Annotated in this window: 130 protein-coding genes and 1 pseudogene (2 of these 131 running past the window's edge); 72 read left to right on the top strand and 59 right to left on the bottom strand. The window is 45.0% G+C overall.

What is annotated here, in order from left to right; all coding sequences use genetic code 11:
• The 3 genes from KNQ06_RS08015 to KNQ06_RS08005 all read left to right on the top strand — a co-directional run.
• Positions 1-964, top strand: the 3' portion of a protein-coding gene (locus KNQ06_RS08015; RefSeq protein WP_149427187.1) for a glycosyltransferase. 533 nt of this gene lie to the left of the window's left edge; 964 of the gene's 1,497 nt are visible here — the last part of the coding sequence; its start codon lies off the left edge, out of view; its stop codon occupies positions 962-964.
• 34 nt (positions 965-998) lie between these two features.
• Entirely contained in the window at positions 999-1,865 is an 867-nt protein-coding gene (galU, locus tag KNQ06_RS08010; protein ID WP_215147876.1) for a UTP--glucose-1-phosphate uridylyltransferase GalU, read from the top strand.
• Positions 1,866-1,958: 93 nt separating this feature from the next.
• Positions 1,959-2,234 (top strand): hypothetical protein, encoded by a 276-nt coding sequence (locus tag KNQ06_RS08005; protein ID WP_214804710.1) that lies wholly within the window; start codon positions 1,959-1,961, stop codon positions 2,232-2,234.
• 78 nt (positions 2,235-2,312) lie between these two features.
• Here KNQ06_RS08005 and KNQ06_RS08000 read toward each other — a convergent pair whose 3' ends face one another.
• Positions 2,313-3,305 carry a hypothetical protein gene (locus tag KNQ06_RS08000; RefSeq protein WP_215147874.1) on the bottom strand — a complete coding sequence of 331 codons (993 nt, stop codon included), beginning with the start codon at positions 3,303-3,305 and terminating at the stop codon, positions 2,313-2,315.
• A gap of 201 nt (positions 3,306-3,506) precedes the next feature.
• On the opposite strand from KNQ06_RS08000, the gene KNQ06_RS07995 reads away from it, so the two are divergent.
• From KNQ06_RS07995 to KNQ06_RS07985, 3 genes are all read left to right on the top strand, one after another.
• Positions 3,507-4,319, top strand: coding sequence for an ankyrin repeat domain-containing protein (locus tag KNQ06_RS07995; protein ID WP_149427188.1), 813 nt, complete (start codon positions 3,507-3,509; stop codon positions 4,317-4,319).
• 128 nt (positions 4,320-4,447) lie between these two features.
• A complete protein-coding gene (locus KNQ06_RS07990; RefSeq protein WP_215147872.1) occupies positions 4,448-4,918 on the top strand; it encodes a DinB family protein in 471 nt (156 codons plus the stop codon).
• Between the two features lie 71 nt (positions 4,919-4,989).
• Positions 4,990-5,520, top strand: a complete 531-nt coding sequence (locus KNQ06_RS07985; protein ID WP_149427189.1) for a GNAT family N-acetyltransferase — start codon at positions 4,990-4,992, stop codon at positions 5,518-5,520.
• Positions 5,521-5,566: 46 nt separating this feature from the next.
• Here the strand turns inward: KNQ06_RS07985 and KNQ06_RS07980 are convergent, their stop codons facing one another.
• Entirely contained in the window at positions 5,567-6,550 is a 984-nt protein-coding gene (locus KNQ06_RS07980) for a ketoacyl-ACP synthase III (RefSeq protein WP_082874196.1), read from the bottom strand.
• Positions 6,551-6,732: 182 nt separating this feature from the next.
• Between KNQ06_RS07980 and KNQ06_RS07975 the strand changes: the two genes are divergently transcribed.
• The 3 genes from KNQ06_RS07975 to KNQ06_RS07965 all read left to right on the top strand — a co-directional run bounded on the left by KNQ06_RS07975 (position 6,733) and on the right by KNQ06_RS07965 (position 10,711).
• Positions 6,733-7,407: a 5'-methylthioadenosine/S-adenosylhomocysteine nucleosidase family protein gene (locus KNQ06_RS07975; RefSeq protein ID WP_149427190.1), complete on the top strand. Its 675-nt coding sequence runs from the start codon at positions 6,733-6,735 to the stop codon at positions 7,405-7,407.
• A gap of 204 nt (positions 7,408-7,611) precedes the next feature.
• Positions 7,612-9,654 carry an acyltransferase family protein gene (locus KNQ06_RS07970; RefSeq protein WP_215147870.1) on the top strand — a complete coding sequence of 681 codons (2,043 nt, stop codon included), beginning with the start codon at positions 7,612-7,614 and terminating at the stop codon, positions 9,652-9,654.
• Positions 9,655-9,691: 37 nt separating this feature from the next.
• Entirely contained in the window at positions 9,692-10,711 is a 1,020-nt protein-coding gene (locus tag KNQ06_RS07965; RefSeq protein ID WP_215147868.1) for an SMI1/KNR4 family protein, read from the top strand.
• A gap of 243 nt (positions 10,712-10,954) precedes the next feature.
• Here the strand turns inward: KNQ06_RS07965 and KNQ06_RS07960 are convergent, their stop codons facing one another.
• The 5 genes from KNQ06_RS07960 to KNQ06_RS07940 form a co-directional block, all read right to left on the bottom strand.
• Entirely contained in the window at positions 10,955-14,476 is a 3,522-nt protein-coding gene (locus KNQ06_RS07960) for a CDP-glycerol glycerophosphotransferase family protein (protein WP_215147866.1), read from the bottom strand.
• Positions 14,477-14,640: 164 nt separating this feature from the next.
• Entirely contained in the window at positions 14,641-16,212 is a 1,572-nt protein-coding gene (locus KNQ06_RS07955; RefSeq protein WP_149427194.1) for a glycosyltransferase, read from the bottom strand.
• A 145-nt stretch (positions 16,213-16,357) separates the two neighbouring features.
• Complete coding sequence (locus KNQ06_RS07950) at positions 16,358-18,253, bottom strand: glycosyltransferase family 2 protein (protein ID WP_215147864.1); 1,896 nt, start codon at positions 18,251-18,253, stop codon at positions 16,358-16,360.
• Between the two features lie 163 nt (positions 18,254-18,416).
• Positions 18,417-18,803, bottom strand: coding sequence for a hypothetical protein (locus KNQ06_RS07945; RefSeq protein ID WP_215147862.1), 387 nt, complete (start codon positions 18,801-18,803; stop codon positions 18,417-18,419).
• 109 nt (positions 18,804-18,912) lie between these two features.
• On the bottom strand, positions 18,913-19,152 hold the full coding sequence (locus KNQ06_RS07940; protein ID WP_047395737.1) for a hypothetical protein: 240 nt from the start codon (positions 19,150-19,152) through the stop codon (positions 18,913-18,915).
• A gap of 304 nt (positions 19,153-19,456) precedes the next feature.
• Here KNQ06_RS07940 and KNQ06_RS07935 point away from each other — a divergent pair, with 304 nt between their 5' ends.
• The 11 genes from KNQ06_RS07935 to KNQ06_RS07885 all read left to right on the top strand — a co-directional run bounded on the left by KNQ06_RS07935 (position 19,457) and on the right by KNQ06_RS07885 (position 26,431).
• Complete coding sequence (locus KNQ06_RS07935) at positions 19,457-19,996, top strand: hypothetical protein (protein WP_215147860.1); 540 nt, start codon at positions 19,457-19,459, stop codon at positions 19,994-19,996.
• A 30-nt stretch (positions 19,997-20,026) separates the two neighbouring features.
• Complete coding sequence (locus KNQ06_RS07930) at positions 20,027-20,737, top strand: DUF2750 domain-containing protein (protein WP_215147858.1); 711 nt, start codon at positions 20,027-20,029, stop codon at positions 20,735-20,737.
• 1 nt (position 20,738) lies between these two features.
• Positions 20,739-21,323, top strand: a complete 585-nt coding sequence (locus KNQ06_RS07925; protein ID WP_215147856.1) for a hypothetical protein — start codon at positions 20,739-20,741, stop codon at positions 21,321-21,323.
• Positions 21,324-21,369: 46 nt separating this feature from the next.
• A complete protein-coding gene (locus KNQ06_RS07920) occupies positions 21,370-21,972 on the top strand; it encodes a hypothetical protein (RefSeq protein WP_215147854.1) in 603 nt (200 codons plus the stop codon).
• 88 nt (positions 21,973-22,060) lie between these two features.
• A complete protein-coding gene (locus KNQ06_RS07915; protein ID WP_215147852.1) occupies positions 22,061-22,540 on the top strand; it encodes a hypothetical protein in 480 nt (159 codons plus the stop codon).
• A 15-nt stretch (positions 22,541-22,555) separates the two neighbouring features.
• A complete protein-coding gene (locus tag KNQ06_RS07910) occupies positions 22,556-23,188 on the top strand; it encodes a hypothetical protein (RefSeq protein ID WP_215147850.1) in 633 nt (210 codons plus the stop codon).
• Positions 23,189-23,210: 22 nt separating this feature from the next.
• Positions 23,211-23,693, top strand: a complete 483-nt coding sequence (locus KNQ06_RS07905; protein WP_215147847.1) for a DUF2691 family protein — start codon at positions 23,211-23,213, stop codon at positions 23,691-23,693.
• A gap of 87 nt (positions 23,694-23,780) precedes the next feature.
• Complete coding sequence (locus KNQ06_RS07900; protein ID WP_215147846.1) at positions 23,781-24,167, top strand: hypothetical protein; 387 nt, start codon at positions 23,781-23,783, stop codon at positions 24,165-24,167.
• 21 nt (positions 24,168-24,188) lie between these two features.
• A complete protein-coding gene (locus KNQ06_RS16995; RefSeq protein WP_251133496.1) occupies positions 24,189-25,193 on the top strand; it encodes a DUF2716 domain-containing protein in 1,005 nt (334 codons plus the stop codon).
• Between the two features lie 5 nt (positions 25,194-25,198).
• Positions 25,199-25,963, top strand: coding sequence for a hypothetical protein (locus KNQ06_RS07890; RefSeq protein ID WP_251133495.1), 765 nt, complete (start codon positions 25,199-25,201; stop codon positions 25,961-25,963).
• Positions 25,964-25,996: 33 nt separating this feature from the next.
• Positions 25,997-26,431, top strand: a complete 435-nt coding sequence (locus tag KNQ06_RS07885) for a hypothetical protein (RefSeq protein WP_064300025.1) — start codon at positions 25,997-25,999, stop codon at positions 26,429-26,431.
• 37 nt (positions 26,432-26,468) lie between these two features.
• On the opposite strand, the gene KNQ06_RS07880 is transcribed toward KNQ06_RS07885, so the two are convergent.
• On the bottom strand, positions 26,469-26,972 hold the full coding sequence (locus tag KNQ06_RS07880; protein WP_215147845.1) for a DUF2199 domain-containing protein: 504 nt from the start codon (positions 26,970-26,972) through the stop codon (positions 26,469-26,471).
• 134 nt (positions 26,973-27,106) lie between these two features.
• Here KNQ06_RS07880 and KNQ06_RS07875 point away from each other — a divergent pair, with 134 nt between their 5' ends.
• The 5 genes from KNQ06_RS07875 to KNQ06_RS07855 all read left to right on the top strand — a co-directional run bounded on the left by KNQ06_RS07875 (position 27,107) and on the right by KNQ06_RS07855 (position 29,901).
• Complete coding sequence (locus KNQ06_RS07875) at positions 27,107-27,724, top strand: hypothetical protein (protein WP_215147844.1); 618 nt, start codon at positions 27,107-27,109, stop codon at positions 27,722-27,724.
• Between the two features lie 27 nt (positions 27,725-27,751).
• On the top strand, positions 27,752-28,363 hold the full coding sequence (locus KNQ06_RS07870) for a hypothetical protein (protein WP_215147843.1): 612 nt from the start codon (positions 27,752-27,754) through the stop codon (positions 28,361-28,363).
• Positions 28,364-28,430: 67 nt separating this feature from the next.
• Positions 28,431-29,048 carry a hypothetical protein gene (locus tag KNQ06_RS07865; RefSeq protein ID WP_215147842.1) on the top strand — a complete coding sequence of 206 codons (618 nt, stop codon included), beginning with the start codon at positions 28,431-28,433 and terminating at the stop codon, positions 29,046-29,048.
• Positions 29,049-29,080: 32 nt separating this feature from the next.
• Positions 29,081-29,476, top strand: a complete 396-nt coding sequence (locus KNQ06_RS07860) for a hypothetical protein (RefSeq protein WP_215147841.1) — start codon at positions 29,081-29,083, stop codon at positions 29,474-29,476.
• 44 nt (positions 29,477-29,520) lie between these two features.
• The gene (locus KNQ06_RS07855; RefSeq protein WP_215147840.1) at positions 29,521-29,901 is read left to right on the top strand and encodes a DUF5412 family protein; all 381 of its coding nucleotides are present in this window, start codon (positions 29,521-29,523) and stop codon (positions 29,899-29,901) included.
• A 98-nt stretch (positions 29,902-29,999) separates the two neighbouring features.
• On the opposite strand, the gene KNQ06_RS07850 is transcribed toward KNQ06_RS07855, so the two are convergent.
• A complete protein-coding gene (locus KNQ06_RS07850) occupies positions 30,000-30,422 on the bottom strand; it encodes a hypothetical protein (protein WP_023468065.1) in 423 nt (140 codons plus the stop codon).
• Positions 30,423-30,509: 87 nt separating this feature from the next.
• On the opposite strand from KNQ06_RS07850, the gene KNQ06_RS07845 reads away from it, so the two are divergent.
• The 7 genes from KNQ06_RS07845 to KNQ06_RS07815 all read left to right on the top strand — a co-directional run bounded on the left by KNQ06_RS07845 (position 30,510) and on the right by KNQ06_RS07815 (position 35,239).
• Positions 30,510-31,217, top strand: a complete 708-nt coding sequence (locus tag KNQ06_RS07845; RefSeq protein ID WP_251133494.1) for a hypothetical protein — start codon at positions 30,510-30,512, stop codon at positions 31,215-31,217.
• A 63-nt stretch (positions 31,218-31,280) separates the two neighbouring features.
• Entirely contained in the window at positions 31,281-31,982 is a 702-nt protein-coding gene (locus KNQ06_RS07840) for a hypothetical protein (RefSeq protein ID WP_215147839.1), read from the top strand.
• A 23-nt stretch (positions 31,983-32,005) separates the two neighbouring features.
• Positions 32,006-32,707 (top strand): Imm26 family immunity protein, encoded by a 702-nt coding sequence (locus KNQ06_RS07835; RefSeq protein WP_215084373.1) that lies wholly within the window; start codon positions 32,006-32,008, stop codon positions 32,705-32,707.
• Positions 32,708-32,726: 19 nt separating this feature from the next.
• Positions 32,727-33,416, top strand: coding sequence for a hypothetical protein (locus tag KNQ06_RS07830; protein ID WP_215084371.1), 690 nt, complete (start codon positions 32,727-32,729; stop codon positions 33,414-33,416).
• Between the two features lie 67 nt (positions 33,417-33,483).
• Complete coding sequence (locus KNQ06_RS07825; RefSeq protein ID WP_215147837.1) at positions 33,484-34,053, top strand: suppressor of fused domain protein; 570 nt, start codon at positions 33,484-33,486, stop codon at positions 34,051-34,053.
• Positions 34,054-34,144: 91 nt separating this feature from the next.
• Entirely contained in the window at positions 34,145-34,450 is a 306-nt protein-coding gene (locus KNQ06_RS07820; RefSeq protein WP_215147835.1) for a hypothetical protein, read from the top strand.
• A gap of 105 nt (positions 34,451-34,555) precedes the next feature.
• Positions 34,556-35,239 carry a hypothetical protein gene (locus tag KNQ06_RS07815; protein WP_215147834.1) on the top strand — a complete coding sequence of 228 codons (684 nt, stop codon included), beginning with the start codon at positions 34,556-34,558 and terminating at the stop codon, positions 35,237-35,239.
• Positions 35,240-35,434: 195 nt separating this feature from the next.
• Here the strand turns inward: KNQ06_RS07815 and KNQ06_RS07810 are convergent, their stop codons facing one another.
• The 7 genes and pseudogenes from KNQ06_RS07810 to KNQ06_RS07780 form a co-directional block, all read right to left on the bottom strand.
• Positions 35,435-35,794 (bottom strand): transposase, encoded by a 360-nt coding sequence (locus KNQ06_RS07810; protein WP_215084364.1) that lies wholly within the window; start codon positions 35,792-35,794, stop codon positions 35,435-35,437.
• A gap of 330 nt (positions 35,795-36,124) precedes the next feature.
• The gene (locus tag KNQ06_RS07805; protein WP_215147833.1) at positions 36,125-37,072 is read right to left on the bottom strand and encodes a DUF2268 domain-containing putative Zn-dependent protease; all 948 of its coding nucleotides are present in this window, start codon (positions 37,070-37,072) and stop codon (positions 36,125-36,127) included.
• Positions 37,073-37,352: 280 nt separating this feature from the next.
• On the bottom strand, positions 37,353-37,829 hold the full coding sequence (locus KNQ06_RS07800) for a tautomerase family protein (RefSeq protein ID WP_215147832.1): 477 nt from the start codon (positions 37,827-37,829) through the stop codon (positions 37,353-37,355).
• Positions 37,829-38,305 (bottom strand): heme-degrading domain-containing protein, encoded by a 477-nt coding sequence (locus tag KNQ06_RS07795; RefSeq protein ID WP_215147831.1) that lies wholly within the window; start codon positions 38,303-38,305, stop codon positions 37,829-37,831. The genes KNQ06_RS07800 and KNQ06_RS07795 overlap by 1 nt, the downstream gene beginning before the upstream one ends.
• 41 nt (positions 38,306-38,346) lie before the next feature.
• Positions 38,347-39,186, bottom strand: a pseudogene (locus tag KNQ06_RS07790) (aldo/keto reductase).
• A 216-nt stretch (positions 39,187-39,402) separates the two neighbouring features.
• Positions 39,403-39,732, bottom strand: coding sequence for a winged helix-turn-helix transcriptional regulator (locus KNQ06_RS07785; RefSeq protein ID WP_215147830.1), 330 nt, complete (start codon positions 39,730-39,732; stop codon positions 39,403-39,405).
• Between the two features lie 214 nt (positions 39,733-39,946).
• Entirely contained in the window at positions 39,947-40,498 is a 552-nt protein-coding gene (locus KNQ06_RS07780; RefSeq protein ID WP_215147829.1) for a hypothetical protein, read from the bottom strand.
• Between the two features lie 76 nt (positions 40,499-40,574).
• Here KNQ06_RS07780 and KNQ06_RS07775 point away from each other — a divergent pair, with 76 nt between their 5' ends.
• From KNQ06_RS07775 to sstT, 12 genes are all read left to right on the top strand, one after another.
• Positions 40,575-40,907, top strand: a complete 333-nt coding sequence (locus KNQ06_RS07775) for a hypothetical protein (RefSeq protein WP_215147828.1) — start codon at positions 40,575-40,577, stop codon at positions 40,905-40,907.
• Between the two features lie 250 nt (positions 40,908-41,157).
• Complete coding sequence (locus tag KNQ06_RS07770) at positions 41,158-41,415, top strand: hypothetical protein (RefSeq protein ID WP_215147827.1); 258 nt, start codon at positions 41,158-41,160, stop codon at positions 41,413-41,415.
• Positions 41,416-41,458: 43 nt separating this feature from the next.
• Positions 41,459-42,103: a hypothetical protein gene (locus KNQ06_RS07765; protein ID WP_215147826.1), complete on the top strand. Its 645-nt coding sequence runs from the start codon at positions 41,459-41,461 to the stop codon at positions 42,101-42,103.
• On the top strand, positions 42,075-42,761 hold the full coding sequence (locus KNQ06_RS07760) for a hypothetical protein (protein WP_215147824.1): 687 nt from the start codon (positions 42,075-42,077) through the stop codon (positions 42,759-42,761). Before KNQ06_RS07765 ends, KNQ06_RS07760 begins: the two co-directional genes overlap by 29 nt.
• Before the next feature lie 137 nt (positions 42,762-42,898).
• Positions 42,899-43,918 carry a LacI family DNA-binding transcriptional regulator gene (locus KNQ06_RS07755; protein WP_215147823.1) on the top strand — a complete coding sequence of 340 codons (1,020 nt, stop codon included), beginning with the start codon at positions 42,899-42,901 and terminating at the stop codon, positions 43,916-43,918.
• 115 nt (positions 43,919-44,033) lie between these two features.
• Positions 44,034-46,247 (top strand): alpha-galactosidase, encoded by a 2,214-nt coding sequence (locus tag KNQ06_RS07750; protein ID WP_215148273.1) that lies wholly within the window; start codon positions 44,034-44,036, stop codon positions 46,245-46,247.
• On the top strand, positions 46,240-47,487 hold the full coding sequence (locus KNQ06_RS07745; RefSeq protein ID WP_215147822.1) for an extracellular solute-binding protein: 1,248 nt from the start codon (positions 46,240-46,242) through the stop codon (positions 47,485-47,487). Before KNQ06_RS07750 ends, KNQ06_RS07745 begins: the two co-directional genes overlap by 8 nt.
• Positions 47,488-47,506: 19 nt before the next feature.
• Positions 47,507-48,379 carry a carbohydrate ABC transporter permease gene (locus KNQ06_RS07740; RefSeq protein ID WP_215147821.1) on the top strand — a complete coding sequence of 291 codons (873 nt, stop codon included), beginning with the start codon at positions 47,507-47,509 and terminating at the stop codon, positions 48,377-48,379.
• A gap of 10 nt (positions 48,380-48,389) precedes the next feature.
• A complete protein-coding gene (locus KNQ06_RS07735; RefSeq protein WP_058705285.1) occupies positions 48,390-49,217 on the top strand; it encodes a carbohydrate ABC transporter permease in 828 nt (275 codons plus the stop codon).
• A 146-nt stretch (positions 49,218-49,363) separates the two neighbouring features.
• Positions 49,364-49,672 (top strand): hypothetical protein, encoded by a 309-nt coding sequence (locus tag KNQ06_RS07730; RefSeq protein ID WP_214804780.1) that lies wholly within the window; start codon positions 49,364-49,366, stop codon positions 49,670-49,672.
• Positions 49,673-49,981: 309 nt separating this feature from the next.
• Positions 49,982-51,229 (top strand): MFS transporter, encoded by a 1,248-nt coding sequence (locus KNQ06_RS07725; RefSeq protein WP_215147820.1) that lies wholly within the window; start codon positions 49,982-49,984, stop codon positions 51,227-51,229.
• Between the two features lie 295 nt (positions 51,230-51,524).
• Positions 51,525-52,796 (top strand): serine/threonine transporter SstT, encoded by a 1,272-nt coding sequence (sstT, locus tag KNQ06_RS07720; RefSeq protein ID WP_215147819.1) that lies wholly within the window; start codon positions 51,525-51,527, stop codon positions 52,794-52,796.
• 73 nt (positions 52,797-52,869) lie between these two features.
• Here the strand turns inward: sstT and KNQ06_RS07715 are convergent, their stop codons facing one another.
• The 3 genes from KNQ06_RS07715 to KNQ06_RS07705 all read right to left on the bottom strand — a co-directional run bounded on the left by KNQ06_RS07715 (position 52,870) and on the right by KNQ06_RS07705 (position 54,634).
• Positions 52,870-53,256 carry a hypothetical protein gene (locus KNQ06_RS07715; protein ID WP_215147818.1) on the bottom strand — a complete coding sequence of 129 codons (387 nt, stop codon included), beginning with the start codon at positions 53,254-53,256 and terminating at the stop codon, positions 52,870-52,872.
• Between the two features lie 161 nt (positions 53,257-53,417).
• The gene (locus KNQ06_RS07710) at positions 53,418-54,194 is read right to left on the bottom strand and encodes a phosphatidylserine decarboxylase (protein WP_214857454.1); all 777 of its coding nucleotides are present in this window, start codon (positions 54,192-54,194) and stop codon (positions 53,418-53,420) included.
• Positions 54,195-54,322: 128 nt separating this feature from the next.
• A complete protein-coding gene (locus KNQ06_RS07705) occupies positions 54,323-54,634 on the bottom strand; it encodes a DUF2834 domain-containing protein (RefSeq protein WP_195865218.1) in 312 nt (103 codons plus the stop codon).
• A gap of 191 nt (positions 54,635-54,825) precedes the next feature.
• Between KNQ06_RS07705 and KNQ06_RS07700 the strand changes: the two genes are divergently transcribed.
• Both KNQ06_RS07700 and KNQ06_RS07695 read left to right on the top strand, forming a co-directional pair.
• Positions 54,826-55,665: a hypothetical protein gene (locus KNQ06_RS07700; RefSeq protein WP_215147817.1), complete on the top strand. Its 840-nt coding sequence runs from the start codon at positions 54,826-54,828 to the stop codon at positions 55,663-55,665.
• 81 nt (positions 55,666-55,746) lie between these two features.
• A complete protein-coding gene (locus KNQ06_RS07695; protein WP_215147816.1) occupies positions 55,747-56,307 on the top strand; it encodes a TetR/AcrR family transcriptional regulator in 561 nt (186 codons plus the stop codon).
• A gap of 24 nt (positions 56,308-56,331) precedes the next feature.
• Here KNQ06_RS07695 and KNQ06_RS07690 read toward each other — a convergent pair whose 3' ends face one another.
• Positions 56,332-56,910 (bottom strand): LysE family transporter, encoded by a 579-nt coding sequence (locus KNQ06_RS07690; protein WP_149427228.1) that lies wholly within the window; start codon positions 56,908-56,910, stop codon positions 56,332-56,334.
• Positions 56,911-57,039: 129 nt separating this feature from the next.
• Here KNQ06_RS07690 and KNQ06_RS07685 point away from each other — a divergent pair, with 129 nt between their 5' ends.
• Positions 57,040-57,921, top strand: a complete 882-nt coding sequence (locus KNQ06_RS07685) for a LysR family transcriptional regulator (protein WP_215147815.1) — start codon at positions 57,040-57,042, stop codon at positions 57,919-57,921.
• On the opposite strand, the gene KNQ06_RS07680 is transcribed toward KNQ06_RS07685, so the two are convergent.
• Positions 57,913-58,164, bottom strand: coding sequence for a hypothetical protein (locus KNQ06_RS07680; protein WP_251133493.1), 252 nt, complete (start codon positions 58,162-58,164; stop codon positions 57,913-57,915). The two genes, KNQ06_RS07685 and KNQ06_RS07680, sit on opposite strands and share 9 nt — an antisense overlap.
• A 76-nt stretch (positions 58,165-58,240) precedes the next feature.
• Between KNQ06_RS07680 and KNQ06_RS07675 the strand changes: the two genes are divergently transcribed.
• From KNQ06_RS07675 to KNQ06_RS07645, 7 genes are all read left to right on the top strand, one after another.
• The gene (locus tag KNQ06_RS07675; RefSeq protein ID WP_215147814.1) at positions 58,241-59,515 is read left to right on the top strand and encodes an alkaline ceramidase; all 1,275 of its coding nucleotides are present in this window, start codon (positions 58,241-58,243) and stop codon (positions 59,513-59,515) included.
• Positions 59,516-60,140: 625 nt separating this feature from the next.
• A complete protein-coding gene (locus tag KNQ06_RS07670; RefSeq protein WP_215147813.1) occupies positions 60,141-60,620 on the top strand; it encodes a DUF4825 domain-containing protein in 480 nt (159 codons plus the stop codon).
• Between the two features lie 143 nt (positions 60,621-60,763).
• The gene (locus KNQ06_RS07665; protein ID WP_215147812.1) at positions 60,764-61,111 is read left to right on the top strand and encodes a PadR family transcriptional regulator; all 348 of its coding nucleotides are present in this window, start codon (positions 60,764-60,766) and stop codon (positions 61,109-61,111) included.
• Complete coding sequence (locus KNQ06_RS07660) at positions 61,098-61,820, top strand: hypothetical protein (protein WP_069940542.1); 723 nt, start codon at positions 61,098-61,100, stop codon at positions 61,818-61,820. Before KNQ06_RS07665 ends, KNQ06_RS07660 begins: the two co-directional genes overlap by 14 nt.
• Before the next feature lie 10 nt (positions 61,821-61,830).
• Positions 61,831-62,616: an ABC transporter permease gene (locus KNQ06_RS07655; RefSeq protein WP_215147811.1), complete on the top strand. Its 786-nt coding sequence runs from the start codon at positions 61,831-61,833 to the stop codon at positions 62,614-62,616.
• Positions 62,613-64,094, top strand: a complete 1,482-nt coding sequence (locus KNQ06_RS07650) for a hypothetical protein (RefSeq protein WP_149427235.1) — start codon at positions 62,613-62,615, stop codon at positions 64,092-64,094. The genes KNQ06_RS07655 and KNQ06_RS07650 overlap by 4 nt, the downstream gene beginning before the upstream one ends.
• Before the next feature lie 12 nt (positions 64,095-64,106).
• Positions 64,107-64,745 (top strand): ATP-binding cassette domain-containing protein, encoded by a 639-nt coding sequence (locus tag KNQ06_RS07645; RefSeq protein WP_055967687.1) that lies wholly within the window; start codon positions 64,107-64,109, stop codon positions 64,743-64,745.
• Positions 64,746-64,796: 51 nt separating this feature from the next.
• Here KNQ06_RS07645 and KNQ06_RS07640 read toward each other — a convergent pair whose 3' ends face one another.
• From KNQ06_RS07640 to KNQ06_RS07630, 3 genes are all read right to left on the bottom strand, one after another.
• On the bottom strand, positions 64,797-65,702 hold the full coding sequence (locus KNQ06_RS07640; RefSeq protein ID WP_035397719.1) for a TerC family protein: 906 nt from the start codon (positions 65,700-65,702) through the stop codon (positions 64,797-64,799).
• A 218-nt stretch (positions 65,703-65,920) separates the two neighbouring features.
• Positions 65,921-66,871, bottom strand: a complete 951-nt coding sequence (locus KNQ06_RS07635) for a TIGR03571 family LLM class oxidoreductase (RefSeq protein ID WP_215147809.1) — start codon at positions 66,869-66,871, stop codon at positions 65,921-65,923.
• 11 nt (positions 66,872-66,882) lie between these two features.
• Entirely contained in the window at positions 66,883-68,085 is a 1,203-nt protein-coding gene (locus KNQ06_RS07630; protein ID WP_149427237.1) for an MFS transporter, read from the bottom strand.
• Between the two features lie 311 nt (positions 68,086-68,396).
• Between KNQ06_RS07630 and KNQ06_RS07625 the strand changes: the two genes are divergently transcribed.
• Together KNQ06_RS07625 and KNQ06_RS07620 are read left to right on the top strand one after the other, a co-directional pair.
• Entirely contained in the window at positions 68,397-68,726 is a 330-nt protein-coding gene (locus KNQ06_RS07625) for a winged helix-turn-helix transcriptional regulator (protein WP_055967696.1), read from the top strand.
• 69 nt (positions 68,727-68,795) lie between these two features.
• Positions 68,796-69,413 carry a hypothetical protein gene (locus tag KNQ06_RS07620; RefSeq protein ID WP_149427238.1) on the top strand — a complete coding sequence of 206 codons (618 nt, stop codon included), beginning with the start codon at positions 68,796-68,798 and terminating at the stop codon, positions 69,411-69,413.
• Between the two features lie 58 nt (positions 69,414-69,471).
• Here KNQ06_RS07620 and KNQ06_RS07615 read toward each other — a convergent pair whose 3' ends face one another.
• The 5 genes from KNQ06_RS07615 to KNQ06_RS07595 all read right to left on the bottom strand — a co-directional run bounded on the left by KNQ06_RS07615 (position 69,472) and on the right by KNQ06_RS07595 (position 71,117).
• Positions 69,472-69,774, bottom strand: a complete 303-nt coding sequence (locus KNQ06_RS07615; RefSeq protein WP_023468098.1) for a hypothetical protein — start codon at positions 69,772-69,774, stop codon at positions 69,472-69,474.
• Between the two features lie 109 nt (positions 69,775-69,883).
• Positions 69,884-70,066 carry a hypothetical protein gene (locus tag KNQ06_RS07610; RefSeq protein ID WP_215147807.1) on the bottom strand — a complete coding sequence of 61 codons (183 nt, stop codon included), beginning with the start codon at positions 70,064-70,066 and terminating at the stop codon, positions 69,884-69,886.
• A 161-nt stretch (positions 70,067-70,227) separates the two neighbouring features.
• Positions 70,228-70,575 carry a hypothetical protein gene (locus KNQ06_RS07605; RefSeq protein ID WP_215147806.1) on the bottom strand — a complete coding sequence of 116 codons (348 nt, stop codon included), beginning with the start codon at positions 70,573-70,575 and terminating at the stop codon, positions 70,228-70,230.
• A gap of 25 nt (positions 70,576-70,600) precedes the next feature.
• Complete coding sequence (locus KNQ06_RS07600; protein WP_023468100.1) at positions 70,601-70,801, bottom strand: hypothetical protein; 201 nt, start codon at positions 70,799-70,801, stop codon at positions 70,601-70,603.
• A 16-nt stretch (positions 70,802-70,817) separates the two neighbouring features.
• Complete coding sequence (locus tag KNQ06_RS07595) at positions 70,818-71,117, bottom strand: hypothetical protein (protein ID WP_215147804.1); 300 nt, start codon at positions 71,115-71,117, stop codon at positions 70,818-70,820.
• Positions 71,118-71,306: 189 nt separating this feature from the next.
• On the opposite strand from KNQ06_RS07595, the gene KNQ06_RS07590 reads away from it, so the two are divergent.
• From KNQ06_RS07590 to KNQ06_RS07580, 3 genes are all read left to right on the top strand, one after another.
• Positions 71,307-72,224 (top strand): NAD(P)-dependent alcohol dehydrogenase, encoded by a 918-nt coding sequence (locus tag KNQ06_RS07590; protein ID WP_215147802.1) that lies wholly within the window; start codon positions 71,307-71,309, stop codon positions 72,222-72,224.
• Positions 72,225-72,316: 92 nt separating this feature from the next.
• On the top strand, positions 72,317-73,069 hold the full coding sequence (locus tag KNQ06_RS07585) for a hypothetical protein (RefSeq protein WP_251133492.1): 753 nt from the start codon (positions 72,317-72,319) through the stop codon (positions 73,067-73,069).
• Positions 73,070-73,095: 26 nt separating this feature from the next.
• A complete protein-coding gene (locus KNQ06_RS07580; protein WP_215147801.1) occupies positions 73,096-73,356 on the top strand; it encodes a hypothetical protein in 261 nt (86 codons plus the stop codon).
• 94 nt (positions 73,357-73,450) lie between these two features.
• On the opposite strand, the gene KNQ06_RS07575 is transcribed toward KNQ06_RS07580, so the two are convergent.
• Both KNQ06_RS07575 and KNQ06_RS07570 read right to left on the bottom strand, forming a co-directional pair.
• Positions 73,451-73,777 carry a hypothetical protein gene (locus tag KNQ06_RS07575; RefSeq protein ID WP_215147799.1) on the bottom strand — a complete coding sequence of 109 codons (327 nt, stop codon included), beginning with the start codon at positions 73,775-73,777 and terminating at the stop codon, positions 73,451-73,453.
• A 388-nt stretch (positions 73,778-74,165) separates the two neighbouring features.
• The gene (locus tag KNQ06_RS07570; protein ID WP_052017145.1) at positions 74,166-75,224 is read right to left on the bottom strand and encodes a serine hydrolase domain-containing protein; all 1,059 of its coding nucleotides are present in this window, start codon (positions 75,222-75,224) and stop codon (positions 74,166-74,168) included.
• A 109-nt stretch (positions 75,225-75,333) separates the two neighbouring features.
• On the opposite strand from KNQ06_RS07570, the gene KNQ06_RS07565 reads away from it, so the two are divergent.
• Complete coding sequence (locus tag KNQ06_RS07565) at positions 75,334-76,209, top strand: MerR family transcriptional regulator (protein WP_215147797.1); 876 nt, start codon at positions 75,334-75,336, stop codon at positions 76,207-76,209.
• Positions 76,210-76,354: 145 nt separating this feature from the next.
• Here KNQ06_RS07565 and chbG read toward each other — a convergent pair whose 3' ends face one another.
• The 5 genes from chbG to KNQ06_RS07540 are packed head-to-tail and all read right to left on the bottom strand — an operon-like array spanning position 76,355 to position 80,306.
• Entirely contained in the window at positions 76,355-77,047 is a 693-nt protein-coding gene (gene chbG / locus KNQ06_RS07560; RefSeq protein WP_149427247.1) for a chitin disaccharide deacetylase, read from the bottom strand.
• A complete protein-coding gene (locus KNQ06_RS07555; protein ID WP_215147795.1) occupies positions 77,040-77,342 on the bottom strand; it encodes a PTS sugar transporter subunit IIB in 303 nt (100 codons plus the stop codon). Before KNQ06_RS07555 ends, chbG begins: the two co-directional genes overlap by 8 nt.
• Positions 77,339-77,638: a PTS sugar transporter subunit IIA gene (locus KNQ06_RS07550; protein ID WP_029341536.1), complete on the bottom strand. Its 300-nt coding sequence runs from the start codon at positions 77,636-77,638 to the stop codon at positions 77,339-77,341. The genes KNQ06_RS07555 and KNQ06_RS07550 overlap by 4 nt, the downstream gene beginning before the upstream one ends.
• Positions 77,639-77,667: 29 nt before the next feature.
• Entirely contained in the window at positions 77,668-78,987 is a 1,320-nt protein-coding gene (gene celB / locus KNQ06_RS07545; RefSeq protein WP_055967723.1) for a PTS cellobiose transporter subunit IIC, read from the bottom strand.
• Complete coding sequence (locus tag KNQ06_RS07540; protein WP_215147793.1) at positions 78,984-80,306, bottom strand: 6-phospho-beta-glucosidase; 1,323 nt, start codon at positions 80,304-80,306, stop codon at positions 78,984-78,986. The genes celB and KNQ06_RS07540 overlap by 4 nt, the downstream gene beginning before the upstream one ends.
• Before the next feature lie 173 nt (positions 80,307-80,479).
• Between KNQ06_RS07540 and KNQ06_RS07535 the strand changes: the two genes are divergently transcribed.
• Positions 80,480-81,196: a GntR family transcriptional regulator gene (locus KNQ06_RS07535; protein ID WP_215147791.1), complete on the top strand. Its 717-nt coding sequence runs from the start codon at positions 80,480-80,482 to the stop codon at positions 81,194-81,196.
• A 99-nt stretch (positions 81,197-81,295) separates the two neighbouring features.
• Here KNQ06_RS07535 and KNQ06_RS07530 read toward each other — a convergent pair whose 3' ends face one another.
• From KNQ06_RS07530 to KNQ06_RS17170, 18 genes are all read right to left on the bottom strand, one after another.
• On the bottom strand, positions 81,296-81,649 hold the full coding sequence (locus tag KNQ06_RS07530) for a hypothetical protein (RefSeq protein WP_215147789.1): 354 nt from the start codon (positions 81,647-81,649) through the stop codon (positions 81,296-81,298).
• 163 nt (positions 81,650-81,812) lie between these two features.
• Positions 81,813-82,265, bottom strand: a complete 453-nt coding sequence (locus KNQ06_RS07525) for a GNAT family N-acetyltransferase (protein ID WP_215147787.1) — start codon at positions 82,263-82,265, stop codon at positions 81,813-81,815.
• A 209-nt stretch (positions 82,266-82,474) separates the two neighbouring features.
• Positions 82,475-83,650, bottom strand: coding sequence for a hypothetical protein (locus KNQ06_RS07520; RefSeq protein ID WP_215147785.1), 1,176 nt, complete (start codon positions 83,648-83,650; stop codon positions 82,475-82,477).
• Between the two features lie 37 nt (positions 83,651-83,687).
• Entirely contained in the window at positions 83,688-84,026 is a 339-nt protein-coding gene (locus tag KNQ06_RS07515) for a hypothetical protein (protein ID WP_215147783.1), read from the bottom strand.
• Between the two features lie 18 nt (positions 84,027-84,044).
• Positions 84,045-84,326 carry a hypothetical protein gene (locus KNQ06_RS07510; RefSeq protein ID WP_149427255.1) on the bottom strand — a complete coding sequence of 94 codons (282 nt, stop codon included), beginning with the start codon at positions 84,324-84,326 and terminating at the stop codon, positions 84,045-84,047.
• A 177-nt stretch (positions 84,327-84,503) separates the two neighbouring features.
• The gene (locus KNQ06_RS16990; protein ID WP_251133491.1) at positions 84,504-84,782 is read right to left on the bottom strand and encodes a hypothetical protein; all 279 of its coding nucleotides are present in this window, start codon (positions 84,780-84,782) and stop codon (positions 84,504-84,506) included.
• A gap of 234 nt (positions 84,783-85,016) precedes the next feature.
• Complete coding sequence (locus KNQ06_RS07500; RefSeq protein ID WP_050677785.1) at positions 85,017-85,871, bottom strand: NmrA family NAD(P)-binding protein; 855 nt, start codon at positions 85,869-85,871, stop codon at positions 85,017-85,019.
• 53 nt (positions 85,872-85,924) lie between these two features.
• Positions 85,925-86,344, bottom strand: a complete 420-nt coding sequence (locus KNQ06_RS07495; RefSeq protein ID WP_029341552.1) for an RrF2 family transcriptional regulator — start codon at positions 86,342-86,344, stop codon at positions 85,925-85,927.
• Positions 86,345-86,380: 36 nt separating this feature from the next.
• Positions 86,381-86,674: a hypothetical protein gene (locus KNQ06_RS07490; RefSeq protein ID WP_023468121.1), complete on the bottom strand. Its 294-nt coding sequence runs from the start codon at positions 86,672-86,674 to the stop codon at positions 86,381-86,383.
• Positions 86,661-87,539 carry an NmrA family NAD(P)-binding protein gene (locus tag KNQ06_RS07485; RefSeq protein WP_215147781.1) on the bottom strand — a complete coding sequence of 293 codons (879 nt, stop codon included), beginning with the start codon at positions 87,537-87,539 and terminating at the stop codon, positions 86,661-86,663. The genes KNQ06_RS07490 and KNQ06_RS07485 overlap by 14 nt, the downstream gene beginning before the upstream one ends.
• A 233-nt stretch (positions 87,540-87,772) precedes the next feature.
• Entirely contained in the window at positions 87,773-88,291 is a 519-nt protein-coding gene (locus KNQ06_RS07480) for a hypothetical protein (RefSeq protein ID WP_215147779.1), read from the bottom strand.
• Between the two features lie 20 nt (positions 88,292-88,311).
• Complete coding sequence (locus tag KNQ06_RS07475) at positions 88,312-88,782, bottom strand: DUF7878 domain-containing protein (RefSeq protein WP_215147777.1); 471 nt, start codon at positions 88,780-88,782, stop codon at positions 88,312-88,314.
• 28 nt (positions 88,783-88,810) lie between these two features.
• On the bottom strand, positions 88,811-89,704 hold the full coding sequence (locus KNQ06_RS07470) for a DMT family transporter (RefSeq protein WP_215147776.1): 894 nt from the start codon (positions 89,702-89,704) through the stop codon (positions 88,811-88,813).
• 166 nt (positions 89,705-89,870) lie between these two features.
• Entirely contained in the window at positions 89,871-93,599 is a 3,729-nt protein-coding gene (locus tag KNQ06_RS07465; RefSeq protein WP_215147774.1) for an ABC transporter permease, read from the bottom strand.
• 64 nt (positions 93,600-93,663) lie between these two features.
• Entirely contained in the window at positions 93,664-97,368 is a 3,705-nt protein-coding gene (locus KNQ06_RS07460; RefSeq protein WP_215147772.1) for an ABC transporter permease, read from the bottom strand.
• Between the two features lie 210 nt (positions 97,369-97,578).
• Positions 97,579-98,100 carry a GNAT family N-acetyltransferase gene (locus tag KNQ06_RS07455; protein ID WP_215147770.1) on the bottom strand — a complete coding sequence of 174 codons (522 nt, stop codon included), beginning with the start codon at positions 98,098-98,100 and terminating at the stop codon, positions 97,579-97,581.
• A gap of 15 nt (positions 98,101-98,115) precedes the next feature.
• Positions 98,116-99,342 carry an MFS transporter gene (locus KNQ06_RS07450; protein ID WP_215147768.1) on the bottom strand — a complete coding sequence of 409 codons (1,227 nt, stop codon included), beginning with the start codon at positions 99,340-99,342 and terminating at the stop codon, positions 98,116-98,118.
• Between the two features lie 25 nt (positions 99,343-99,367).
• Positions 99,368-99,493, bottom strand: a complete 126-nt coding sequence (locus KNQ06_RS17170) for a hypothetical protein (RefSeq protein WP_483299326.1) — start codon at positions 99,491-99,493, stop codon at positions 99,368-99,370.
• A gap of 282 nt (positions 99,494-99,775) precedes the next feature.
• On the opposite strand from KNQ06_RS17170, the gene KNQ06_RS07445 reads away from it, so the two are divergent.
• From KNQ06_RS07445 to KNQ06_RS07420, 6 genes are all read left to right on the top strand, one after another.
• Positions 99,776-100,138, top strand: a complete 363-nt coding sequence (locus tag KNQ06_RS07445) for an ArsR/SmtB family transcription factor (protein WP_023468128.1) — start codon at positions 99,776-99,778, stop codon at positions 100,136-100,138.
• Between the two features lie 94 nt (positions 100,139-100,232).
• A complete protein-coding gene (locus KNQ06_RS07440; RefSeq protein ID WP_251133490.1) occupies positions 100,233-101,648 on the top strand; it encodes an aldehyde dehydrogenase family protein in 1,416 nt (471 codons plus the stop codon).
• Between the two features lie 25 nt (positions 101,649-101,673).
• Positions 101,674-102,495: an SDR family oxidoreductase gene (locus KNQ06_RS07435; protein ID WP_215147766.1), complete on the top strand. Its 822-nt coding sequence runs from the start codon at positions 101,674-101,676 to the stop codon at positions 102,493-102,495.
• A 179-nt stretch (positions 102,496-102,674) separates the two neighbouring features.
• Positions 102,675-103,880: an MFS transporter gene (locus KNQ06_RS07430; RefSeq protein WP_215147764.1), complete on the top strand. Its 1,206-nt coding sequence runs from the start codon at positions 102,675-102,677 to the stop codon at positions 103,878-103,880.
• 13 nt (positions 103,881-103,893) lie between these two features.
• On the top strand, positions 103,894-104,340 hold the full coding sequence (locus KNQ06_RS07425; protein WP_215147762.1) for a MarR family winged helix-turn-helix transcriptional regulator: 447 nt from the start codon (positions 103,894-103,896) through the stop codon (positions 104,338-104,340).
• A 123-nt stretch (positions 104,341-104,463) separates the two neighbouring features.
• Positions 104,464-104,931, top strand: a complete 468-nt coding sequence (locus tag KNQ06_RS07420) for a hypothetical protein (protein ID WP_215147760.1) — start codon at positions 104,464-104,466, stop codon at positions 104,929-104,931.
• Between the two features lie 42 nt (positions 104,932-104,973).
• On the opposite strand, the gene KNQ06_RS07415 is transcribed toward KNQ06_RS07420, so the two are convergent.
• Both KNQ06_RS07415 and KNQ06_RS07410 read right to left on the bottom strand, forming a co-directional pair.
• Positions 104,974-105,411 carry a hypothetical protein gene (locus KNQ06_RS07415; RefSeq protein ID WP_214857505.1) on the bottom strand — a complete coding sequence of 146 codons (438 nt, stop codon included), beginning with the start codon at positions 105,409-105,411 and terminating at the stop codon, positions 104,974-104,976.
• 113 nt (positions 105,412-105,524) lie between these two features.
• Positions 105,525-106,598 (bottom strand): peptidyl-alpha-hydroxyglycine alpha-amidating lyase family protein, encoded by a 1,074-nt coding sequence (locus KNQ06_RS07410; RefSeq protein WP_215147758.1) that lies wholly within the window; start codon positions 106,596-106,598, stop codon positions 105,525-105,527.
• A gap of 169 nt (positions 106,599-106,767) precedes the next feature.
• Here KNQ06_RS07410 and KNQ06_RS07405 point away from each other — a divergent pair, with 169 nt between their 5' ends.
• Positions 106,768-107,799: a zinc-binding dehydrogenase gene (locus KNQ06_RS07405; protein WP_215147756.1), complete on the top strand. Its 1,032-nt coding sequence runs from the start codon at positions 106,768-106,770 to the stop codon at positions 107,797-107,799.
• Positions 107,800-107,865: 66 nt separating this feature from the next.
• Here KNQ06_RS07405 and KNQ06_RS07400 read toward each other — a convergent pair whose 3' ends face one another.
• Entirely contained in the window at positions 107,866-108,360 is a 495-nt protein-coding gene (locus KNQ06_RS07400) for a hypothetical protein (protein ID WP_215147754.1), read from the bottom strand.
• Positions 108,361-108,501: 141 nt separating this feature from the next.
• Between KNQ06_RS07400 and KNQ06_RS07395 the strand changes: the two genes are divergently transcribed.
• The 4 genes from KNQ06_RS07395 to KNQ06_RS07380 all read left to right on the top strand — a co-directional run bounded on the left by KNQ06_RS07395 (position 108,502) and on the right by KNQ06_RS07380 (position 112,027).
• Complete coding sequence (locus KNQ06_RS07395; protein WP_058704035.1) at positions 108,502-109,479, top strand: DUF389 domain-containing protein; 978 nt, start codon at positions 108,502-108,504, stop codon at positions 109,477-109,479.
• Between the two features lie 24 nt (positions 109,480-109,503).
• Positions 109,504-109,854: a potassium channel family protein gene (locus tag KNQ06_RS07390; RefSeq protein WP_050677800.1), complete on the top strand. Its 351-nt coding sequence runs from the start codon at positions 109,504-109,506 to the stop codon at positions 109,852-109,854.
• The gene (locus KNQ06_RS07385; RefSeq protein ID WP_058704037.1) at positions 109,851-111,083 is read left to right on the top strand and encodes a chloride channel protein; all 1,233 of its coding nucleotides are present in this window, start codon (positions 109,851-109,853) and stop codon (positions 111,081-111,083) included. The genes KNQ06_RS07390 and KNQ06_RS07385 overlap by 4 nt, the downstream gene beginning before the upstream one ends.
• An 89-nt stretch (positions 111,084-111,172) precedes the next feature.
• Positions 111,173-112,027: a LysR family transcriptional regulator gene (locus tag KNQ06_RS07380; RefSeq protein WP_149427272.1), complete on the top strand. Its 855-nt coding sequence runs from the start codon at positions 111,173-111,175 to the stop codon at positions 112,025-112,027.
• Between the two features lie 70 nt (positions 112,028-112,097).
• On the opposite strand, the gene KNQ06_RS07375 is transcribed toward KNQ06_RS07380, so the two are convergent.
• Together KNQ06_RS07375 and KNQ06_RS07370 are read right to left on the bottom strand one after the other, a co-directional pair.
• A complete protein-coding gene (locus KNQ06_RS07375; RefSeq protein WP_064299947.1) occupies positions 112,098-112,385 on the bottom strand; it encodes a putative quinol monooxygenase in 288 nt (95 codons plus the stop codon).
• Positions 112,386-112,439: 54 nt separating this feature from the next.
• Positions 112,440-112,776: the 3' portion of a type 1 glutamine amidotransferase domain-containing protein gene (locus KNQ06_RS07370; protein WP_215147752.1), read on the bottom strand. It continues 326 nt past the right edge of the window; the window shows 337 of its 663 coding nt (coding positions 327-663); the start codon falls outside the window, past its right edge; it ends in the stop codon at positions 112,440-112,442.

Raw genomic sequence — 112,776 nt, 5'->3', positions numbered from 1 at the left:
TGATTCGGAAGGCAATGTCTATTGTAAGAAGTTCTACAATGAAATGGCGCGCCCGAAGCTTATCTTGATTCAGTTATACCGGAACGGCAGAATGTACAAAGCGTTCAAAAAAGAGAAGGACTTATTTGAGTATTACTTCAATCGATTGTTTAAAGACGGTGATGTCTTGTTCGTCGATGCGCGTTTACTGGACCGCTCGATTCTCAATATCAAAGCAGATGTCAAACGAGTCATGGTCATCCACAACTCACACTTGGATGGTTCGACCGTCAAAGGATCATATACGACGATGTTCTCGGAATCTGATAAAGTGACACGTTTCATCAGTCTGACGAACCATCAAAAAGAAGACATTTTGGAGAGGTATAACATCCCGGAAGAGAAGATTTCCATCATTCCGCACTTTATCGTCCCAGAACAAACGCAACGACGCGAACAGGTCAAGGATCAATTCTGTTTCATCGGTCGATTCGGTCTGCAAAAGCAGATGGATCATTTGATCAAGAGTTATGCGATCTTCAAACAATCAGGTCATACGACGAAGCTTGTGCTCTATGGCATGGACGAACAAGGGCAACTGGCGATGATGGAGAGTTTGATCGAGGAGCTCGGCTTACAGGATGATATCGAAATCCACGGCTTCACGTCGAATCCGGCAGAAGTGTTCCGGGAATCGAAAGCATCACTGTTGACGAGTGAATTTGAAGGATTTGGACTGACCGTCATGGAAAGTATCAATGTCGGCTGTCCGGTCATTTCTTATGACGTCAAATACGGACCACGCGAAATCATCGCCCACGGCGAGAACGGCTACCTCGTTCCAGCGAACGACATGGAAGCTTTTGCTGCCGCGATGGTGCAACTCGTCGAACGACCACTCGAGCGCGTCGAGACGAAGCCATCGCTGTACCTCGAAACGGCTGTAAAGAACTACGGACGATTACTAGAAGAATTAAGCAACTAAACCTACTACTTGAACGATGAAGAGGATGAACTTTATGAAGAAAATCACGAAAGCCATTATTCCAGCAGCAGGACTCGGGACACGTTTCTTACCTGCGACAAAAGCAATGCCAAAAGAGATGTTACCGATTCTCGATAAACCGACGATCCAGTATATCGTCGAAGAAGCGGCAAAAGCCGGCATCGAAGATATCATCATCGTCACAGGTAAACACAAACGGGCGATCGAAGATCATTTTGATAACCAAAAAGAACTTGAGATCACGCTCGAGAACTCTGGGAAGACGGAATTACTCGAGAAGGTTCAGTTCTCGACGAACCTCGCGAACATCTTCTATGTCCGCCAAAAAGAACAAAAAGGTCTCGGTCACGCCATTTTGACGGCGAAACAATTCATCGGGAACGAACCGTTCGCAGTCTTACTCGGGGACGATATCGTCGAGTCGGATGATCCGGCAATCAAACAGTTGATGGACGTCTACGAGCAGACGGAAAAATCAGTCATCGGTGTACAAGAAGTCCGTCAAGAAGATACGCATCGTTACGGCATCATCGATCCTGTTTCACAAAACGGACGACTGTATGACGTGAAGAAATTCGTCGAAAAACCGGCTCCAGGCACAGCACCATCAAACCTCGCGATCATGGGACGTTACGTGCTGACACCGGATATCTTTGATTATCTAGCAAATCAAGGAGAAGGGGCAGGCGGTGAGATTCAATTGACGGATGCGATTGAGCGATTGAATGCGGATAGCCAAGTCTACGCGTATGATTTCGAAGGTAACCGTTATGACGTCGGAGAGAAACTCGGTTTCGTCAAGACGACGATTGAGTATGCGTTGAAAGATGCAGAGATGCGTGACGAGCTGAAAGCTTTCATCAAGACACTAGATATTTAACATGATGGACCACTCTGACATGATTCAGAGTGGTTTTTTTGTAATTCATGAAACCGATCCGTCTAGTCGAAACGTAGAAAAAGGAGAAGAGAGGTGCTACATATGTTAACGTGGCTCGGTATGAGGACTGATAAAAAAGTAGGACGACAATTTTTCACAGGTGTCGAAAAGAAAACAATTTTCCTAATCTTGCTTCTATCGCTTGTGATCTTGAAGGGTGTGAAGTGGGGAATGACAGCACTCATCCCAACGGCATTTTTCAGTGATCCGATCGTTTCCGTTTTACCAGGCGTGCTTGGCGTCCTAACAGCAGTCGTTTTCGTGCTTTTGGTAGAGCGCTCCCTGCAGGATAAGTCGAGTGAAAAGTAAGAGATACACGAAGACCACCTGAAATTGGTGGTCTTTTAAGTGCGAGATGCATTGCTTAGAGTACAAAGAAAGTATTGCTTATAATGAAAGTACGACGGGGAACGTATGTGGCGGTGGTGTGATGATGGAACTCTTGATTTTCTTCATCTTCTGATTAAGTACAGTGACTGAATATACTCTTCGCTCAACATCTCCTTCTAGGACGTAATAGCATCGTTCCGGAGCGTGATATCGAAAATCAATCAACGCATTGTTTGAAGCATAAGCTCGCTTCACCTGTTTCGTCTTATAATCGACTTTGAGTAACGAATACGCATTTAATAGAAGCTCTTTCTGACTTGAGATTTGCTTTGTTTTACTGACCCACATCACACTTTCGGGTACTGTGAGAGTCAATTCACTAGATTTCGTTTTGATGTCATACGTGCTGATGGCTAACTCTTCGTTTTCTTCCGTCAGGTTTCCGTAAATCTTGATCTGCTGATCAATCTTTTTAAAGTAGAATCCAAAAGTGAGTTGAGGGATGATTTTTGCACTCTTTACTTTTAAACTTTTCCGGTCAATCGTATAAATCGTAACATCCCGACTTGTCTCACCGTACACGTTTGCTAAGACATAGATGTTACTCTGATCGATTATGAAATCCCTCGCATGACCGACGAACCGTTTCTTACCTTGGCTCTTTTTATAACTAGTCGTATATTTGGTAATCGAAAACTCGTTCAAATTCGAGTTGTTCAATGAAACGAGTCTATCGTTGACTCTCTTGATATTTAGTGGATTTACCTCAGTCTTATGTACGGATTTATCCTTTGATTTCAAATCAATCAACGTATCTCCATACATATCAAAAATTAAACCGTCACTGATTTTGGTGACTCCTGATATTTTGTATTGTTTAGTTTCGATTGGCTTGAAATTTTTGAAAACTTGAATGGACGTTAAGGGTTTTGAATAACTCGTAGAAATTACTTTGAATTCGGCTCCATGTGCCATGGAATCATTCGAAAATCCGTAAAGCATCGTAACAGCAGATCCAACTAGAGTGAAACGAATCAACTTGTTCTTCATGATCATGAAAAGCTCCTTCAAAAATTTTTTCTTTTATTTTACATCTTTTTCTATTCATTTCCTTAAAATAAAGATGTTTCACGAATGGCATACCGAACTTGTCACAAAAGACATCAGATGTTCAAAGGCGTTTTTGCGCATGACAACTGATTGTTGTTGTAAAATGAGGACAACGACGGAACAGGTGAGGGGCGAACGGTCATGACGAAACGATCCATTCAAGATGCTGCTTTTTTGGGCAAACGAAAACAAGTAATGCGCTGCATCGAACGTGGTGACGATCTGAACGAACTGGATGAAGAAGGATTTGCAGCACTTCACTGGGCGATTCAGGAAGGGTACCTACGGATCGTCGAATTGTTGCTCGATCACGGTGCGAATGTCAACCTTCCCAATCAGGACGGGATGTCACCGTTGCATATTGCGCTTTATGATCAAAAGACCGACATTGCGTTACTTTTGATCAAGCGAGGCGCTCATCTTGATTTAGATGAACACGGATTCTCAGCGCTTCATTTAGTAGCGGGCCGGGGCGGCAATAAAAAAGTCTTACGGAAACTAGCGCAGAACGTCGAGTTGTTACATCAACGGACCGATGACGGGGAAGGTGTGACACCGCTACATTATGCGGCGCAGGAAGGTAAGTCGAAAAAAGTCCAGCTATTACTGGAGGCAGGAGCAGAAGTCGATGCTGTCGGACTAGACGGATTCACACCGCTGTATCTCGCAGTCGGAAATAATCATCCGAAAGCGGTCAAAGTGCTTCTAAAGGCAGGAGCTGACATCGAAGCGGAAAACGTCGCGGATGGCGATACGGCAGTCCTCGCATTAGCGAGTGCTTACGGCTATGAACGGGTCGTCCGGTTATTACTCTCTTATGGAGCCGATCCACTGCATCGAAATGAAGATGGACGGACAGCGCGTGATGCGGCACTTGATAACGAACACCATCAGATTGCGGAGATCTTGCGCCAAAAAGAGATTGATGCGTTATCTGAGGAAGAGAATAACTGAACGGTGGACGACAAGACAGGAAACATCTGCGGATGCTTCCTGTTTTTAATTTATAAAGGATTTTCAAATTGCTTTGTCAAAATAGAGATAAGAGAACACTTATTCGTCATTGAAAGGAAGGTCGCATCATGAACGCAATCGATTGGACGGTATGGAATTTAAACGAAGTGAGAAGAAGAAGCATCAAAGTCTGGCAGTCGATTCCTGAAGATAAATTGAACTGGAAACCGGATGAGAACGCCATGACGTGTTTTGAGATGATCCGTCATGTGTTAGACAGCGAGTATTATTATTTTTTAGCGTTACAGAATCGAGGCAGTCTACCGTCGTATGAGTCCCCGTTTGAAGGGCGCGACTTCGTATCAGTGCAAGCTGAACTAGACTTTGCGGCAGTCTATCATGAGGAATTCATGGCATATGTCGAGCAACTACCGGAATCAGATTTGGCGACCGTTCAGATTGATCGTTCCGAATCAGGTTATGTGCGTTCGCTCGGTGATATGTTGTTACGAATTGCTTATCACGAAGCAGTGCATACAGGACAGTTACTCGATTACTTAAGAACAGCAGATGTTGAGCGGGTACGAGTTTGGGACTAAGGTAATTTAATGAGAAAAAGTGTTAGTAGTATGAGCTGCTAATGAAATACGTCAGGTAGGGGGTAAAAATTTTGAAAATACGTTTAGCAACATCCAAAGACATGATGGCAGTAGCAAAGATTTACGTTGATACGTGGAGGACGACATACACCGGTTTAGTGCCCGATGTATATTTAGAACAACTCACTGTTCAACGGGCAGAACAAAAATGGATACAGTTTTTGAACGATTTCTCACAAGATACATTCCTATATGTGGTATTGAATGAAAAGGGAATTATAATCGGATTCGCAGCAGCTCAAATTCATGCTAATGCTGGAGTACGGAAAGGAGAGTTGTCTGCCCTCTATATATTACCCGAAGCACACGGTTTAGGAATCGGCAAAAAGTTGATGGAGACTGTCAGCGTGCATTTCCTGAAAGCAGAGGTCTCCTCGATGATGGTTTGGGTAATGAAAAAGAATGAGCCAGGGCGTGCATTTTACAAACGACTTGGCGGCAAATACATAGGTCATCGTCAGAGTCGTTTTGGGAATGTTACGGTTGAAGATGAAGCATATGAATGGCTGGATGTCGCTATGCTTATCCATCATCAGAATTAAAAACAAGGAGGAAGTACGATGCATCTGTACTTCTTCCTTGTATGAATCACAGACTCCATTTCATTAGTAATCCTGCTTGTGTCAAACCGCCACCGAACCCATATAACAGGAGCATATCTCCCGCTTTGATTTTCCCCTCAGATATACCTTTATCTAAAGATAAGGGGATGGTCGCTGAAGAAGTGTTGCCATAATTGACTAGGCTGAAAAGCGTTTTATCAAAGGGAACCCCACTTTTATCGCAGATTGATTGAATCATGCGAAGGTTTGCACTATGTGGAATGAACCAATCGATTTGATCTAAAGTCATCGATGCTTGAGCCAGTACATATTTCATCCCATGAGGAACCGTGCTGACTGCCCATTTGTATACTTCTCGTCCATTTTGAACGATTTTGTTATTGTGAATAATAGGATTTTCGAACAATTGATTTGACAGGTTTGAGCAATATAGACTTGATCCTTTTTCTCCTTCCGAGTTCAAGTAGAAGGAAATAAAGTCAGACTGGACTTCATCACGTTCCACAAGAACAGCTCCGCTTCCGTCTCCAAACAAAATGCATGTATTTCGATCCGTGTAGTCAGTAATTTTAGAAAGTGTTTCTGCACCGATAACGAGAATTTTTTTATGAAGACCAGATGAAATTAATCCGTTCGCCAAGTGTAATCCGTATGTAAATCCCGCACAAGCAGCGTTCAGGTCAATTGTACCGGCATGTTTGATACCGAGTTTTGCTTGAACCAATGATGCGGTACTTGGTGTCTTAAAATCGGGTGACATCGTACAGATGATGATCATATCGACATCTTGAAATTCTTTATTGTAACGCAGTTTTAAATTCATGGCCGCTTGATATGCAAGATCACTTGTCGATTCAGTCTGAGCCGCGATTCTTCGTTCTTTGATGCCTGTTCGTTGAACTATCCATTCATCATTTGTTTCTACTAGTTTCTCTAAATCATGGTTCGTCATGATTTGATTTGGAACGTAAGAGCCGATTGCTGTAATTCGGGCATAAGATGCATTCAAGAATTGTTCCTCCTTGTAAAAAATATTTCTATAAAATTTAAAACTAGATATTAGTACTAGGTACTAATATAAATGTGATTTTGTTTAAATACAAGCAATATAACTGATAAGATTTTTTGTTAAATCAAATAGTTTAAAAAATAGAGTGGTTTCTAGCGAATGCAATAAAGGAGGAATAAGTCATGATTGGAATCAGCATCGCCACCACATGGGAGTTCGACGCAACACTTGCGTATTTTCATGTCTCACCTGAAGAAAGAATCACTTATCCGTATGGTGAATATTTCACGCGCGAGGTGAATGGGAAAACGCTCTTGTTTTACAGCACAGGCGTTCGAAAAGTAAATGGCATCGGAGCGAATCAATATATGATCCTCCGTTTCTCTTTGACGAAGGTCATCGTTGCCGGAACGTGTGCCGGAATCGAGCCGAGGTACGACGTACTCGATATCATCGTTCCGGATCGTGCGGTTCAATATGATTGCACGGTCAAAGAGATTGAACCACTCATCAAACCCTCGTTCGTCGTCGATCTCGACGTGTCGAAGTATGGCAACGATTTTCATCCTGGAACGATCGGAACGGCAGACCGTGCTGTCGTCCTGTGGCGAGACTATATCGAACTGCGGGATAACGGATTGACGATTGCTGATACGGAAGCGGGGGCTATCGCGTACATCTGTCAGAAAAATGCAGTCGAATGTATTATCATCAAAGGTATCTCCGATTTTCCGACCGAAGAGAAGGAAGAAAATGCTGTCGAAGCAAACGTCGAACAGATGCGGATCTATATCGAGAACACACCAAAAGTCATGCAACGGATTTTTGCCGACTACTTATACCGGTTTCTAACGTAATCTTTCATCAGTGCACTTCTTTTACATATTTTCCAAGTTTCTTGCGGCAATATAGTTCAGTAGCATTGTATTTTTTGAAATATGTTCTATCATAGTGAATGGAAACGTTTTCTTAAAATGGTGAGTACATACCGAACTGTACAAGAAATGCGCTGCAATCGTCAGGATTCGTAGGTGTAGAAGTAGATGGAGGGACATAGAAGCATGCAGGAATGGAAAGTATCTGGTCAACCGGGTCAGAAGCGGATTGATATTGAAAGCCGGTTTCGCCCGGAAATCGAAGGGTTACGCACGGTAGCTGCCTTACTCGTCGCAATCTATCATATTTGGTTCAATCGTGTCTCAGGAGGTGTCGATGTCTTCTTCGTCATCTCGGGTTTTTTGATCACGACATCGATCATCTCGACAATCAACCGGACAGGGGAGTTCAAATTTCTGCCGTACGTGACAAAGTTGCTGAAACGACTCTTGCCATCCGTTTTGTTCATCTTAGGCGTCGTGTTAGTACTAAGCACATTTTTATTACCGGCATCGATTCTCGGGAAAACAATTCGTGAAGTCGTCGCCTCGATGTTCTTTTATCAAAACTGGCAACTCGCCGTCTCAAGTACGGATTACTTAGACGCGACCCAGATGAAGTCACCCGTCGAACATTTTTGGGCGCTATCGATCCAGTGGCAGTTTTATATGATTTGGTTCGTCTTATTCTCGTTCATCTTATGGATGATGAACACGTATCAGATCCGGTCGATTAAAACCGTTTTAAATGGGTTGCTTGGATTCCTATTCGTCACGTCACTCGCGTACTCAATCTACCTGACAGAAGTCAATCAGCCGTGGGCGTATTTCATTACGCCGACGCGGGTCTGGGAATTTGCCTTAGGTAGTCTGTTATGTGTGAACTTATCGGCGATTCGTGTTCCGAAGTGGATAGCGACGATCATCGGCTGGGTCGGTCTGATTGGCTTGCTGACGACTGGTGTTCTGTTTAACGTCTCGCAAATGTTCCCTGGCTATATCGCACTCTGGCCGATGACGTGCGCCTTGATAATCGTGTTATCAGGAACGCAAGAGACACGATTCGGATTAAAACGATTCCTCGGATCAAAGCCGATGGTCAAACTCGGCGGGATCGCGTTCGGGATTTACCTTTGGCACTGGGTGTTGCTTGAGTTCTATCGCTATAATGTTCAACAAACGCCAGGTCTGCTCGTCGGTACACTGATTATCGTTGCATCGATCGGTTTATCCTACTTGATGACGGAATGGGTTGAAAAACCGATTCGCACTTCGACTGTCAATCGGACAGCGTTCAAGAAGCTAGGTGCGCTGTTGACGGTCAACGTTTTGTTGATTGGATCCTTACTCGGACTCGCTTATATGGAAGAGCAAGAGCTGAAACAAGCTGTCAGCAAGAATAAGTATCCGGGTGCTTTAGCGATCGAACAGACACTGCCTGTACCGAAGCAAGATCCGTTCCCGTCTTATGCGAACGTCTTCAATGACTTACCGCTCGTCCATACGGATGGTAGCAACCAAGGGCTGCAAAAGACGGAAGCGAAAGTCGGCGAATACGGAAAGACGAAGGATTATAAAGCGACGATTGCGCTCGTCGGGAGCTCGCACTCGGAGCAATGGTTCGGTGCATTGCATGAAGCGATTAAAGGAACGGACATCCGTTTACTCAATCTGACTCGTTCAGGAACACGTTTTTCGACCGGCTATGAACCGGATTCCTTAAAAGGGATCTGGAACCAGAATGTCTTGAACTACTTGAAAGATGCTGACGTCGATTTGATCATCTCGCACGTGACTGCAGCAGATGCTTCAAAAGACAGCATTCATCAACAAATGGTCGACCAGATGCAGTTCGTCAAAGACGAGTATGGGATCGATGGTCTAGCACTCCGGGATAATCCACGATACGATTTCAACGTACTCGAGGCGCTCGAGACGACAAGCATCGCGGATACGACGAAACAGATGAATACGCAACCGAACCAAACGGATGAGGCGTACTGGAAACAGTTCGAAAAAACGAACCAGTCGCTCCAAAAGCTGGATTTGACGCGTTACTTCCACGTCAAAGGCGAGTATCGCCCTGTCATCGGCAATGTCGTCATCTATCGTGACAACAGCCATATGACGAATACGTATGCGGAAAGCTTTGCTCCGATGTTCAAGAAAAAGCTCGACGAAGTGCTCGCGGACAAATTAGCGAGTACAACAGCTAACACGAACCAATAGAAATTTAGGGCGTGTCGTGAAGCTTAACGAGGAGGCAATGAAAGAAACCATGGCAAATGTTAAGGCAAAGTTTAATCGGTGTTTAAAACTAATCGAAAAATACCCACAAGCTTTCATAGTGGGGAATGGGTCAACGGAAAATGAGATTCTTGAAGTCGAACATCGTCTTCAGGTCACGTTTCCGCCAATGTACAAAGAATTTCTAAAAAAGTTTAGTTATCTGGCTACGCATGATGAAGAGATCTGGGGAATCAGTCCATCAAACAACCAGTTAGATCTTGTATTTAGACTTGAAAAATATAACAAGGAACTCCGTAGCAAATCTCAAAGTGAAGTTCCTTCACATTTAATCGGAATACAAATGGAAGACTTTAGTTCATCGCTCATTTGTCTAGACTTACAAGCCTTGACCTACAATGATCAAGAGGCAAAAGTATGTTTTTACCCAAGTGATGATGAACCATATTATGCAGATTCCTTTACGGAAAGATTATTTGAAGTGTGTGATAGTGGCGTGTCAACGTATTTAGAGGATATAGAGGACGAATCCTCTACTCCAATCGAAAAGGTGAGTGCGATCAAGACGGAGCATAAGGATATTTATTCCGAAGCAAAAGCATTGATCCATGCACATCCAGAGTTATCTGAGTTTGGAGAAGGGATTTCGGACGCTGAAGTCGAGGTAATTGAAAAAGAGTTAAACGTCACCTTACCTGAAAGTTACGTGACATTCATGAAAGAATTCGGAGGGGGTATCTTTGGAGACAACCAGTTTTTTACGATGTTCAATGATGAATTAGTAAAAACGAATCTCGAATTGTATCATCCAACAGAATTTGAGCATGCTCTTTCAAAACATCTAGTGGCTGTCTATTTTGATGATCTTGAGGAATTTTATGCGTGTCTTGATTTCAAAAATATAGTGAATGGTGAGCCTAAAGTAGTGTATCGAGAAGTGAACGTACCGGAAGAAGACTATGATGATCGTGATGCATTCAAATCGTTCTCCGATTTTCTCTACTACATTATTCAAGACACCGTTGAGGTCAATAGCTGATATCATCCGATCGACTACGTAAATGCTCGATTTTTCCGTCAAACGAATAAGCAACGTAATGAAACGGCTTGAGTCCAGAATTCAAAAGGACTCAAGCCGTTTTCCTATTCTTAGCATCACTTAACGTATGGACCATGCAGAAGGGCTGAACGAAAACACAGAAAAACTCCCTTCAAAATAAACGGTTGAAAGAATGAAACCGTCTGTTTTGAGAGGGAGCGTTTATTCAACAGATTGAAACAATTAAACGGAATAACTGCCGTCCGGTTGCTCACGTAATTCGAGTGCTCCAGTGCGAATCTGTGGATTTGTTCCGAAGTACGCATCGACGACGCGGGAAGCGGCGAAGCCGTCCTCCATCGGACCGTACGTCGCACGGAACGTATCGAGTTGCGCTTGATACATTTTCGTCAGACGCGGAATGTCCGATAAGGCGTGAAGCAAAGCCTCTTCTGTCTCTAAGATGGGTCCCGGAAGATCGTTGTAGTAATCGAGATAGAATCCGCGTAGCGTGTCCCGATAGAGATCAAGGTCATACGCATAGAACATCATCGGTCGATTCATGTTCGCGAAGTCGAAGAAGACAGAGGAATAGTCCGTGATCAGCAGATCCGTGATTAAATACAATTCCTGAATGTCCGGATAGGCTGTCACGTCAATGAATTGTTCCCGGTGCTGTGCCGGAATCTTCGGCTTTTTCGTGACGAGCACGTGCGTCCGAATCAAGAAGACGTACTCATCGCCTAACGCTTCCGCGACACGGTCGAAATCAAACGAATAGTCGAAGTAGAACTTCCCTTTGCCAAGCGATTGATGATCGCGGAAGGTCGGTGCATACAAGATGACTTTTTTGCCTTCCGGCAGTTGCAACTGCGTCCGAATCCGCTCGATCGTTGCCTCATCATTTGCTGTAAAGAAGAGGTCATTTCGCGGATAACCAGATTCGACGACAGGACCGCTATACTGGAATGCACTTCTAAAGATGTTCGTCGCATAAGGACTCGGAGACAAGAGGACGCTCCATTGCGCGATCGAATTCGTCACTCGTTCAACGTAGCCTTCATCCCGTCCATGGATTTCATCTAAGTCGAACAACATCTTCTTCAACGGCGTGCCGTGCCACGTCTGGATGTACGTCGTCTCTTTCCGTCGCGTCATGTAGTGCGGGAAGTTCTGATTGTTGACCCAGAACTTCGCCGTCGCCATGTAATAGAAGTAGGCGGGAGACAGGCGCTTGACGACTTTTGCGTTCGGATCGCTCAGATAGAGCTTTTTGTTATAGATCCAGACGACTTTATAGCCGAGTGCTTGGTTCTTCAGTTCTTCGTAAATGTAACGCGGGCTGTCCGCGTAATGTTTACCGAGACCGCTCTCGAAGACGACGAGTTTCGGGTCGACCGGTAAGACGCGTTGCATGAGTCGGTATCCTGCCTTCATCGTCGGGAAGTAGAACCGGCTCCGACGATAGACCTTAAAGAGGATGTTCGCCGCTTCGTTCGTCTGAATCTTCTCTAAAAGACTCGTCTGCTTCGTATAGTTCGCGATTGTTTGATAGACCTGATCGGAATAGGTCGTATCCGTTTTCGTCAAGAAGACGTCAGCGCGGCGTTTGAATTCGTCATCCATCTCAAAATGACGGCGTGCCGTCGCATCGAGATCCTCGAACAAGTCATCGATCGTCTTTGAGATCCGACCCGGTAATTCGTTTTCGAGATCGAGATACGAACCGAGTGGACCGATGAAGCGTTTCGGGTCGAATTGCAGGTAATGGACCGGTCGTTTCAAGAAACTGAAGTCAAAGGCGACACTCGAGTAGTCGGTCACGAGCAAGAGGCTCTCTTTTAACAACCCTTGGACATCACGTTCGCCTTGATGGATGACCGTGATCGGTAAGTTCTCGAAGTGACTAGAATATTGCTGCATGTTCGGGTGCAGGCAAAGGACGATCTCGAGACGATGTTGTTTTGCGTATGCATGCAGACGCTCACTCGATAGGAACGCTTGGTACTGCTGATAATATTCCGATTCGAAGAACTGGAGTGGCGTCTGTAGCCACGAGCGCCACGTCGGAATGACGAGCATCTGACGTTTGACTGGGACGTCATCATTCAAGAGGGCATCAAAACGAGACAAACCGGTGATTTTGACCTCTCGCTCAGCGTAGCCCATGTCTTGTGTGACAAGTCGTTTCTCACGCTCGGAACTGACGAGGAACAGATCCGTATCGAAGGCAGCGGCGAATTTCCCGTATTGGTCATTCATGTTCTTCGTTCCGAGAACCCCGTGTTGGATGAAGACACGATCTGCCCGCATCTTCCGTTTGAACGGTTCGGACCGGAGCGGATACAAGTATTCCGCATGATGTGTCCCGATGACCTTTTTCGCCATCAACGAGTGATAGATGTGTTCCTTCGATTTGATCGGCAAGACGTTTCCGAGCGGAGCGACTTGTGCGTATTCGTTCGACGTCGGATCGATGACGTAATAGACCGGTCGCTCCGGATAGGTCTCGCGCATGTATTTGAAGAAGTGATACCCGTTGTCCTGCGCTTTATACGGGCGTTCTCCGACGAGCCACGTGTTCTTCTCGGCAAACAGCCGGTAGAGCGGGGCGAACGTCATCAGATGATTCAGATAAGCGTAATTTTCATTCGTAAACTCGGTCATCTCAAACGATAGATTCCGGTGACCGACCGTGTAGTACGGAATGATGTGCATCGTCGACGTATCGTCTTTCCCTAACGCTTCCGGTGTCAATTGACGCGTGATGTACCGGGCACGACCGAGACGGTGTAATTTTGGTTCCGACCGGTGATAGAAGTCGAGCGCGATGAAGGCGTCATAAACCCCTTCTTTTAATTGCGCTGCTTGGTAGAGTTGTGACCAGTGGATCGTCGCCGTGTAGTGATAACGATACAATCCGAATTTCTTCACGCTCGTCTCATTTTGGTACACCCAATCGATTGGGACCGGTACTTGATTGCCACTTTCCCGGTGCACGAGGAGCAATCGTCCCGTCTTGATGAACGCGTGACGCGTAAAGGCTTTCCCGCTGATGATTGTCGTCGCTTTCGTCTCATTGCGGACCGCATCAATCTGAATCTTCGGCTTCATCTGCGGTTCTTTATTCAACAATAGACGCAGGTTACCTTTTAAATCCGTATACAACTGGACGAATTCGTTGGACGTCCCATCCATCAATGGTGCGAGCGGCGCAGAAATCTGCGTATCAACGAAACGTCCTAACAGAATCTTGCGGGTGAAGACGGACGCATCGAGCGTAGCATGACTTGGCAATCCGTCGGACTCCCATTTTTGTAGTTGCTCCGGTGTGAGATGTTCGACTTTTTTCGTGAACGTCAGCCAGAGTGAAAAACGACCGACCGGATAGGCAGTATCTTGATCGGCTTCGACAGACTCGATTTCAACGAGACCATCCTCTTCAACCGTCGGAACGTCCGCATCCTGCATCTGAGCAGCATGTTGACTCAGCTGAGAGACGAGCGTATGCGGCAGTTGGAAAGAGAAGCGATGATTGTGCTGTTGGTTCGGCACTTCAAGGACCGTCTCTTGCAAACGATCGCGAATGAGTAACGACGTGATCGTCAGCAACGGATCGTTTAATTGACCGGATAGCGTATAGTCTGTCGGCGAGGATTGAATCTGTAACGACTCTTTTAACGCCGATCGTTTAAGTTTCTTTGGTTTCTTCGGAAGTACAGTGTGCCCGAATCGGAGCACCCGGAGAACAGATTTAAACAGCATGGAATCAAGGGACCTCCTACTAGGTGATATTTTATGAAAGCGTTATCTTCCATTAGCATTCTATCACAATCAATAACTAAAACATCCCAAATTTTGAAAAACAATACGGACTTTGGTGGATAGACGAAAAAAACCTTCTCACAGAGGAGAAGGTCGATAATGGATTAGTCGAGCTCACTCAAAAGCGTTAGCCAGTTTGTCGTAAAGAGATCATCAGAAAACCGGTCAATCGAGTGCAAGGCGGCTTCTCCCATTTGACGGCGTAGAGCAGGCTGCTCCATCAAGCGGATCGCTGCTGCTGCAAAAGCTGACGTGTCACCGGGTGGAACGATATAACCGGTCGTCCCGTGCGCGATGATTTCACGCGGACCATAACAGATGTCATAGGCGATGACCGGAACACCGTGCCCCATACTCTCAAGGATCGCCATCCCGAACCCTTCGGATTGCGACGTGAAGATCGTCGCGATGGCACCATGATAGGCGTCTTGAATGTTCGTGATGAATCCGTTGAACCGGATTTGTTTCGTCAGTGACAGTTCCTTGATCAAAGCGTGGAGATCCTTTTCGAGCTGATCGTTGTAACCGAAGCCATAGAAATCAAGGAAAGCATTCGGATGCTGGTCGACGATCTTTCGCATGACACGGATACTGGCGGCGACATCCTTTTTGATTTGGATGCGCGAGACGACGATGAACCGATTTGGATCAGGTTCAGGAAGAACCGTATAATCCGCTTCCGGCACCGCACCGACACCGTGTGGAATCGCATGGAACGTCTCCGGATGACCGAACTGATCGGTCATATGTGCTTGTTGCCGAGGGGTTGCCGTGATGACTCGATCCCACTCGTCGATGCGACCGAATAACGTATCCCAGACACCGCTGACCGTTGCCGTCTCGTTGAAGGGGGAGACGAAGTGATTGCTGTGTCCGAAGGCAATTTTTTTGATATTCGGATGCTTGATGTCCAAGATGACTGAGTCTAAATTCTTTTTCGGTAGGTTGGCAAGACGATCCCGGTATTCGGACGAGATCAGGACCGCCTCATGCTGACCTAACAGCTTATTCAAGACGAACGTATTAAAGGTCGCCGGATCATTGAACTGTTTTTCCTGACCGGCTTCGAAATAAAACAGATGACTCCAGTCCGCTGAATTGATTTTATGCCAAATCGTTAAATAACACGTCCCGTCACTATGGAAGAAGGAGCGAGAGACCGGCTTGTTCGACGTAAACGAATACTGGATCGTCTGCACCAACTGGCCGTTATCCAGATATTCTTCGCGGCGCAGGCGATGACGATTCTCTGAAAAATAATCGATGAAGCTGAGCTGATCATTCGCGTCAAACCGGGCGTACTGGACGTATGTACCATTGTCGAACAACCGATACGAATCTTTTTCGGCGCGACTCGCGTCAAGGAACAACGTATACCGCTTTTCCCAGCGTGGAATCAATTCGGCTTTCGAAGAGACGACGGACCGTTTGTCTGCCTGGCGACGTGCTAAAAAATTAATGACGTTGACGACTTGGATGCGAGGATCAAGCAACCGTGCCTCGACCATCTCTTGACGAATCGTTTCAAGATTCGGTTGAATCCCTAACGTCACGAGCGTCACGTTTCGCTCCGGATCAGCCGCGATGATCGCGTTCGCTCGTTTAATGACTGCTTTTGATAAACCGCCACGCTGGGTCGCTAACGTATTCAATGTAAAAAACAAATCTCGTTTCATAGGGCATCTCCTTATATAGCGCTTACACTTTTAATGAGCGTCATGAAATGTGAATCTCTTTAGTGAACCTTGCCCATACTATAGCATACAATGTTGGAATAATAAGGAACCTAGGGATGAAATGAAGATGTCCCTAGGTGTATCGTTAAGCTTCATGAATGGGTTGAATGAATGAACGATTGGCTGTGATGTACGCATCCTGAGCCGTTTTCAAGCGTGGGGTGCCTTTTGATGACAGAACGATCTTCTCAATCGAAAGAACCGTACCCGGTGTATTTTTCGTCGGTAGTTCGTTTTTAAAGTCACGATCAGCATACTGTTTACAAGTCTTTAAAATCCGCACTGTTGTCGGAAGATCAGTCAGGTACGTCTCGTCATCAATCATAGGCGGAAGATGGATGTATTTTTTGTTTGCCGTGACGTAAGCACCGTCAACCGTGACGAGTCGTGGTGTGCCGACCAGTGTCAACTGAAGATCGGAAATCGTCAGCAATTGCCCGACTTCAAGTGCTGTCTGCTTATGCTCGAATTCCAGATCGTCATACAAGAAAGCCTTCTCGAGTACAACGACTTGCGTCGGTGCATCGACATGATACTTCGTCGCATCGATTTTCTGAACAGGTGATCTGGATTCCTCGGGACGAAACTCGACTTTAAGTTGCTGGTAATGCAGATGCATCCCATTGACACTACTCGGTAACGTCATCCGGACGACGAACGGATGATAGTCGTCATGGATCAGCATCAATTGGAATGGATATGAATGTCGTTCGAGTGCCTCCGTCGAAATGAATAATTCAGTCCCTTCGATATGGAACGGAACGGCGGTTTCCGTTGCTTCGTCGTTAGGCGCGATTAAGAGAACTTGATTGACCGAAGCCGTGTCGTCTTTGAGTAATTGTACGACTTCATAGAAGACACCATCAACGAGACGCGTGCCTGCATACGTGGCAAAGAACGGCTCAAGGACAGGTCCGAGATGGTGTAGTGATTCCGGCATTCTATAATAAAGACGGTTCTCCGATACATAGCGCCGGGCTTTATGTTTTTGGACGAGGAGCGTGATGAAGGCGACGAAGCTGTCATAATCTTGTTGCTGCAGCAAAGCGTGCTGCTTTTGGAAGATGTCATCGAAAATGAAATCGACTGGATCTGCACCATGACGTTCAAAGATGGTGATCATTTCACCGAATAAATCAAAGAAAGTCTGCTGTTGCGGATACTCAAGGAACCGTTTGTTGTTGAACAGACGGGATAGGAAATCCATCTCGATCAGACGGCTCAAGGCATGAGTCTTGGCGACTGTCGGAATATCCAGTTCAAGCGTTTTCTCAAGCACCTGTAAATTAAAGGTTGTCTTCTCGAAGATGCTCGTCTGTCCGACTAACGAATCATTCATCGCGAATCGGTTGACGTGATAAACCGGTGCCGGATTCATCGAAGCCGTTTGACATTTGGAGATGGCTTCGAAGAAGAAAAGTTTATCTTCACCGAACTGCATCGGGCTGAACCGGATGTTATGCTCGATCAAGACGGAGCGCTTCAGGATTTTCCCAGGGGGTCCAACCGCGCGAAATACTTTGTCGATTTCATATGGAACAAGCTGATTGGCAGTCGTGAACGATGCGAACCGCCCGACTTTTTGAATCGACGTGTCGGTATGCTTGATCGTTTGACCGAATGCGATATCGGCATCGTTCGAAGCGGCTTGTGCGACGAGCTGAGGGAATCCAACCGGATCGAGGCGGTCATCAGCATCTAAGAACGTGACGTATCTACCTGTCGCCTCTTCGATTCCGACGTTTCGCGGATGGGCAGGACTTCCCGTATTTTCGGGGAGTTCAATGATGCGAATGAAATCCATCGTTTCTGCAGCCGTGTGGAGAATCGATAACGACTCGTCCGTCGAACCGTCATCAACGAAAATCGCTTCCATCGTTGAATGATCAAGCGTGAGTGCCTGAATCGACGCGATACACGTCGAGAGATACGTCGCTTTATTGTATACAGGAATGATGATTGAAACAATTTTTCCTAACATTAATTCCCACCTTAAAGAAAATATTTTAAAAAATACCATTTGAACTGTACCACAAAATGGATACTCTCAAGCGTAAGAAAAGTGAGAAAATACAAAAAAGGACGATGACCCGATCAAAGAAGGGAGTCATCGACCATTTAAACTCGGTCATAAAATATTGAAATTACTTGATTCCAATGTTCTCAAGATACTTTTTTTCAGAGTCATCGATTTTACGGCTGATTTGTTTCGTATACGTCTTCCGCGCGTAAGTAGATCCTTTTTTCTGATAAATGGCTCTTTTTCCTCCAGATGATTGGTCGTAATAGATTTCGATTAAATCTTGATCCTCATAGACGATGACGCCCGTTTCTCCAGAATTTCGCTTTAGTTGTCGTTCAACCTGTTGCTGCTTCAAGTATTGATTTTCAGATTTGAAGACTTGATCGATGGCTGCATCATATTTCTGTTTTGCTTTCTCACTCGTCGTATTTCCGTCTTGATCGTAATCGCTACATCCTGCTAGGCAGACGATCGAAAAAAGGAGGAAAGATAAAAGTTTGATTTTCAAGAACGAACACCTCCGAAGTACACGTTTTGTATTACCGATAGTGTACATCAAGGCAACCCTTCATATGTAACGTACTTGAGAAATAGGGAAGTGCCTTAGAGTGGGCATGTTATAGTTCAATCGCATCGATGACGCCTTCAGGATACTCCCAGACGTTTCCTTCGATGAGCCATTGGTGGTGGCAGTTCGGGCAAGCGACTTCCGAAGAGAAGTCATACTGGATTTCAACACCTAAGCGCCGCTCCTCGTGCGATACACTATGTAAATCTTCAATGAGAATCTCATCCTTGAATTTCTCACGACAACGTGGGCATTTGAATTTCGAATAATGACTGATGACCGTATCCATTCGATTCAACTCCTAAATAAAGAATTAGTATCGTATACATTATAATGATAACGCTTACATAAAAGCATTTTAATTTTGAATTGTAATCAAAATGGAATATATCAACTGAATTGGATTTTAAATTATGAAAGATTTGCCTTTGCGAATGGACAGAGAAAGAATACTTATTCACAAATAAATAAAAATTCCCATAAATGGTTATGGCTTTTATAATGAAGTAGAGAAATTGATTTTTAAGAAAACAACTACTGATGAGAAATTATGAGATTCATCGACTTATTATATAAAAGGATTGTGTGACAATATGCAACTCATCAAACCAATGAACGGTCAGAATCATTTTTGGCTGTTCGAAAAGGATGGACGGACACTCTACACGTTTCACGGCATCATGGGAGAGAGATTGAAAGAACCAATGAGTGAGCAAAAGTTCTCGCGCTTTTTTAATCTGGATGCCTACATTCGAGAGCTCGTAGCGGAGAAAGAAAAGGACGGATACTCGGTCGTTCAAGAAGCGGATTACCACGAAGTTGTCGTCGAGATCTTTTGTCAGGATACAGAGTATGACGTCATCTTTGAGCGTCGTTCGAGCATTGAAGAAGACCTCAACGGTTTTCTTTTTGAAATCGGCAACGGGTATTTTGTTGAAGATGAGTATGGTCCAGAAGCGATCGAATTCGTCCTTCATATCTTGGAGCCGTCCTATATCGTTGAACCCATTATTGATTATTTTAAAAAGCAGTATGGCGTGACGCGGCTTAGGATGGGACAGGCAAAAGTTCATTATGGCAGACGATTGACTGGGCTTTATCCCACAGGCAAGAACTTTAACCGAAAAAATTAAACACAAAATGTACAAGGAGGAGTCACATAGATGACATATCAAATCGGTTTACCAGGCGTCACAGAAGAGAGATTACAAGAGGTAGAAGCAGAACTCGGCTTCAAGCTTCCGAAAGAACTACGAAATAGGTACAAGCACGAAAACAAATTCAGCATCGGCGAATGGGAGTTTCATCCGATCAAGGACGAACAATATATCAAGCGGACATGGGACGACCTTGTTCGTGTTAACACGACGTATACGGACGACTATCCATCCGGTTTCTTACGAATTGCCAGTGACGGAACAGGTGACGAACTCGGATACCAACTCCCGGACACAGAGACAATCGTCTTATGGGATCATGAGGAACAAGAGCTGTTTCCAATAGCACCGACACTTAAAATGTTTATAAATAAGGAACAGAGTGCGGAACAAGCAGAACTTTTCTTAGAGACGGTTCTTGAAACGGGAGCTGTCTATGGTCTATCAAAATTTGAACAGTCGGGCTGGGCCTATTGTCCGTCGAATCAAGACGAGACAGACGTGCTGTTATTCTTTTCGACGGAAGCAGGGGCGAAGGCGTTACAGACGAAGGAATGGTCGGACTATCATCTGATTCGCTTAGACCTGGATTTGTTCATGAATGGTTGGTTGACGAACATGATTGACGACGGTCTGCATTGTGGCTTGGATTGGGGACCGGAGCTCGTCGGACTTGAGCTGGATCCAGAAGATGTCCTAGCAGATCTGGAGGGTTAACATGATTCGGACGCTTCGTAAACAAGTCGATGGAATGACGTCCGTTTGGCTCATCTATCGCGACGGACGAAAATTGTATACGTATCACGGTGTTATGAACGAGATTCATCAGGACAATATGAAACAAGCGATGGAAGAGCGCTACTTGTTCCGATATCAAGCGAAACGTCGGATAAATACGTGGATTTCGGAGAAACAGGCAGAAGGTTACATGTTCGAAGACGTATTCGGACTGACACCGAACAACAAGAAAAGACAGACGTTCAAGCGTCGAATGATCGGACTCGCGTCTCTGCTGATTAGTGTCGGTTTGTTTCTGGTGGTGATGCCTTTTCTCGTCTCTCCAAGTATCATCGCAGTGCTTGCGTTACTTCAAATGGGAATGGTCGTTTTCAGTAAAGACTATTTACCGGGCTGGCTACGCACGGTTTGTTTCATCAGTTGCTGTGTCATGAACGTTGAATACCGAGAGGGACTATATGCTGGTTTCGCGATTGGAACAGGTACACTCCTGTTGTTTTATGTCCAAAACAGATACAATCAAACGGATTTTCTGGCGGAACAGCCGAACCATGATTCTATTTAAAAAACTCCTACAGAAGACCAATTCAATTGATAAGGATGATAATTAAATGATTGTCACGCTCAGTAAACAAGTGGATGGCATCATCTATTTCTGGCTCATGTACCGGGATGGTCGAACAATCCAGATGTATCACGGTGTCACCGAACAATGGAAACTCGATCAGGATGTCAGTGATTCAATTGAAGAACGCTATACATTTCGGCGTCAAGCTAAACGACGACTGAAGGAATTGATTGCTGAGAAACAGGCTGAAGGATACAGGCAGGATGATATTTACGGGATGCAACCCGGACGGAAAGAGCGTGAGAAATTTCGCCGCCGGACGTCGTGGCTCGCTTATCTTCTTCTGGGTCTCGGTCTGTTCCAGTTAGTGACACCGTTCACTATATTACCGTTTGTTGTATTAGGTATCGGTATCACTCTGATGTTCTTAGCGTTTCTTAGTAAAGATCAGTTTCCGATGTGGCTACGTGTCATCTGTTTCGTCGATTATTTCTTAATGCATGTCAGTTTTCGGCAAGAGCAATATATCCCGCATCTATTTCCGATTTTATCAATTGGAACAGGATTGATGCTTTTATTATATCTTCGAAGCAAGCACAAACGTAAACTCGAGAACAACTTTAATGATGGAGATGGCTACATATAAACGAAAGAAAGAAATAAGAGACACATTTAAAGGACTATCCTGATTAGAATTTCAATGCACAAAAGAATGTGAGGAAGAAGATAATCTTATGAAAATAATCTATTCCCGTGAAGACTTACTCGCACTCGAGGATCCCTTTGAATATGAGGTTGGATTGCCAATCCGCATCAGAGAATTTCCGGCTTCCGTCATCGAAGAGGAGCTTCCGGATAGCCGCGAACAATTAGATTGCCTTCTGAAAGAGGGCTATACCTTGGTCATTCAAAAACCGCGAATTCCAAACCCTCCCGTATTCGCAGGGTTATCCGTGATAGCGGAGAACACGGTCATGAAATTATATGTCTACGAGGCGAATCATTGTGAGGATGCGTTATGGGATGTTCTGTCCGAGAATGAATACAATCAGCACTGGGCATATTTTTTACTGAAGAAAATCGAAGATGTCAGATTCGAATTGCCTTATACGAATGAAGCTCAAATTGCGCTGAAACTGTCTAATCTCAAAACAAATGAACTCGTACATCTACGATTTGAAACCAATCAAAGCGTAACGTGTCAATGGGAATGAAAAAGGAGATACTTCATGAAAACGTATCTTGAAGAGCATAGCGATGCGACACGCATCTTTCCATGGCTTGCGGATGCGAGTTCATCAATTCGCTGTCTATGTGCAGTCGGTGAGATGCTTTTGTTTCCAGAAGACATCGTCCAATTCAAACAAATCAGTAGTGAGATGTTCCGTGACAAGCTAGCGAAAAAGCATGCGCTGAGCACGTATCGCTTTTATGTAGTAGTGTGTGTCGGAAATGAGTTTCAGTCCAAAAGAATCTTTGATTATTACAAGCTGTGGCGTCTACTCGAACGAGAAGAAATGCTCGAGGGCTTCATCTCTCGAATAGAAGTACCGGTCCAAGTTGGCAAAGAACCGTACTACGTTGGGATTGCTGAATTTGGCATCGAACAGCTCACAACAGTCATCGAGATGATTAGTGACTCACCAGCTATGTATACCATTATTTGTGCAAATCATGATCGACCGTCACACTGTCAGGAGCTACTTGATCAGGTGCTCGACATCGGCTTAACAGGAAGTGGAGGTTTGCCAGTCGTCGAGATGGTCACGACACTGACCGCACAAGGTTATGCCATCTGCACGTGGGGAAGTTCGAGTGAAGAACAGGAACTACAGTGTTTTTATACGGCAACCTTCTTATAACAATGTAGAAAGAAGGAATTCGATGAGTCTGCGTGGCGTATCGTTTGAAATTCCGAATGAACCGGGACGTGTCTTGCTCGACATATTAAGTGCGATCGAGATGAAAGCGTATGACTGGTTTCTTCGTAACTTTGATTTTCCGATCCAAACCATGGACGGGGACTTGTATGACAGTTTAGAAGAGTTTTCAATCGATCAGAAAGCGACAGGACATGAACTAGCGAAATGGCTAAGGGGACCAAGCAATTACCTGATCTTTGCTGAATTGTTTGCATTTCAAAGTGGTCAGACTGAAGAAGTAGGAATGACGTATGAGTGGTTTCAGAAAAGCAATTGTCACATCGCGATTTTGGTGTATGACTGCACGTACGTCGATATCTATTGTAAGGAGCAGCACGTATCTGAAGCATTTTATGAGAACGCCGTGAGACGTGGATATACCGGAATCGAATGGGTGACCGATGATAATGATCCTCGGACTCGTTTGTCGGTATGGGCAGAATAAGACACTGTTCAGACGAACAGATGTAAACGCTCAGCGTTTAAGACAAGAGGGATGAACTGCTGAGTATTAATGAAGGAGAGAAAAATCATGAATCAAGAGATGGAAGAATTCGTTCAAGCGGTCCATCGGACGGTCGTTCAGGACGGTATGGCAGATTATAAGGACATCTATGAAGAAGAAGTCGATCCAAACGTCAATGAATATACGGCCTGCATCGCGTTTTACCAACAGTCGAGCGAAGCGGATCAAAAACGAATGAGACAGATGATTGAACAGACGATCATCGATACGGTTTCCCATGTATTTAGTATCATCGATGGGAGTTCAGGACTAAATGGATCTGCGCTTGAAGCGAAACTGGCACTTGTCCGAGTTGACGAAGCAGGAGATCCGGTCGATACCGTAGAGACAGATGGTGCATTGCAAGATACGTTTTTAGGCTACATAGAAGATCGTGACTTGAACGCATTGTGATGGAGGGAGCGGAAACCACTCATGATTCAACTGACAAAACAAAACGGCTCGGATACGCTCTACCAAACAATCTATACAGAGGGACGCCTCATCGTTCAACATCAAGGAATCGTTGGAGCGTGGGTGAAAGCAGAAAACGTAAAGCAAATGCGCGTCTCGCGCTTCAAACGATTAGGTGTACAGATATTGCAGCTGATCGAGAAGTTTGAACATCAAGGCTATCGCGAGCTGAACGAGACCGATTATACGGAACTGGTTGTCCAGTTTTCTTATGAAAAGGATCAGGAAGAAACAGCGCTCGAGCGACGTCACATGATGGAAGAAGTAATCAATGATGGTTTGCTTCACACGGGGAACGGCTACTGCGAAGGGGGAGATGTCGGCAGTGGTACGACGAATATCTTTTACCATGTCCTTGATGTCAAGACAGCCATTACACTAATTTTTGAAGAAATGAAAGCACGCGATGTACAAGACGAACCAAAAATTGCAGTACAAGAAGGAGCAGCGTACACCGTTCTATATCCTCAAGGAGCGACGTTCGATTTGATTGGTGAAGGTAAACCATGGAGCTGGATTCCGATGACGCAAGCGGAGGACGAGAAGATATGGCACGTCATTGATCAACAATTTCAATTCGCACCCAGTACGACAGTTTTCCCCTCATACCATGCCCCGAGTCCGTTCATTACATACGAAGTGGATTATGAGAAACGCGAAGAAATCGAACGAGAACTAGGACGTATTTTGATCGAGCTAACTGTTGAAGGAGAACGCGTCATGGCGCTCGATTGGAATCATCAAGGGTATTGGATCGACCCAAGACGTCCGTTTCTTCGCAATGAAGAAGGAGACTGGATGATTCCAGCAGTTCCAGATGGCGATTACTCCTTTTTCATCGCTCGTGATTTTCGCTGGGGATATCTCGGTCACCCGTGGGAGGGTAGCATCACGTTGTTTGGAGAAGATCTGATTTCTGCGTTCCAAGGGACGGAGAGTTTTACGAATGAAATCCGAAGAGGGTGAGTAAGATGAAAATGACATTTCGACGAAACGACTGGATCGATGTGTTCCGGGAACTGCTACCACGCGACGATTGGCAAGACCTCGTCCGTCTTCAAGTGAGTCAGCATTCGTATCCATTTGAAGTAAAGTTTCTGGAACGACCACTCAAGCAGAATCCACATATCGACGATTTTTCAGATTGGACGGTCCGATCTCACATGATTATGACCGACGACTCACAGCTTGAAAGATTTCTCGAACACCTTGTCATCGAACAGCAGGAAATGGCGACTAAAGCAGAAGTGACGCTCATTATCCAAAAACAAGGACAAGGAATCGTCCGAGTCACGAACGATTGTGTCTCGATGTATGGAGTCGCATATGAAGAGCTCGATAATGCAGGGACAGAATATGAGAACTTTTTCGATGCGATTTTACCGCATGCCACGTTTCCGGTCGAAGTCGTTTTTTGTGGTCGGGATGTTTTAGAAAATGATGATTCGATTCACGTGATGACGTTGCACGATTCCAATTGGCAAGCGGTGTTGGAAGAACATGTATTGCATTTTCTGAATCGCAAGGAAGTGACGTCAGGATTATTTTCGAAAGATGCACGTCCCGCACGGCAAACGCTTGAGGACTTCATGTCTGAATTTTCATTATTGATGCCCTATAACTTCATCGTGACCCGCGATGCAACAAATCGATTTGGCATGCTCGATCACTTTTGTACGAATGGAAAGATCGCGCATTTTGGGAAAATGGACAATCGAAAGACGTTTTTCAACTAACGATGGAAACATCATACATAAGGAGGAAGCACAATGAGCTTAGCATCATATATTTGTATGGAGAGACAAATTCCTGAACAGTATCTCAATTTAGATGAAAAAGATGAAACTGTTCCTTTATATATCGGTCCCTGTTTTGCGGATGAAGACTGTCTGTATGAAGTAAAAACGAAGCATTTTCATAAATGGTATGTATATGAAATTTCGAGTCACTGGGGCATCGAGATCGTTGAACCTTTTGATTCCGAAATTGCACTGGAATCGAAAGAAAAGCTGCGTTATTTGTTTACGCTCATGAACGAGTTCTTAGACGAGGGTGAATCGTTTGAATTGTATACCTGTTGGATTGGGGAAGAATCCGATCCGCAAGTGAAAAGTATGAAGTTATCATTGGCACTTGATCAGTTAGAAGACATTGAGATTCCTGAAAGAACGCATATTTTGATCACGAAACAGAGTGAAAACTAAAAAGCCGCTGCTCCACAGCGGCTTCAGTTTATTTGGTTCACTCTTGTGCATAGACGATGTCTGCGATGGCATGGACCTGAGCAAGCGTCATTTCGGAATAGAATTCGATCGACAAAGGATGATCAGTCGGCTCGAGTTCAAAGAAAGGAAGTTGACCGGTTCCTTCATCATGGACCATCACTTTTAAGTTGACGGTATCCGGGTAAGCGGGTAGATCGCTTGAAAACCAGCCGAACATCGGCTCCTCAATCCGAGAACGTTTTTTCTCGATGAAGCGAGCGAAGTTATCAGGACTCAGGCTCACCCATGCAATCCACCAGAAGGGTTCGTCTTGTCCAGCAATCGGGAGTTCAAGAATGCCCTTCACGAAATAATGCGGACCGTCCAGTTCTAAGACACACCACGTATCATGCATCTCGCTTTTCGTTTCTTGCTCTTTCTCAGACATTTGTTCGTAGTAGACCGGTCCGAGTGTTTCATATTCAGTCGGGAGTTCGTCGTGGCGTTCGCCACAGATGGCGCAAGGCAGAAGTTTTTTCATTGGAATCACCTCTAAGTTGGATTATGTATGTCTCGTTGTCGAACGCTAGGAGAGAGCATACTTATAGTGTAACATCCGTTGATAGAGAATCCTGATGAAGACCGTGACAATCCAGAGAAAGTGAGGAGATTAACGTGCAGATTTACATTGAAGAACATCAAAATCATGCGAAGACGATTAAAGAATATCATCTGACACTAAAAGGACAAGACCGAATCGAATCCATTTTTTCATTCGAATATTATAATGATGACTCAAAGGAAGATGAAGTCATTTCGGACGAAGAAGTGTTAACCCAATTATTCACACGGTTGAATCGTTTTCCAATCTATCTCTCCTTTGGATTCCATGAACTGACGGATTTAGAAAAAGAAGATTTGCTGTCTACGCTTAAGCACAAACAATTATCGTATACAGAGATCCTAATCACTAAGCGTGAAAGATATATGACCGTCGAAGTGAATTGCCCAGAAGACTTATTTCAGGTACTCACGCAGTCAATTACAATGGCTAACTACAATGGCTACTATTTGATTGCTTTCACTGATTTATTGAAGTTTGAAACGAGGAGAGTAAGACGGTGGTTGATCAAAAAAGAGAGAGTAGTATCAGTAATCGATATGACGAAACCAACGACATTTTTTAAAATCGGGTTTGATTTCGAGAATATTCTGATCTTCTCGAATGAAACAGATTTCGATGCATTAGAAAAAATAGAAGCACTGTTTCCAGAGGATGAAATCGAGCGGTAATGGAGAGATTATGAGGGGAGAGGGAACGTGTTGGATGTCTATTTTGAGAAGCATATGGATCATGCACAAGTGTTCAAAGACAGATACTTGTACGTTGATCGACCAGAACGTATCGACTTCATCTATTCGATGGGTTGTCTACCGGATGACACTGAAAGCGACTATCAAGGCGATTCAAATCGAGTCTTGAAACAATTTTTGACGCGTCTCAATCGGTTCCCGATTTTCGTCACGTTCGGTGGAGGATTTACGGATGAGGAGGTCGAGCCGTTTTTTCAAAAGCATAATCTATCGTATAAAAAGGTTCGACCAAACAAGAACCTATACTATAGCGTTCAAGTGCATGACGCGACCGAACTTGAGTTGTTGCTAGATGAGACCTATTGGTATGGGGCTGTGAACGAAGACTTCTTTATATCGTTTACGAATCTCCTGACGTTTGAGCGGAGAATGGTCAAAGGATGGTTTTTCAAAAAAGAACGTATCGTTCCCGTCATTCATGTGACGAAAGAGATGTCGTTCATCACGATGGAACATGATTTCATGGGCTATTATCTGTTTTCGAATGAACCCTGTTTTAATACCGAGGACAAGGTGAAAGCCATCTTTCCTGACGACGGTACCATTGAATTCTATTGATGAAACCAGCAACTCGATTTAGTTGGATGATGTAGATGGATCAAGCAGAATACGTGGAGGGATTTTCATGTTATACATCGATCTCGAAGAACATACGAATCATGCAAAAGTGATCAAAGACCGCTATCTCGATATTGATCCACCGGGTGCTATTAAGTCGATTTATTCGATGGGATGTCTTCCAAATGACGAGAAACGAGACTATCAACATGACTCCAATGAAGTACTGAAGCATTTTTTGACGCGTCTGAATCGCTTTCCAATATTCGTCACGTTCGGTGGTGGTTTTACCAATGAAGAAGTGGAACCGTTTTTTCAGAAGGAAAATCTGTTCTACACAAAGATTCAACCAGATAAGAGCAGTCTTTTTTATAGCGTTCAAGTGAACGATGCGAGCGAACTTGAGCGTCTGCTGGACGAAACGTATTGGTATGCGGCAGTAAACGATTTTTATTTCCTATCGTTTACGAATCTCCTGACGTTTGAACGGAAAATAGTCAAAGGGTGGTTTTTCAAAAAAGAACGTATCGTTCCCGTCATTCGTGCGACGGAAGAGATGTCGTTCATCACAATGGAGCATGATTTCATGGGCTATTATCTGTTTTCAAATGAAGCCTGTTTTGATACTGAAGAGAAGGTAAAATCGTTTCTTCCTAAAGGAGAAGGCATTGACTATTATGAATGACATCCGGACGGGTGATATAAGGGAGGACGATCATGTTTGGGATTAGTACGAGTTTAAAAGAAGTGCCAGAAAACGAAAAAGAGATTCTACCATTTCCGAGTCACGTCCAACGTTTTTTAAGAGAAGAATTCGCAAGTACCTCCAATCGCTGTGACCTCTTGATTGATCTCGATCCTTACGGCGATAAGTTGTTCTTAGCGAGAGAAGTGAACGAGTTGATTGGAATTTGCGAGCTGCTTATTCAACGCTATTGCACACCGAAGGAAGCGTGGATGATGAATGAAGCGAATCATTATGCGAATGAGCCGTGGACGATGCATCAGTCAGATAAACGAATCATGGAATTACATCAATTTTTAGAATTGTTGAAGCGGATGTGCATCGCGTCTGTCGAACAGAATACGTTGGTTTGTTTTTGGGGCGACTGATTGATTGAATGTTGAAGAATATATAAAAATTGGAGTTTTGAAAAGTGAGAAAAAAGTTAAAGATCACGGGAATCATAGCAGGTGTAAGTCTTTCGATATATGTCGTGTGGACGATCTATCGACTATTTTTCTTGGTTGATATCAATGTTGTACCAAAAGAAGACTATATCTCAAAAAGTAGCTCGCCCGATCAGGCGTACACGATTCGCTTTTACCGCGCGAATGGTAGTGCGACGGTGGATTATGCGATGCTCGGCATTATGGAGAACAAGGACGGAGAAAAGCGCAGAATGTACTGGGAGTATCCTTGTCGCGAAATAAAAGAAGTGAAGTGGACGAAGGATACGGTGACGATCAATGGCACTAAAATCAAGATATGGAGTCAAGTGTATGACTTCAGAGAGGGCATATACGAAGCAGATTAAGAGGAACATGAGGATGATGGTATGCATTCAGCAAATTTTGGCGTACGACCACGTGACGTAGTTGTTAGAAACCAAGCATGGATGAAAAAAGACGATATTTACCGATTGCTTGGTTTCTTCAACAAATAGCGAGGTGGTGGACCGAAAGATTGCTCCGCTTCGAAATACGCCAACTCGCCTGGAATACAAGAAATGATCGAGGCGAATCCAAAGCCGATGGCGTGTTCGAGTGCCTCACGGAGAGGTAACGTTTTCCCGCTAATCAGCTCGTTTTCTGATAGACAATAGCACGTATCCGGTGCACCATATTGTTTCAACAAATCATACGTATCGTCTGGCCATGAATTAGGTGGTTTGATTTCAATCAAATAATCATTCTTCAGCATGCTTAAATACCGGTGATCTAACCGCTGAAGCGCCATATCTCGTTTTTTGGGCGTGAACAATTCATGTAGAACGCGCTCTTGAACGCGCTTGACAAAAAATGATTGGACGAGCACTCTTTCTTGTTCTTTATCCATGTTTTCAGTTCCTTTCTACTTAATCTATCGTACCGAATCCATTACATACACTCATTGAATTCATTTTACATAAAAAGGAGCCATTTTATGAGCTACCTATCTGCGGGATATTATCTTATTCTGCCAACTCCTCGAAAAGAATACATGGACAAAGCTGTTGTTCCTGAGTCCGTTCTATCCGTAAGTGAATGCATCTGTACACACTATCCTGACATCAGTATCTTATGGGGAAACTCGGAAGTAAAGAAAGACCATTATATGGATCAACTCGGTCTCTCACTTACCACCTTTCAGTTACTCGAACAATGGATAGAAAAACATCGGAAGACAGGAGATATGTTGTTTCCTCAAGTGTTCTCTAACTTAAATGCTGCGCAAACGTTCGTAGATCGTTTTTTGAATCATCTTCCTGACATACGTATCATTAGCATCGGTTTGCCTGAACAGTATAAAGTGGATTTTCTTGAAGATATAGCGGCTTTTAGTAGTAAAAATTCAGAGCCTTATGGAGTAGAAAAAATGGTATCACAACATCTCAGCCCTGACACAGACGGTGCCAAAAAAATCGGGTACGAAGTGTTAGGATTTGATTCGGGATTATTTCATTCGTATGTGTGTAACGGACTGGAACGCGATTTTTATCATCATTTCAACACTTCACTAAATAGCCATGGTTTAATCCATACGTTCGAAGAAGCGGATCGTTACTCAGACTATTGTAATGAATTAGGCGAGGCGACAGAAGAAGTCTTATGGTTTCCATGGGCGATTTTTGAATATGAACGGAGCAATTAGAAGTAAAGATAATTTTAATCGAGTAACAGTGTTTAGCGTAATGGATCAGGAGGATAAAAAACGATGGAATCGAACGAACAATTAGAACAGCATGTAAATCAATTAAGAAATACACTTTATGAATTCGAAAAGAAGATGGAACACAAATTTTCGATTGAAGAATGGCGGTACCTTCTGGAAAACGGATTAAATAGTCTTTTGAGCACACGTGAAGACACACAGCAAATGATTTCAAAGCTCTCCATTCGATCGAAAAAAAGGCCTATTCGTTGGAAGCTAACATCTGGAGTTGTCTATGCCATTCCGTTACCTCGACTTGGAGGATACGGATATGCAGAGATGAGAATTTCGAAAGATGAGAATCATGAGACTGGAAAGATAAAGTCTATGGATTACATTCAATACTATAATCTTAGAACAGAAAGAATTCTTTCGCTCCAGGAGTTAGACCAAAAGAATCCTGAGACTTGTATCATCATAGATACGGGGTATTACGGGATTACAGAAGGAGAATGGATCGTACTTGGAAAACGGCATCGAGAAAAAGAAACGTTTGAGACGCCATTACTATTTGGTAGTGTACCTAGTTTAAATTCTGATGAGGAAAACTACTATGTTACTCGAGGTATCAATGGAAAAAGAATGTTTGTGGAAGAAGAAAAGGCACGATCGGTGATAAATCCTTCTGCAACCTGTGGTGATTTATCTGCTGTATACAAATATGAAGAACGATTAAAAATAATGAATGATTTTAAGAATTCATAATAAGTTAACGGGGATACAAAACATTGAAAAATAAAGAGCAATTAGAATTGTATGTAAATCAATTGAGAAGTACACTTCAAGAATTCGAAAAGAGAGAGGGTCACGAATTTTTGATTGAGGAATGGCGGTACCTGCTGGAGCATGCATTGGATAGCCTTTTGAGTACACGAGAAGATGAGGAAAAGGATATTTCTACCCTTTCCATTCGAACCCAAAAAAAGCCTGTACGTTGGAACCTATCATCAGGAATTGTCTATGCGATTCCGTTACCCCGACTAGGAGGATACGGATATGCAGAAATGAGAGTCTCAAAAGATAAAAACTTTGAGAGTGGAGAAATAAATTCTATGAAATACGTTCAATACTACAACCTTAGAACAGAAACGATTCTTTCCCTTTACGAGTTAGATCAAAAAAAGCCTGAGACTTGTATCATCATGGATACAGGACAACAGGGAATAAGAGAAGGGGAATGGAAAACGATCGGAAAAAGGCATCGGGAAGAAACGTTTGAGACGCCATTACTATTTGGTAGTATACCTAGCTTAGATTCTGATGAAGAATACTACTACATTACTCGAGGTATTTATGGAGAAAGAGTGTTTGTGGAAGAGGAAAAGGCACGAGCGGTAATCAATCCCTCAGGAACGTGGGGTGATCGAGCAGCTGTATACGAATTCGAAGATCAATTGAAAGAGTTGAATGACTTTAGAAACACATTATAAGATGATGAGGAACAAACCATTGGAGAATAAAGAGCAATTAGAACTGTATGTAAATCAATTGAGAAATACACTTCAAGAATTCGAAAAGAAGATGGATCACGAATTTTCTGTTGAAGAGTGGTGTTACCTGCTCGAACATGGACTAAATAGCTTATTGAGTACACGGAAAGATGAACAACAAGTGATTTCAAGCGTCTCGATTCGTATGAAAAAGAAACCTTCGCGATGGAATTTATCATCAGGAGTTGTCTATGCGATTCCTTTACCTCGACTTGGAGGGTATGGATATGCAGAAATGAGAATCTCTAAAGATGAGAACCATGAGACTGGAAAACTAGAGTCTATGGATTACATCCAATACTATAATCTTAGAACAGAAAGAATTCTTTCACTTCATGAGTTAGATAAAAAAAATCCTGAACCTTGTATAGTCATTAGAACGGGTTACTATGGTATAAAAAATCGGGAATGGATTGTACTTGGAAGACGCCATCGAGAAGAAGGAACATTTTCAACTCCGTTGTTATTTGACACTTTAGAATCGAATGATGAAGAGTATTTCATCACGAAAGGCTTATGGGGAGAGAAAATTTTTGTGGATGAAAAAGAGGCTAAAGCAGTCGTAAATCCATATGGTTCAAGTGGGGATATAGCTGCTGTTTACAAATACGAAGAACGATTAAAAGAAATCAATGACAATTTGAAATGACTATTTATGTTGGGATCACAGATTGGTTTAGAAGTATTAAAACGATACTCAAACGGAGGTTGATTTAATGAATTATCTTGATCATTTAGAACAGCATTGCGGAGAATTCACGGAAGCATTTCCAATCGAGGAACTTGAACAAAAGAACGTCCAAATCTTGAAATTCAAAGATGCACCATTTAAGGAAACCTATACGATTGCATCCCTTGGATTACTTTTTCATCCACTCCAAACGGAAGATGATTCACTGATGCATCAAGAAATAATGATGTCAGCGGAACAACCAGACGTTCAGGACGAGATCATTTATTTACTCTGGCAATTGGCTGAGTACGCTATGAGAACAGGACATGCATTTATTGCAGCAGAATATTATCCACTCCCTGAAGGAATATTTGAAAAGTATCAGTTCTCCTCTGTTTATGTTACAAGTCCTGTGTACTTTGATGAATCCTTCTTCCTATTTGAAACAGATTCTAATGTTGGGAATGAGCCAGATACCGTATTGCCAGTCTGGTTCGTACCGATTTTTGAATCTGAGGAGAAATATATTGAAAAGTATGGAGCAGATCGATTCGAAGATCTTTTGTTCGAGACAGATGAGTTAGTAGATTTTAACCGTAAACCACTCGTGTAGATGATTATTGATAGCTATTTGAAAGATAGAACATCGATCATACACGATCTGATAGAAAATCCTAGAGGTTTAGAGAATAATGGAGGATCAAATGAAGACGCCTCGTATACCTGACATCATATCGAAATTAGAATTGGTTTTAGAAAATAAACTTTCTAGAGAAGAAGTGTCTGATTGGGCTTATAAATGGATGATGGTTTTAGAAAATAAAGAAGGATGGGAGACTACAGATTACGATATTTTAGTTTTTCAAGGTTTAACTACAGTGTATGGCATGGACTTACTTAATAGCCCTACCGTATATCTGCACTGTGAGGAAGATATCCGTGATTGGGTGAAAGAACTCCAAAAAAACGAGAATAACGATCATCAGAAGCTTAGAAAGAAGTTTAACTAAAGTCTTGATATATCGCACAATGACAGTAAATCATCTAGTGGATGCTTGAACTCCTCAAGTGAATTAGAAGAATTTCCATAACTGTTTTAAAAACAGGAGGTATGAATGAATAAGAATCAAATCATGGATTCAGGATGGAATCGTCAAACCATATGGCAGGGATGTATACTCGCTTCAATCGCTCATGCTATCTTTGTCGCAAACAACCCCGATTTTGCTTATGAGCATTCGTGGGATGGTGATCATTACAGTACGAATGATGGTCAAGGCTGTAGAGGAACAGTATCATTTGGACCGGATTTTTTTGTGGCGGGCTTTCGAAACGAAGATTTTTTTGAAGAGACTGTAGAAGCGAATGACTTGCTAATCGAAGCACCAGAAAAAGTACAAAAAACGGCTATAGATGATACTTTTCAATATCTATTAGATGATATTGAAGGAGTCGTTTTCCCGGTCGTCACTACTGTCTTGTGGGGAGATGATCGTCTAATTTTTTCTAGTCATCAATACGAAGAAATGATGGATCGGGGATCAAGTCTATTAGAAATACAGGCATCGGGTTACGAAGCTGGACTGGCATATTGGGAAGAGTACTACGAGCTCACAGAACAACAGCTGACGCTCCTAGAAACACTATATCACGTGAAAATAGAGAATCCATCTCAAGCTATTACCTTATCGCATGAGGACATTCAAGTATTAGATACGAGTGATATGGAAGGAATTGAGGAGAGTACAACTTCTTTTGATGAGATTGCTATTCATTGGCCTGATGATGTTTCTAACTAATCTATTCACTTGCGTAATCTAGTGATGATTGCAAAGAAGCACACATCGTAAAAGAGATGTGTGCTTCTATCTTTTATACTAGATGAGTGTAGCTTTCATGCTTTAAACCGTACTCCGGAAACATTAAGAGTGACAAATGCTATTACGTTCTACCATTTGTATTATCGAATTGTATTATCGAAGTAAAATCTTATATCAAGGAAATAGATTTTCTTCTTCAATATAGGAAATAAACATTTCTTGTAAAAATTCATCAGCCTGCTCAGAATCTAGTAGTAATGAAGGCTCGATTTTACAGTTAGTAAGTGGTGAAGTCCCGTCAATAATGCCGAAAATGTGTGATACGTCATCAATTATAGTTTGTTCAATCAATTTCATTAATATTTTCTGATTATCATCACTTAAACTTTGATATAAGCTAATTATCTGTCTTGAGAAGTCATCCATATCTGAACTCATTTCTATGTTGTTAAACATGACCTTATAAGAACGAATACTCTCGGTTACAACCGTTTCGTATATTGCTTTAGTAAATTGCTCAGTTTTACCATCCATATCGATTCCCTCATCTCATCATATTTATCATTTGACAACACTTTAATTGTTACTTGCACTGATTGCACGGCCGTTATTCAATCAATATTATTCTTTTGGTGCTTTCCAAGTAGATTGATGATTGGCTTTCCTTGGTCAATGGGTCAAAAGAATCAAGGTAACTTAGCTTCATTTTTGCAGGATTTTTGTAGACCTTTAATTCAGTAGTAGTAGTGTAAAACACCATCGAAATTAGTATATTTTAAAAGTGTACTATTTCGATGGTGTTTTATTTTTGTCTCATACATGTAGGGGAGCTCAAGTACATAAAGAAAGAGCTTTGTTTTATGATTATTGAAGTAACTTTTGGTATTTGTATCCTTTCAAAAGATCAGCTTCACCTTTAAAGGACCATTCCTCTATTTTAGAATCTGGATGTAATTTAAAATAATGGTCTAGGATATCGTGTCCTAAATTGTAGTTACTCCACCGGGGGATGTCTTTTTGAGGACTACCGCCTACAAGGTCCTCGTAAGTAGCTTCACCAGTTTGAATCAACTTTGCGACATGTTTGATTGTCGTATCATCCATGGGTTCATCCCACGGGGCCTTCACATTTTTTAAGACTCGATCAGCAAAAGCATCTGCTTTTCCCTCAACAATTACCGAATCGAGTAATTTATTCATCTGATATTCTGGTCTATCTTGAAGGATTAAATGATGGTATTCATGTGCAACGGTATAGGCGAGAGCATCCTTATCGAAATCTTCCGCCAGATAGAGCACGACCGCATCTTTGTACGTTCCTGCTGCTACTCCACCCATCGGTTCGGTCATCGTCGTATATTCCGAGTTGATCGGTACGATGAAAATCGTACTCTTTTTCTTTGGAAGGACTTTATGCGCAGCAGTGTAGTTTTTTGTGATGATTTTTTTTATCTCGTCTTGTCGTTCTTCCAGAGCATCGATTCGATCAAGCAGTGCTTGCTGATAAGCAGTCGATTGCATCATGAAGAAACCTTTTAAAGAAGTAGTATCAAAATCTTCTTTTTCACCCGTTTTATCGATATCGTTTAGAACATATTTTATGTAATTTTGTTTACTCACTTCAATATCATTATCTTTTAGTGAAGCTTTTAAGTATTTTTGATAGGGAGAGTAAAGAGGAACGATATTCACTTCACTGTCATTGTTGAGTTCAATGGACTCCGATTTAAATTTTTCGCTTTGACTTTCTTCTGAACATGCGGTTAAAACGACTAAAGGAACACATAAAAAAGGTACAAGTATTCTTTTCAATATATAATCATCCCTTCAATACATACATAAATATCCTGGAAGATTATTTAAAAAATAAATAATCGCTGTAATTAAGATAACATTCTGTCTCTTTATAGTCAAAATATGTAATTTTAGAGTCGGAAATACATGGGTCATGTTTCTATATACTAAGTGAAGGGACAAGAACTATTACTACTGGTCTTAGACAGGATGGCTATCTCTTCGACCTTCATGTAAGTAAAAAAGCCACCTAGTACGGTGACTTTTTTACTTACATCTACAGCTTTATGAATGTGGATCACTCAACTCTTCTGCTCTTCGTTAAAAAATCTTCGTGGATACCTGTGACACCGTTTTGCGCCCAATTTCCTGGGGCCATTTCTCGAATAAGAATCAATATCTTATCTCCCGGTGCAGGGGTGAAAAGCGAGAGAACTTCAGTTAACTTATTCACCCAAGCATCTTTTGTTTTTTGATCGAACGTATCCCACACATCGATCGTCAAGATAGCCATTCCTGCGACAGGAGTGGCGTCTGTTGCATAAGACGTTCGTGTCTGCCAATTTGTTATGCGACTATCGAAAGAAAAGGTCGGATCGGATGCCATGGCACCCGCTTTTCCAAAGTTTTCTGGTTCTTGTTCGTGAATCATGACTTGAATCTTGTCAGGAATCATGTTCAGTGTCTCAACCGTTGTATTCGTCAGTTGATGAATGAGTTGTCGCTTCGTATCACGTGACATCACTGGCCAAGTATTTAGAGAAAGTAATGGCATCAGAGCACCTCTCGTTCGTTTAGATAAGTACGCAATGCATTTACTACGATCTCATGATCTTCTTCAGGAGTTAACCCTGAAACTGTGATCATTCCGACAATCAGTCCACCATCCAGTATGATCGGGAAAGATCCACCGAAAGCAGCAAAGCTTGAGTCTAATCGATGTTCCTCGTTATACGTCATCTCACTACGTGCAGATCGTAATTGCATGAAGTAAGAACTGTGAAGATGGTAGTCGACGACTCGTTTTTTTCGTTCGATCCATTCGCCGTTGATACGGGTCGTACCTGGCATCTTATAATGGAACATCAACGTACCATTGACGGTAATATCAATGGCGATGGATACGTTGTTTTTCTGTGCTTCTTGAATCAAGGTCAATCCTAACGGAAAGATATCATCGTGTGCGAATCGCTTAAAACGTAAAGTATGTTCTTCCAGTTGTGTTTGTTGTAGCAAGTCTTCGATCGACATCGGTAAGCTCCTTTTCAGATAAGATAGGGTCTCTGTATTGATTAAAAGTCAAACGTATCTGGATCCGGTCCACTCCGAAGATTTTCATTTAATTGGTTTAATCGTTCCATATCTTCTGGAAGGATTTCGAAATCAGTGATGCGCAGATTTTCTTGCATCCGTGAAGGCGTCATGGACTTAGGAATCGTGATGATGCCCTGCTGAATATCCCATCGTAGAATGATTTGAGCAGCTGATTTTTTGTATTGTGTAGCGAGCTCCTGAATGACCTCATTTTCTAGAAGTTCCGCATTCATAAGCGGTGACCAGGCTTCAATTTGAATCCCATGTTCACTGCAGAATTGACGCAACTCTGACTGAGTTAGCTTCGGATGGAGTTCGATTTGATTGACGACAGGTATGATGGATGCATGTTGCAGTAAGTCTTCGAGATGGTGGATTTGAAAATTACTCACACCAATCGCGCGGACCTTGTCCGTTTGAACCAATTCTTCAAGTGCTTTCCAAGGAGCTTGATACTTGGCTTTCCCCGGCCAATGGATCAAGTAGAGATCGAGGTACTACAACTGCATTTTTTCTAAGGATTCTGCGTAAGCAACAAGTGTTTTTTCATATGATCCATGTGCATTCCAGACTTTTGATGTCACGAATAGTTCTTCGCGTGTTACGAGTCCTTCTTCGATAGCTTTCGCAATGCCTCTGCCGACACTTTGTTCGTTACCATAGATGGCTGCAGTATCGATACTACGATAGCCTTCGCGAATCGCAGTCACGACCGCTTGCTCGAGATCCGCACCGTCCTCGACACGAAATACGCCATATCCGACTTGTGGCATGTCCACGCCATTGTTTAACCGTACTGTAGAGATTTTCATATTCATCTAGCTCCTTTATCAAAATTACAGCAAAAAAATCATGCTGTATGTGTGACATCATCATATCGGGAGCAATCAGAAATAAGAAGACGGCACTTTAAAGTTCCATAGTCACCAAAAAGTGTCTTTTCCTAAATCACAGGAACGAGGGAAGTACAAAAATTAAACAGCAAATAGCCCTGCATTCGAAAATGCAGGGCTATTTATGGAAGGACAGAAAAATTAAAAGCTATTTTTCAAGTGTTCATTTTGGAGATGCTGCTCTCCCCAGTCACATAAGACATTCATGGTCGATTTTAACGATCGCCCATAGTCCGTTAACTCATATTCGACCTTAGGTGGAGCTTGGTGATAGAGGACCCGTCGAATGACACCATCCTGTTCTAATTCTCTTAATTGCTGGACCAGCATTTTTTGAGAGACATTCGGCATGCGACGTTTTAACTCACTCGTCCGGTACTTATCTTTAAACAAATGGCACAAGATGACGACTTTCCATTTCCCGCCGATTACTTTTAAAGCAGCTTCGACAGGAATACTAAATTTACTCAACACGATAACTCCTTCATCCATAAAATTAAAATACAATGACTGATTCCTTCGTTAAAAGAATTACCAAAACGAAATATAGCATAAGTTGTACTTTATTCAAAAGAAGTGAACTCGTATGACTATATCAACTAGTATTGAGCATTACTCGTGTTGTAAAGCAGGGCGTTAGCAAAATATCCGATTTAGTTTTCCTTAGGCGTAGCTTTACGTTATTTTATTTTGTTGCCTCTGCTTCATACTTCTCTAAAAATTCATCAACAGAGACCTTCTCATTTACTTCACTCGTTGATTTACTCGAGGAAATGGTGTGGGACGGTCCTTTTAAATCATCTGGACTTGATTGGATTTCGAGCACTAATGTATCACCTAAACCCGTTTCAAGCCCACTTCCGAAGCTAAAAGTTCGTGTTACATAAGCTTCAGCATAATTTCGTTGATTTTCGGAGTACACTTTTACGTTAGAAATCTTATAACTAAATGAATGTAGCTGTTGCTTATCCACTTTTGTACTAGAGAGAAAAATTAATACAGCCTCGTCGCGAGAAGATAATCTCGATTGATTGGTGTGTGCTAACGGCGTATTGTTTAAAAAATCCGCTTTTTGTTGCTCCAGGACGTTCGTGAAAAAAGTGAGGGCTTGCTCCTTTGAAATCGTGCTTTCAGTTTTTTCCTGTGAAATATTAGAAGTCGCTATTGCGTTACTGATCAAAAAACCAGAAGATAGAAGTACACCTAAAGAGAGTGATAATAAAATAGTTTTCTTCAATATCAAAACCTCTTTCTGTTGTATGGATACTGTTACTATATAACAAAAAAAACCAAAAAAGGAAAGGTTGAAAAAGATGGGTAAATCGAATTCTAAGAAAAAGAACAGAAAGAAAATAGTCCTGACATGTTTCGGAACGCTAGCCATCATCGTACTACTCATGCCGATTCTATCACCGATTCTGTTTACGGATGCTTCGCCAAGAGGTGCTCTAAGACACGAACTCTATAAAGAAGGCTATTTCTATCAAAGTTACTTTGCAATCATTACGGAACAAGATCCACAAGCGGAGCGTTACCACATGTTTTGGTTTGATTGGAAAAGTGAAACGGGGGGAACTCCTTTTGTCTGTTATTCAAAGAAGGTGAACGAAGAAAAGTATGCGGTCTCTTGTGGTACAGGTCCATGACCTGATTTTTCGGATAAGAATCTTACATAAGAAAAGTGAATACATCATGCGAAATAGGAGTGCAGGCTGGTGCGATGGATGCGTACATAGTTTTGCACTCCTTTTGTAAAAAAGAAGATATAAAAGAAAAAATCATACATAGAAAATTCTTCAATGAAACTTAATAAAGGAAAATATCGTAATTATTAGTTGTATAATAACTTCATGAAATAAACATATTCAAAGAATACATATGTCGGAGGAGACGTCTATGGTAATATCGTTTCTTGGACTTGGTGTCGGGATATTCTTGTTGACGTTAGGCATCTATTTCATCCGCTCAAAGCATGCGAAAAAGACACCGTTAGAAGGACACGGGGATAGTGTCGACACGGTAGATTCATTCGTACTCAGTATCATTTTGTCAATTGGCGTCATCTTATTTTGTTCGTTGACCGTCAGACATTATGGTTACGTCTGTGTCTTAGGTGGACTGTTCATACTATACGTGGTCAGCGCAGCATGGTGAGACCTATAAGAATGTAGAAGGTAAGATAAAAGGAGCACAAATCATGATTCAATTAGTAAAACAAATCGGCGATCGTGTGCATCACATCGTCTTTCACCAAGAGGGGCGCACTTTATTCTGCCGGGAAGGTGTTGCCCGAAAAGAGCAAGCAGTCGATAGCGAGGACATGATGGAAAGGAATGAAGAGTCCGCAACGAAGCGGATTGTTTTTAAAAATCCGTTCCTCGCGTATCGTCAGAAAAAAACGTGGGTTCGTGAAAAATTAGACGATGGTTACATCCGGTCACCTTTTGCTCTGTCTGAAGCGATGGACTTTCGAGCCGACCGACGCATCATAAAGTTGCGTATTTTTAGCGCTTTATTGATCTTGTTCAGTGGATTACTGACGCTGACAGGTAGCTTACCGATTCCAGGATATGTGACATTCGTTGTTCTGACTCTGTTCTGGCCGCGTGATCTCGAAGGAAAATCAGCACGTGCTCGCTTCTATTTTTGGTCTGGTGGACTCTTCTTATTCGCGTTAGCGGGCTCATCAAAAAACTATTTATCACCAATCAATCTCTCGATTAACGGAGCGGTCTGTCTCATCTCAGGATTCATTCTCCTGTTGTATGCGTCAGAACAATTACAGGAACTTGCGACGAAAGGAATCACATATCATGACGAATCAACAAACAAAGGTGATTGAACTCAAGCGCGACAATGGTCAAGCGACCGACTACTGGGTCAGTTACCGGATGGGGCGCACGCTGTATCAGGTATCCGTGCAAGAACAAGCGGATGGTCAAACGGATGAAGGGGAGGTCGTCAAAGAACGTTTTCCGTTTTATTTCGGGATGACGAAACGAATGCTTGAGTTAGCGGAAGCGAAAGAAGCACTTGGTTTTCGACCGTTGACTGAAGCGGAGAAAGCAGCGCCCGTCATCGAGGAAGAGGAAGCGCAGCTCGATCCTGCTTTCTTTAAGCCCGCTATTAGGTACGCTTGGTTGATGCTTGGTCTTGGTATCCTTCTTTTCCTTCTTCCTTCGCCGATCCTAAACGGACTCGCGTTCGGACTTGGCTTATACATTTGGTATGAGACATTCGGGCAGCCAGGAATACCGCGCAGCTATCAACGGTATTTCCACGGGATGCTTGCGGGATTGACGATCTTACAGGTGCTATCAGCGTTAGAGTTCGAGCGCGTCGCGCAACCGTACTATGCGACGATTTGTGTGATTTCCGCGATCGTACTAGTGCTGCTCGTCGTTCAGCACCGCTTGAAAGAGACCGATCAAATCGGTCAGGGGGAAAGTATTCGGGTTAGGAAAATGAAAGACATCGATCTCGATCGTTTAGATGATTGAACACGAGTAAACAGGAATCGTTGGATGAACGAAAGCAGGCAGAGAGATCCGCCTGCTTTTTTCTTTGTGTTGAAACAAGTCTATTTGTTTAGTAAAATGAGTTCACATTTTACTACTGTCCAGAGGAGTGAGGAAACATGGCAAGTATTCGAGAGGTGGCAAAATTAGCTGGTGTGTCGATTGCGACGGTTTCGCGTGTGTTGAATGCGGACGAGAAGTTATCAGTTAGTCCAGAAACCAGAGATAAGGTGTTGCAAACGGCAAAACAATTGAACTATAGTCCGAGGCAAAAAAAGTCGTATAACCAGCGGATTGCGACCGTTGGCTTAGTGACGACGGTCAACGAAATACAAGAAATTGATGACCCTTATTTCAGGGCAATTCGTCGCGGCATCGAAAGTGAAGCAGAACGCCAAAAAGTAAGTGTCAATAAGGTCATTCGTCTATCTGAGAAAAAGGCGGACCTCGAAGGATTGAATCATCTAGGAGCGATTTTAGTGCTAGGTACCGTTGCGCCAGACATGTTAGAAGTCTTATATCAAAAAAATCCGAACATCATCGTGATTGATGACTCCCAAGCAGATGCACGGTTTGATGCCGTCTATTCTGATTTTAAAAGTGCGACGATTGCGAGTCTCGAGCACTTTTATGAGCTCGGTCATCGGCAGATCGCGTTCATCGGTGGTCATCGTGTCATCATGAATCAAAACGGTGAGTCGTTCATGAGTGAAGAAGAGGATCGCTATCAGACGTACGTCTCTTGGATGAAACAAAAAGAATTGTCTGAGCATATACACGGTCTGCTTGGGGAATGGAAAACACTCGAAGGACTTCGGCTAGGGGAGCAACTGACTGAACATCGGGATGTCACCGCGGTACTCGTCGCCAGTGATCCGATGGCAGTCGGTGTGTACCGGGCATTCCAGCGAAACGGTCATCAGATACCGGAAGACATCTCCATCTCGAGCTTTGATGATATCGAAATCGCCGAATTTTTAACACCTTCCTTAACGACAGTGAAGGTCGAAACAGAAGAGTTAGGAAAGTTCGCCATCAAAATGGCTTTGGAACGAATTCGTGGCGAACGTCATCTGCCCATCCGCCTCATGATTCCCGCACAACTGATCAAACGAGAAAGTGTATCTCCTAAAAATTGAAAATAGTGTTGACAAAGTGTTTACTAAACTTTAAGTTATAGATATGTTTAGTAAACGCTTTTTTATTTTGTCTCAAAATGAAAGCGTCATCAATTGAGGGGGTTGGGTTTTGGAACTGATTCATGTTAACGAAACAGAAGGTATATTTCACTTAACAAATCGTCATTACAGCTATATCCTTCGTATCGAAGAAGGACAGGTCGTCGCCCAGGAGTATTTCGGTCAGCCAATCAAAACGTATCATGGAGCGCGAAAATACCCACGGATTGATCGATCGTTTTCACCTAACTTTCCGGATGCTACGGATCGATTGTTCTCGCTCGATACGCTCCTGCAAGAGTATCCCGGTTATGGGACGGGGGATTATCGTTCACCAGCGCAACAGATCAAACACGAAGATGGGTCAGATGTAACAGACTTTCGCTATCGCTCATATGAGCGAATCAACGGAAAACCGAAGCTGGATGGTCTTCCCGCTACCTATATCGAAATAGAGGAAGAGGCGGAGACGCTCGTCTTGATATTAGAAGATGCAAAGGAAGAACTCGAGTTGCGTCTAGCATATACCGTCTTTCGAGATCGACCGATCTTATCGCGATCCGTCCAGTTGCATAACGTCGGTACGAAAACACATGACATCCAAAAACTAATGAGTCTGTCACTGGATCTCCCGTCTCAAGAATTAGAATGTCTGACGTTGAATGGTACGTGGGGGTGTGAGCGGATGATAGAACGAGAGACGTTTACACGAGGTATTAAAGTGTTTGACAGTAAACGTGGTTCGAGTAGCCACCAAATGAATCCGTTTCTTGCGATCGTCTCACCGGAGGCGACGGAGTACAGCGGGGAAGTCGTCGGGTTCAGCTTGGTCTATAGCGGGAGTCATCAAATGACGGTCGAGAAGGATCCCTATGGACAGACGCGGATTCAACTCGGGATCAATCCATTCGGTTTCCAGTGGCAACTGAATCCAGGCGAGTGTTTTCAAGCGCCCGAAGTCAACATCTCCTACAGCCAACACGGCATGATGCAGATGTCACAAGCCTTTCACGCACTGTATCGCGAGCGCTTGGCGCGCGGAAACTTCCGTGACGCTGATCGTCCGGTTCTGATCAATAACTGGGAAGCGACGTACTTTGATTTTGATGAAACGAAAATCAAGCAAATCATGGAGGAGAGCGCGGCTCTTGGCATCGAATTGTTCGTGCTGGATGACGGCTGGTTCGGACGACGAGATGACGATTATTCCTCACTCGGAGATTGGTTCGAATATCAAGAAAAGATACCGAACGGGCTGAAACATCTCGCGGATCATGCCCATGCTCAAAAAATGCAATTCGGATTATGGTTCGAGCCGGAAATGATTTCAAGAAACAGTCAACTTTTCAGAGATCATCCGGACTGGACAATCCATATATCAGGTCGTGGACGATCCAAAGGACGAGATCAGTACGTCCTGGATTTCAGTCGAAAAGAGGTGCGAGACAATATCATCGAACAGATGACAGCTGTACTTGACGAAGTCGAGATTGATTACATCAAATGGGACTTCAACCGGAACGTCACGGAAGTCTTTTCGACCGCGTTACCAAGCGAGTTGCAAGGCGAACTGTTGCATCGCTATGTACTCGGACTCTATGAAGTACTGGAGTTCTTGACTGCGCGTTATCCGCATATCCTGTTCGAGAGTTGTTCCGGCGGCGGCGGTCGTTTTGATCCCGGGATGTTGTATTACATGCCGCAAACATGGACGAGTGACAACACGGACGCCGTCGCGCGACTGAAGATTCAGCACGGAACGAGCATGGTCTATCCGATCTCGTCGATGGGCGCACACGTCTCTGCTGTCCCGAACCATCAAACGCACCGAAAGACGAGTCTTACGATGCGAGGTCACGTTGCAATGGCGGGAGTATTCGGATATGAACTTGATGCGACACGGTTATCGGAACAGGAGAAGACAATCGTCAAACAGCAAATCGCGTTTTACAAAACGCATCGGCGTACGCTTCAATACGGAACGTTTTATCGGTTGGAGAGTGCGTTCACAAGCAATCATCCAGCTTGGATGTTCGTCTCACAGGAGCAAGATGAGATCATCGTCTGTGATGTCACCGTCCTGAGTGAGGCTGCTGCACCGATTCGGACACTGAAATTGAGCGGACTCGATCCTCAAGCGATCTACGAACTAGAAGGAGCTCGTTACGGCGGAGATGAGCTCATGTACGTCGGATTATATGTGCCACCAACCGTCAACGGAGATTTTGACAGCCGGTTATATGTCTTGAAAAAAATACAAGAGCATTCAGGAGGCAATCATGATGAATAAGTCGATGAAATTAGGAATGGCAGGTATTCTCTCGTCTTCATTATTGTTTGGAGCAGGCTGTACGATGGGAGCGAATTCGGATCAGACCGAGATTGAGTTCTTTTCACAAAAAGTCGAGATGAAAGCAACGTTAGATCAAATCATCAAGGATTTCGAGAAGAAGAATCCCGACATCGATGTGAAACTGACGAGCGTCAGCAATGCCGGTACCGTTTTAAAAACGCGGATTGCTGGTGGTGACGTCCCGGACATCGTTCATACCTATCCACAAAACGCGGATTTCAAAGGGTGGGCAGCAGATGGGAAGTTCGTTGATTTATCGAAGGAGTCGTTTTTAGGAAATCTCAAGGACGGTGCTGCCGAGTCGTATGCTGTTGATGGAAAAGTCTACTCGTTACCGCTGAACTCGAACGCTTGGGGCTTTTTCTACAATAAGACGAAATTCGATAAGCTCGGTCTACAGCCACCTAAAACGTGGGATGAGATGAAGGAAGTCGTCGCAAAAATCAAAGACGCGGGCGAGACACCATTTGCGAGCGCATTGACGACAGAAGACTCGTGGACAGTTAACGGATATCATCAACTTGCCTGGGCAACGGTCACAGGTGGATTCGAACAAACACAAGATGCACTCAAGAACAGTCCGAAAAATGGCATCAAAGTCGGAGATCCGAACTTTGAAGCGGTCGCGAACGAACTGAGTCTCGTCAGCGGAAATACGCAAAAGAATGCAAACGGTGCTTCGTACAGCGATGCGGTCGCTGTATTTGCGAATCAAGACGCGTTGATCTTCCCGAACGGCATCTGGGCACTTCCAGTCATTCGGGACCAACAGCCTGATTTCGAAGTCAGTATGTTCGCATATCCGGGAAAACAAGCGGGAGAAGAGATGACGGTCGGAGCAGCCGACTTGGCGTTATCCGTCTCAGCGTCAGGATCGAAAAAAGAGCAGGCAGCTTCGAAGAAGTTCTTGTCGTACTTAACGGAAGGGGACGTCATGCAGAAATACTATGATAAGGATGGCTCACCAACGTCCGTCAAAGCCGTGAAAACAGACGGATCCTTCAAAGAAACAAAAGCCGTCTCAGATCTCGTCTTCTCGGATAAACAAATCATCTGGTTGCATTCCGAGTGGCCATCGGAAGAAGAGTTTTGGCATTTGACGGTGGATTATATGAATAAAGGGGATAAGAAGAAACTTTCGAATGATCTCAACACGTTCTTCAATGAAATGAAATAATCGAAAGGGAGTTGCCTCCATGAAAGAAAAAGGATTCGTTAACCGCTACTGGCCCTATCTCTTCATCATCGTGCCGCTCTTACTTCAAATCATATTTTTCTTCATTCCCTTGGTTCAAGGTGTCATCTTCAGCTTCACCGACTGGACAGGGCTGACTAGCTCCTATCACTTCATCGGGATTGATAATTATATCTCGATTTTATCAGACACACGTTTCCGGGATAGCATCGGCTTTACATTACTCTTTACGATGGGTCTTGTCGCTGGTCAAATCGTACTCGGTATCGCGATTGCTAAATTATTGAACCGTAAGATCAAAGGAGTCGGGCTGTTTCGGACAGCCTACTTCTTTCCTGCTGTCATCAGCACCGTCACGCTCGGCTTGATTTTTAAGCAGTTCTTCAACTACGGGCTCGTACCGCTCGGTGAATACTTACAGATTGAATGGCTGTCGCAAAGCTTGATCGCAAACGAAGGAACTGCCTTCTGGGGTCTACTCTTCGTTGCGCTTTGGCAAGGAGTCGCGATTCCTGTCGTCATCTTCTTAGCGAACCTTCAAAGCATTCCGAACGAGATTCGTGAAGCGGCGTCCATTGACGGAGCAAATGCGTGGCAGACTTTTAAAAAAATTGAGCTACCTTTCCTATCGCCAGCGATCAGCATCGTCTTGATCCTTGCCATGAAGGCGGGTTTGACTGCGTTTGATTTAATCTACGCGTTAACGGGTGGAGGACCAAGTGGCTCGACGACATCCCTCGGACTACTCGTCTACAACTATGCGTTCAAAAATAACCAGTTCGGTTATGCCAGTGCGATTGCGATCGTACTGTTCATCATCATCGCGATCGTTTCGGTCATTCAAATCAATTCGTCCAAACGGTTCGAAGTTTAAGGAGGGCATCATGAAAAAAGATCGCATTCATATTCCGACCTATCTATTTTTATCCATCGGACTCGTATTGATTGCTCTACCGATGTATCTGACGATTTTAAATTCCTTCAAAGAAACGCGTCAAATCACCGGCGGTTTCTTTGAGTGGCCAGATCCATTCACGTTCAATAACTTCCAGCGTTTATGGGAGGATGGTGTCGTCCAGTACTTCGCGAACTCGATGCTCATCACGACTTCGGCGATTGCGTTAATCATCCTGATTGTACCGATGGCTGCTTTTGCGTTGGCACGTACGATGGATCGGAGCCGTGTGTTTCAAGGCATCTACATCTTTTTAATCATCGGGATTTTCGTTCCGTTTCAAGTCATCATGATTCCGATCACTTCGATGATGTCAGGACTCGGTTTATCTAGTAAATTCGGCTTGATCCTGTTGTATTTGACGTACGCGGTGCCACAATCGTTATTCCTTTACGCAGGATATGTAAAAACCGTCATTCCGAAAGAACTCGATGAAGCGGCAGCGATTGACGGGAGCGGGAAGTTCAATACGTACTTCAAGATCATCTTCCCGATGATGAAACCGATGCACGCGACTGTGTTGATCTTGAATGCACTCTGGATTTGGAACGATTTCCTCTTACCGTTGCTTCTGCTGAATCGCGATGAGTCAACTTGGACCTTACCTTTGTTTCAATTCAACTACCAAGGGCAGTACTTTAGTGATTTTGGTCCTTCATTCGCGTCGTATGTGGTCGGTATCGTATCGATCCTCGTCGTGTATCTCTTTTTCCAGCGCCATATCATTGATGGGATGGCAAACGGATCAATTAAATAAGGAACTAGGGAAGCATGTATTTGACGCGTAAGTCGAATACATGCTTTTTGTATGAGGAAATAAAAGGAAAACAGAATTGGAATGAAGAATAGATTACCGTGTTATAGAAGCGAAACAACAAAACATTGAAAAGAGGAAAAAGAGACATGGAAGTACAGTGGAACGATAAGACTATCCTTGAACTCATACTCATCGTCTGGGTGATCGGAGCCATCGTCATCATCGTGAGTCAGGCGCGGAGTAAGAAAAGTTTGAAAGCGAGCTTGATTAGCGGAACGATCATCAATCTTCTTTATACGACGGGCATTTCATTACTGTGGTTTTACACGATCGCAGTCGATGGGATCAGTCAGGTGTTAGTCGTCTTTTTCTTCGTCGGCATCTTTACGGTCCTTGAGTTTCTGTTTGTGATCGTTCTTTTGATCGTCAAACGCAAAAAAACAACTGTTTCTTGAGGAGTGTAATTTCAGTATTTCAACGTTTATTTCGAGAATCATCCGAAATTCAAGTGGACGATAGAAGGATTAGAGGCGATATCGTATTTGATCGGAACAGATCAAATAAGGTATCGTTTTATGTACGACGCAAGGACATCATCTACATAGTAGTAAACGTGCTTTTTCGTAAAGGCTCTATTTACGAAGAAGCATTTTTTTAAGGGTTTAGTTAAATTAAATTGAACTCAGTACTTTACATTTTTCTTCCAGTCCTTTACTCTACAATAAAGTTCAATAAAATTTAACTATTGGAGAGAGGGAAGGCGATTGAACAAGCAACTAGTCATCTTGCTACTTGGTAGAATTCTGATGAACATATCAGACAGCTTTTATATGATTGCCATCGTTTGGTTCGTCAAGACGACGACGAATTCGCCATTTCTGGTCGGATTAACGAGTACGATTGCTGTGTTACCCGTGACGCTTCAATTTTTGTACGGTCCGATCATTGATCGTTATTCGAAAAAGAAACTCCTCTTTTTCTCAGGCGTCGGGCAAGCCGTTTTGGTCGGAATCATCACCTTGCTTTATTTTAACGAAACGCTCTGGATTCCATTACTGCTCGTTATTCTGTTTTTAGCGTTAACATTAGCGGAAATCTCGTATCCCACCGAAAATACACTCATCGAGCGACTGGTATCAAATGATCAGTTGACGAAAGTCAATTCAGTGTTTGCCTTTTCTTATCAAACGCTTGATTTGATTGCGGATGCGTTAGCAGGCATCGTGATTTTGTTTGTCGGCGTCGGAATCGTATTCGCTGCGAATAGTATCGTATTACTAGGGATCGGGTTCTTATTTTTGATCGTACTCAAAGTGCCAACTTCGCAAAAAGAACAACCCATTTCCTTACGAAACTTTTGGAACCAGTATAAGCGAGACTTCAAAGAAGGATTATATGTTGTCAAGCAACAAAAGAAATTATTGACCATCATTTATGGCATCATCGGAATGAATTTTCTTGCGACGATGGGACTTGCGGTGTTACCAATCATTTCTGAGACGTCAGCAGAGTACGGGTTTTGGTTAGCAGCAATTTCACTTGGAACGATGATCGGAACATTGATATCAAGTCGTTTGGAGACGTTTGCTCTTAATCGTGTCATGCCGATTGCAGCGCTCCTATCCGGTCTGTTTTGGATTGGTGCGTTTTTAGTAAATGATGCTGGGGTGCTTCCTATCGTTTTATTTGGAATCGCTTGGATTGGAATCGGTGTGAACAGCATATATCTGTATACGCTCATCCAAGTCAATCTTCCGTCGGACTATTTAGGAACAGGTTTTTCGTTTCTCTCTTCACTGTTAGGGTCGTTAAGTCCACTTGGATATTTTGCGGGAGGCATTTTCGGAGAATGGTCTTCTAGTACAGCAATCTTATTGATCTCTAGTATCGGCTATTTTGGCTTTGCCGGCTATTTCTTAATTCATCCGACACTTAGAGCGTTAACGATACCTGTCAATACTAAATTCGAGAAGACTGCTGAAGAGAGAATAAAGGTCAATCAAAATCTGTGAAACATTTTAGTTTACATAATTAAGTAGGAGAAGGAACGCATCTTCTTCTACTTTTTTTGTAATTATGCAATCGATTGCATTCGTATGCTCACTTAACATCCAGGAAAAGGAATCATATTTCTTGCAAAAAACTAGTTTTTATTTCACACGATTTATGCAAAAATAGAACACAACAAACTGCGAGAATTTTTAGAAAAGTGAATGACTAGACTATTCATCCTTTTGAGTAGAAGAGAGAAGTCATCGTTTTTCGAATTCTAAATAACTTATTTTTTGTAAGCCTGGAGGGGAACGTATGAAATTGTTGAAGATGTGGAACCAAATCAGTTTAGTGAAACAAATCGCGATTGGCTTGATCGTAGGGATTATTTTAGCCGTCACGATTCCTGAAGTAGCGAGTTCTTTGACCATCTTTGGAACATTATTTGTTTCCTCACTAAAGGCAGTCGCGCCGATTTTGGTCTTTTTCCTAGTTATGGCTTCGATTGTGCAACATAAAAAGGGACAGCAAACGAACATGAAATCCATCGTCTTCTTATATCTGCTCGGTACATTCTTAGCGGGTGCGATTGCGGTCGTAGTTAGTTTCTTGTTCCCGGTTACGATTACACTGACAGAAGGCGCAGAGAAGCTGTCAGCTCCTGAAAACGCCATCGAAGTCCTTAAGAAACTTGTCTTGAACATGGTCGATAATCCCGTCAATGCGCTCATTCAAGCGAACTACATCGGAATCCTGACATGGGCGATCGTCTTAGGACTCGCATTAAAAAATGCTTCCGACACGACAAAAACGTTCATCTCGAATTTCTCAGATGGTATCGCTAAGATGGTTGGCTGGATCATCAAACTGGCACCCCTCGGAATCATGGGTCTCGTCATCGGTTCAGTCACAGAGAATGGACTTGGTTCTCTCGGTAAGTATGTAGGGTTATTGGGCGTGTTGATTGGTACGATGCTTATCGTCGCACTCATTGTTAATCCATTGATCGTATTCATCAACGTCCGCCAAAATCCATATCCGCTCGTCTTTAAATGTCTACGTGAAAGTGGCATCACGGCATTCTTCACACGTAGTTCGGCAGCGAACATCCCAGTCAACATGGAATTGTGTAAGAAGCTCGGTCTCGATAAAGAGACATACGGCATCTCGATTCCGCTCGGTGCCACGATCAACATGGGTGGGGCGGCGATTACGATTACGGTTCTGACACTTGCTGCCGTCAATACGCTCGGGATTCAAGTCGATATTCCGACAGCCATCATCTTGAGTGTACTCGCTGCGGTCTGTGCATGTGGAGCGTCTGGTGTCGCTGGCGGATCACTTCTCTTGATTCCACTTGCGTGTAGCTTATTCGGAATTCCGAACGATGTTGCGATGCAAGTCGTTGCCGTTGGTTTCATCATTGGGGTATTGCAAGATTCATTTGAAACAGGACTTAACTCTTCGACAGATGTCCTGTTCACAGCAACAGCAGAGTATCGCAAACGCTTGAAAGAAGGCGAGCGTTTCTCAATCAATCGTCAGTCGATGAATGATGAAGTAGCTGAAAAAATCGTTAACGGCTGATCAGCCTCTCTATCATCATGATCTAAATAAGAAAAGGCATCCTTAGCTGAGGATGCCTTTTCTTATAGAAAAATTAACCTTCTCCTAAAGCAACGTACTTTTTTAATTTCCCGTTGAAGCTGACTATCAGAATCTCATTTCTTTCTTTAGTAGAGTATAGGGCGGTACCCTTAGAGAGTTTCGTAGCAGTCCCATTATCAAAATTGTCTCTATCCGAACTTCTTCTTTTAATTTCTCCGACTTTTTCCTTCTGAGTGACTTCGGTTTTTTCTGCCCATGCTACATCTGATTGGTAGATCGTATCATTGAATTGAAAAATGTCTGCTTTAGAATCTTCGCTCAAAACTTCGAATGCCGTCGGTTTTTCACTAGTACTTTGCATTATCTCTTCATTATTACAAGCAACTAATATCCATACCGTCATAATCGAGAAAGCGCATAATAAAACGACTTTTTTCATGACACGACCTCTTTCCCGTTTTTATATGTTATTCCATGCCGATACACGTTAACGTCAACTGTTCTTCACGGTCGCCATCCCATTGAACAGTGGTTTCCTTTAGTCTAGCAAATTCAAATGTTTTTCTTAGTCAGGAATCTTAACAAAAAGGGAATCCATTTTTACGGGATCCAGCGTCCGATCTCCTCACCCATCTTGACACTACGTTCGATGCCTGGTGCGAGTTCGACAGTGTCCGGTGGCAAGACGAGGATGACGGTCGAACCGAACGAGAAGTAGCCGAACTCTGCACCACGCTCCAGCAGGCGTCCTTGATGTGTCTGAACGATCGTATTGACGTTCAGCGCACCGACCATGACGTGCTCGATCGCGCGGTGATCGACTTGCAGACGCGTGACGCGGCGATAGTTGCGTGTCAGCGGACGTTTACTGAATCGTAGTCCCAAGTCATTGACGGGTGCCGATTCTCGCCCCAGTGTATAACTCGTCGTGATTTCGCCCGTGACTGGCGAGTGGACACGGTGATAGTCGGTCGGACTCAAATAGAAAATCAAGGCGACACCGTTCGCGTAATCCTGGGCGCGTTCGCTCGAGCCAATCAGCTCAGCAATGGTATAGTCCTGTCCTTTGATCGTAAACCGACTATCTTGCGTTAATGCTGGGAAGATGGAGAGGACGGCGTCACTCGGACTGACGAAGGCATCCGGCGTGGTTGCGATGGGTCGCATACCGGGACGTAACTCGCGTACGAAACAATCGTGTAGCGAGGTAAACGAATCGACAGACTTCAACGCTTGATCCGTCTGAATGTGATAGGTACGAATGAAAGGTCGGATGAGCGGCTTACTAAAGCGACTCATCGCAAACCGTTTTAGTGTGTTCGCGACTACTGGTCGAGCATTTAAGTGGACGATTGTATCAAAGATGGCTTTCTTCATGAGGTAAAACTCCTTTAAGTTATAATCTACCTCTAAGGATACGATCGAATTCTGTTGATAGACGGAGTCGTTTTCTTAAGTTTGTCTTAAGAAAAACACGTACCGAAGATGCGGCACGTGTCAGAACGTCATGATTTTCGAGTCAATAAATAGAGTAGAGGTCCGAACGCACCAATCGCGAGGGTGATGATCGCCCAAAGCGGGAAGCTTCGTCCGGTACGACGTGTATCATGGCGGAGCCAAACGATGATGAAGAGGGCGCAAAGAATCAAGTCGACGAAAATCTGGAGCGTCGCCGTATTTTGTGTCGCTTCAGCAAAGATGCCAAGTACACCAAAGTCAATGATCGAAAACGCAGTTAAAACAGCGAAAGCGATTGTAATGACGAGCAATAAAGGTTTCGGGATGGTGTCTACAAATGAAGCTTGAGATTCTTTCATGAAGGATCCTCCTTATATTTGTAGTGTTCACTACAAATAAATGTAGCATGTACTACAATCAAACGTCAATCGAGGATATATAGAAGGAAAGTTATTACCCTGATACGTCAAATAACGAAATGTGATGCTGTTAAATTTGGTATAATACGGAAAAAGGTACGTTGAATGACGAGAAGGGACGGAGCGAACATATGAAGGTAAAGCGATTGCGAACAATCATCGCCTGTAGTGCGGCTGTAGCCGTATTGATGAGTGGAGCGAGTATCGGAAGTGGAAGCAGTCTTGTCGAAGCAAAAGTGATCCAAACGAAAAAAGCGTTTGATTACAAAAAATACCGTGCCGATCAATTGAAGGTCATCACGAAGTACGGCAACATCTTATCGGATCTTAGTTCCAAATCCCCAATCAAAATTCCTTCTTATTATCAAAATAAAGCGTATCGGACTGCGGTCGAGCAGTATAATCCGAAAGTAGAAAAATACGATTCAGATAACGTGAAGGAGTCAAGAAAAATCAGAGCGATGCGGGTTGATTTAAAAATAGTCGATACATTGTCTGAGAAAAAAGCGTTCGATAAACGAATGGTCGCAATGAAAAAAGAAGTCAAACGACTCGTTAAGGTCGAGCAGGCATTAGCGAAGGAAAGCAAACCACTCTATCAAGAAGTCATGGATTACGAGCGACAACAAACGGAAGCGTTCATCGCCCAATATGGACCGATTGATCCGGCTTTGACGTTGATTAAATCACTTCCATACGTACAGGAACTTGAGCGAAAACTGATCAAGAAAAAAATCAGTAAGCAAGACCGGATAGAGCGCGTAAATCAAGCAGCAGAGGCGATGGTACGAGAACGTGAGACGTCGAGTGAGCGCGTCGGACCGGAGCGTGGGAAAATGACGATCTTGATTTACGAGAATAAATTCGAGGAAGCAGCAGCTGTCTTTGAAGAAGCGAAACAGCTGACGAAAGACGAGAACGTCCGACTGGATCTTGCTTTTAAGAAGATCATCAATCAATTTTTAAAATGAAGCATCCTTTGTGGATGCTTTTTTGCATGGTGTCCGTTTCTTAAAATCGAGTATGATGGAAAGGGAAGGAGTCGATCGGATATGGATAAGTTTGAACAGAAGCGACAGGACTATACGCATCACATCGCACAAGCGACGTTAGCATCAAGCATTAAGGAGATGAGTCTCAAGAAGATGGCGACCGCTGCCGGGACGAGTGACCGGATGCTGATGCATTATTTCAAGGATAAACAAGACATCGAGACCGCCGTGTTGACTGCAATCAGCCAAGAACTGATTGATTTACTACAGCAACCGGATCTAAAACTCGAGTTCACGGCATTCGTCCGTTTTCTGCGACAAGCGATCGATGAGCCACGAATCAAGCCATATTTGAATCTTTGGTTTGAGATCACCCACCTCGCAACGAGTCAGGGGGAACCGTATACGTCGATCACGCGGACGATTGGAGAATCGTTCGACGATTGGATTAAACAGATCTATGTACCAACAGAGGGGGAAGATGTCGAACAGCAAACAGCGTTGCTCTTCGTCTTCACGGAAGGACTCGTCGTCTTAAATAAGATCGGCTTACAAGAGCGGATGGACGCGGCAGTGGAAGCAATGATTGCATTAAAAAAGGACAACATGCCTCGCAACTGAGGTGTGTTGTCCTTTTTCTGCATCTCACTGAAAAATCGTCACAGCTGAATAAAGGAGTAAGCCACACATAATGACGCGAAACGCGACATCGTATCTTTGAAATAACGAACGAAACAGGGAGCCGCTTCCTGCCCAAAGCAATAAGGCGATCCAACCGAGAATGATGGCATACGACGTGTATTGAACGATTTCTACAGTAGACGTGCTATGCGGCAGAATGAACGTCGATAAAGCAGTTAAGAAAAAGAGGATACTCTTGACGTTGATGAGTTGGAACAACAGACCGGATAAAAATGTCGCTGGCACGGTATCGATCTGACTTGCCGTCTGTTTCGGGAAACCAATCTTATAGGCAAGGTAGACGAGGTATGCGGCACCGAGCCACTGAAGAATCGGTTCAATCATAGGTATGGTCGCTTGTAAAACTGTCGTCCCTAATGCGCTGACCAACCCGAGCATCATGAACCCCAGTAAGATACCGGTATTAAATCGCCAAGCACCACGAAAACCAAAGTGGCTCGATTCATGCATGACTAACAGATTACTTGGTCCAGGTGTGATGGACGTAATGATGACATAAGACAAAAAAGCAACAACATTCATAAGAAAACTCCTTTTTCATTCTATCGAATACTTGAATTCTAGTGTAAGATGACAAGATCGATAAATAAAATTGAAATAAAAAATCATGTCATCATTTTTTTCGATGGATGATGAAAGGAGAGTCTTGGAATGGAAATTCGCCATTTGATCAGCTTCTTGAAGATCATTGAGACGAGGAGTTATACGGCAGCAGCGAGTGTACTCGGCTACACACAATCGACGATCACGTCCCATATGCAATTGCTTGAACAAGAAGTAGGCGGTGCCTTGTTTTTCTATGCCAATCGTAAGCTTCAGCTTACACCGCTAGGTCAGGAAATCATTCCGTTAGCTGAAGACTTACTAGCGACACACGAGAAAATCAAGTCGATTCAACAACAGGATCCCTTTGAAGACGTCTTGAAGGTCGCAGCGCCAGAGTCACTGACAATCTCTCGCCTTGGTTCCGTCTTACAGACGTTCATGACAGCATATCCGAAAGTCAACATCATCTTATCAAATGGGACATGTCAGGAAAATCAAGACGAACTCTTACATGGACGGGTCGATGTCGCCTTGATGCTGTATCCAAAGTTTATCGCCGAACGTTGTACGCATGACGTTTTGAGAGAAGAAAAGATCGTCATCATTGGTCATCCGACGATGCCGGATCATTTTGACGCGATTCGATCTTCCGCAGACGCATACGTCTATCTGACGAATGAAGAAGGGTGTAGTTACCGAACGATGTTTGAGGCGTGCGTCAGAAACCAAGACATCTCGTTTCAGACACAGGAATTGTGGAGTATCGGGGCAATCAAGAAGATGGTGATGAACGGTCTTGGTTTTGCTGTGTTACCGTATGTGACGGTAGCAGATGAAGTGGAAGCAGGTGCGATAAAAATCATTCAACATGATGAGACGTTTGAACCGATGTATGCCCATCTGCTTACGAAACAGTCGAAGTGGGGCTCACCCGTGACACGCGCGTTTCAGGAAATCGTCCTGGACCAATTCACGAAGTCAAAGTGAATCGAGTATCTCGACCCAGACTTGATAATAGATTTCTTCATCGAGGTGAACCGTTGCCGAACGTACGCGATAGTCTGGGTTTTCCGCCAGATAAAAAGCAAGAATCGCCGCGACTTTAAAGTCAGGGGTGCAATAACCGGTAATTGAACGACCATGGATCTCATTCGTGATCGAGTCCGCCCAAACTTCGGCTTCACGGAACGTCTCGAACTGAATCAACTCTTCCTTCCAACGAATCGACATCTTCATGTCCTCCTCTACTGTAGTTAATGTTAGTATATGGAAGAAATAGTGTGTTACTCAAGGGGGAACGTCAGACATGAGTCGTTTTGGAATACATCGGGAAGAAATCAATCCGCCGCTCGGTGCCACCTTCATCGGTTATCACCGAGAAGTCGGTGTCGCAAGCATACATGATTCGCTATATGTCACAGCGAGCATCTTTAAAAGTGAGCAGACGACATCGGTTTTTGTCAGCATCGATAACATCGGTTTGCTCGTCGGCGATACCGATACCATCCGTGAAGGCATCGCCGACCGGCTAGACGTGTCGAAGGAACAGATCATGGTCGTTTATACGCATACACATTCAGGACCAGCGACAGCGGGAAACGAACCGTTGACCGTCGCCTACAAAACGATCTTGACGCAACAAGCGATCGTATCTGCCGTCAAAGCAAGCGAGGCGATGCAGTCGGTCGAGATGGGTTGGGGTGTGACGTCTGGAAAACTTGGTGTCAATCGACGAGAGAAAATAAATGGTCACGCGGTGATGGGGACGGATCCTATGGGTGCGACGGATGACCGAATCGGGACGCTGTTGGTTCGCCGTGTCGATGATGCGAGTCTCATCGGAGCCTTCGTTTTCTGTACAGCGCATCCGAACGTCTTGAAATCAGACAGTATCGTCTTATCCGGTGATTATCCGGGCGTCGCTCGAACGATCCTTGAACAGGCACTCGGCTGTCCAGTCGTGATCGTCCAGGGGGCGACGGGAAACGTCAATGCGAAATATCGCGGTGACCTAGCAAGTCTACAGAAGATGGCGTTTGTTCTAAGTGGACACGTCTTAACGACGATTCCAGACGTATCGTTTCAACCGTTAACGCACCACCGGATTCAGTCTGTGATTTATCCGATGCGCTTAACCGAAGTACCGGCTACAAACGAATTGCAAGACATGGCAACTTACGCTGAACAGACATGGGGCGTCAGCGCAGCACGATGGTTGGCGTACGTTCAAGAGCAATCGGGAACAACACTCACCATCCCGGTCGAAGTTCAATTGTTTGAACTAAATGATGGTTCGTTCTCAGGCATCCCGATGGAGCCGTTCTGTGAGACAGCGCTACAGATAAAGCGATTCCGTCAAACGGAACTCGCCTTTTTCGGAGGCTATACGAACGGTTATATCGGTTATTTGCCGACAGCGGAAGAACATCCGTATGGTGGGTACGAGGTGGCAATCAATCCCGTCGTCTACGGTCCGGTGACGGGGCTTTGGATGCCACCTGTACCGGAAACGGCAAACGACATCGTGCATCGTATCCGACAACTCTATGAAACGAACAACAACCCGGCTTCTCTCGTCTGAGAGACCGGGTTGTCGTGATTACGACTTGATTTTTTTGATGATCCAGAATAAAGCGAAAACAAATCCGCATGTCAGTAAGACGAATAAGAAAAGTAGAATAAGTAAGTTAGACAGTTGTAGCATCGGAGACCTCCGTGAATAGGTATAACTGGATTTTCGAACTTTCGAATAATAATAGAGTAGCATAGTAATTAACATTATATAGGGAAATGACTTATTGTTTTTGATATTTCTTAAAGGATCTACTTATTATATGAACGAATAGTTATTTTATTCCATTTTGAAAAAGAGAGGGATATCATGATCATCAAAAGATTTATTTTTAGTGCTATCATCACTTATTTATTTCTCAGTTTGCTTTTATCTTTCAGCATCGGATATACGATCGATTGGATTCCGGAAGCAACGTTAGCTCAAAAGATTAAAGGATACGCTTTTTAAGGTTCACTCGTTTTAGTGTTATAAAGCTTTTAATTGTTGCAGGTGTAAGTATTTTGTACAGTTTACTCTCCTCAAAACAAAGAGCATCGAGTTCACGTAAGCGTTGATTTCCTTTATTTTGAAACTTTTCTTTGTTTGATTACGTTTATTAGGTATAATCGGTCTACTAAAAGGAGAGAGTATGATGAGAAAGAGAATCGGCGCAATTGCTCTAGTGAGCGGCATGCTGATACTCGGAGGTTGCGGAACAGCGGCAACACAAACCGATGTATTTGATCAACAAGGTACATATTTAGGAGATAACAGTAACGTACGAGACATCGTCCAACAGCTACCGCATGGCGATCAGTTAAAGAAAATGGAACTGTCGACGAAAGACAAAGCGTATCAACTCACGTTACGTTATGCTGGATTCGAAGAAGGACAGGTCGAACAAAAAAGCAATCGTACAGCAATCTACAATGCAACAGCACTGTTCACATTGATTCCGAACGTCGACCACGTCAACATGACGATCGAAGATAATTCGTATCACTTTACGAAACAACAGCTCCGTGATTGGTATGGAAAAGACTTTACGACGTATGATAATGAGAAAGCGCTGAAGGCGTTCACGAAGCCTTTTATCGAAGATTCGAAGAAAGTAAACGACTTATTAAACTGAACCGACTGAGCACGCTCTTGAAAAGGAGTGTGCTTTTTTGTTGATTCATTCCCATAAGTTGTAAAAAATACTTTGCATTACAGAGTAATTCAGTTTATCGTTAAGGAACTGAGACATCCAGAATAAGGAAGGGGTTGAGCGGGATGGAAATCGATAAAGAATTATTAAAGGGGCACGTCGACACGATCATCTTGTCGTTGCTGAACGAACAAGACCGATACGGGTACGAAATCGCGAAGACGATCCGGCAAACGTCAGACGAGCAGTTCGAACTGAAAGAGGCGACACTCTATTTGTCACTCAAACGACTTGAGAAAAAAGGATTCGTCACATCCTATTGGAGTGACGAAGCAGCGGGCGGCGGGCGACGTAAATATTATACGCTGACGACTGAAGGAAAAATCCTTCTTGCGAAAAAACGACGCGAATGGCGTTTTCTGAAGCAACTACTCCCGAAGTTTCTTGAAGAGGGAGACGGTGCGCTTGAATAAACTCGATCATTTCGTCCGCGACTTGTATCAAGATGCGGATGTGACGGATCCGGAAATCATTGACGTCATGGAAGAGACGCGTAGCCATCTCGAACAATCGATGCGAGACTTGATGATTCAAGGTTATTCTGAAGAAGAAGCGACGAAGCTTGCCATGTATCGCTACGGTAGCAAGGAACATGTCGATCAGCTCTTGACGTGGGTCTATCGAAAAGAGCGGACGTTCGCTTCGTGGTTGCTCCGAATCGGGATTAGTATAGCTACTGCAACGATACTATGCTTTATCGGCACGATGATGTTGAGCCAGCATCAGTCACTCGCCTATGCGGATGCCTTTTATGGTAATGAACGCTCGATTGAAGCGTATGAACGTATTTTAGAAGATCATCTGTTGCTAGTATCGATTTCTGGACAAGACACGGCGTCTTCACGTGATTTCACCATTCATAAATCGATTTGGTTACCGGAGTTGTTCACTTCACACGGCTTGTATCTGATTGACGAACAGCACCTGACGACGACAGAAAGCTTTGACGTCACGAAATTTGGTGCCGTGCTCATGTTGATTGGCATGACGATCTATCTCGTGACATCGGTCATTTGGAGCATCATCAAGCTCCATCATGCAGGACGATTGCATCTATTAAGTATCGTCTCAATCGTATTCTTTAACGTCCTAGGTTATTGGTTTTGGGCATTACGAAAATAGGAGGGGTCATATGTCGCAGCAAATCAAGCTCATTTGGTCGCAAGCATTCACGGTGAAACGATGTGTGTTATATCTTCTGATCATTCTCGGATTACCGGTGCTTCAATTCAGTTTCATTTATGAAGGCTATCAGTTCTTCTTACCGATCGAAGTGTTCGAGGAGACGCTATCAGGAACGATCCCGATGCTGTTTCCGGTACTATCGGTCTTAATTTTCTTGCCAATCTTCATCGCTGAATACAAGGATAACTATCTTACATATGTCCGAACACGTGCGAGTCTAAAGGATTATCTGCTTGCGGTCGGTTTCGTCAATGCGATGCTGACAGGAATCGTATTCTTTTTAATGACAATCGTGACGTTCGTCCTCATTCATTATGTCGAACCAATCATCGGTCTCGTTGACTATTGGTCTCTCAGCGAAAAGACGTATGAGACCTCAAATGCATTTTCGTTCTTAGCGGACATTCATCCGTTACTCTATGCCGTCCTCTATGCTGTTTGGATTGGACTCAACGGAGCAGCGTACGCGACGCTTGCTTATTTGTTGATTTTGGCGCTCGAACAAGTTTATCTCGCAATTTCGTTACCATTCGTCGCTTATCATATCTTTAATTTCGTTGCGGGTATCATGCAAGTACCACAGTTCTCACCCATCAGTACCGTCTTTCCGTTCAATATCACGGAACAACCGCTTTGGACGGTGTTCGTGCCGTTTGCTATTTTGGTTGTCGTTAACATTACGCTCTATCTGACGATGATTCGACCGAAACCGGAGTGGATCTTCCAATCATGAAGAGAATACGAAACATTTCGATTGTACTGAACGGTTTATTCATCCTCGTGATCAGCTACGTCGCATGGTATAGACGACAAGAAGTTCTGTCCGAAGCACAAGAATTCGGCAAAGACGTCAACGCGTGGGACATCACATTTGCGATTCAAAATGATATGTACCTAATACTCTTTTTCCTGATGCCGTTACTGCTGTTCCTCTCGTTTCGAACGATTGAACAGCAGTATGAACCGACGATTTTGATTCGGGTTGGCTCATTTCGGAACTGGGTGTACTACTCGACAAAACGGTATGTACGCGCTGTTCTGACACTGTTCGGATTCGTCTTGCTGCTGAGTCTTCTTAGTGCTAGCGATCAATCGTTTACGTTGCAGTGGAGTCCATATAGTCAACTCGCAACGAGTGGTAACATCAGTCATTATCTCGTTTCATCTTTCCATTCACCCCTGTCAGTGATTTTCTTACAACCGATTCTGTGGTTGCTTGCGAGCATTGTCCTACATGGGTTCATGTGTCTTGTGTTTCTGTTGCATGAAAAACGTAATGGCTTGTTGCTACAGGCGGCAGGGGTAGTGATTTGGTGTATCTTTAGTTTTAAATCATCGTTTGGAGTAGGAGAGTTCTTTTCACCCGCTGTGTATTTCTCTGTCGGGGCTGTATCCTTCAGGATGCAACCCTGGGTGGCACTCGTTGGTCTCAGTCTTGCGATCGCACTGATCTATCTACTGGCACAATGGATTCAATCGCTCCGCCAACTATTGACTTCGCGAAAGGAGTTATTACCGTATCTCGTCTATGCGATGCTTGCTAGTCTGTACATCTTCCTCAGTAGTAGTCGAGCGTCAACTGAGCTGCAAACGATTGGTGATCTGTTCGTCGTCGTGTTTTACGGTGTCAGTGCGGAGGACAGTTCGTTTCTGCAACTCGTGTCGCATCTGATCCTTTTCTTCGGACTCGCTTACTTAAGTCAATTGCGTCTGCAGGAACAAATGACGGCAATCGGACCATACACGTGGATGCGTTACCAACGACTCGAGAAATGGGCACTGCATCTCTTCGTAAGGGAAGGACGTTTTTTTCTACTTGCTCTCTCACTTCTGATCCTCGGAACGATGGGAATCGGAATGCTGCAAGGCGTATCGCTGTCGCTTTCGACTAGTCTTTTATCGATTTCACCGATACAATTGCTGCTGCAACTGATTGGCATCTCGATGCTGCAGTTAATGCTTTATTCACTCTTTAGCTTCATCTCGCTGTGGCAATTCCCAGATGGATACGCGATGCTCGGTTTGTTCGGCGTCTTATCGGTTTTCTTACTGCCCAACTTCAATCAGTATGGCATCTTTCCGTCCGGATTGAATGGATTTGCCCAGTTGGAGTCGTTTAGTCTGATGCATCTCATGATCGTTTTGTTGATCTATGTTAGGCTTTCACTTGTCTGGTTATATGTTCTGTTTCAAAAAAGCATACGAATATAAGGAGGACGTATCATGGAAATGATCAAGCTCGAGCAGGTCACGAAAGGGTATCAAGGTAATCCGTTATTCGCAGACGTCGATTTGACGATTCAAAAAGGAGACATCGTCGGCATTACGGGACCGAACGGTTCAGGAAAATCCGTCTTATTCAAGATGATTTGCGGCTTCATCCATCCGGACGCGGGAACGATCACCGTCCGGAATGAACAGCTCGGTCCGACACGACGCTTTCCGGAAAACGTCGGCGTCATCATCGATCGACCGGGTTATATCGCTCATAAATCAGGGTTTGAGAACTTAAAGCAACTCGCAGCAATCCGAAAAGTGATCACAGATGCTGACATCGAACAAGCGATGCGGACCGTCGGCTTACAGCCTGGCAATCGTCAGAAGGTCAAACAATATTCGCTCGGAATGAAACAAAAGCTCGCAATCGCGCAAGCCATCATGGAACAGCAGGACATCTTGATCTTGGATGAGGCATTCAATGCACTCGATCACGATAGTGTCTTGCGTCTGCGGGAACTTTTGTTGTCGTTCAAAAAAGAAGGGAAGACGATCATCTTGACGAGTCACAATCAACAGGACATCGACGCACTTTGTGACTCTGTCTACCGGATCAATCAAGGTCGGCTCGAACAGGTCGGCTAATACAAACAGGGAGTGGATCAACGGATCCACTCCCTGTTGCATTACGATTGATTATTTTCCTGGCTTCGTCTTGTAGAAGCTGTAGAAGACGCTGATCAGGATCACGAGGACGATCGTACCGAGTGACATCCAGATTGGCATTTTGTAGACGTCACTGAAGATCATTTTCGCTCCGATGAAGACAAGCATGAAGCTAAGACCGTGTTTCAAGTAGTAGAAACGATCAATCAAGTTCGCGAGGACGAAGTAGAGACTACGGAGTCCAAGGATCGCCATGATGTTCGCATAGAAAATGATGAACGGGTCACGCGAGTACGCGAAGCTTGCTGCGACCGAGTCGACGGCGAAGACGATATCCGAGATCTCGATGAAGACGAGCGCGATTAAGAGTGGCGTGAAGAACAACTTCCCATCAATCCGTTTCGCGAACTTACCAGACGAGATGTCTTGCGTGATCGGTAAACGTTTCTCTAACCAACGAATCGTTTTGTTCTCTTCGAGCGACGTCTCTTGACCGATGTTTTTGTACATCATCCAACCAGTGTAGACGAGGAACGCTCCGAAGATGTAGTAGACCCAAGCGAAGTTCTCAAGCAACGAAACACCAGCGACGATGAAGATGACGCGGAAGAAGATTGCACCAAGAATACCCCAGAATAATACTTTGTGCTGATACTTCAATGGAATCGCGAAGTATGCGAAGACGAGCGAAAAGACGAATACGTTATCGATCGCGAGAGCCTTCTCGATGAAATAAACGCTCGTATATTCGATTGCAGCGGAACTTCCTTGATCGAAGTAGAGCCAGCCACCGAAGGCGACGGCAATCGCGATCCAGACGAACGTCCACGTCCAGGCCTCCCGAAGCGAAACTTCATGTGCCTTACGATGGAAGACTCCAAGGTCAAGGGCGAGCATGATGAAAACGATGGCTAGAAAAGCAATGAGTAGTGTCAACAGCGCTTCCTCCTTTAAGGTAATTGTTATCTTGAATTTATTATAAGGTCACAAGAACTTAAAAGTAAAGTAATAAATGTTCGGAATGTGCAATTGGTTAAAAAACAATCCCCGAAAGTGGACGAATGTATTCGAAGTGATGTGCAATGAAACGACATGAAACCCAGTTCCGAAAAGGGACTGGGTTTCATGCATGTTACTTTTAATTATATAAGTCATCATGATAAGGGAGGGAAATGCGGCACGACGTACGTTCCGAGTTCATCGATGACATCTTCCGCTGATCGCTCACCGTCGAATAGCGCGAAGAATAAATGATTGACTCCAAGCTCACGATACAATTCTAGCAACTCGATCAGTCGATTGCATCCGATCCGAAAACCGAGTCGAATCGGTGTCGCTTCTTCATTTGGATCCGCGGACAGGTCAAGATGCATCGGCATCGAAAACGGACGAAACGTTGTATTACCGGCTGCTTGACTCGCTGCACGCCATTGTTCGATGGCACGTGCTTGTTCGAACGGTCCTTGCGGATAATACATCCAGCCGTCGCCGTTTTTTGAGAGCCAGTCCATATCCTGCTGTGCGAAACCCGTGATCATCGTCGGGATTCGTTTCTTTGGTCGTGGCACGAGTGTCGCGCCACGGACTTCCCCGTACGTCGAATCGATTTGCGGATAATCTTCATATAAAGCTTGCTCCATCACTTGCAGTGCTTCCTTGAACTGAGCACCACGGCTCGGATGATCGACACCAAGTCCATGGAAGTCGGCTTGCCGGTCACCGGACGAGACACCGAGAATCAAACGTTCCGGGAACAGCGCATTAATCGTCGCGACTTCCTTCGCAGAGCGTAACGGATGACGGAGTGGCAGGACAAGTGCTGACGTTCCGAGGGCGATCTGTTTCGTCTGACTGAGGAGGTGCGTCCCGTATATCAGCATGTCATGAATCTGTCCGACAGCAGGATCAAGGAAGTACGGATCTTTTAATAAGACGTCACGCAACCAGAGCGTCGTAAAACCATAGTCCTCTGCTTTTTGTGCAAGCTCGACTTGATTGACAAGCGTCGGCGTACGCATCTTGAAATTTTCGAGCGGGACGTGGAGACCGAGCGTGAGCTCGCCCTCCCGGTACATCCGCTGATAACTTGCATGATCGTTAAACATAGTAGTCCTCCTTATTGATGTTCGAGACGACGCGAGACACCCGTCAAGATGACGGCAAGAATGACCATGATCCCGCCGACCCATGGCGTGTGGACGAGTCCAATCGTATCGGTGACGAGACCACCGATCGTTGCTCCAAGTGCAATGCCGATATTGAAGGCTGCGATATTCAAGGCAGATGCAACATCGACTGCTGCTGGGACATATTTTTCAGCCAACTGGACGATATAGAGCTGGAGTCCCGGTACGTTCATGAACGCAAGAAGCCCCATTAAGATGATACCGATGATACCGGCGACCTTGAACGGAATCATGAACGAGAGGGCGATCATGACGATGGCATGGATAATGAACATATAGAACAACGCTTTAATCGGATTACCGTTCGCGAGTTTTCCGCCGACCGTGTTTCCGATCGCAACCGCGATTCCGTAGACGAGCAGAATGATACTGATTAAGCTCGGACTGATTTTCGTGACGTCCTGCATGATCGGTGTCAAGTACGTAAAGGCGACGAACGTTCCACCGTAACCGAGGGCAGTGATCAAGAAACCGAGCATCAAGCGTCCGTTCGTCAACAATTTGAACATGTCGGAGAACTTGGCAGGTGGTGATTGTTTCAAGTCTTTTGGAATCAAGAAGAAGCTTGCGATGATCGCGATGATGCCGAGTGCAGCAACCGCGAAGAACGTCGCGCGCCAGCCGAATGATTGACCGATGAATGTCCCGAGTGGAACACCTGTGACCGTTGCGACTGTCAGACCTGTGAACATCAAGGCGATGGCACTCGCTTTTTTATGCTCTGGTACGAGCTGGACGGCAATCGTCGCACCGATTGAGAAGAAGACACCGTGCGAGAAAGCAGTGATGAAACGAGCAGCGATCAACAATTCAAACGTCGGTGAAATCGCGGAAACGAGGTTACCAGCAATGAAGACGACCATCAATGCCATCAGTAACGTTTTCCGATTCATTCGGTTCGTTAGTGCCGTCAGGATGGGTGCACCGACGGCGACACCGATCGCGTAACCAGAAATGATGAGACCAGCGAGTGTGATGCCGATATTTAAGTCACCAGCGATCGCTGCGAGCAGTCCGACGGGAACGAATTCCGTCGTACCGATACCAAAAGCGCTGATTGCTAAGGCAAGTAGGGCAAGTCCGCCGTTTCTTGGGACCTGTTCCTCCTGGATCCGTGAGTTTAATTGATTCATAGGGATTCCTCCTAAAAATGATTTCAGTAAGGATCGTGTTCAGTGGGCCCGACCGAACATGATCCGATTGACATGAACCCAGCATAACCGGGGTGTTTCATTTTGGGAAGTACGTACTTTAAAGTGCGATAGGCACTAAAAAGTACCCTACTCCTTCATTTAGATGCAAGGTCTAAAAGGAGGTTGTACTTTCCGTTGACAATTGCTATCATATAGCCAGCTAATCTGCTTGGGAAGTACGCACTTTCAAGTACGATAGGCACTAAAAAGTACCTATGCCCTTAACGGAATCACGAAAGGATGGAACATATATGCCATACAATATCCCGGTCGAAGCAACACTTGAAGTCATCGGCGGAAAGTGGAAGGTCGTCATCATGTGTCATTTGATCAAAGGCGAGCGTCGGACGAGTGAGCTCCGCAAGCTAATGCCGACGATCACGCAAAAAATGCTGACGCAACAATTGCGCGAGTTAGAAGAAGACGGCGTCATCATCCGGACGGTCTTTGAACAAGTCCCACCGAAAGTCATCTACTCGTTATCCGAGTACGGCTGGTCGCTGAAGCCGATTCTTGACGCGATGTGCGCATGGGGAGAAGGACATATTGATTTGACGGGTGGAGAAGTCGTCTCGTCATGACGAACAAAAGTGAGTCTCGCTCGAGGCTCACTTTTTTGAGTACATCATATACAGAATAGGGGTAGACAGATGGAACAACCAATCGTTCAATTTGATTCGATTACCGTTAGTTTTGAGGATAAAGCAGGTAGACGCCAGTCAATAGAGGAGTTTGCACAAGGATTCGAGCATGGCATCTTATTTTTCGGTCATCCACCGGAAACTAGCGACATCAAAGTCGTCTTGGATTTGAAGACAAACTTTGGTGAACGGACGTTTCGATTTAACTTTTGCCGAATGGACCGGGCAATCGGCCATTATCTAATCGATGGGTTGGTCTGGAAATGGGTCATCTTGTGGGAATGGTATTACCAGGAGAGTTATCAAACGGGTGAGTCCTACCATATCAATCGTCCAAAGGAAGGAATTCGTGATTTTTATCGACAAATCGATGTACAAAATGAGACCTGTTCGAATGATTATTTAGAGTCAGGCATTCACGAGGAGGACGTATCGTGTACGGATAGTTATACAAATTTTGAGAACCTAGATTGGGTCACCGAAGGAGATCCGATTAATACATTAGAACGGATGCGGAACCAAGGTGTCTTTTTCGAGTATTATTTTAAAACCTGGATTGATTTAGAGCATTCATTGCCCGCGATTCGACGCGTCATGGATGAATTAGATGTACATACACCTGAATAACATTTGAATGAAACGAGCACCGCTCCCTCTGTCGTCGACAGAAGGAGCGGTGCTTTGGTTAGAACGCTTTACGTTGACCTTTTAAAATCGTCTGTTGCAGAGGACCAAAGTCCCCTGGAACCGTCCGTTCCATGAACAGGTACGGTTTTCCATCGACGATGAATTTTCGATCTCCAAGATACTCGAAGTGGCGACCGTCATCCTTTAATCTTCGCTTAACAGCTTGAATATGGTCTTCATGATGGATGAACCGCTCGTTAAACGTCATGACGATATTTCCTTTTTTGAATCCGAGTAAGAAGACATAGTAGAACCAATATCCAACGAGACAAATACCAACGGCCAATAACAAATCATACATGTGTGTCGAGCTCCTTTCGTGTATACAGATTTTTACGAATATTTCTGTAAAAAGATTCAATCAATTTCAATTAAAAGTAAAAAAGTATTCATTTGAAGATGAATACTCGTTATTTTTGAGCAATATATTTTTTTTGATCGAAATCATATTTAAATTCAACGATCATCCAATCATCACCCGTTGGATTCCGATACGAGTAAAAGAGCGATGTCTGTTTTTCTGGATACACGACTGTACTGTCATCATAGGCTTTTCCGATCTTTGAGTAATCTTCTGTGCGGTGAGCCGTCATGACACCTAGCCCTTTGCCCGAAAGAATATGATCGAATTCAGCTATCGTCATGCCTGGTTTAAATTTCTTTCCTGGCAAGAGTCGTTTTTTCGAAGGCGTTTTAGGGGTGTATTCCTTTTGCACAAGATATAACGTGTGACCTTCTTGTTTCGTTTTGAAGATCAGATGCATGCGCTGTAAAGACCAATGATCGTTTTTTCATCGTACGGATAAAATGAGAAAGCGTATAAAGCATAGTCGTCTTTGATCTCACTCAATACTACCTTGTGATTGAGTGTCGTGACGCCATGTTCTTTCTTTATGTATTTCTTATATGATTTTCCGTAAAGCGACTTTGCGACGTCTGTCGCGGTCATACCGAGTTTTAGTTTTTTGTACGATGTATACTCCTTAGTCGCTGCATCGACAGAATGAGGTGCGAAAACAGCACCAATCATCGAGAGCGTGATCAGAAGCGCGAAGAGTACCTTCAACTGAATAAGGTGTAATTTTTTCGTACGTGCCATCATGATTGTGTCTCCTTTGACAAACTTATTAAAAACCGTGCGATTCTTTTCGTTTGAGATACCAGAGTAGTCCTAGGGTAATACAAAAACCAATCGCACCTATGATTCCGATGAAAAACAAACCGGTGATTTCATCACCATAACTTCTTTGAAAAAAATAGGATGAACCGAAGATGAGGCTCATGCTCATGAAAATATTGCGTAGATGGCGGAGTACTGGAACAATCATGGATAATCCCTCTTTCTTATTTTTTCGTTCGACGGATCTCGGTCGCGACAATTGAGTCCTTTGCAAATGTCACTTGAATCGTGTCACCCGTCTGAATGGCAGACGTGTTATCCGTTTTGCCATACACGATCGTGTCCGTTGTGACGCGAATCTCTGTCAATGCATACTGCTCGTCCGGATGTTGTTCACTTGGAGCAACGAATAACGTATCCCCTGTAACTTTCTCGACGATACGTGCATCATTCTCGTGTGTACAGGCACTAAGCGGTATACAAAGGAATAGAATAAAAGCAAAAAGCCAACGACGTGTCGGCATGAACCAGGCACCTGCTTTCGTCAGTTAATAAGGTTATATGAAATCGTATTATTATATAAATTTTACCAGTTTCAAAACCGATTGATGTAAAACAAAAAAATCTTTCTTACTCCAAAATAACAGGAATTCAGATTGAAATCAGCGTATGATTAAAGGAAAACCATCATCTCGATCAGAGGAGGAAATACGATGAAGGCAGCCATCTGTACCCGCTACGGATCCCCTGACGTCTTGCACATCACAGAGGTACCACGCCCGGTTCCAAAATCAAACGATCTACTGATTAAAGTACATGCATCTGCCGTCCATTCAGGAGATCGTCGCATGCGTTCGCTCGATGTCCCGCTGTTAGGGAAACTTCCAATGCGTCTGGCTGTCGGCTTCAAGCGACCGCGACAACCAATCCTTGGCGTCGTTCTTGCCGGTGAAGTCGTCGAAGTCGGTCAGGACGTCAAGCAGTTTCAAGTCGGAGACCGTGTCCATGCCTTGACCGGATTTGGCTTCGGTGGATACGCCGAATATGCGTGCGTGTCTGAGAAACGTTGCATTGCAAAAATGCCGCAGCACGCATCGTACACGGAAGCGGTCTGTCTCCCGTTCGGTGGTACGACGTCGCTCCATTTCTTCCGAAAACTCCAAATCGATCAGATGAAGACGATCTTGATTTACGGTGCGTCGGGCGCTGTCGGGACGGCTGCCGTTCAGATCGCCAAAGCAAAAGGGCTGCAGGTGACGGCTATCTGTAGTGGACGAAACACGGAAAGGGTCAAAGCGCTCGGTGCCGATCACGTCATCGATTATACAAAGGACGGCTACGATGGATTGTTGCTGAAGTACGATGCCGTCTTCGATGCGTCCGGAAAGATCAATAAGACGCAAGCGAAACGGCACGTCAAACAAAACGGTGCCTTTGCATCCGTCGCGGGGCAGGGTGTCGCGAGAGAACGGAAAGAGGATCTACACTATTTGAATGAACTGTTTGAAGCGGGACGATTTAAAGCCGTTATCGACCATATCTATTCCCTTGATGAGATCGTCGAAGCCCATCGTTACGTTGACTCCGGACAAAAATTCGGTAACGTCGTCGTGTTAATAGCAAACGAATGATTCATCGAACCACCTGGGTCAGGTGGTTTTTTTATGTTTATCCAATATATGTTAAAATAAAATAGGCTTTTTTAAGGATGGGGGATATAGCGATGATGAAACAGATTCATGCGTTTGAGACAAAAACGGACTATGACAAATACGAAGCGGTCACGCATCGCTTTCAAGCACGGTTAGACGAGTATCAAACGATCTTACAAGAGAAGTATCAACTGATCGACGTGCCGAAAGGAATTATTTGGACGTCAGCGGAACTCGCGACGACCGTCTTCTCGGACATTCCGATTCCAGCATTTACGAATAAGGACTTGATCTACATATCACCAGATGTTACAGAGTGGCGAACGTTATTTTTATCCCAACTCGACGGGAAGGACGTACCGCATATTCGAGCATTCTACGAAACGCTCGCGGAAGATCACGTCTTGACGATTGCTGGTCATGAACTGACGCATCACTTGGATTTGTTCGTTGATGAATTCGACGATGAGAGAGAAGACGGGATCTGGTTCGAAGAGGGAATGTGTGAGTACCTACCCCGAAAGCATTTGTTGTCGGACGAAGCATTCAAGCGAATTACTTTAATTGAGACAGAGCTGGTCGAGCTCTTTCAGGAAGAGTATGGAGCGCGTTCGATTGATCAATTTGGGAGTGCCTCCTATGCCGGTAGTCTGTCGAGTATCATGTTTGATTATTGGCGGAGCTTTCTCGCGATCCATCATCTCATCGAGGAACGGTATGACGGGAACGTCTTACGCGTTTTTGAAGCATATCGGAACTGGCATGAGCAGGGGCGGATCGTGCCGCTATCGGAATACTTCAATCTTCAGACGGTAAGACGCTAAGCTGTGTTTGTAGTGGAGGAGGGCTTATGAATCGTTACAGTATTCTTTCGTTATCTGCATTCATCTGTTTTTGTTTCTTCTTTTTCCTGATGAAGAGCGGAGTCAGTCTGAAAGGGTTTGGAACTGTCTATATCCTGCTTCTGTTTATCATTCCGTTAGTCGGTGTATACACAGGGTACAAAACGAAGCACCGAATACTCAAGTGGGGATTCGTCTGCATCCATCTCATTACGTTCTGCATGATGTCCTATTTGCTGTTACTGGCTTATGGTATTTCTGATCCATAAAAAGGTTAAACAAAAAGGTCAGTTGATTCCGAGTAAAAAAGAATCTTCTGACCTTTCATGATATGTAGTGTGAAATAAGAAAGCATCTCGTGACTTAGTTTCGCTTCGGCAAACTGGTCGTTGTGCCCATCTCAACGACGTGATCATCTTGAAGACGATACAGGAAATATTCTTCTTTTTGGAGCCCTTGACCACGGACTTTTACGGCAATCTTATAGCGTTTCTCTTTATCGCGGTGTTTGTCATCATAGGCAGAGTGGAGGGAGACGACATGAGATGGACCGTATTTTTTCTCGACATAGGTTTCGACTTTTGTGCTGACGTGCTGCTCGAATCGCTCATCGTATCGGACGTCTAAGTAAAACAGCAGTCCACCTAATAGGAGTGAGGCAACCAAAACGTTCATTCCGACTTTTTTCAATTCATCACTTCCGATCGTTCCATAGCATTGAACCTAGAAAAGCTGTTACTAATGATCGGAAGACGATGCATCATAACAGCGATTGAATCATTAATTTGAAAATCTACATCATTTGAGTGATTGCTTTAAAGATCGACTCCAACTAATTTAAGAATGATGACGATCGTGATAGCTGAGAGCGCAAAAGAACCGGCAAAAGCAAGCTGTTTTTTCAAAAGTATCTCCTCCTCATGAAAAGGTTACCATTATTATGCCATTAAGTAATGTATCTGTAAAATTAATTCCAATTAGAACCCTGGATTTTCATCATAAAATTTTAGGAATAGATGACAACATCCCCACTCCTCGTTTTGTCAAGAGAGCAGTGATTTTTCATGTTTCCTACATTCTACTTTATTAATAGTCGATGAATCGCCCTTGCCTCAGCATATGTCGATTCCTGTCCGAACCAACGATAAGTGAGAGTTGATAATGGCGAAGTTCCAGTGTCATTCAATAAAGCGATAGATAAATTATTCTTCCGATCAACGATTAAAAACTGTCCGCCTGATCCCACTCCCCATAACAGAGGATTTTTAGCATTTGATTCTAACCACCAAAGATATCCATATCCTGAAAAACGATCGACGTCCGAAATCTTAGAGTAAGCCATTGTACTCTCCTCAACCCACTTGATTGGAATAACGGATCGTCCTTTCCACTTACCATCTTGGGCATAAAGCGCACCAAATCGGGCAAGGTTTTCGGCAGACATATAAAATCGATACATCGGAATGGATGTTTCTTCATTCTTTTCATAAGTGACATGAGAAGGGCTGAATGTTTTCATGCCAACAGGCTTGGCGATCCATTGTTCAAAAGCATCTCCGATTTTCATTTTCGTCTCTTTCTCAAGAATAAGACCCAACATGTTAAAATCCCAATTGTTATAGTAATAAAAACTTCCTGGAGTATGACTTTCACGTTTTGGACGTAAATCTTTCATTCGTTGTGATTCACCCAATGCGTTTAAGTAGATACCTGATCGTGCTTGTAATAAGTCCCGAATTGTTGCGGACTTCTCTTGTTTCGTTAAGGGTTGCTTGGAATCATCGACAGAGAGTTGTCCCAATGTCATATCCAAGTCTACTAACCTTTTTTCCTCTGCAATCCCAAATAGTGCACTGATGATGCTTTTACGAATAGAAGCAACATTATACAATTCGTTCGAAGAGCCGATGGATGCCACTTGTTGGGTATCCTGAATTGCATATAATGCGTCCGACTCATTGCGTTTCATCTGCTGTTGAAGACTTATCTTCAACTGTTCAGTATCTGTTTTACTTTGAAGTGAAATATTTTCATTATCTGTTTCGTTTTGTACGAACGGGCGGGTAAGATAGACGAAAAGACTCCCAATTACTATTAGAGATAAAAATAAAAGAGTACGTTTCCTTCTTGACTTCATAGTTCAGTTCTCCTTCAATCAATGTTGTGATGACACTGATTGATTATCAACCTTCAAGTAACTTTAAGGTCAAGCTTTCTATAAAATATAGTTTAAAAGGAGAGATAACTTGAGTTTATTTAAAATTGGAGAGGCTGCAAAACAAAGTGGGATACCTGCATCGACACTACGATATTATGATCAGATTGGTCTGATCCGTTCGCGTCAAATCGATCCACATAGTAAGTATCGATATTACACACAACACGACATCACACATATGAAAATCGTCCAGCATCTACGCAGGATGAATTTTTCTCTTGAAGAAGTTCAACTTTTTTTAAACGAAAGAGATGTGAATCTTCAACTTGGATTGTTAGATAAGAAGAAACAAGAAATTAAGTTAAAGCGGTTGGCACTTCTTCAGACTGAGAAGGAAGTGCATCGCCGAATCGAATCTATAGAAAAGGAATTAATTTCATCAACAATCACGAAAAAGGATAGTTGGGAAATAGTAGTGAAACATTTTGATGAACGACCTATTCTATCGAAGCGAAAGATTTTCGACAGAGGCGGAATTGATATCTATCAAGACGCGTTTCTACAGTTACTCAAAGAAAATTCGTTTGAGGATCTACCCGTTACATCGCTCGTGTTACAGCATCATCATATCCAACTAAATGAAGAATTTTCTCACTTCGAAAGACATCTTCCAGAAATCGATTTAGAGGTAGGCGTGCTTCTTCCTTCCATGACATCCCCGTTTCAGAATGCGACTTTGCCTAGTGGTAGTTATGCTTGTATTGTGAGTAGAGGTATGGCAGGGAAGGAACGTTTTCGTAAATTATATTCATTTCTACAAGAATGGCTTCAAGAAAACAACTATAAAGTCGAGGGACCATTAATTGATATCGTCTTAACAGACCTCACTCAGTTAACTGCGATTGATTATACGGAAGATATACTTTCTGAGACTCAATTTCGCATTACACCAAATAATGCGTAGTGTGAAAGCAACAATCATTTTGTACTTTAATTTTATATATGTAAAATTAATTCTAAAAAAATCGCAATTTCTTATTACAACGTTTCATAAAGAAAATGACAACATCCCTACTCCTCGGTTCGTCAAGGTAGTAGGGATGTTATTTTCATGTCCACCAATCCGGTGGAGTATATCTCGTTAAAAGATCTTTCTCGACGAGTCGCTGATTCACATAAGATGTGACGCTTGGAAGTAGCGCATCCATGTTGGCAGGGTGCACCATGACCTCAACGGATGAACCGGGTGAGATTGAATCAAGTGTCGCAAACGAAACGCCCTCTCCATAAAACCGCTCATCGAAGCGATTCGTCAGCCAGAGATCCCGGTGCTTCTCGTTCCCCGCAGCACGGAACGTCGTTTGATATTCGTTAGCGAGATCGACGATGATGGAATCGATCGCGGACCAGCCGTGGATATGATGGTGACTGTCTAAGTGATGCAACGACAGCCCGGTAGCAAGAAAAGCTTCAATCTGGGCTTTCCATTCTAGGTAGACGTCTTTAGGATCCGGTGGCTCTTCTTTCAAAAAGCGACTCGTGAAGCGGAACGTTCCGTCCTTCTTCGTTAACGACTGACTTGTCGAAGCGAGCGGTTTTCCCCAAGAGAGCACGAGATGTACGCCGACATGCAGGTCCGGGTGTTGCTGAGAAAGTCGAACAGCTTCTTCGACCGCATGTCCGTTCATCATCAGCGTCGTCGAATTGACGGGACCGTAAAGATGACTCTCGATGATGCCTTGGTTAATACCCGTCGTCAAACCGAAATCATCAGCATTGACGATTACACGCGTCTTAGGCATGTGCCGTGTCAGTCAGCGAGAGTGCTTGATCAAGCACTTGATCGCCCTTCATCAACCCGTATGCCATGTTGTCAATCACAGCAACCGGCACGTTAACTGTTGAACGGATTTTGTTCTCGAGGTACCGGACTTGCGGACCGATCAAGATGACGTCCATCGTCGTATGTTCCTTTAGTCGCGATTCGGGTACTGCTTCGATCGTTGCGTCAAGCCCTCGTGCTACGGCTTCCGTCCGCATTTTTTCTACCAAGATTGAAGTGGACATGCCTGCTGAGCAGACGAGTAAGATATTCATTTCGTTTCCTCCAGTCGATTGATTTTAGTGATCATGTCGATCATCTCGGTCGCCAGTTCCTTGACCGTCATCGCCGTCATCAGATGATCTTGAGCGTGGACGAGTAGGACACTCATCTCGTTGCTCGTTCCTCGTGCTTCTTCTTGCAAGAGTTCCGTTTGTAGTTTGTGTGCCTCAAGAAACGAAGTCTCTGCTTCCTCGAGTTTCGCTTGGACAAGTGCTTCGTCACTGCGTTTGGCAGCAGCAATCGCCTCAAAAGCACTCGAGCGTGCATTTCCGGCATGTAAGATGATCATGAACGATAGTTGTTGGATTGATTCTGTCTTCAACTGATTTTCTCTCCTTCGTGGATGCTGTCTTTGTTTCGATTGATTTCGGCAGTCATGGCGCGAGCTCCTGCTACGACGAACGGGATGTAAATGAGCGTCGCGAGCGTCAAGTTGAACACCTGAAGCAGGACACCGCGGATGCTGCCACCGGTGACAAGATACCCGCTGATGATCGGTGGTGTCGTCCATGGTACGATGGCGACCGTCTTTGGAACCATTCCGGTTGATAGTGCAACATATGAGACGACCGTCAAGACGACCGGTGCAAGAATGAATGGAATCAACATGACCGGGTTGAGCACGATCGGCATGCCGAAGATGACCGGTTCGTTGATGTTGAACAGACCAGCTGGAGCGGATAGCTTAGCGACTTGATGATAGGGATGATTACGTTGTTTCCTTACGACGATGAAGATGGCGAGTAGAAGTGACAATGTCGTACCAGAGCCACCCATGAAGACGAACGCATCGAGAAACGGTTTCGTTACCGTGTACGGGACGTCATAGGCGGAGGCGCCAGCTTGAAATGCAGCTAAGTTCTGTTCAATCAGTGGTAAGTAAATCGGCTCGATGACCGAACCGATGATGTTCGTGCCGTGTAATCCGAAGAACCAGAGGACATGGTTCAACAGAGCGATGATCAGACCGGCAGCGAGCGAATCTCCGAAACCTTGAAGCGGTTGCTGGATTGCCTTGAAGATGACTTCGAAGATGCTGAGCTCGAGTTTTATTTGAATGAACAACTGGATCGCAGCAACGACCGTCAAGATGATCATCGAAGGAATCAATGCTTGGAACGATCGGGTGACACCACCGGGCACACCGTCCGGCATCCGGATCGTCAGTTTCGTATGGATGAGAAGGCGGAACGCTTCCGTCACGAGGAGCGAGACGATGATGGCGACGAATAAGCCTTGTGCACCGAGCCAAGCAAAGCTAAGTCCCCAGTCTTTCGTGACTGGAACAAGCATGACGTAAGATGCGATCGACAGGATACCAGCGGCAAGACCGTCGATATCGTAGGACCGTGCCAAGTTATAGGCAATCGAGAAAGCGACTAGTAAGCCGAGGATCGCAAAGGATGCATTCCAAATGTTTCCACCGAGCCGTTGCCAACTGCCTTCACCAAAAGCGTTGTTCATCGAGCCGACGAAGTCGAGCGACCAGCTGCCGAGCTGGATGGCAGGGAAGTTATTGATCAGGATCGCGAGCGAACCGACGATGATGAGCGGCATGACGGAGACGAACCCGTCACGGATGGCGACGAGATGGCGCTGGGAACCGATCCGTCCGGCGATTTCAATGAACTTGTTCATGAGAGAACCTCCTTAAGTTGGAATTGGGGTAAGTACAGGTGATGCGCGCGAAACAGCTCTTCAAGTAAAGCGTCGATTCGTTTTTCGTCTTGGATCAATGGGTTCATCAGGGCAGCGAGGTAAGCATCCTCGTACTTCCCGGAGATGGCGGCTTGAATCGTCAGTTGCTCGAATGTCTTTAAGTTCGTGATCAGTCCACGCACGTGGAGTGGTAAGCTACCGATCGACAGAGGTCGCGGTCCGGCTTTTGTGATGAAGGCGTTGACCTCGATGACCGCATCTTCCGGTAAGTCACGGATCGTTCCTTGATTCAGCGTATTGATGGTTTGGATATCACCACGGTCGTTATAGAGCGAGTCCATTAAGTTACACGCTGCATCCGAGTAGTAGGCTCCACCGCGTTGCTCAAGCTCCTTCGGTTTTACATCGAGCGATACGTCTCGGTATTGCTCGAACAGTCGGCGCTCGACTTCTTGGACGACTTCGGCTCGTGTTCCATTCTCTTCGTAAGCCTGTAAATCTTTAGCGAGCACGTCACGCGTTTGGAAATAATACTGATGGTACGGGTTCGGCAACATTTTAATTGAATTCAGGAACGACTCCGACCAGCCGAGTCCGACGATATTCGCTGGTGAGTAGTCGTTCCCTTGACGCAATGCGGAAAGAACGTCTTCTGTGCGGTCGACACCATTCACCGTGACTTGTCGACCAAAGATGAAGTGATTCAACCCGATAAATTCGATCGAGACGTGCTCGACGGGGGCATGTAGGATTTCAGCGACGGAGTTCCGCATGTTGAACGGGATGTTACAGACACCAATCACCTTCTGATGCTTGGAATGTTTCAATAGTGCTTCGGTCACGATCCCTGCAGGATTGGTGAAATTAATTAACCAGGCTTCGGGACAGAGTTCCGCCATCTCGTCAGCGAGCTCAAGTAAGACGGGAATCGTCCGAAACGCCTTGAACATACCGCCAGCGCCATTCGTCTCTTGACCGATGAAGCCGTGCTTCAGTGGGATGCGCTCGTCAAGCGCACGGGCCGCAAGACCACCGACCCGAATTTGCGTCGAAACGAAGTCGGCTCCACGTAGCGCTTCTTTTCGATCGAGCGTCCAACGAAGTGCGATCTTCACGTTAGCCTTGTCAATCATGCGTTGAGCGAGTTGACCAACGACTTCAAGCTTCTCTTTTCCGTCTTCGATATCGACGAGCATGACCTCATCGACCGGAAAGGAGCGGTGACGCAGAATGAATCCTTCGATGATTTCCGGTGTATAGCTGGAGCCTCCACCGATGATGACGACCTTGAGTGGCATGTTGTGAATTCCTCCTTATGAAAGCGATTTCTTTTTGTTGTAACAAATGTAACAAATAATACAACTTAGAGCAATATAAAAATACAAATAAAACAAATTATGATTTGTATTTGCATTTGTATGATGTCTGTATCACAATAAAGGCACAAAGGATTAGAGGAAGAGGTGGGGGTATGTCGCAATCGACGTTACAGACGGCAATCAAGGAAGAGTTACTGTCGCGAATCAAGAGAGGCTATTACGAAGAAGGGAAAAAATTCCCGACGGAGTATGTACTTTGTGAAGAGTTTGATGTTAGTCGGACGACCGTTCGGGGGGCATTGAACCAGTTGACGCTTGAAGGGTATCTGATTCGACAGCAAGGGCGTGGGACGTTCGTCGCCGGTAAAAAAGTGCGGCAGACATTGTCGCATACACCGAACAACTACGCCGCTCAGTTAGCGGTGCAAGGTAAGCGGGGCGAGGTGTCGTTGATACAATTATCCGTCGTCTCTGCGACCGACGTCTTGACGGAAGTCTTCCCTGTAAAAGAACAAGCACCCATCCAGAAAATTGAACGGATTCGTCATGCTGACGGTGAACCGACACAATATGAGATCTCATTCATCCCGTGGTCGATTGCTCCAGGGATCACGAAGGAACAAGCAGAACATTCGTTGTTTGATACGCTATCGAAGGTCTTCAATATCCAAGTGGCGAAAACGACGGAGTCACTCGAAATCGTCCTTGCGGATGAATCCATCAGTAGCCATCTCAAATGTCCGATCAATGCGCCATGTTTTTATATCGAGACGGTGACAGAGGATCAGGAAGGTCGGATCATTGAATATTCACGATCCTACTTCCGCGGGGATAAGACGAACTTCGTAATTGAACGTTCGTATCGTTAAATGGAATAGCGCTGTTGTTGAGAAGCGCGAAAAGAGGTTGAATCCATTCACACATCGGAATGGATTCAACCTCTTTTGACGTCATCATTTTGTTTCAACTTACATCATGCTAAGTAATAGTTGAGGCTGTTCGGAGAGTAAATAATCGTTTTCGACGTAGCGATGATAGGACAATGACGAATCGTTCATATGAAAGAGCGTCAACTGTCGACTCTCGAAGTCGACTTCTTCTATGTAGACAAGTTCTGCAGCGCCACCGGAGTGATGGGGAGGAAGCAGTTTTAAGGACAATCTTTCCCGTAAAGCGATGAATAACATGACTTCCATTCTATAAGGCGCAGAAATGGAAGAACCATGATGAAGAATAACGGATGAATCGATGGAGAGATAAATAATTGGATTCATAGTAGATAACGATACCGGATGAGTCATTTCTTTTTGAAGGTATTGCATGATGGACCTCCTTATAATAAGAACGTATGTTCATATTATGGGTTATGAATCCATTTTTTGCAATCCTACATAACGTTAATAGCCTCATGATGTTTCATCCATAATCGTTCAAGTTTTACTGTGAGATAGCGGAAACTACTTTTCGAAAAGAATGCTGAAATTCTTATATATCTTGCGATAACCGAATCATATCCATGCACCGGATCCCGTTTTCGATGATCTCTTCTTCATAGTGTCTCAAGAAGAAGTTCAGATCGACTTCAACGATTCTGAATCCACATTTTTGGTAAAGTGCTAGCTGTCCAATGCTTGAATTGCCCGTTCCGATTTCAATGGTTGTATACCCCAGTGTTTTCGCTGTGCTAATCGCATGTCGTAAAAGATCTTTTCCGATACCTTGTCCTTGATGCGACTCATCTACTGAGATATTTACGATTTCAATCGTTTGGGGCCTTGTCGGGAGAAGTACATATACACCAATCCATTGATCATTGCTTTCAGCGATGAAACAATGACCTCTTTTTACATAGCTTTCGACTAACTTTTGAGACGGGTCCGCTGCTAGCAAGAGCTCCATCGGTGGATTTTCATGGACGGATAATTGTCGGATGTTCATATTCTCTCTCCTCATAGATGTATTTGTATGCGTTTGACTTAGAAGTCAGTTTCACTCTATTGTCTCAATAGTGGATATAGCAGCGTTATGTAAGAACTTGTGAGCCTCCGTTCTTCTTAAGAGTACAAAAGAACATTTAAGAAAAAAGTCGTCTTCCGTACAGAGTACCGGAAAACGACTTTCATTCGTTAGATTAAGATCATGATCGTTTAATTAGACGGGAGGAGCTTTACGACATGCAAGGTAGATTTTTTCCGGTTCGTGATGGAGTAAGTGAGTTTCCCATCTTGCAGTAGAGGAAGAGATACCAGCTCTTCAAAGTCCGTTAAAGGAGCGACGGTCTTCGCTTTTAAGTCCGCATACATCAACTGATGGATGCCTTCGCGGAAGATGACTTGTGTATTTGAGAGGAACTGAATGCCGTCGATCGTCGTCTGGGCACTGGAAGCGGAATAGTTCAGCGTCTGTTCGTCCAATCCGATGGGTTGGAATATGGCGTCGCCTTCTGTTCCAAGAGCGAGATAGGTACCGCTGCGACTGAAATCAATTAATCCGGATATCTCTTTTTTGTAGGCACCATCCAGCGTCTCAAGCACACGGACGTTCTTTCCGTTGTTAAAGTGAGACGTGTATAAAGTCACGCCGTCATCGCTATCGCGGTGCTCGTATGTGAATAGACCGTCTCGTATCTTTCCTGTTTTTAAGATGAAGGACTGAAGTGGTGTGATCTTTTCGGTTTTTAACGAATACGTTTTTATCGTGGAGACCGTTTTTTGTGCAGTCGCTTCTTGCGTGATCCAGGAAACCCGAGTTGACGTGACATCGATTTTTGGAGGGGACGTATCGAAGCGACTTTCTCCAGTATCGAGCGTCGTCACCTGATTCGTCGTAATCTTCAATTGACGAATCGACCATTTCACACCGGTCTTTGTCGGCTGTTCTGTTTCGACCCATAGTAAAAACGCACCTGTACCCGTCATCATCGGGATTGCATTCTTCGTCGCATGGACGATTTTGTTGTGCTGTCGTTTCGTATCGTATGTATAGATGACACTCTTATTTTCTTGTAGGTCAAAGTAGAAGATCTGGTTTTGATAGAAATACTGCGGATCAATCGAGACACGGTGTTTGCTCAGTAATGAAGAGAGGTCGTACGTTTTCGTTTGACCTAACGTGACGCGCTCCGTTTGCTTTTCTAATTCGATTGCTTGTTGGTTATTGGAGTCGGTCGTTGCTTTCTTCAAGGAAGTGTTCACTTGTTCAGGTGACAAGACATTTTTTTGTGCTACACGCGGTGTTGCTTGTTCTTCCATCATGGTACAACCCGCTGTCGTCCAAACGATGGTCGACAGATAAAAGACGGATGCGGATCGATGTAATTTCATATCGGATAGCTCCTTTTAAGGTTTTCGGAAATGTAGTTCATTGCTGTACCTCATGTGAAGAGTGACTTGGACGACGGGTGTAAAGAAACACGAGATACCACCACATTAATGTGTAGGCGAACAAGAAGACACACATCCATGCCCACGGTCGCAGTGTCGTCAATCCTTCGTAAAAATGTCTGAACTCTGTAATGTCAAGACGGTACAAAGAGTTCCAAATGAATAGTGCATACAGAAAAAGCATGGCTACCATCGCTCGGATCGACGCTTTTCTCAAGGCTGGATGCTTGATCGCGACGAAGATTGCACTGATAAGCGTGATGAAAAAGAAAGCATAGAATAATACCCACACCCACATGTCATTGGTTGGTCCCATATGTATTTTCCTCCTCAGTTAATCATGGATGCGTCTAGACGATCTTCTAAACAAAACAGAAAGAATGACATCAATCAGTAACCCGATCAAGAACCAACTGATCAAGGTCAGGATGTAGATCAGGAACAGCGGGACATGGAAGGAATCTAGCCATGTTCCAAGAAAGGATCGTGATTCAAGAAGCCAGAAGACAGGGCTCGTCAGAAACAATAAGATATTTTTGTCGTCGTAGCCGAAGGCATTGAAAAGACAGACGGCAAGTGAAAGTAAGGGAAGCCAGAGTCGAAAACCTGTACGCATTGTTATTCATCTCCTGTTTGAGTGGGGGGTTCATCGGACTTGAATCAAAAAGGCGGATAGACCGTCGCCATGTTCATTCCATCGCGCAACGACCTCATAGGTATACGTACCTTGAGAAGAAGGTGCGATAAGAATGTCGTTTTTTAATGAAACCTGTTCACTTTTCGTTTTCGAATCTCAGCGTACGACTTCGAGCGAATCGGGTTTACGATCAAACGAGAGATGAATTTTGTCAGAGGGTGAGACGATGACGGGTTTACTTTTTTCAGTCATGTGTAAAGCATCGACATAGATCATGTCCGCACATTGAGCACTGAACAAACTGGACCAGCAATAAGAACCTTGGACAGTTGGAATCGCTTTACCGTTTACTTCAACGTTTGGGTCATAGGGTTCGATCCGAAATGGCTCAAAATAGATAAAAAAAGCAATCACGGCAAGTAGTGAGCCAATCAAAATGAATTTAAGGATACCAGCTCCTCCTTTATTGAATAAATAATAGTGTTAAATCGGAAATTAAAATCAATCAAGTCATATATCATGCAAAAGAATCTTCATATAGAATCATTTTCCACAATAAACTATCAAATCCCTTCAAATGGATGAAGGGATTATGAATGAGGCACACGTGTCTCTTTGAGACGACTAGGTTTTGAGGAAGTCATTTTCCTTTTACGAAGAATGGAGGAATCAATGCTTCTCCCAGTGGGCTTGATAATCGAGAATATATTGACTTAGGGGAATCGGCTCGGTACCAGTCACCTCGCGGAACTGACGGTTCGTTCGTTTCGTGAGTCCAAGACTAATCGGGAGGTGTAACATGATGACTTCATTGACGTAGCTTTTCGGATATCCTTTTTGAACCATCTTCATTTGGAAGAATGGAATCGAAGGGTTCGTGTAACGGATCGTCTTTCCTAAGAGTAGCGTCATCAGACTTGCGATCTCATGGAAACCGAAAACTTCCTCGCCATGCAACGTATAGACACGATTGAAATGGGGGGCAGGATGTTCGAGGCAATGGATGACGAACGTCGCGATATCCCGGATGTCGATCATGCTTGTCTTCCCAAGACCAGCGGGCGTAACGATCTGTTCGTGAAAACGGATGTCATCACGCATGAAAAGATTCAAATTTTGCATGTAGTATCCGGGACGGATGATCGTAAACGGGATACCGGTCTCTTGAATGATCTTTTCGATCGTATGGTGAGGTGTCAGCGGAAAGACTGGAACATCCTTGAACGAGAGATAAACAATGTGCCGAACTGAGGTGAAGCGCAAATAGCGCAGAAAGAGATGGAACTGTCGTGTTGATACTTGGGACGGATACATCAAAAAGAGTTGATCGACTCCTTTTAACGCTTGTGAAAACGTTGAGATATCGGCGTAGTCCAGGTGACGATAGTGAAAAGCATTACCGAATTTCTCTGAAGCAGCTGCTGGGTCGATGACAGCCGCATGAAAGGGAATATGTCGCTTCATCATTGCATGACCGACGGCTAGTCCGACGTTTCCTGTGAATCCTGTTACTAAAATCGTCATGTGTAACGTCCTTCCTGTACACTTGACTGAACTGCTGTTTGATGAGAAGTAAATCATGATATGTCTAAGAAAAAGTGAGGTGGTAAATCGTCCGCTAATTGCTTTATCGTAACTTGATTGAGCGTATTAAAGAACGAAATCAGTGCAACATCTAATAGTTGATCTAACGCACGTACCTGATAACGCGTTCCCGGAAAAAGCGGACGTTCGAATAACGCGACGACATCTCCGACCCGGACAGTATGACTCAATGGGAGGAGTTGAACACCGCCTTCTCGTCCAGCATGGGTTCGTAAAAGACCTGCTCTTCCTAAAATTGAAATGATTTTCGTAAGATGCTCGTACGAGATGTTACATTGAAGCGAAATGTCTCTCGTCTTTACGTATTCTCCTCTTCGTGTCATCGATTTTGAGGTGTGTGCCAAAAAAAGTAATGTCAGCAAGCCGTGTTCCGTAGCACGTTTCAACCGCACGATCGCATCTCCTTTCATTTTTGACTGACGATGATTTCAGACAATCAAGAGACAATATCGCGTCATGGAGGAAAAGGGCGCTTTCGTCATGTAAACATGCGTGTAGGAATCATCGAATGTGATCAAAGCAGAAATGAGGTGTGCGCGAATGTACCGACAGGAGAGGCTTCGCCGTTGAGGCGTAATCAGTTCATCTCTTCGAGAGTCGAAGTCGAGCAACAATTGCAATGGGTACTCTGTGAATATCGTCACCTGACAATGAATGCCGAGCCGGTGATAATAATCGACGATGCATTGACGAACGAACAGTGCTCGTTCATGAGTAATCATATGCTTTGCCCTCCTCTTCATTTACCCAATCGGATAGGTGGTCTTTTATATATTGCCGAAGGGTGATCGGTCGTTCACCAATTAGTTCTAGAAAGTGGTTATCCGTCTCATCCGCTAGACCTAATAAGATCGGCACATGAAGTTTGATGATTTCATTGGTTTCTTCGTAAGACAATCCATGTTGCATCATAAAGGACCGGAAAAAATCAATCGACGGGTTTGTATACATGATCTCTGTTTCAAGTTCTTCTCCGAGAAGCCGGGCGACTTCGTAAAAATTGTAAGCCGCTTCACCGCTGATCGTATAGATTTTATTGAAGTGAGTGGCTGGGTTTTCAAGACACGTCATCACGGCGGTCGCTACGTCACGGGCATCAATCATGCACGTCTTACCAATTCCTGCCGGTGCGAAGAGGTGTGCATGATCTCGTAACATATCTCGCATGAACATGTTTAAATGCTGCATGTAGTAGCTAGGACGAATGATCGTGTAGGGAATGTCGGTTTGGCGAATGACGACTTCAATACGATGATGTGGCGTGAATGGGAGGGATAGAGCGTCTTTGGCTGAGAGGTAGACGATGTGTTGCAGGGCAGTCTGTCTGAGATAATGAATAAAATATTCGAATGTCTCCAAGTCCGCGTTTGCAGGAAATTCGAGAAAGATTTGATCGCATCCTGCGAGTGCTTCTACGAACGTCGAGGCATCCTGGACATCGAATCGACGAAAGTCAAAATGCTCTCCATATAATTCGGAAGCGGCTTGTGGATCGGATACCCCGATGCAAAAAGGCTGTTCTTCCGTGCGCATACGTTGGCTGACGAGCTGCCCGATCGGTGAAGAAAAGTCCGTAATGAAAATCATGGGAAAATTCCTTTCCTCTCTTAGATGAACGAGGCATCACTGATGTTGGAAAGTGGTAAATAAAATACTTGTATTAGTTATATAATACCCTAATTATCTTTCAAATACCGGATAGATGATAGTTCCTGCTAAAAACATAATTAAGTATTCCATTTATTCAATATATGAACCTTAATATTCAAAAAAATTAATTATTAATACTTATGTTTACATATCTAGGTTTATTATGAATATTACTCGACGTACTTGTCGTGAAAGCTATTGTAAATATACGCGTATGTTTCCTTGAGTGACTTAATCGCAGTCGCATCGCCAATGATATCCACTACATCCGTCGACACATACAAAAGAAAAACTGAGTCATAGAAGACGATGTAAGCTGGCGTGTGCCCTCGATAGACTTTTGTGCAATAGGAAATGATTTCATTGAGCTCTATATCTTTCACATGCGCATAGACGACACCTTTATGAGCTACTTCATCTTCCACGATATACTCTTTCCAGTTTCGAATCGTGATCGACGAGCCTACTCGTGCCTTTGCTGAATAACGACGAAAACGATGAATGTACGCAGCAACGAATAGAAGATGGATGGATCTGTCTTCTTGAAAAATCGTCTGAAGAATTTCTTTCAACTGCGAGGCATTTAGGTCTTCCATTAAAAAGCGGATACGGCGTTCTGGTATTGACTGAAAATAGGGTGTTGGCTTTTTGATATCAAGCTCGATCTGGAACCGAGATAAATCAAGCATATAGAAGTCTCCTCATTCTATTAAAGTTTTGGTGACGAATAGGGAATGTGACGGATGAAGGCATCCAGCTGAATGTCGAAGTACGCTTCAAGATCGAATCGCAGTTGCCTTTCTAAATCAGACAAGCACGTCACTAAGGTGTCGAGCGGAAAAACAGTGTTCATCCGTTCATCGCCCCAAATCGATTGAATGTTTCCTTGATCAGCAGAAGGGATCATCGATACGATTGCCCCTTCTTCATCATGGTCAAACTCCACCGAATAATAATAAAAGGCAGGAGTACATGAAGGTGTCACCAATCTTTTCCACCGATACAACGATTTATAGAACTCGAAGATGGCTAATGATGTTTCAAGATATAGTGCATGATCAATGATGATTTTGACATTCGCTTCAATCGACAGAATGGTGGGGATGTCTCTTGCTGAAGCATTTGAAATAGCGTTCGGTGAATTTAAAAAATCATACGTACATCTGATTTGAGAAGACATGTTCATCACTCCGGTTCATGAATTGACATTAGCTGAATACTTTATTTCGTTGCCGAAACGGACGAATCCCTAGAGCAATCGAAGCCCCGATGCAACTAAATAGGCAGCCGATGATTAAAGGAAGAGACAGCGTCGATTCACCAATCAATACGGAAGCAACACCGCCAATCAACGGAAATAGCGCGACCATATAGCCGCTCTTCGCACCACCGATCCGTTCGACGAGTTTCAAATAAAACAGCCAGGCAAGAAACGATGCAATCACGGTTAAATAGAGTAAGGCAGAAAGATAGGTGACGGTTGTCGGGAGCGTAAGCGGTGTTCCTTGGAACCAGACGATGGCGCCCATCAGTAGACTCGCGACAGTGAATCCAATCGCGTTGGCATGAACCGGGTTGATTCGTTGCTTGGCGTTCCGAGCTGAACTGGCGTCACCTACTGACGTCAATAGCGTGCCGACTAGAGCAATCAAGACACCTTTTAAATCGGTCAGTCCATGGATGCTACCTAGACTCGGAACAATCAGGACACCGACGCCGATGATACCAAAACATCCGCCAATCCAAACGCGCGCATGGAGGGTCTCTTTTAAAAACAAGCGCAGAGCGATTGGTGTCAGAATGACCTTGAGTGAGAAAATCAATGTCACGATCGCAGCAGAGCTTAACATCGTCGCATAATAGAGACATAAGTAACTCAGAGCGAAGTTACAGACACCGAATACGACGATGAAAAGCATGTCCGACGCGGTAGGTTTGTTCGTTCGTTTAACGAATAGCGCGAATAGGATGAAAAGAACAGCGGTCATCGCTAATCGATAGGTCAGGGATACTTCCAAGGCGACAGGTGTTCCTTGGATTTTGACAGCAATGAAGTTCAGTCCCCAGACGATCAAACAAAATAAATACATGAAATATGTCATGGTTAATCCTCGTTTACGTATTTTCATTTCCAAATCTTTTCCTGTCTATCATCTTAACAAAAATGGTCGTGTAACAAACGATTTCAGTAAAAATCATTTGTCAGCATAAACAAAAAATCACTGACCGTCATACGACAGTCAGTGATCCAATAGATAGAAGCATCAATCATAATTTGATTTTAACGGTGTAGAGAAAACCGGTAAATCCTGTTTTTACGTTCATGACGAAGGTGTTTTCATTTTTCGGTACGATGTAGATGACATCAATTTTTGAGTGTAACGGAGCGTAATAACCTAAGCTTTCTGAATAGGCTTTTTTGTTTAGGTTAATCGTTTCTTCAGGCGTGTAGCTTTTCTTGTGACGATCAATCAATGGGAAAGAAGAGGGTTTATAGTCGATATAAGAGTCAGCTGAATCTTCACCCTTTACCTGCATCTCAAGTCTGACAGATACGGCTTGTTTATCTTTCGGAAGATTCTTAAGTGGAACACGTTTCGCCGAACTGACCATGAACCCACGTTCTTTCATTAAATTTTTATCACCAGCATAAGTCTGAAGACCACCTTTATTCATCAGTTCTTCGATGGCGTCTGTATTCGTTTTCTTTGACTGTTTCTTTTGTCCGGTCTTCACGTTGGTTGATGCAGCATTCGCAGCATCGACTTCGATTTTGACGGTCGTCGGCTTCGCAATGGCTTCGCTTGTCGCGAGAAGCACATACGTATTTTTATCACTTGGAACACGGAACACAAGATCGACGCGAGAAACGAAAGGTGGGAAATAGCGATAGCCGTCCTTCCAAGCGTCTGGGTTCCGGTTCTCATAATCGACAGCTTCGTATACATTACCGCTTGTATCCTCTAACGTGAATAGATTTGGCTTATAAATACCATATCCGCCATTTGCGTCTTTATCCTTGTAGTTCTCAAGGATGACGGGAACGGTAACATATTGTTCATCATCAAGAGGTGGTAATTTCAACTCCTTTGGAGGTGATAGGAGAAGTTTATCAACATGGAAAATATTGCTTTTTGTTTTAGGATCTCCCGGATAGGTTTGAACGACTCCACGATTCATTAGTTGATCGAGCTTGCTCGAATTGACTTTTTTCGTAGAGGACGCTTTCTTTTTCTTGTCTTTTACATCTGCCAATTTCGTTCCTGTCGTCTTGACCGTTGGTGCAACTGTTTGTACCGGTTTCGTGGACGCAGGTCCTTCTTCTGTCGTAGCAAAGAAGAATAGGGAAGCGACACCAACGACAAGGGCACCACCAACTGCGGATAAGGCGAGTCGGAAACGTCGTTCCGTCGCTTTCGTATTCGTTGCGACACTTCCAATCGCAGCATTTGGTGTAATGCTGACGGCGCGTTGAGCGGGTAAGAGGGCACCGAGAACTCCCGTGATGGCAGGAATCAACAACATAACACTCAAGAAGCCGAGCTCACCTGTTGGGAACTGGTTATAGACGAAGCCGATCATCGCAAGAGCGATCAGTAAGCCGATGATTCCAGCGAACAGTCCGGTCATCAATCCTTCACTTAAGACGAGCGTCCGGATTTGACCGTTCCGCCAACCAGTTGCCTTCAAGACGGCAAGCTGACTCTTTCGTTCGTTGACGTTTTGCCACATGATCTCCGTCGTCGTCAGGATAGCGATAAGTAAAGCGACACCCATCGCAACATAATGCATCGTGCCGATTTCGAGTGCAACGTATTCGCCGAGCCATGTCGCATACAAGACACCTTTCAGTCGGAAGGTGATGAACAGGAAGAAAATGAACAGACTCGTCGGCAAGGCGATCGCGATTGTCGAGAGGATCGTCCGTTGCCAGTAGGTTGCGAGTTGGTTGATGCTCATCCCAAGGACACTTTGTGCCCGGACGAAGCGACGTCCTTTTGAGACTTCACCAGAACGCATACTTTCGAATGGTTGAATCCGGCGAATGAGCGTCATCGGGACGAGCGTACCGCCCCAGTAAATCAATAGACCAGCAAGTCCAATCAAGATGATCCGTGATAAGGCAATCGGATGATCCGTCGTCAGCCAGAACGAACCGAGGATCGTCCAAGAAATCAAGGCGACGAGTGTGCCGAGTAACGTTGCTTCTAGGAACAGAAGCTTCGAGAGCTGACGTGGACGCCAACCGAGCGACAGTAAGATCGCGAATTCCTTCTTGCGGGCATAGAGTAAGATGATGTTTGAACTGAAGACATACACGAGCGCAACAGCGATGACACTTGCGATGATGCCGCTCATTCCGACTTTCGCTTCTTGGAAGATGGCCATCGATGAACCGAGTTTGATCCACGGTTGCTGGATCCAACCGAGTGCCGATTCACCTTTTAATCCAGGGAGGTATGTCAGCGCGAGCTGTGGTGAGGAGCCAAGCGTGACGTCGGTGATCAGACCGGTCTTGTCCTCGATCTCTTGAGCAACAGCTTTCAACTTTTTCTCACTCGTCGCGTTCATCGTCTCGACACCTTTGACGTTGACACGAATGGCAGAGATGGCTTTATCACCACGTAACTTAAAGGCGGCGTCAAGCGTCGTCAGCATCGATGGTGGTTTCGTCAAGAAGTCATACGGATCGTTCGTCGGTTTGACTTCCCGGACTGGATTGACCGGTTTTTCATTCTTGTCCATGACCCATTGGGCTTTCGCCGGGAAATAGGTCTCCATCGGCAGTTCCGTCAATGGGTCTTTTGAGATGTTCAATTTCTTCGGATCAAAGACACCAATGTAGTTCAAATGCATTTTCGGTACTTTATCAAGGTTACCCGTGTTGTCACCGAAGAGACGAGCTTTTCGATACATAGATCGTTTCGAAATGAGGGCGTCCTTATCGACTTCTTGAGGTGTTACTTGATAGGTGAACGGCCAACGTTTGGCAAAGGGACTAGCAATCGTTTGATACTCGATAGACGATGGCTTTAAAAACATCCAGTCAAAGCTACCACTTGCTTTTTCCGGAACCTTATCTTCGAGAATGTTCTTAATAAGTTGCTTTGATGCTTGCTCTGTCGAAATATAGTATTCCTTCGTATCTTTAACAGGAAGCGTCTTGAGATAGGATTCGCCACCTTTTTTCATGATACTGCGCACCGTTTCAACCATTGAATCTTTGACGAGCGGGATATCGACTTTCTCGTAGCGATAGGTCCGCGAAGCATTGACGTATTCCTGACTGTTCATGATCAATGGGATATCCCAAACACCGTCACCATAATCGTTCACGACATCGTCCTTCGTGAAATAACGACTATGCGTAGCCTTTTTGGTTGCCTGATCGAGTCCAACGAGTTGTGCTTCTGCTTCCGGATCAATCCCGGCAAGCATCACTGCGCTCCCGTAACCGTAGATAGGAAACTCGCCTAATTCTTGCGGTGAAACATCTCGATTCAATCCGTCACTCTCAGGAGGGAACCAACCGGCTCCGGCAAAGAATGAATAAGATTCTGTTTCTTTCTTTAGCCCAGTATCTTGCATATCCGTAAACGAAATTTTGTAAATGCCCGGTTCTTTGAAATTATAGGTATCCGTTTCAGCATTCGTATTGTAGTTCCCAATCATCGCAATCGGTGCTGCGACTTCTACGTCAGCAATCTGCTTGATCGTCTCATATTGTTTGCGGGTGATCCCGCCGTCGAGCCCACTCATGTAGTTCGGTTCGAGCAGGTTCAAGTCTTCTGTCACGCTCCGGCTGCCTTCCGGACGAACGACGATATCATACGATGAGCCCCAGCGTTTTTGCAGTTCATCGACGACCGTTCCGTTGTTGGCTTGCGTCGTACCGATTAAGTAACTTAGTCCGGTACTGACGATCAGGACGCCGACGAGGAGCAGAATGAACCGCTCCTTGTTGCGCCACCAGGAATTCCAGATGAATTTAAGCATCGACAAAACCTCGATTCCTTTCAATGATGGTACGACCCATGTCAAATTCCTCCTAGTGATTAAATTATTGTTTCGTCAGATCGATTTTGACGGTCGTTGGTTTGGGAAAAGCTGGATCAGAAGCGAACAGAACGAATCGCTTCTGATCGATTGGTACTTGATAAACCAACTCAACTCGTGACTTGTACGGTGCGAAATATTGAAACCCGTTTTTCCAGGCTTTCTCATTGCGATTCACATAATCGATCGGTTCATAATCGGTTCCTTGTAAGTCTGTCAAGGCATACCGATTGGGACGATAAGTGATGAATCCTCCCAGATCATCCCCTGTATCTTGCATGACGACAGGGATCGTCAAGAAACGATAACCAGCACGTTGCTTTAGATTCAGTTCTTTTGGTGTGTCAATCAATGCCTCGACATGAAAACGATCAGATTGATGTTTCGGATTCCCGGGAGTTGTTTGCGTGACACCTCGCCTCATCAATGTTTTTAATTTTTCCGTTTCCTCTGTTGAAGGAGTAGTAGCTGACGCATTCGCTTTTTTGATATCGTCGAGCGTGATCTTGACGGTCGTCGTTTTTTCGACGGCCTCATCTTTTGCAAGCAAGACGAACACCTTTTGGTCAACCGGTACTTGGTAAACAAGATCGACCCATGATTTTTTCGAATTGATGTATTTGAATGCATTTACCCAAGCCGTTTTATCGTGATTGACATAATCGACGGGAGTGAATTCTTTTCCGTCAAGAGCAATCAACGAGAAGGTTTGTGGTCGATACGACGAAAACGAACCTGCAGCTAATTCATCCCGGTTATGAAGGAAAACTGGAATCGTCACGAAACGATATCCTGACTTCTCCTTGAGCTTTAACTCTTTTGGTGTTGAAACGAGCTTTTTAACAGAGAAGTCATAATTCTTCGCCGCCGGGTCACCCGGGTACGTCTGAATAGCGCCTGCGTTCATCAATTGCTCCAGTGCCGTGTTGTCTTCGGCAGTATGTTTCTTATCGTCAGGATCTTGAGCGAGATTTTTTAATTTTTGTCCGGTCGTTTGTACTTTTGGTGTCGTTATTTCTTTTTGAGCCGTTCTCGTTTCAGGTGCAGCGAGGAGGAATAAACTCGTCGTTCCGATGACGAGCGTAGCAGCGATGCTACCGAGTGCCCATTTGAAGCGACGTTCGGTCAATTGTTGATTATCGTTTACGCCACCGATGGCTGCATTCGGCGTGATCCGCACAGCACGCTGGGCAGGAAGCAAGGCACCAAACACACCAGTCGTTACCGGAATCAGGAGCATAAGACTTAAGAAACCGAGTTCACTGGATGGGAACTGATTATAGACGAAGCCAATCATTCCTAAGGCAACTAGTAGACCGACGATTCCAGCGAAGAGTCCAGTCATCACTCCCTCGCTTAAGACGAGAAGTCGGATTTGACCGTTGCGCCAACCGGTTGCCTTCAGGACGGCGAGTTGATTCTTTCGTTCGTTGACGTTTTGCCACATGATCTCGGTCGTCGTCAGGATAGCGATGAGTAGGGCGACGCCCATTGCGACATAATGCATCGTACCGACTTCGAGCGCGACATATTCACCAAGCCAGGTCGCATATAAGACGCCTTTCAGTCGGAACGTGATGAACAAGAAGAAGATGAACAAGCTCGTCGGTAAGGCAATTGCGATGATGGACAGAAGCGTGCGTTGCCAGTAAGTCGCGAGTTGGTTGATGCTCATTCCAAGAACACTTTGTGCTCGGACGAAACGACGTCCTTTTGAGACTTCGCCAGAGCGCATGCTTTCAAATGGTTGAATGCGTCTGATGAGTAACGTCGGAACAATCGTACCGCCCCAGTAGATCAAAAGCCCGGACAATCCGATCAAGATGATGCGTCCGAGGGCAATCGGGTGATCCGCTGTTATCCAAAATGATCCGAGAATCACCCAGGCGATGAGTGCGACCAGCGTTCCAAGAAGTGTTGCTTCTAGGAAGAGGAGTCTGGATAGCTGCCGTGAACGCCATCCGAGCGAGAGTAAAATCGCGAATTCTTTTTTTCGAGCATAGAGCAAGATGATGTTCGAACTGAAGACGTAGACGAGCGCGACAGCGATGACGCTCGCGATGATGCCACTCATTCCGACTTTCGCCTCTTGGAAAATCGCGATCGACGACCCGAGTTTGATCCACGGTTGCTGGACCCAACCGAGTGCCGATTCTCCTTTTAGACCGGGTAAATACGTCAAGGCGAGTTGCGGGGAGGAACCGAGTGTGACGTCCGTGATCAGACCCGTCTTATCCTCGATTTCTTGTGCGACAGCTTGCAATTTTTTCTCACTTGTTGCGTTCATCGTCTCGACCCCTTTGACGTTGACGCGAATCGCAGAAATTGCTTTATCCCCGCGTAACTTAAAGGCAGCATCGAGTGTCGTCAGCATCGATGGTGGTTTCGTCAGGAAGTCATAGGAGTCGTTGGCGGGCTTGACGTCACGGACTGGATTGACCGGACGATCATTTTGATCCATGACCCACTGTGCTTTTGCCGGGAAGTAAGTTTCCATTGGAAGTTCAGTCAACGGATCCTTTGAAACATCGAGCTCCCGTGGGTTAAAGACACCGATAAAGTTGAGATGGACTTGTTTCCATCCTTTAAAACCACCTTCGAATTCACGTGCTTCGCGATACATGCTTCGCTTGAAGAGTAAGGATTCCTTGGCGACCTCTTTTGGTTGAACTTGGTAGGTAAAGGGCCAACGGGAACCGTACGGACTCTTAATTGTTTTGTATTCAACCGGTGAAGGTTTCAAAGTAATGGAAGACAGTGAATCACTATTGTTCGCATCGCCTGTTGATAAGGTGTTTTTAAGGATACCGTCCACCAACTTTTTTTGGACGTCTTGAGTCGTGATCGAATAAGAGGTAGGCTCTCCTACTGGTAGTTTACTCAGGTATGTTTTCCCACCTTTTTGTTCAATCTTTTGGACCATGTCTGCAACGCCTGTTGCAGTGAACGGAAGCTCTACCTTTTCATATGTATAGGTGCGCATCGCATCGACGTATTCGCGAGAATTCAATAGAATCGGAATCTGCGTCGCTTGATCACCGTACGAAGCGGGAAGATCCGTTTCGCTGAAGAAACGGCTATACGTTCCGGTAGTGGTCGCTTTTTTCAAACCGACGAGCTCGTCTTCAGCAGCAGGATCGATTCCGGCAATCATGACTTCTGAGCCGTAGTCATAGAGGGGTTGTTCACCAAGTTTTAAAGGGGAGACGCCTGTGCGCGTTGCATCACCCATTGGTTCCCAGCCAGCAGCAAGAAACGTTGTCATGGTATAAGATTCGTTTTGGAGTCCCGTATTTTGAGAATCCTTGATTTTCAAGCGGTAAATCCCTTCTTCTTGAATCGTATGGGTACCGACGCTACTCGATGTCGATGTATAACCAATCATCGCTATTGGTGCTGCGACTTCGACGTCGGCAATCTGCTTGATCGTCTCGTACTGCTTGCGGGAAATCCCACCGTCGAGTCCGCTCATATAGTTCGGTTCGAGCAGGTTCAAGTCTTCCGTCACACTCCGGCTGCCTTCCGGACGGACGACGATATCGTACGACGATCCCCAGCGTTTTTGCAGTTCATCGACGACCGTTCCGTTGTTCGCTTGCGTCGTACCAATCAAGTAACTCAGTCCGGTACTGACGATCAGGACGCCGACGAGGAGCAAGATGAAACGCTCCTTATTGCGCCACCATGAATTCCAGATGAATCTCAGCATGTACTATCCCTCGCTTTCGTTTGATTTGAAGAAAATTGTGTAATGTGACCTCCTTATCACTTATGTACATATCCATATATTTCTTTTTATTTTTCCATTATATACAAATAATAGTGAATTGACTAAAAAATCTGTTAATTCGATATGTTCGTTTTTAATAGATTAGAAAAAGCACCTCACGAAGGAGGTGCTACATCAGGAGTGATTCTTTTAAGCATAGAGTGGGCTACATTTCCGCATGATGATTTCGTCGAACGAACGCCCTTCATAGGATACAGCATCAGGAATCGTTTCTACGATGTCAAAGCCAACTTTTTTATACGCAGCGATGGCTCGCTCATTATGCGAAAACACTTCAAGTTCAAGTTGATGAAGTCGAAGTTCCTCGAAACAAAACCGGATGATACACGCGATCGCCTCTGTCCCGTATCCTTGACCGGTCCAGGGGAGGGCACGCATCGAAATACGAAAGCCAGCTTGTTTCAACTCTGCCTCAATGTCTAAAATGGAACATTCACCAATTATTTCACCGGAATTCAAACAGATAGCGAAATCGAAGCGCGATGGATCAGCTTGAATCGAAAGAATGTGCTGTTCAATCTGTTCAATCGAAAACGTCGCTGTCGTACCAGTCAGATAACGTAATGTCTCATCCTGGGTTTGTTCGAATAAGACGTGTGCATCGGTCACGTTAAGCGGACGGAGGAAAATTCGTTTTGCGGTCAGGTTCATGAATACCTTCCTTTCTCATGATGAAAGCTTGATCGTTTCGTCCGTTTCCGTCGTAAAATAATGCCGTTTCGTTCGATCCTGGACGATCCAAACGATCCATCCACCGATGAACAGAAAGCTGACTGCAGCGACGGTATACGTCAAGCGGATTGAGGTCTCCGCATAGAAACCAATCAACGCCGTCAAGAGAATGACACCAGCTGACTGTACGACGTGGATACTACTGAGGAATCGTCCCATCGATTCGACCGGAATGTGCGTTTGAGCGAACGTCATGAAGCCGGTGTTCGCAAACGCAAGGGCGAACGTCAGCAAGAAAAAGCCGATTGCTGCCGTCAGGAATGATGTCGCTGTGGCAAAGATCACATAACCGATCGGTGTCATCAGTGCTCCAAATTGAATCAAGAAGCGGAGCGACAAGCGATGCGTGAAGGTCGCATTGATGGCAGAACCACAGATGATGCCGATTCCAGCGATACTGACGAGAAATCCATACGTGCTTTCATCCAGTTGCAACACGATTGTCGCAAACGAGGCTTCGAGCGAATCGAGTCCGCTCATCAGGACGATCATCAGCGCATAGAAGGCGTAGACGAGCGTGACGTAGCGCCGCGTCCGTGCAAACTGAAGCGTCTCTTTCCAGTCCGCAAGAATCACTTGGAGTGAGAAGGACGTCGCTGGAGTCTCTGCCTGACGGACGTCGGGCAAGACGGACAGTAAGGCAGCAGAACACAACAACGCTCCCGCATTCAAGACGATTGCCGTCTCCGGAGAACCAATCAAAAATAAGAATCCAGCAATCGAAGGTCCGAGAATAAAGCCGGCTGATTGAATAAAGTTCTTCAACGCATTGAACCGTTGGCGGCTGTTCTCCGGGACGAGCTTCGTCATGTAGATCAACGACGATGTCTCAAACAGTGTGTTACCGATGTTCAGGATAAAGACGAGCGCATAGAGGACATACAACGAATCGATCAGTGTCAGTGAAAAGACGAGCCCGGCACGCGAGACGTCAAGCATGACGAGCAAGCGGCGCTGATTGATCCGATCGACGACACTACCGGACCAGAGGCTCGTCAACAGTGCGGAGATTGGCAACAGAATATAGAGAACGGAGACGGCGAACGCTGATCCCGTTCGTTCAAGGACAATTAAATTCAAGGCGATGAAGTAGACCCAAGCGCCGATGTTCGAGACACCGACACCAAGTAATAGCAATCCAGGGTATTTCCAATTCGACATATGACACACTCCTTTTTATTGTTTTTTAAGCCAATAAAAAAATCCCACCTCCAAGACGTTGGTCTTGGGGACGAGACTGTGCGTGTCGTGGTGCCACCCCTGTTCGCGAGACCGTCACCGGTACCGCCTTCATCGGTACGACCGTTTTCAAACGGCAAATACCTGAGCTCGATAACGGGAGCACCCGTCACGATATCCCCGATTCGGTTCCACCGTGCTGCTCAGAGGCTTGGTTCGGTCAATGGCTGATGCTCCTTTCCACCAATCGGAGCTCTCTAGGAAAAGCCGAGATGACGTACTGTTCTCTTCGACGCGTTTGAATCATGTAATTTTTACCATCCTATCATGAGTTTCCTGAACCTGTAAATAAGAATATGAAATGAATCAGTTGACAAGGGAAAGAAAGGATTGTAAATTAGGAGCATGAATTTAAATGTTTAAACGTTTAAACGGAGGCGCTATGAGAAAAAACGAACAGGATGTACAAGCTCTAGACGCAGCAGTAGGATATTTTCAAGATGCGATTCCGATTTTTCAAGTCTTATCGGATGTCAATCGTCAAGCGATCATCATTGAATTGGCACGGTACGATCGTTTGAACGTCAGTCAATTGGATGAAAAAATTTCATTATCTCGACCAGCGATTTCGCATCACCTGAAAGTATTGCGGGCAGCAGGAATCGTCGCTTCTGAGAAAGTCGGTACGGAGAACTACTATTATCTGACTTTACAAGAAGCGGTCAACGTCTTGAAAACATTGACGGCAGCCATCGAAGAAGATTGTATCCTACGCTGAACAAGGCTCTTTTCTCACATATGAGAAGAGAGTTTGATTTTACACTAAACGTTTAAATGTTTAAACGAAAGAACATAATGAAAGTGAGCGATGAATGATGCAACATCTAACCATGATTTTACAAGATCAAGCCGTAACCGAAGAAGTCTATAGTGGGAAACGCGCGTTCTTTGATGCAGGGAAAACGAAGACGATCGATTTTCGGTTACGTCAGCTCGAACGGCTGGAACAGTTAGTCCGATCAAACGAAGAACGGATTCTCGTAGCATTAGCAAAGGATTTAGGAAAACCGACATTTGAAGCCTACACGTCAGAAATCGGCGTGCTCTATCAAGAGCTACGTGAAGCGAAAAAACAATTGGCGCGCTGGATGGAGCCGAAGCGAGTCGCCACACCACTCGTCTTGCAGCCGTCAAAGAGCTTCATCCGACACGATCCGCTCGGTGTCGTCTTAATCATTGGACCATGGAATTACCCGTTCCAATTGTTACTTGCACCCGTCATCGGCGCAATCGCAGCCGGAAATTGCATCGTCTTGAAACCGTCGGATTTGACACCGCATACGTCGGGTTTGATTGCAGAGCTCATCGCAACGACGTTCGATCCAGACTATATCAGTGTCGTCCTCGGTGATGGGGCAGTCGTCGGTGACCAATTACTCGATCGATTTCGCTTCGACCATGTTTTCTTTACGGGAAGCCCGGGTGTCGGACGACATATTGCCGTGAAGACGGCTGCCAAACTGGTACCGACGACACTTGAGCTTGGCGGGAAGAGTCCTGTCATCGTCGATAAGAGTGCCAATCTGCAGGTAACAGCGAAACGGATCGTCTGGTCGAAATTCTTTAATGCCGGTCAAACGTGTGTCTGTCCGGATTATCTGCTCGTTGAAGAGACAGTCAAGGATGCGTTGATCCAGTTGCTAAAAGCAGAAATCAGACGTGCTTTCGGAGCGGATCCACAAATGAGTGAAAGTTATGGACGCATCATCAATGAGCGCCGCGTTCACGCTCTGCAACGCCTGATGCAACAAGGCACAATCGTTCACGGAGGACGAATCGATTTAGCGGATCGCTACGTGGAGCCAACGTTGCTTGACGCCGTATCGCTTGAGGAAGACATCATGCATGAAGAAATCTTCGGTCCGTTACTTCCGATCGTATCGTTCAGCTCACCGGAACAAGCTGTCTCGATCATTCGTCGCAATCGTTATCCACTCGCCTTATATCTCTATACGGAATCACCGGAGATGGAAACCTACTTCTTGGAGCACGTCGAGTTCGGAGGAGGATGTATCAACAATGGCATGGTGCATCTGATGAACGCTGAACTGCCGTTTGGTGGAGTCGGTGGTAGCGGGATGGGGGCGTATCACGGCAGACACACCTTTGAGACGTTCTCGCATGCGAAGAGCATCGTCAAAACGTCGACGAAACTTGATCCCTCGTTACGCTACGCACCGTATACGTCGAAAAAAATGACTATCGCAAAACGTTATTTTGCACGCTAAGTCAAACAACAAAGGAGAATTCACAATGAAACAAAAGAAAACGATCGTCATCACAGGAGCATCTAGCGGAATCGGACGGGCAACCGTCGAACGGTTCAGTCAGGAAGGATGGCATGTCGCAGCGACGATGCGAAAGCCGGAGACGTCAAGCGATCTCGCCTCGTTACCGGGCGTTCGCTTGTATGCACTGGATGTCACGGACGAGAGGAGCATTCGTCTAGCCTTTGAAGCCATCACAAACGATTTCGGTACGATCGATATCCTGTTGAACAATGCAGGGTACGGTGCGGTCGGGATCTTCGAGGAGGCGACAGCGGAGCAAATCAAGCGTCAATTCGATACGAACGTCTTCGGCGTCATGAACGTGACGCGTCAGGCATTGCCACTCTTTCGAAAACAACGAAAGGGGAAGATCGTGACCGTGACATCCGTCGGGGGACAAGTCACGTTTCCAATCTATAGCCTGTACCACAGCTCGAAATGGGCTGTTGAGGGATTCATGGAATCGTTACATTATGAGCTTGCTCCGCTCGGGATCGCCGTCAAACTGATCGAACCAGGACCAATCAAGACCGACTTCTACGGACGGTCGCAAGATCTCGTGCAAACGGACATCGTGGATTATGCCGACTATATGAAAACGGCGCTCAAAAATTCGAATGCAGCAGGAGAAGAAGCCGAAGGACCGGAAGTCGTCGCCGATGCGATTCACCTTGCCGTGATGGATGACTCGAAAAAGATGCGATATCCCGTCGGCAAGAATGCAGCGAACTTAATTCGATTGAAACGATTCTTGCCGCACGCGGTCTTTTTCCGAATCGTCCGTCGTGTCATCGAAAAAGCATGATTAGTCGAGACTGACGCAAAAAAGAATGAGGTAAGGATGGCAGATCATCATTCTGCCATCCTTATTTTTATAGGGACTAACTTTTGAATCAGCCTCGTTAACCGATTGATCCGTTGACAAGCGATCGGTCGCTTCATATAGTTTAGTTAACTTAACTATAAGGAAAGGGAGTCTGATTCATGGCAGTGCTGAGGAATCAACGCTTTGTCTTCATGTGGTTGTCCGGTATGACATTAACGCTCGGTTTTGCGATCTTCTTCTTGAGTGTGTCGTGGTTGACGATTGATGTCTTGCGACAGCCTGCCTTGCTTGGTCTGATATTAACAGCCGTGTCGTTGCCCCGGGTCATCATGATGGTGTTTGGTGGCGTGTTCGCCGATCGATTCCAGAAGAGCCGTCTTCTCTTTTGGACGAATCTCGGACAGGCGTTCTTGATGCTTGGTGTCATGCTCTTACATTACGCTGATGCTTACTCGGTAGGGACACTCTTGTTGATTTCTGTCGTGTTTGGCATTTTGGATGGCATGTCTTATCCTGCTTTATCGTCCTTGTTGCCGTCTCTCGTCCCTGCGTCGCAGTTACAGCGGGCGAATTCCTTATTTCAAGGATCACTCGAATTGATGTTCGTCATCGGTCCGTTTCTCGCGGGACTTCTGCTGACGCAAGGGGGATTTGGACTGAGCTTCGGGACAGCGATGATCTTAATCTTTATTGCAGCCGTACTGGTCCTACCGCGGCTGATTCGCGATCCTATTCCGGATACCTCCGTCCTCTCGATTCGTCAGGTCTTACGCGACTTACGCGAAGGAATTCGGTATGTCAAAGAGACACCCGTCTTACGTGCTGGTACGTTGTCGATTGCCATCGTCAATCTATTCGTCATGGGACCGTTGATCATGAGCATCCCGATTCTCGTCGGCGCAGCGAAAGGGTCAGCGGCGGATCTCAGTCTCATCGAAGGTGGTCTTGCTGTCGGGACATTTGTTGCCAGTGTCGTCGTGTTGTTTCTAAGGTCGATTCATCGCGGTCGGTTCGTCTTTTGTGCGCTGTTTTTGACGTTAGGTGCTTTCTTGCTGTACACCCAGGTGGCATCGATTCCGTTACTTGCCTTTACGGCAGCAATGAGTGGATTTTTGTTGATGCTCGTTTATCTGCCGACCGTGACGATTTTACAGGAGCGGAGTGATCCGGATAAGATCGGACGCGTCATGAGCATCATGGCGCTTGCCGCTTCCGGTTTAGAACCGATTGCATTCGCGGTCTTATCGCTTCTAGTCGCGATCGAAATTCCGATTCAGTTTCTGCTGATTGCGTTCGCAGTGATTGGTGTCATCTGTGGTCTGTTACTCTATCGCGCAAGTCGAGATTTTCGGAACATTTCATGACAGGAGGAAAACAATGGAAGGATCTAAAAAACAGGACATCTTGACGATGTATCGGCGTATCGATGAACTAGATCTTCAGCTGGCGAAATTTTTCGCAGCGTTGAATCCGTTTGCTTTGAGTCAACAACAGGAACAGCTACTGCTATTGTTCAAACGAAAAGACTCCTGGACGTCGACGGAAATCGCACGAACGATGGGGATCTCGAAGAGTGCGGTCAGTCAAGTACTGAAAATCTTGGAAGAACGTACATTCATCAAGCGTCAGAAGAATCCAGCAAACTTAAGGGAAAGTTTCATCCATCTCGATACGAATGGGGTAGCCTACTTGCGAACGATGGATGAGATTGAAGAGCAATTGGCGGAGGAGATGACGACGATTCTTGACGAAGTGGAACTAGATATCATCAATCGTTCCCTTGTGCGCATGATTGATCGATTTCAGGAACTCCATCGATCGTAAGTAAACGGATTTTCATAATCAGACGAATCAAATGGGAAAATCCTGGAATGATTTGTGTGATACGCTAAGTCATAAGTGATTCAGAAATACCTTTTATATTGATTCACTGAAAGGAGAATGACAGTGAAATTCTTTATACTTAGCGTATTGCCACTACTTGTCGTACTCAGCACGCCACTCTTCTCGATGACGGAGCCAATCTCACAAACGCTTTACTTTTTGGTGGTGTTCTTACTGACATGTCTGTCGGCGATGATGCTCGTTGAGCGACAACGTTTTTTCGAGCGTCTGAATACAGTACGACCGCTATACGGGATCGTGATCGGAATTCTTGGGCTTGCTAGTTTTGTTGGGATACTGATTTGGCTCTCGCCAGTCTTGTTGCAGACTGGTCTTGGAGGTCGCATCCTGACGTTCATGTTGATGTATCTTGGAATCTTGATTCTTGGTTTCATTACCGGTTGTTTCTTCGAAGGCATCACGCGCCAACCGAAGAATCAAATGATTCGCCCGGTCTTTCTGTTCATCGGAACAGGGTATGCTATCCTGACTGTCTTTGGCATTTTGCAACTTTATCATCAGGCAGGATGAAATAACCCCCTTGACGTCATCGTACGTCAAGGGGGTATTGTTTTACTGCACTTTTAGCAAGAATCCGAATTGTCCGTCTCCTTGTTTCCAGCGCGAGTTTAGTTCGTACGCATAGAGACCAGGTTCTGTCGGGGCGTTGAACTGATCTTTTTTCAAAGCGACAGGGGATTCCTGTTTTTGATCGTCCCACTGTGATAGTTTCACGCTTTTAAGATCACCGGATAATTCGACACGGACGGGTGCTCCAGCAGAGACGGTAACTGGCGTTTTTCCCTTTGCTAAGTCAAGACCGTCACGGTACGTCTTATCGACACACTGACTGCGGAGTAAGCTATCCCAGCAATAAGATCCTTGGACAGTCGGAACATCCTTTCCTTTTGCCTCGACTTCGGGATTCGGTGGCGCACCACGGAACGGTTCGAAAACGATGATGCAAACGACGAGGATCAGTAGAACGGCTAATGTTAGACCACGTTTCATGAGACACCCCCGATGGATTTTCTTTATTTTACCAAAATAAATCGAGATAAGTTGAGGTGTCTTTGAAAAAAAGGATATTCATTTCTTAAATTTCGAAATACTTCCGTTCCCTATTATTTTTCAGAAAACAGCTGCAATCGTTTGTTCAACAACTCCGCGACATAAATCGTTCCATCCGAACCGACCGCGATGTCGTGTGCAATCCGGAGTTGTCCCGCTTCTTTGCCCCACGCACCGAATCGTTTCTCAATCTTTCCTTGTTTGTTCAAAATGACGATTTGGCTTTGCGCGTTCTTTTTTTGTCCATTTAAATAGTTTCCGCCATCAGCGACGTAGACGTTACCGTTCGCACCGACTTCAATCCCGTACGGTCGACCGAGTTCTTTTGACGACCACGTATCGATGTGTTTGCCGTTTCGATTAAAGATTTGGACCCGGGCGTTGTCCCGGTCCGCCACATAGAGATTCATCTCATCGTCGCTACTGATCCCATGCGGCAGATTGAACTGTCCGTCTTGTTTGCCGAGTTCATTGACTTCCCATTTGACTGCTCCTTTTGGATCAAACATGACGATGCGACTATTCCGGTAGCCGTCAGATACGGCGAACGAGCCGTCCTTAAAAACGGTGACGTCTGTCGGACGAGCGAACGTCTTTTCATCCAGCTGTAGCGGGATGCTTGGCAAGACGTTTCGGATGCGCAGACCGAATTCCATGAACGGACCATATGCGTTTCCGAACGTTTGCAAGACTTTGCCGGACGCATCGAGCTTGAAGACTTGGTTCAGACTGATGTCGGTAATCCAGATATTGTTTTGGTCATCGACTTCGAGACCGTGCGGTGACTTGAATAGTCCTGCGCCTAACCGCTTCTTCACCTGCAACGTCTTTCCGTCGAGCACGATCAATGTCGGTTCTGTGATGTAGGTGTCATCCCCGTATGAATTACTACCTCGGTGTAAATAGTAGACGTCACCGTTCGGAGCAACAGCGACGCCGCTCGCTTCCCCGGCAATCGAACGATCGCGCGTTTCTAGTGGCCAAGCGACCTGTCCGCGATACGTCGTATCTTTTGGGATGGATGGATAGTTGTCTTTCATGACAGGATCTGCGCCACCTCTCGACCAGGAAATACCCAGTACCGTGATGGTTGCTAATGTCCCTATAAAGATCAGTCGTTTTTTCATACATCGTTCCTCCAGACGTGAATTCGTATCCATATTATATCTAGATATTAAACGAGGACGAATCGTTCTATAGGAGGAGACAGCGGGTTACGGAAGCAGGATATTAAAATCAGGATGAAGGGGTAAAGAAGAGAGATATCATATGGAAGAAAGAAAGTGAGGCAAAAACATGAAGGCAGTCACCGTAACGGGGCATGGTGGGCTTGAGCAGCTCGCTTATATCGATCAAGAGACACCACAACCGAAACAAGGAGAGGTACTGATTGAAATCAAAGCTTGTGCCTTGAACAATACAGAAATTTGGATGCGGGAAGGCGCCTATGGTGCAGAGAGTGAATCGGGCTGGAAAGCAGAAGGGGTGCAGTTTCCCCGGATTCCCGGTTCAGACATCAGCGGACGGATCGTCGCGGTCGGAGACGGTGTCGCCGAGACGGAAATCGGACGCGACGTCGTCTTGTTCCCGTTCACGGCGAGTGGAGAAATCGCTGACGAACAGAGTGCCGAGGACTTATCGTTCATCGGTTCCGAGTATGACGGCGGATACGCGGAGTATGTCTGCTGGCCGCTCGAACTCTGCTACGACATGCCGCTTGCTTCCTATACGGACAGTGCGGTCTTCTCGGTCAGTGGATTGACGGCGTGGCACATGGTCGAGCAACTTGACTTACAACAAGGACAGACGGTACTCGTAACAGGAGCCAGTGGCGGTGTCGGTTCACTCAACGTCCAGATTGCGAAACGTGTCTTCGGTGCCCGTGTCGTCGCACTCGTCGGTGACTTGAAGCTGACGGATCAATTGCAAGAACTCGGGGCGGACCTGGTCGTTTCCTACCGTGAGCCGGACTGGGATCAGCAGGTCATGCAAGAAGTTGGTCCGGTCGATGCGATTCTCGACGTCGTCGGCGATGCGGTGTTTAAACAAGGACTGGATCTGCTGAAGCGCGGCGGAACGTACTGTATTTCCGGATCTTCCGGGGGGCAGGTGACGTCGCTCGATTTTCGGACGCTTTATTTAAAACATATCCGCCTACAAGGATCCGTCCTTGGCAATCGCCATGATTATGAGAAATTACTGGAGGCCGTTCGGACGCAGACGATTCAGCCCGTCATCGACCGGACGTTCCCGCTCGCTGAAGCGCGAGAAGCCCAAGCGTACTTTAAACAAGCTGGCAAATTCGGTAAGGTCGTCTTGCTACCATAAGAGAGACCGAACAAAACGAGCTATCCTCTTCCTGTGATGGAAAGGATAGCTCGTTTTCGTGTCAATTTAAGGGCTAGGCAAGATGTAAAAAAACGTGACGATCGAGCTGACAGGCTCCTCTTCCGTATAATCAACCAATTCCTCCTGTGATTGATGAATCGTATACCGGTTGCCCGGAAAGAGTTCCGTTAGCCAGGTCGGAACATGTGAAGCGAGAGGGAACGACTGAATCCGCTCGAGTGGGAATGGGGTTCCGTCCGGATTCGTCGTGTGGACATGTAGTGCGTCTTGTGAAGCATCCTCGAGGACAATCGTTATGTAAAGCTGATGTTCAATCTGTTTTTCCTCTAGTTTTTGTCGCATGTCCTGCATAGCGCTCAACGCGATCCGAAGATGTGCTTTACGAATGCGCAGACTCGCGTTGCCATGTCCATAAAAGTCAGGGTGCTCGTGCCAGTCGTTAAACCAAACGTCTGGATCAATATAGGCTGAAGAAGAAAAACTTTTGAATTCAAGCTCGAGATTTTTAAAATAACGGCGTTTGCCGCGGAATTTTTTCATGAACGATGCACCTTTCATTAAAGGGATTTTATTATTTTTCATAAGGGAAATAAGGCGAAGACACTAAAAATTGGGTAAATAAAAACCAATGACTTGAATGGTGCGACTCGTATTGATCGACGGTGGAAAGGTGGAGCCTTCATGGAAGCATCGGTCTATGATCTGCAAGAGACGAGAAATAAAATCGACAAGGAGCTGACGATTCGATCGAGCAATGCTGTCATCTTGATGTGTGCGATTTTCATTGCCTCGATCGGATTGAACTTGAATTCGACCGCTGTCATCATCGGAGCGATGTTGATTTCGCCGCTGATGAATCCGATTCTCGGTCTCGGTATGGCTTTAGGGATCTCGGATATACCTCTGTTCAAGAAAGCACTTCGGCTGTTGCTCGTCCAGTTGACGATCAGCATCGTGACATCGACCGTCTATTTCTATTTTTCGCCTTTGACGGCAGCGAGTGATGAACTGATTGCGCGGACGTTCCCGACGATTTGGGACGTACTGATCGCCTTTGCTGGGGGAGTCGCGGGATGGATTGGTTTACGCAAGAAAGGGGCGAATAATATCGTTCCCGGTGTCGCGATTGCCACCGCCTTGATGCCACCAGTCTGTACGGTCGGGTACGCCATTGCGAATCAGAACATGACCTACGCGCTTGGTGCTAGTTATCTGTTCCTGATCAACTGTAGTTTCATTTTGATCGCGACGTTCCTAGGTGTCAAATGGCTCTTACGGACGGATCAGAGTTTACGGATCCAGGCATCAAAACGAATCAATCGTTCCTTGATCGCGCTAGCCTGTCTCATCAGTATACCAAGTGTCTATACAGCCTATCTGCTTAGTCAGGACAGTTTGTTTGAGACGAATCTTGACCGTTATGTCGAGGAAACGTTTCAAGAGACGTTCGTCGTTCAGCATAGCTATGACGAGAAACGCCAGCAATTGACGGTGACGACGTTAGGCAAACGGTATGATGCACGTGAACGGGAACGGCTGGAACAGTCGCTCGACGACTATGGACTATCACGTGTCAAACTGACCTTGATCCAGATCCCTGATTTGAATCAACTTGATCCTGACCAACTAGAGAAATTGTTTAATGAACGTATGCAGTGATGACGGAACTGAGGAGGAAAGAGCATGCTGGCGTTCTTTATCTTGATCCGAAATTTTTTTCATGTCATCCGTATCTTATTCAAGCAAGAAGAACAAAAGGCATTGATGATCATGGTCGGGGCACTTTTCTTGATTGGGACGGTCTTCTATCACAATGTCGAACAGTTCAGTATTCTGGATGCCTTCTATTTCTCCGTTATGACGCTCGCGACGGTCGGATACGGGGATCTCGTCCCTCAGACGGCGTTCGGTAAATTGTTTTCGATCGTGTATGTCATGCTTGGCGTCGGTGTTCTCAGTGCCGTCATCGTGAACTTCAATATGGCCCTAAAACAATATCACCGGGACAAGAAGAAGAAGGAGGAGCAGAAATGAAACCACATCTGACGCACTTCTTGCATTGTCTGATCCTCGGAGCAATCGTCGGATTGACGGCTGCCTTGTTTTTAAGTGGCATCAACGCATCGATTCATTATGTATGGGAGTGGTTACCGTCTGTACTGGATGTATCTTTCTATGGACTCGGCGTCGGTCTACTCGGTGGTATCGGTATTGGTCTGATTCAAAAGTCTGTGGGGGATTACCCGAAGACGATGCACGAGACGCTTGCTAACTTTAAGCAAGAAGGTCGTGTACCTTATCGCGGTGCCCTCTGGAAAAACGCCGTTGCCGCATGGATCGTGCTGACGTGTGGAGCGAGTTTAGGACCAGAAGCTGCGCTGATCAGCATCTTAGGGGGAATGGTGACGTGGATCGGTGACCGGCTAAGGTTGACGGAGCCGGAACGGCAAAGTTTCTTGCAGACGGGATACGCTGCGATGCTAGCGACGATATTTCATGCCCCGTTCGTCAGTGTCTCTGAAGCGATCGAGGAGGAACCGATGCAACGAGCAACGTCACGCTGGCAAAAGATACAACGCATCTTTTATTACGGCATTTGTACGCTCGTCGCAATTACCTGTTTTCGTTTCATCATGCACCTCGTACCCCATGACCGCTTGTTCGCAATCAAGATACCACCGATTACGTGGAATGCGACTGTCATGTGGTTCATCCTTCCGGCGATTCTCCTCGGTATCGCGTTCGGACTCTTCTTCTTATGGATGGAGCGGGTGACGAACTGGATGGTCTCTCGCGTCGGCAACCCAATCCTTCTCGCACTCATTGCGGGAATCGCGATTGGTCTTGCATCCATGCTCACACCTTACTTACTGTTTTCTGGTGAACATGAAATCCTAGACTTTACGAAGGAAGGAGCCTCATGGTCAATCGGCGCCTTATTGTTGCTTGCGATCGGAAAGGTGGGATTGACGCATCTTTGTTTTTCCTGCGGCTGGAAAGGTGGAAAGATATTTCCGTTGATTTTTTCGAGTACAGTCCTGGCATTCTGTCTCAGCCAATTAAGTCCGTTCATGCCTGGATTGATCGTAACACTTGTCGTCACGGCAAGTTGTGCTGTCGTCTTGCGTCAGCCACTCGTGACCGCTACGCTTCTCCTCTTTCTATTCCCGTTGCAATTCTTTCCGTTGATCCTACTTGTCTGTCTTGGCGTTCAACAATTCATGAAATACTACGGAAACCATCTTTCATTATCCGATAAATAAATTTATGACTTACTAAATTATTCGTTATTTGTCTTATGGATTAAATGAATCTATACTTTTCAGGAAGACCTAGTAAAAGGAGAACACACATGATTGATTTTGAATGGTATCGGAGTTTCATTCACGTTTACCAACAACGTTCCGTCTCAGCGGCAGCCCGAATTCGCTTTTTGACGCAACCGGCGGTCAGCCAGCATATCGCGGCACTGGAAGCAGAACTAGAGACATCCTTGTTCATCCGTGCGCCACGGCAAATGATTCCGACGGACACGGGAACAGCTCTCTATACACAAGTCGTCGGATTGATTGATCGGCTCGAGGAGTTATCGCTTGAGATGAAGTACGAAGCAGGGGAACAACCTCGTCCGGTCTTGAAGTTCGGGGGACCGACGGAATTCGTCACGCATGGGATCGTACCGAAGCTACCGCTCGACGTCGCACAGTTCACGGTAGTCTTTGATTTGACGGTTCCCTTGTTGCAACGCTTGCTTGCGAATGAGCTCGACTTCATCATCTCAACGAAGCGGATCGATGAACCGGGCGTCCAATACGTCCCGATTGCTGACGAACGCTTTCATTTGATCGCCCCGATCGGCTACGAAGTTCCGGAAGCGGATCTAAAGGAATGGATGGACCGACAGCGATGGATTAGCTACGGACTTGAGTTACCGATCATTCGTCGGTACTATCAGACGCAGTTCGGAGAACGACCTGGGATCCGTCCTGAAATGATCTTACCGAACGTAGATGCGATACTAAAAGCGATCGAAGCAGGACACGGGATCAGCGTCTTGCCCGATTATCTCGTCGAGGCAGCGGTCAGTGCTGGACGAGTACAACGGATTGCGCCGGAACGATTCGCGACGAATCAGTTATACGTCGCCTATCGAACGGACTCGCGCCACGATCCGGTTTTGCAACAGGTGATTAAGGCGTTAGGTTGAATTGTATGAAAAAAGTCCAATCCACAAGCAAATGCTGAGAGGATTGGACTTTTTTTGTATGAATTACATATTACTTTGATACGTCATCTAAGAACGTCAAGTATCGATCAACGACGAGATTGGCACTGTCTGCTCGATAGGCTTGATAGTGTGGTGAGGCGACATGCTGATCGAAAGCGTCTTGATCACGCCATTGTTCATAAAAGTAGAAGACGTTCGGATCATCGATAGCGCGATGTGTCTGATACGTCAGGCACCCTGCCTCGGCACGCGAAGGGGCGATCACACCTTCGATGATAGAAGCGAGCTGTTCGCCTTGATTCGGATGCGCTTCGATCCGGGCAATCAGTTGAATCATCTAAAAGACCTCCTATGAAAAGAGATCCTTCATCCAAAGGATCTCTTGTTTTGATTAGTTAAGTGTGTTGATGACAGCTTTCGCGACCGCAATCGTGGACTGTGGATTTTGACCCGTGACGAGGTTTCCGTCGACTTGGACGTTCTCCGTGAAGTTGTCAGCCGTGATGATGTTCGCACCGAGTTCACGGAGACGTGTCTCGAGCAAGAATGGCATGTAGACGTCAAGTCCTGTCGCGCGTTCTTCTTCATCCGTGAACGTTGCGATCGTTTTTCCTGCGACGAGCGGTGTTCCGTCTGAGAGTGTCGCACTAACGAGTCCAGCGGGTCCGTGGCACACTGCAGCGACCGTCTTGTTCGCTTCAAACAATGTTCGAAGGGCGTTGTTCAAG

It is taken from the genome of Exiguobacterium sp. s91 (genome assembly GCF_018618915.1).
Classification (GTDB): Bacteria; Bacillota; Bacilli; order Exiguobacteriales; family Exiguobacteriaceae; genus Exiguobacterium_A; species Exiguobacterium_A abrahamii.
The sequence above is the reverse complement of the archived record's forward strand: the minus strand, read 5'-3'. Positions and strand labels throughout refer to the sequence as shown.

What these genes read in the sequence shown, in the direction of transcription:
- galU (WP_215147876.1), top strand. Translation starts at nt 999, where the DNA reads ATGAAGAAAATCACGAAAGCCATTATTCCAGCAGCAGGACTCGGGACA.
- KNQ06_RS08000 (WP_215147874.1), bottom strand. Translation starts at nt 3,305, where the DNA reads ATGAAGAACAAGTTGATTCGTTTCACTCTAGTTGGATCTGCTGTTACG.
- KNQ06_RS07995 (WP_149427188.1), top strand. Translation starts at nt 3,507, where the DNA reads ATGACGAAACGATCCATTCAAGATGCTGCTTTTTTGGGCAAACGAAAA.
- KNQ06_RS07990 (WP_215147872.1), top strand. Translation starts at nt 4,448, where the DNA reads ATGAACGCAATCGATTGGACGGTATGGAATTTAAACGAAGTGAGAAGA.
- KNQ06_RS07975 (WP_149427190.1), top strand. Translation starts at nt 6,733, where the DNA reads ATGATTGGAATCAGCATCGCCACCACATGGGAGTTCGACGCAACACTT.
- KNQ06_RS07970 (WP_215147870.1), top strand. Translation starts at nt 7,612, where the DNA reads ATGCAGGAATGGAAAGTATCTGGTCAACCGGGTCAGAAGCGGATTGAT.
- KNQ06_RS07965 (WP_215147868.1), top strand. Translation starts at nt 9,692, where the DNA reads ATGAAAGAAACCATGGCAAATGTTAAGGCAAAGTTTAATCGGTGTTTA.
- KNQ06_RS07960 (WP_215147866.1), bottom strand. Translation starts at nt 14,476, where the DNA reads ATGCTGTTTAAATCTGTTCTCCGGGTGCTCCGATTCGGGCACACTGTA.
- KNQ06_RS07955 (WP_149427194.1), bottom strand. Translation starts at nt 16,212, where the DNA reads ATGAAACGAGATTTGTTTTTTACATTGAATACGTTAGCGACCCAGCGT.
- KNQ06_RS07950 (WP_215147864.1), bottom strand. Translation starts at nt 18,253, where the DNA reads ATGTTAGGAAAAATTGTTTCAATCATCATTCCTGTATACAATAAAGCG.
- KNQ06_RS07940 (WP_047395737.1), bottom strand. Translation starts at nt 19,152, where the DNA reads ATGGATACGGTCATCAGTCATTATTCGAAATTCAAATGCCCACGTTGT.
- KNQ06_RS07935 (WP_215147860.1), top strand. Translation starts at nt 19,457, where the DNA reads ATGCAACTCATCAAACCAATGAACGGTCAGAATCATTTTTGGCTGTTC.
- KNQ06_RS07930 (WP_215147858.1), top strand. Translation starts at nt 20,027, where the DNA reads ATGACATATCAAATCGGTTTACCAGGCGTCACAGAAGAGAGATTACAA.
- KNQ06_RS07925 (WP_215147856.1), top strand. Translation starts at nt 20,739, where the DNA reads ATGATTCGGACGCTTCGTAAACAAGTCGATGGAATGACGTCCGTTTGG.
- KNQ06_RS07920 (WP_215147854.1), top strand. Translation starts at nt 21,370, where the DNA reads ATGATTGTCACGCTCAGTAAACAAGTGGATGGCATCATCTATTTCTGG.
- KNQ06_RS07915 (WP_215147852.1), top strand. Translation starts at nt 22,061, where the DNA reads ATGAAAATAATCTATTCCCGTGAAGACTTACTCGCACTCGAGGATCCC.
- KNQ06_RS07910 (WP_215147850.1), top strand. Translation starts at nt 22,556, where the DNA reads ATGAAAACGTATCTTGAAGAGCATAGCGATGCGACACGCATCTTTCCA.
- KNQ06_RS07905 (WP_215147847.1), top strand. Translation starts at nt 23,211, where the DNA reads ATGAGTCTGCGTGGCGTATCGTTTGAAATTCCGAATGAACCGGGACGT.
- KNQ06_RS07900 (WP_215147846.1), top strand. Translation starts at nt 23,781, where the DNA reads ATGAATCAAGAGATGGAAGAATTCGTTCAAGCGGTCCATCGGACGGTC.
- KNQ06_RS16995 (WP_251133496.1), top strand. Translation starts at nt 24,189, where the DNA reads ATGATTCAACTGACAAAACAAAACGGCTCGGATACGCTCTACCAAACA.
- KNQ06_RS07890 (WP_251133495.1), top strand. Translation starts at nt 25,199, where the DNA reads ATGAAAATGACATTTCGACGAAACGACTGGATCGATGTGTTCCGGGAA.
- KNQ06_RS07885 (WP_064300025.1), top strand. Translation starts at nt 25,997, where the DNA reads ATGAGCTTAGCATCATATATTTGTATGGAGAGACAAATTCCTGAACAG.
- KNQ06_RS07880 (WP_215147845.1), bottom strand. Translation starts at nt 26,972, where the DNA reads ATGAAAAAACTTCTGCCTTGCGCCATCTGTGGCGAACGCCACGACGAA.
- KNQ06_RS07865 (WP_215147842.1), top strand. Translation starts at nt 28,431, where the DNA reads ATGTTATACATCGATCTCGAAGAACATACGAATCATGCAAAAGTGATC.
- KNQ06_RS07860 (WP_215147841.1), top strand. Translation starts at nt 29,081, where the DNA reads ATGTTTGGGATTAGTACGAGTTTAAAAGAAGTGCCAGAAAACGAAAAA.
- KNQ06_RS07850 (WP_023468065.1), bottom strand. Translation starts at nt 30,422, where the DNA reads ATGGATAAAGAACAAGAAAGAGTGCTCGTCCAATCATTTTTTGTCAAG.
- KNQ06_RS07845 (WP_251133494.1), top strand. Translation starts at nt 30,510, where the DNA reads ATGAGCTACCTATCTGCGGGATATTATCTTATTCTGCCAACTCCTCGA.
- KNQ06_RS07840 (WP_215147839.1), top strand. Translation starts at nt 31,281, where the DNA reads ATGGAATCGAACGAACAATTAGAACAGCATGTAAATCAATTAAGAAAT.
- KNQ06_RS07825 (WP_215147837.1), top strand. Translation starts at nt 33,484, where the DNA reads ATGAATTATCTTGATCATTTAGAACAGCATTGCGGAGAATTCACGGAA.
- KNQ06_RS07820 (WP_215147835.1), top strand. Translation starts at nt 34,145, where the DNA reads ATGAAGACGCCTCGTATACCTGACATCATATCGAAATTAGAATTGGTT.
- KNQ06_RS07815 (WP_215147834.1), top strand. Translation starts at nt 34,556, where the DNA reads ATGAATAAGAATCAAATCATGGATTCAGGATGGAATCGTCAAACCATA.
- KNQ06_RS07810 (WP_215084364.1), bottom strand. Translation starts at nt 35,794, where the DNA reads ATGGATGGTAAAACTGAGCAATTTACTAAAGCAATATACGAAACGGTT.
- KNQ06_RS07800 (WP_215147832.1), bottom strand. Translation starts at nt 37,829, where the DNA reads ATGCCATTACTTTCTCTAAATACTTGGCCAGTGATGTCACGTGATACG.
- KNQ06_RS07795 (WP_215147831.1), bottom strand. Translation starts at nt 38,305, where the DNA reads ATGTCGATCGAAGACTTGCTACAACAAACACAACTGGAAGAACATACT.
- KNQ06_RS07775 (WP_215147828.1), top strand. Translation starts at nt 40,575, where the DNA reads ATGGGTAAATCGAATTCTAAGAAAAAGAACAGAAAGAAAATAGTCCTG.
- KNQ06_RS07770 (WP_215147827.1), top strand. Translation starts at nt 41,158, where the DNA reads ATGGTAATATCGTTTCTTGGACTTGGTGTCGGGATATTCTTGTTGACG.
- KNQ06_RS07765 (WP_215147826.1), top strand. Translation starts at nt 41,459, where the DNA reads ATGATTCAATTAGTAAAACAAATCGGCGATCGTGTGCATCACATCGTC.
- KNQ06_RS07760 (WP_215147824.1), top strand. Translation starts at nt 42,075, where the DNA reads ATGACGAATCAACAAACAAAGGTGATTGAACTCAAGCGCGACAATGGT.
- KNQ06_RS07755 (WP_215147823.1), top strand. Translation starts at nt 42,899, where the DNA reads ATGGCAAGTATTCGAGAGGTGGCAAAATTAGCTGGTGTGTCGATTGCG.
- KNQ06_RS07745 (WP_215147822.1), top strand. Translation starts at nt 46,240, where the DNA reads ATGAATAAGTCGATGAAATTAGGAATGGCAGGTATTCTCTCGTCTTCA.
- KNQ06_RS07740 (WP_215147821.1), top strand. Translation starts at nt 47,507, where the DNA reads ATGAAAGAAAAAGGATTCGTTAACCGCTACTGGCCCTATCTCTTCATC.
- KNQ06_RS07735 (WP_058705285.1), top strand. Translation starts at nt 48,390, where the DNA reads ATGAAAAAAGATCGCATTCATATTCCGACCTATCTATTTTTATCCATC.
- KNQ06_RS07730 (WP_214804780.1), top strand. Translation starts at nt 49,364, where the DNA reads ATGGAAGTACAGTGGAACGATAAGACTATCCTTGAACTCATACTCATC.
- sstT (WP_215147819.1), top strand. Translation starts at nt 51,525, where the DNA reads ATGAAATTGTTGAAGATGTGGAACCAAATCAGTTTAGTGAAACAAATC.
- KNQ06_RS07715 (WP_215147818.1), bottom strand. Translation starts at nt 53,256, where the DNA reads ATGAAAAAAGTCGTTTTATTATGCGCTTTCTCGATTATGACGGTATGG.
- KNQ06_RS07710 (WP_214857454.1), bottom strand. Translation starts at nt 54,194, where the DNA reads ATGAAGAAAGCCATCTTTGATACAATCGTCCACTTAAATGCTCGACCA.
- KNQ06_RS07705 (WP_195865218.1), bottom strand. Translation starts at nt 54,634, where the DNA reads ATGAAAGAATCTCAAGCTTCATTTGTAGACACCATCCCGAAACCTTTA.
- KNQ06_RS07700 (WP_215147817.1), top strand. Translation starts at nt 54,826, where the DNA reads ATGAAGGTAAAGCGATTGCGAACAATCATCGCCTGTAGTGCGGCTGTA.
- KNQ06_RS07695 (WP_215147816.1), top strand. Translation starts at nt 55,747, where the DNA reads ATGGATAAGTTTGAACAGAAGCGACAGGACTATACGCATCACATCGCA.
- KNQ06_RS07690 (WP_149427228.1), bottom strand. Translation starts at nt 56,910, where the DNA reads ATGAATGTTGTTGCTTTTTTGTCTTATGTCATCATTACGTCCATCACA.
- KNQ06_RS07685 (WP_215147815.1), top strand. Translation starts at nt 57,040, where the DNA reads ATGGAAATTCGCCATTTGATCAGCTTCTTGAAGATCATTGAGACGAGG.
- KNQ06_RS07680 (WP_251133493.1), bottom strand. Translation starts at nt 58,164, where the DNA reads ATGTCGATTCGTTGGAAGGAAGAGTTGATTCAGTTCGAGACGTTCCGT.
- KNQ06_RS07675 (WP_215147814.1), top strand. Translation starts at nt 58,241, where the DNA reads ATGAGTCGTTTTGGAATACATCGGGAAGAAATCAATCCGCCGCTCGGT.
- KNQ06_RS07670 (WP_215147813.1), top strand. Translation starts at nt 60,141, where the DNA reads ATGAGAAAGAGAATCGGCGCAATTGCTCTAGTGAGCGGCATGCTGATA.
- KNQ06_RS07665 (WP_215147812.1), top strand. Translation starts at nt 60,764, where the DNA reads ATGGAAATCGATAAAGAATTATTAAAGGGGCACGTCGACACGATCATC.
- KNQ06_RS07655 (WP_215147811.1), top strand. Translation starts at nt 61,831, where the DNA reads ATGTCGCAGCAAATCAAGCTCATTTGGTCGCAAGCATTCACGGTGAAA.
- KNQ06_RS07650 (WP_149427235.1), top strand. Translation starts at nt 62,613, where the DNA reads ATGAAGAGAATACGAAACATTTCGATTGTACTGAACGGTTTATTCATC.
- KNQ06_RS07645 (WP_055967687.1), top strand. Translation starts at nt 64,107, where the DNA reads ATGGAAATGATCAAGCTCGAGCAGGTCACGAAAGGGTATCAAGGTAAT.
- KNQ06_RS07635 (WP_215147809.1), bottom strand. Translation starts at nt 66,871, where the DNA reads ATGTTTAACGATCATGCAAGTTATCAGCGGATGTACCGGGAGGGCGAG.
- KNQ06_RS07630 (WP_149427237.1), bottom strand. Translation starts at nt 68,085, where the DNA reads ATGAATCAATTAAACTCACGGATCCAGGAGGAACAGGTCCCAAGAAAC.
- KNQ06_RS07625 (WP_055967696.1), top strand. Translation starts at nt 68,397, where the DNA reads ATGCCATACAATATCCCGGTCGAAGCAACACTTGAAGTCATCGGCGGA.
- KNQ06_RS07620 (WP_149427238.1), top strand. Translation starts at nt 68,796, where the DNA reads ATGGAACAACCAATCGTTCAATTTGATTCGATTACCGTTAGTTTTGAG.
- KNQ06_RS07615 (WP_023468098.1), bottom strand. Translation starts at nt 69,774, where the DNA reads ATGTATGATTTGTTATTGGCCGTTGGTATTTGTCTCGTTGGATATTGG.
- KNQ06_RS07610 (WP_215147807.1), bottom strand. Translation starts at nt 70,066, where the DNA reads ATGACGGCTCACCGCACAGAAGATTACTCAAAGATCGGAAAAGCCTAT.
- KNQ06_RS07605 (WP_215147806.1), bottom strand. Translation starts at nt 70,575, where the DNA reads ATGATGGCACGTACGAAAAAATTACACCTTATTCAGTTGAAGGTACTC.
- KNQ06_RS07600 (WP_023468100.1), bottom strand. Translation starts at nt 70,801, where the DNA reads ATGATTGTTCCAGTACTCCGCCATCTACGCAATATTTTCATGAGCATG.
- KNQ06_RS07595 (WP_215147804.1), bottom strand. Translation starts at nt 71,117, where the DNA reads ATGCCGACACGTCGTTGGCTTTTTGCTTTTATTCTATTCCTTTGTATA.
- KNQ06_RS07590 (WP_215147802.1), top strand. Translation starts at nt 71,307, where the DNA reads ATGAAGGCAGCCATCTGTACCCGCTACGGATCCCCTGACGTCTTGCAC.
- KNQ06_RS07585 (WP_251133492.1), top strand. Translation starts at nt 72,317, where the DNA reads ATGATGAAACAGATTCATGCGTTTGAGACAAAAACGGACTATGACAAA.
- KNQ06_RS07580 (WP_215147801.1), top strand. Translation starts at nt 73,096, where the DNA reads ATGAATCGTTACAGTATTCTTTCGTTATCTGCATTCATCTGTTTTTGT.
- KNQ06_RS07570 (WP_052017145.1), bottom strand. Translation starts at nt 75,224, where the DNA reads ATGAAGTCAAGAAGGAAACGTACTCTTTTATTTTTATCTCTAATAGTA.
- chbG (WP_149427247.1), bottom strand. Translation starts at nt 77,047, where the DNA reads ATGCCTAAGACGCGTGTAATCGTCAATGCTGATGATTTCGGTTTGACG.
- KNQ06_RS07555 (WP_215147795.1), bottom strand. Translation starts at nt 77,342, where the DNA reads ATGAATATCTTACTCGTCTGCTCAGCAGGCATGTCCACTTCAATCTTG.
- KNQ06_RS07550 (WP_029341536.1), bottom strand. Translation starts at nt 77,638, where the DNA reads ATGATCATCTTACATGCCGGAAATGCACGCTCGAGTGCTTTTGAGGCG.
- celB (WP_055967723.1), bottom strand. Translation starts at nt 78,987, where the DNA reads ATGAACAAGTTCATTGAAATCGCCGGACGGATCGGTTCCCAGCGCCAT.
- KNQ06_RS07540 (WP_215147793.1), bottom strand. Translation starts at nt 80,306, where the DNA reads ATGCCACTCAAGGTCGTCATCATCGGTGGAGGCTCCAGCTATACACCG.
- KNQ06_RS07535 (WP_215147791.1), top strand. Translation starts at nt 80,480, where the DNA reads ATGTCGCAATCGACGTTACAGACGGCAATCAAGGAAGAGTTACTGTCG.
- KNQ06_RS07530 (WP_215147789.1), bottom strand. Translation starts at nt 81,649, where the DNA reads ATGCAATACCTTCAAAAAGAAATGACTCATCCGGTATCGTTATCTACT.
- KNQ06_RS07525 (WP_215147787.1), bottom strand. Translation starts at nt 82,265, where the DNA reads ATGAACATCCGACAATTATCCGTCCATGAAAATCCACCGATGGAGCTC.
- KNQ06_RS07520 (WP_215147785.1), bottom strand. Translation starts at nt 83,650, where the DNA reads ATGAAATTACATCGATCCGCATCCGTCTTTTATCTGTCGACCATCGTT.
- KNQ06_RS07515 (WP_215147783.1), bottom strand. Translation starts at nt 84,026, where the DNA reads ATGGGACCAACCAATGACATGTGGGTGTGGGTATTATTCTATGCTTTC.
- KNQ06_RS07510 (WP_149427255.1), bottom strand. Translation starts at nt 84,326, where the DNA reads ATGCGTACAGGTTTTCGACTCTGGCTTCCCTTACTTTCACTTGCCGTC.
- KNQ06_RS07500 (WP_050677785.1), bottom strand. Translation starts at nt 85,871, where the DNA reads ATGACGATTTTAGTAACAGGATTCACAGGAAACGTCGGACTAGCCGTC.
- KNQ06_RS07490 (WP_023468121.1), bottom strand. Translation starts at nt 86,674, where the DNA reads ATGATTACTCATGAACGAGCACTGTTCGTTCGTCAATGCATCGTCGAT.
- KNQ06_RS07485 (WP_215147781.1), bottom strand. Translation starts at nt 87,539, where the DNA reads ATGATTTTCATTACGGACTTTTCTTCACCGATCGGGCAGCTCGTCAGC.
- KNQ06_RS07480 (WP_215147779.1), bottom strand. Translation starts at nt 88,291, where the DNA reads ATGCTTGATTTATCTCGGTTCCAGATCGAGCTTGATATCAAAAAGCCA.
- KNQ06_RS07475 (WP_215147777.1), bottom strand. Translation starts at nt 88,782, where the DNA reads ATGTCTTCTCAAATCAGATGTACGTATGATTTTTTAAATTCACCGAAC.
- KNQ06_RS07470 (WP_215147776.1), bottom strand. Translation starts at nt 89,704, where the DNA reads ATGACATATTTCATGTATTTATTTTGTTTGATCGTCTGGGGACTGAAC.
- KNQ06_RS07465 (WP_215147774.1), bottom strand. Translation starts at nt 93,599, where the DNA reads ATGCTTAAATTCATCTGGAATTCCTGGTGGCGCAACAAGGAGCGGTTC.
- KNQ06_RS07460 (WP_215147772.1), bottom strand. Translation starts at nt 97,368, where the DNA reads ATGCTGAGATTCATCTGGAATTCATGGTGGCGCAATAAGGAGCGTTTC.
- KNQ06_RS07455 (WP_215147770.1), bottom strand. Translation starts at nt 98,100, where the DNA reads ATGAACCTGACCGCAAAACGAATTTTCCTCCGTCCGCTTAACGTGACC.
- KNQ06_RS07450 (WP_215147768.1), bottom strand. Translation starts at nt 99,342, where the DNA reads ATGTCGAATTGGAAATACCCTGGATTGCTATTACTTGGTGTCGGTGTC.
- KNQ06_RS07445 (WP_023468128.1), top strand. Translation starts at nt 99,776, where the DNA reads ATGTTTAAACGTTTAAACGGAGGCGCTATGAGAAAAAACGAACAGGAT.
- KNQ06_RS07440 (WP_251133490.1), top strand. Translation starts at nt 100,233, where the DNA reads ATGATGCAACATCTAACCATGATTTTACAAGATCAAGCCGTAACCGAA.
- KNQ06_RS07435 (WP_215147766.1), top strand. Translation starts at nt 101,674, where the DNA reads ATGAAACAAAAGAAAACGATCGTCATCACAGGAGCATCTAGCGGAATC.
- KNQ06_RS07430 (WP_215147764.1), top strand. Translation starts at nt 102,675, where the DNA reads ATGGCAGTGCTGAGGAATCAACGCTTTGTCTTCATGTGGTTGTCCGGT.
- KNQ06_RS07425 (WP_215147762.1), top strand. Translation starts at nt 103,894, where the DNA reads ATGGAAGGATCTAAAAAACAGGACATCTTGACGATGTATCGGCGTATC.
- KNQ06_RS07415 (WP_214857505.1), bottom strand. Translation starts at nt 105,411, where the DNA reads ATGAAACGTGGTCTAACATTAGCCGTTCTACTGATCCTCGTCGTTTGC.
- KNQ06_RS07410 (WP_215147758.1), bottom strand. Translation starts at nt 106,598, where the DNA reads ATGAAAAAACGACTGATCTTTATAGGGACATTAGCAACCATCACGGTA.
- KNQ06_RS07405 (WP_215147756.1), top strand. Translation starts at nt 106,768, where the DNA reads ATGAAGGCAGTCACCGTAACGGGGCATGGTGGGCTTGAGCAGCTCGCT.
- KNQ06_RS07400 (WP_215147754.1), bottom strand. Translation starts at nt 108,360, where the DNA reads ATGAAAAAATTCCGCGGCAAACGCCGTTATTTTAAAAATCTCGAGCTT.
- KNQ06_RS07395 (WP_058704035.1), top strand. Translation starts at nt 108,502, where the DNA reads ATGGAAGCATCGGTCTATGATCTGCAAGAGACGAGAAATAAAATCGAC.
- KNQ06_RS07390 (WP_050677800.1), top strand. Translation starts at nt 109,504, where the DNA reads ATGCTGGCGTTCTTTATCTTGATCCGAAATTTTTTTCATGTCATCCGT.
- KNQ06_RS07385 (WP_058704037.1), top strand. Translation starts at nt 109,851, where the DNA reads ATGAAACCACATCTGACGCACTTCTTGCATTGTCTGATCCTCGGAGCA.
- KNQ06_RS07380 (WP_149427272.1), top strand. Translation starts at nt 111,173, where the DNA reads ATGATTGATTTTGAATGGTATCGGAGTTTCATTCACGTTTACCAACAA.
- KNQ06_RS07375 (WP_064299947.1), bottom strand. Translation starts at nt 112,385, where the DNA reads ATGATTCAACTGATTGCCCGGATCGAAGCGCATCCGAATCAAGGCGAA.